We start from the raw sequence: 113,238 nt of genomic DNA on the forward strand, positions 1-113,238 counted from the left end.
CCCTGACGATCGGTGTCCGGATCGGCGTGACGGCTCCGACCAAAGGGGGAAAATGAACCCCATTCCGGAGGAAACCATGAACGTCACCTCGGCCGACGGCACGTCGATCTTCTTCGAGCAGCGCGGGGACGGCCCGCCGGTGATCCTGGTCGGCGGCGCGTTCAACGACCGCACGACCACGGTCGGCCTGGCGGAGGTCCTGGCCGGCGACTTCACGGCGATCACTTTCGACCGCCGCGGGCGCGGGGACTCCGGTGACGCTCCTTCGTACGCCGTCGAGCGGGAGATCGAGGACCTCGCGGCGCTGATCGCCCAGGCGGGCGGGACGGCGACGGTGTTCGGGCACTCGTCGGGCGCGATCCTGGCCCTGGAGGCGGCCGCGGCGGGCATCGGCATCGAGAAGGTGGTCGCGTACGAGCCGCCGTACGCGACCGACGAGCACCCGCGGGCCGACGTGGTGGACGAGGTGCGCGCCCACCTCGCGGCGGGGGACCGCGACGCCGCGGTGGCGACGTTCCTGCAGGTCGCGGGTACACCGGCGGAGATGATCGAGGGGATGAAGCAGGCCCCGGTGTGGGGCTGGTTCACGGCGCTGGCGCACACGCTGCCGTACGACCTGACGATCTGCGGCCCGGACGCCCGCCCTTCGCAGAACCTGGCCCGCATCCAGGTGCCGACCCTGGTGATCGGCGGCGGCGCGAGCGACGACGCGCTGCAGTCAGGCGCCCGCGCGGCGGCCGCGGCGGTGCCGGGCGCCCGTCACGAGACCCTGGAGGGGCAGGACCACGGGGTGCTGCAGCACCCGGAGACCCTCAAGGACCTGCTGACCGATTTCCTGAAGTGAGTTGACCGCTCAGGTGACCCCGCCGGGGGTCCAGGGGGCTTGCCCCCTGGCGGGTCTGGGGGTTCGACCCCCAGAAGACACCTGAAGCGAAAAAAATGGCGAGTGCTCTCCACGAGCACTCGCCACCCTGAATTTTCGCTTCAGCCTCGAACGACCTTGCCCGCCTTGATGCACGAGGTGCACACGTTCAGGCGCTTGCGCTGGGACACACCCACCTTGGCGTGGACGGTCTGGATGTTCGGGTTCCACCGGCGGTTGGTACGGCGGTGGGAGTGCGAGACCGCCTTGCCGAAGCCCGGTCCCTTGCCACAGACGTCGCACACGGCAGCCACGTCGAACTCCTTTGGATCTGGGTCATAGAAATGAGCCCAGACGGACTGGGCAACTCGACCATAGTAACTACTGGGATCGAGGCCCCGAGCACCGGGTCGATACGCTGCCCGGGGACCGGGTAGGAGGTTACGGGGTGCGGGTGCTGGACGCGGCGGCGGTGTCGGCCTGGGCGGCGGGTTGTGTGCGCAGCCTGGCGAGCCTGCGGCCGGCCATCGACGACATCAACGTCTACCCCGTCGCGGACTCCGACACCGGCTCCAACATGCTCTTCACGATGACCGGCGCCGCCGCGGAACTCGCCGATGCCGCCCCGGAGGACGCCGCCGAAGCGCTGAAGGTGCTCGCGCGGGGAGCCGTGGCCGCCGCCAAGGGCAACTCCGGCGTCATCCTCTCCCAGGTCATCCGCGGGCTGGCCGACCGCGCCGAAGGCGAGCTGGACGGCCCGTGGCTGGCCGGTGCCCTCGGGCACGCCGACGAGGTCGCCACCGGCGCCGTCAGCCGCCCGGTCGCCGGGACCATCCTGACCGTCCTGCACGCCGTCGCCCTCGCCGTCCGCGGCGACACGAGCCCCCTGGGCGACATCGCGCGGAAGGCCGCGAAAGAGGCCGCGCACGCCCTCGAGAAGACGCCCGAGCAGCTGCCCGCGCTGGCCAAGGCCGGGGTCGTCGACGCCGGGGCGCGCGGGCTGGTCGCCGTGCTCGACGCGCTGGTCGGCGTGCTCACCGGCGCTCCCGTCGAGCACGAGCACGTGCTCGAAGCCCACGCGCACGACGAGGCCTACGCCTGGGAGGTCATGTACCTGCTCGACGGCGTCGACGAGGCGAACCTGCCGACCCTGCGCAAGGAGCTGAGCGGTCTCGGCGACAGCGTCACGGTGGCCGGCGACGGCTCGGGCAGCCACGCCGTGCACGTCCACTGCGCCGACATCGGCGCCGCCATCGAGGCCGGGCTGGCGCTCGGCCGCCCGCGCCGGATCCGGGTCGAGCCGCTGCTCACGCCGACGCCGATCGAGCCGGGCGGCGGGATCGACCGCACGGTCGTCGCGGTCGTGCACGGCGGGGCGCTGGCCGAGCTGCTGCGCGCGGAAAGCATCCCGGTGCTGGCCGTGCCCGAGGGCGGGACGCCGAGCGTCGAGGACATGATCGGCCTGCTCAACGAGGCCGCCGGCCGGCAGGTCACCGTGCTGCCGGGCAGCGTCGCCCTGACCGCCGCGGCCGACACCGCGGCCGGGCACGCCATGGCCGCCGACCGCGACGTCGTGGTCATCCCGTGCGCGTCCCCGGTGCAGGTGCTGGCCGCCCTCGCCGTGCACGACGCCGGCCGCCGCACCAACGACGACGTCGTCGCGATGGCCGAAGCGGCCGCCGCGACCAGGCGTGGCGAACTGCGGATCGCGCAGGAGGAGTCGCTAACCTGGGTGGGCCGGGCCCAGTCCGGTGACGTGGTCGGCCTGGTCGACGACGAGGTGGTGCTGATCGAGCCCGCGCCCGCGTCCGAGACCAACCTGGTCGCGGCCGCGATGAAGGTGCTGAACCGGATGCTGGCGCTCGGCGGCGAGCTGGTGACGGTGCTCAGCGGGGCGGCGGCCCCGCCGGGGATCGCCGAGGAGCTCGAGGAGCAGCTGCGGGTCGAGCACCCGGAGGTGGAACTGACCAGCTACGCCAGCGGCCAGACCGGCGCCGTGCTGCTGATGGGAGTCGAATAGCGAGATGGCCGGACTGCGCGACAAGCTGCCGCTGCTGCTGGGCGCCAAGACGGCGAAGGCGCTCGCCACTTCGCTGGACATCGAGACGGTCAGCGACCTGCTGCGCCACTACCCGCGCCGCTACGCCGAGCGCGGCGAGCTCACCGACATCCACGGCCTCGAGCTGGGCGAGCACGCCACCGTGCTGGCGCGCATCGAAAAGGTGAGCAAGCGGCGGATGAAGGCGCGCAACGGCACCATCCTCGACATGGTCATCACCGACGGGAAACGGCGGCTGACCTGCGCGTTCTTCAACCAGGCCTGGCGGGAGAAGGACCTCGTCCCCGGCAAGACCGGCCTGTTCGCCGGCAAGGTGTCCGCCTTCCGCGACACGCTGCAGCTGACGAACCCCGAGTACGAGCTGTTCGACGCCGAGAACGAAGCCGAGGCGATGGACAACTTCCTCGCCGCGATCATCCCGGTCTACCCGGCGGCGCAGGGCATGCCGACCTGGTCGATCGCCAAGTGCGTGCGCCAGGTCCTCGACGTCCTCGAGGTCGACGACGACCCGATGCCCGCGGAGCTGCGGCGGCTGCACAAGCTGGCCGACCTCGACAACGCGCTGCGCGGTATCCACCGCCCGGAGAACTGGGCGCACCTGGAGGCGTCGAAGAAGCGGCTCAAATGGGACGAGGCCATGGCCGTCCAGCTGATCTTCGCGCAGCGGCGGCACTCGGCCATCTCGCGGCCGGCGAAGGCGAACCCGCACGTCAGCGGCGGTCTCCTGGACGCCTTCGACAAGCGGCTGCCCTTCGACCTCACGGCGGGCCAGCGGGGGATCGGCGACGAGATCGCCGCCGACCTGTCCTCCGAGCACCCGATGAACCGGCTGCTGCAGGGTGAGGTCGGCTCGGGCAAGACGGTGGTCGCGCTGCGGGCCATGCTGCAGATCGTCGACAACGGGCGGCAGGCCGCGATGCTGGCGCCGACCGAAGTCCTGGCCGCGCAGCACGCGCGGTCGCTGCGGGAGATGCTCGGCGACCTCGGCCAGGCGGGCGAGCTGGGTGCGGCGGAGAACGCCACGCGCGTCACGCTGCTCACCGGGTCGATGGGCGCGAAGGAACGCAAGAAGTCGCTGCTGGAGATCGTCAGCGGCGAAGCGGGAATCGTCGTCGGCACGCACGCGCTGATCCAGGACCACGTCGAGTTCGCCGACCTCGGCCTCGCCGTCGTCGACGAGCAGCACCGCTTCGGCGTCGAACAGCGGGACGCGCTGCGCACCCGCGGGGCCGGCGACACGAGCCCGCACGTCCTCGTGATGACCGCGACGCCGATCCCGCGCACGGTCGCGATGACCGTGTACGGCGACCTGGAGGTCTCCGCGCTGCGCGAGATGCCGGCCGGGCGGTCGCCGATCTCGACCACCGTCGTGCCGGTCGCCGAAAAGCCGGCCTGGTTCGAGCGGATCTGGCAGCGCGTGCGCGAAGAGGTCGGCAAGGGGCACCAGGCGTACGTCGTCTGCCCGCGGATCGGCGACGAGCCGCCGTCGGACAAGAGCGACAAGCGGCCGCCGCTCGCCGTTCTGGACGTCGCGCCCGAGCTGGAGCACGGTCCGCTGCAGGGCCTGAAGATCGGGGTGCTGCACGGCCGGATGCCGCCCGACGACAAGGACGCGGTGATGCGGGCGTTTTCGGCGGGGCAGCTGGACGTCCTGGTGGCCACGACGGTGATCGAGGTCGGCGTGAACGTGCCGAACGCCACCGCGATGGTGATCATGGACGCCGACCGGTTCGGCGTCAGCCAGCTGCACCAGCTGCGCGGCCGCGTCGGCCGGGGCAGCGTGCCGGGGCTGTGCCTGCTGGTCACCGAGGCCCTGGACGGCACCGCGACCCGCGAACGGCTGGCCGCGGTCGAGTCCACGACGGACGGCTTCGAGCTTTCGCGGCTGGACCTGGAGCTGCGCCGCGAAGGCGACATCCTCGGCGCGGCGCAGTCCGGGAAGCGGTCCACGCTCAAGCTGCTGTCGCTGCTGCGGGACGAGGACGTGATCGCCGCGTCCCGGCAGAGCGCGCAGGAGATCGTCGAGAAGGACCCGGAGCTGAAGAAGTACCACGGCCTGGCCCAGATGGTGGGTGACGTCGTCGACGTGGACCGCGCGGAGTACCTGGAGAAGAGTTGATCCGCCCGGCCACGGTGGCCGACGCCGACGCGATCGGCGAGGTCCACGTGCGGTCCTGGCAGGCGGCGTACGAGGGCCTGATCCCGGCGGACTTCCTCGCCCGGCTTTCGGCGTCCTCGCGCGCGGCGGCGTGGGCGCGGCGCATCGGCGACGGTGGCCCGGTGCTGGTGGTCGAGGAGGAAGGCGTCGTCGTCGGCTTCGCCGCCTTCGGGCCTTCGCAGCTCTACGCGTTGTACTTGCTGCCGGAGTTCTGGGGCCGTGGCCTCGGCCGGGCGCTGCACGACCGCGTGGTCGCGGAAATGTCCGGCGACAGCGCCATCCTGTGGGTGCTCGCGACGAACGAGCGGGCGAAGGCGTTCTACGTCCGCCAAGGCTGGGTGGACGACGACGCCCGCCAGACCGAGACGATCGACGACGGGCGCGTCACCCTGGAGGAGATGCGCTACCGCCGTCCGCTGCCGTGAACACCCCCGCTTTCGCGGCCGCCGCGGCGGCTTTCGCGGCGACGTCCGCGTCCCGCGGGGTCACGCCTTCCCGGGAGACGAACAGCCGGTAGAAGATCGGCCCGCAGGCCACCCGGACCACCTCGACGGCGTCCGTGCCTGCCGGGACCTCGCCGCGCTCGATCGCCCGGTGCACGGCGGCGGCCGAGCGGGCGTGGCGGTCGACGTAGAACTCCTGCAGGGCGCCGGCGGCCCGGGCGGAGAGGAACGCGGCCGAGATCGACGCCGTCGGCAGCTCGCGCTCGCCCGGCGTGGTGAAGTAGCGCACCAGCTCCAGGTTGATCCCGCGCAGGTCACCCTCGAGCGAGCCGGTGTCCGGGGCGGCCCACTCCTGCTCGGTGCCCATCTGCAGGGCCGCCGCGACCAGGCCCTCGGCGGACTCCCAGCGGCGGTACAGCGTCGTCTTGTGCACGCCGGAGCGTTCGGCGACCGCCTCGACGGTCAGCTCGGCGTACCCGCGTTCGCCGAGCAGCTCGAGGGTGGCGTTCAACGCGGCGAGGCGGGTCCGCTCGGTGCGGCCGCCGGGGCGCCTGGTCCCGGAAATCTCGGTTGCCAACTGCTACTCCTGTTGCGTTAGTGTCTCCAGTATGACAGGAACCGTCGACGTTGCCGAGATCGCCGAGCTGGCCGGCGACGCCGAAGTCGTCGCCATCGGCGAGAACAACCACCACATCCGCGAGTTCGGCGTGCTGCGCGACCGCCTCCTGCGCCACCTGGTGACCGAGCGCGGGTTCACCGTGCTCGGGTTCGAGAGCGGCTTCGCGGAGGGGCGTCTGGTCGACGCGTGGCTCCAGGGTGGTCCGGGCGAGGTCGCGGACGTCGCGCGGGACGGTTTCACGTTCGGTCTCGGCGACTCGGCCGAGGTGCACGAGATGCTGACCTGGCTGCGCGGCCGCGGTGTCCGGTTCTCCGGGCTCGACGTGCCGAGCTCGGCCGGTTCGCCGGTGCCCGCGTTGCGGGCGGTCCGTGAAGTCCTGTCGCGGGTGGATCCCGCGAACGTGTCCCTTGTGGACACCGCGTTGGCGGCGTGCGAGCCGTACGCGTCGGTGAGCAGTGCGGTCGCGCCGGGCCGGTACCGGGAGCTGGGTGTCGCGGCGCGGGATGCGGCCACGGCCGCGTTGACTGTCCTCAAAGGACATGTTGACTCGCTGGCGCCCGAAGCCGCGCACGACGCGGAAGGCGCGTTGCGCGTCGACCTGTACCTGCGGGAGCTGGACGCGCTGATGGCCGGCCGCGCGCCCGAGCCGCAGAGTTCGTCGCGGGACACCTACATGGCGGCCACCGTGCGCCTGCTGCGGAGGCGGTTCCCGGGCGAGAAGATCGTGCTGATGCTCCACAACGGACACCTCCAGCGGGTGCCGTTCTCGCCGATGCCGGGCATGACGGCGCCGTCCGCGGGCACGCACCTGGCGGCCGAGCTGGGCGACCGTTACTTCGCCTTGGCGCTCACCGCCGTTTCGGGGACGACGACCGGGCTGGCGCCCGACCCGGCGTACCCGCTGGGGTTCCGGATGTTCGAGCAGGCGCTCGGGGAACCGGCGGAAGGCAGTGTCGAGGCAGTGCTGGCGTCGCGGGCGCCGTGCGTGGTCGAGCACCCTGCGGCGTCGGGCATCCGGCACGCGCACACGGCTGTGCCGGTCGACGTCGCGTCGGCGTTCGACGCGGTTGTCTGCCTGGAGAAGCAGGAAACGATTTTCCGGTCCGCCGCTGAATAGGTGTGCCCGTTCGGCTGCTTGCCGTAGTGCCCGCGATGGGCGTTTCCTACCGGTATGGCCGGGCGGAGGCGGGCGCTGATCGTCGCCAACGGCGAGTACGACAACGCGGGACTGCAGCGGCTGGGCTCTCCCGCGGCGGACGCCGACGCCCTGGCCGCGGTGCTCGGCGACCGGGCGATCAGCGACTTCGAGGTCGGCGTCGTCCGCAACGAAACCGCGCACGTGGTGCAGGCGGAGATCGAGGACCTGTGCCTGGAGGGCAAGCTCGACGACGTCCTCCTGATGCACTTTTCCTGCCACGGCCTGAAGGATGACGCGGGCGGGCTGTACTTCGCCGCCCGCAACACGCGCCCGGACCGCCTCCGGTCGACGGCGGTGTCCGCGCAGTTCGTGCAGCAGTGCATCCGGCAGAGCCGCTCGCGCAGCGTCGTCCTGCTGCTGGACTGTTGTTACGGCGGGGCGTTCAGCCAAGGGGTCGCGGTCCGGGCGTCGGGTGACGCGAACGTCCTCGACAGCTTCCGCGGCGGCCGCGGCCGGGCGGTCATCACGGCGTCGAACTCGATCGAGTACGCGTTCGAGGGCGCGACCCTGGCGGCGGGCCAGCCGGCCCGGCCGTCGGTGTTCACCTCGGCGCTGGTGGAGGGCCTGCGCACGGGCGAAGCGGACCGTGACGAGGACGGCTGGATCGCGCTGGGGGAGCTGTACGAGTACCTGTTCGACCGGGTCAGGGAGCGCAACCCGAAGCAGACGCCGAGCCGCGACATCGAGATGCAGGGTGAGCTGTACCTGGCGAAGAGCAGGCGCCGCCGGATCAGGCCGTCCCCGATCCCCTCGGACCTGGCGGCGGCGATCGAGGCGGAGAACCCGTTCACCCGTCTCGGGGCGGTGGCGGAGCTGCGTCGTCGGTTGTCGAGTGCCAACCTGCCGGTGGCGATGGGGGCGTTCGAGGCGCTGCGGGCCATGGCATCGACGGACATCGAGCACGTGGCGGCGGCGGCCTCGGACGCGTTGTCGTCGGCGGTGGTCCGGGTGGACGTGCCGTCGGTCCGGTTGTCGGCCTCGCCGGGGTCGTCGGTGTCGGCTTCCCTGCGGGTGCTGGGGCCGCCCGTGGCGCGGGAGGTGCGGTTCGAGGCTTCGGACGCGTGGATCGCGGTGGCTGAGGTGCCGGACGGGGCTTCGCTGTCGGTGGAGGCGGGGGACGCGGGGGTGCGGCGCGGGGAGGTGGTGGTGAGCGGGCCGACCGGCGAGGCGGTCGTGACGGTGGAGGTCGAGACCCTGCCGGTTGTCGTGGCGGAGCCGGAGCCGGTCGCCGCCGAGCCGGTGGCGGTGGCCGAGTCCGCGGCTGCGCCCGCGGCGCGGCCGGAGGCGGCTGGGCCGGTCGCGGTGGCCGAGCCGGCGACTGCTCCCGTGGCGCCGGTGGTGGCCGAGCCGGCGCTCGATCCGGACCCTGCCGCGGCGACCGAGCGAAAGCCCGTTGCCGGGCCAGGGAGCCCTGCGGCACCCGAGGCCACGCCGGCGGCCGCCGCACGAACCGGCCAGCCGGGAGCCGTGGATCCCGTCGGCGGGTTCGCCGGGGTGGCCGCGATCGCCGGGTCGGTGTTCGCCGTCGTCGGGTTGCCGATGAAGTACCGCTGGGACAGCTACCTCCTCGCCGAATACCGCCCCGGCATGCAGGTCTACGTCGTGCTCGTGGCCGTCTGCGCGCTGGTCGCCGGCCTGCTCACCCTCGTCCCGCGGACGCGAGCGCGCACCGGCCCCGCGCTGCTGGCCGGCGCCGGGCTGGCCGCCCTGTTCGGGCTGGCGCGGTTCGTCGGCGAGATCATCACCCTCTCCGCGGCCTCCGCCGCCGGGCGGGGCACCGGGTACACCCTGGTCGCGTTCGCCTCGGACAGCTCGTCGGGCACCGGGCTGAACGCCGGCTTCACCTTCGTCCTCCTCGCCCACCTCGCGTGGGTGCTCGCCGGGGCCTGCGCGCTCGTGGCGCTGCGCCGGAACCCCGCCGTCGGCCTGCGTGCCGGGCCGGTGCGCGGGTGGCCGGCCTGGTCGGCGATCGGCCTGGGTGTGCTGCTCGGCGTCGGGTGGCTCACCCAGCTCGTGGAGCTGTCCGCCTACGACTCCGACAGCGCCGGCCGCAACGCCGCCTACTACGTCCTCGGCGCGCTGCTGGCCGTCCTCGTGCCCGTCGTCGCCGTGGTGCTGAGCCCCGCGGTGCTGGTGACGGGCATCGCCGGCCTGGCCGGCGTCCTCGGGCCGACCTTCGCCGTGCTGGCGGACTACTCGTCGCTGACCTACGCGGGGCAGGCGATCGCCGTGTCGGCGCTGGTCCTGCTGGCGATCGACACCGTGGTCCTCGTCCTGCGGAATCAGCCGAACGGGCGACAGTCCTGAGTTGTCGTCCCGGACCCGCAGGGGTACCACGACGATCATGAGGATGCTTCTCGCGGCCGTGGCCGTGCTCGCCGGGCAGGTCTCGAGCGGTGGGGTGCAGCCGGATCCGCCGAACTGGGGGCTGGACCGGATCGACCAGCGCACCGGCCTCGACCACGCGTACCACTACGCGAGCGACGCCTCGGGCGTGACGATCTACGTGATCGACAGCGGCGTCGACGCGAAGCACCCCGACTTCCAGGGCCGGGTCGCGCCCGGCCGCGACTTCCTCGACGGCGGCTCCGACACCACGGACACGAACGGCCACGGCACCCGCCTCGCCGGCATCGCGGCGGGCAAGGACTACGGCGTCGCGAAGGGCGCGCAGATCGTGCCGGTGCGGGTGCTGGACAAGGACGGTGGTGGCGCCACCGACAAGATCATCGCGGGGATCGACTGGGTGGCGCAGAACGCCCAGCAGCCGGCGGTCGCGGTCCTGGGCATCGGAGGCGTCCCGAACGACCAGCTCGACGCGGCGGTGAAGAGGCTGGCGGCGGTGGTCCCGATCGCGGTCCCGGCGGGCAGCGAGACGGCCGACGCGAGCGGCTACTCGCCCGGCCGCGTGCCGGAGGCCCTGACGGTGGCGGCGTCCGACACCCAGGACCGCCCGGACAAGACGTCGAACTCGGGCCAGGACGTGGACCTGTACGCCCCGGGCGCGGACATCCCGTCCCCGATAGCGGGCGGAGCGACGGCGGGGCCGGAATCGGGCACTTCGATGGCGGCGGCCTTCGCGGCCGGAGTGGCGGCGGTGTACCGGGCCCAGCACCCCGGCGACACGCCGGCCCAGGTGGACGACGCCCTGATCCGCGCGGCGACGCCGGACGTGCTGAAGGGGGTCCCGGACGGGACGGCCAACCGGTTGCTCTACGCCCCGCCGGGCGGCTGAGGGGGCGGTTGTCCACAACTTGGCCGGGGTGGGGATGGCGTGTCCGATCTGCGGCTTTTTTGGGGTTTTTGTCGGGTGGGGCCGATAGACTGGCCCAGACGAGTAATGCGTAACTCGGCGCTCGGCCAGGAAGCGATCCAGTTCGGCGGAGACGTAGCCCTCGTCGGCGATGATCAGCAGGCTGGGGCGGTCGGTGAGCAGGTGGGGTTCGTGGTCGCAGATGGCCATGATTACCTGCCGCTCGTCGACCTTCGGATCGGCCAGCGCCCAGGCGATCGGGAGTCCGGCCGGGGTGCAGACCAGATGCAGCCGCAGGCCCCAGAACCAGCGCGAGTGTGAGCGGCAGAAGCCGTACTTGGCCCAGCCGGCCAGCTCCGAACGCTTGACCGTCGGCCGCGACCGCCCGCACTCCGCCGGGGTCGAGTCGACGATCCAGGTGGTGTCGGTCCACAGGTCGGTGTCCGCCGCCAGCCACCGCATCACGGATCTTGAACACCCTTCGTCCATCTCTGGTCACCACCCAGACTTACGCGTTACTCGTCTAGGGGACGCCTCTCGGGGGCTCGGGTGGGGGCTGTCTGGTTGCTGGCGGCCCCTGGCAAAGGCTCGGCGTGGCGTTGGGCGGCCGAGACCCCGCGCCGCCGCTGTCGCTGTTGTCCGAGGGCCGCACCGCCACCCGGCTGCCCGCCAAGATCGCCGATCCGCTCGAGCAGCTGCGCCGTCCCCTACCCGGAACAGCGAAGTACGCCTCTCCGCCTGCAATGAGCGGCCGCGTCGCCGAGGGAGGTATCACGAAATGGCAGTCAGCAGTCGGTCTCGCCTGGGGCAAGCCTGCGCCTCGCGTCAGCGACGGCCGACCGGTTGCCCCACGCGCCGTCTGGCGGGGGAGCCGAGACTCCGGAAAGCTGGCCCCCAAGGAGGTCCCCATGCCCCGGTTCCCGCCAGTCCCCCGCCAACCCCACGTTCGACCTGGCCGAGCTGGTCGGCCGGAACACCGAAGACGCCACCGAACGCTGCGAACGCGACGGCTTCCAAGTCCAGGTCATCGACGAGACGACCGAGGCGGTCACCCTCGAACTGCGCCCCAACCGCATCCGGCTCACCGCGCGCCGAGGTGTCGTCGAAGACTGCCACCAAGGGTGACCAGCGAACCCCCTGGTCCGCATGATGTCCATCACCCGGGACCGAACTCCCGCAGAGCGGGAAGAACCGGGTAACGTGCGTTGACTTACCGATCCAAGAGGGAAGGACCGGGCATGTTCCGCAAGGTTCTGGTGGCCAACCGCGGGGAGATCGCGATCCGGGCGTTCCGCGCCGGCTACGAGCTGGGCGCCGGGACGGTCGCCGTGTTTCCGCACGAAGACCGCAACTCGCTGCACCGGCTGAAGGCCGATGAGGCGTACGAGATCGGCGAACCCGGTCACCCCGTGCGCGCCTACCTCTCGGTCGACGAGATCGTCGCCGCCGCGAAGAAGGCCAAAGCCGACGCCGTCTACCCCGGCTACGGCTTCCTCTCGGAGAACCCCGATCTCGCGCGCGCCTGCGAAGAAGCGGGCATCACCTTCGTCGGGCCGCCTGCCGAGATCCTCGAACTCACCGGTAACAAGGCTCGCGCGGTCAAGGCCGCGCGCGAGGCCGGTGTTCCCGTGCTCGGGTCCTCCGAACCGTCCAGCGACGTCGACGCCCTGGTCGCCGCGGCCGAAGAGCTGGGCTTCCCCGTCTTCGTCAAGGCCGTCGCCGGTGGTGGTGGCCGGGGCATGCGGCGGGTCGAGGACCCCGCCGTGCTGCGCGAGTCCATCGAGGCCGCCGCGCGGGAGGCCGAGTCCGCCTTCGGCGACCCGACCGTCTTCCTCGAGAAGGCCGTCGTCGAGCCGCGGCACATCGAGGTGCAGATCCTCGCCGATGGCGAGGGCAACGTCATCCACCTCTTCGAGCGCGACTGCTCCGTGCAGCGGCGCCACCAGAAGGTCGTCGAGCTCGCGCCGGCGCCGAACCTCGACCCCGAGCTGCGCGACCGCATCTGCGCCGACGCCGTCAAGTTCGCCCGGCAGATCGGCTACCGCAACGCCGGCACCGTCGAGTTCCTGCTCGACAAGCACGGCAACCACGTCTTCATCGAGATGAACCCGCGCATCCAGGTCGAGCACACGGTCACCGAAGAGGTCACCGACGTCGACCTCGTGCAGTCGCAGCTGCGGATCGCCTCCGGGGAAACGCTCGCCGACCTCGGGCTCTCCCAGGACAAGATCTACCTGCGCGGCGCCGCTCTCCAGTGCCGCATCACCACCGAAGACCCGGCCAACGGCTTCCGCCCGGACACCGGCATGATCTCCGCCTACCGCTCGCCGGGCGGCTCCGGCATCCGGCTCGACGGCGGCACCGCCTTCTCCGGCACCGAGATCAGCGCGCACTTCGACTCGCTGCTGGTCAAGCTCACCTGCCGCGGCCGCGACTTCAAGACCGCCGTCGGGCGCGCGCGCCGGGCCGTCGCGGAGTTCCGGATCCGCGGCGTCGCGACGAACATCCCGTTCCTGCAGGCCGTCCTCGACGACCCGGACTTCCGCGCCGGCCGCGTCACGACGTCGTTCATCGAACAGCGCCCGCAGCTGCTCACCGCGCGGCAGTCCGCCGACCGCGGCACGCGGCTGCTGACCTACCTCGCCGACCAGACGGTCAACAAGCCGCACGGCGAGCGCCCGAAGACCCCGGACGCCACCGTCAAGCTTCCGAAGCTGCCGAAGGACGCCGAGCCGGCGCCGGGTTCGAAGCAGAAGCTCGTCGAGCTGGGCCCGGCCGCGTTCGCCGAATGGCTGCGGAAGTCGCCGCACATCGGCGTCACCGACACGACGTTCCGCGACGCGCACCAGTCGCTGCTCGCCACCCGCGTCCGCACCAAGGACCTCCTCGCGGTGGCGCCGGTCGTCGCGAACACGCTGCCGCAGCTGCTGTCGCTGGAGTGCTGGGGCGGCGCCACTTACGACGTCGCCCTGCGGTTCCTCGCCGAGGACCCGTGGGAGCGGCTGGCCGCGCTGCGCGAAGCCGTGCCGAACATCTGCCTGCAGATGCTGCTGCGCGGGCGCAACACCGTCGGGTACACGCCGTACCCCACCGAGGTGACGACCGCCTTCGTCCAGGAAGCCACGAAGACCGGCATCGACATCTTCCGGATCTTCGACGCGCTCAACGACGTCGAGCAGATGCGCCCGGCCATCGAAGCCGTGCGCGAGACCGGGACGGCCGTCGCCGAGGTCGCGCTCTGCTACACCTCGGACCTGTCGGACCCGGGCGAGAAGCTCTACACGCTCGACTACTACCTCAAGCTGGCCGAGCAGATCGTCGGCGCCGGGGCGCACGTCCTGGCGATCAAGGACATGGCCGGGCTGCTGCGCGCGCCCGCGGCGACCAAGCTGGTCACCGCGCTGCGCAAGGAGTTCGACCTGCCGGTGCACATCCACACCCACGACACCGCGGGCGGCCAGCTGGCCACCTACCTCGCGGCGATCAACGCGGGCGCGGACGCCGTCGACGGCGCGGTGTCGTCGATGGCGGGCACGACGTCGCAGCCGTCGCTGTCCTCGATCGTGGCGGCCACCGACCACTCGGCCCGGACCACCGGGCTGGACCTGCGGGCGATCGGCGACCTGGAGCCGTACTGGGAGAGCGTGCGCAAGATCTACGCGCCCTTCGAGGCCGGGCTCGCGTCGCCGACCGGGCGCGTCTACGACCACGAGATCCCCGGCGGGCAGCTGTCGAACCTGCGCACGCAGGCCATCGCGCTGGGCCTCGGCGACCGGTTCGAGGACATCGAGGCCATGTACGCGGCGGCGGACAAGATCCTCGGCCACCTGGTGAAGGTGACGCCGTCGTCCAAGGTCGTCGGCGACCTCGCGCTGCACCTGGTCGGCGCGGGCGTCTCGCCGGCCGACTTCGAGGCGGAGCCGAACAAGTTCGACATCCCCGACTCGGTGATCGGCTTCCTGCGCGGCGAGCTCGGCGACCCGCCGGGCGGCTGGCCGGAGCCGTTCCGCACCAAGGCCCTCGAAGGGCGCGCGGCGGCGAAGCCGGTCGTCGAACTGTCCGAAGAGGACCGTGCCGCGCTGGCTTCGGAGCCGCGCCGGACGCTCAACCGGCTGCTGTTCCCCGGCCCGACGAAGGAGTTCGAGGCGCACCGGGAGGCCTACGGCGACACGTCGGTGCTGCCCAGCAAGGACTTCTTCTACGGCCTGCGTCCGGGCGAGGAGTACCCGGTCGACCTCGAACCGGGTGTCCGGCTGCTCATCGAGCTGGAGGCGATCGGCGAGGCCGACGAGCGCGGCGTCCGCACGGTGATGTCGACGCTGAACGGCCAGCTGCGGCCGATCCAGATCCGCGACCGCTCGATCGCCTCGGACATCCCGGCGACGGAGAAGGCCGAGAAGGGCAACCCGAAGCAGGTCGCGGCGCCGTTCGCGGGCGTGGTGACGCTGCAGGTCGCCGAGGGTGACACGGTCGAGGCCGGCGCGACGGTCGCGACGATCGAGGCGATGAAGATGGAGGCCTCGATCACCGCGTCGACCGGCGGCAAGGTGGGCAGGCTGGCGATCACGTCGGTGCAGCAGGTCGAGGGCGGTGACCTTCTGCTGGTCCTGGAATGAGCGATACGCTCGCCGGATGCTGATCAACGCGGTACCGCAACGGCAGGGCGCGGCCGGGCCGCGCGCGGCGGAACTGCCGGACGGCTGCGTGGCGCTCGCGGAGCTGGCCGGGCACGTGCTCGGCCGGCCCGTGCACCACGTCCGGCAGACCCGCTCGGTGTCCGAAGTGGACAGGGGAATCGCGTCCCGAGCGGTGCTGACCGGCGCGAATCGCGCGGCCCAGCTGGCCGCACTGGAGGCCCCGGGCGGCCCGGTGCTGACGATCGGCGGCGACTGCGGCGTCGAGCTGGTCCCGATCGGCGTGGCCCGCTTCCGCCACGGGCCCGGGCTGGGTGTCGTGTGGTTCGACGCCCACGCGGACCTGAACACCGTGGATTCGTCGCCGTCGGGGGCGTTCCACGGGATGGTGCTGCGATCGCTGCTGGGAGAGGGCGACCCGGAGTTCGCGGCGGCGCCGGCCCTCTCGCCCGGGAACGTGGCGCTGCCCGGGACGCGGGTGTTCGACCCGGACGAAGAAGCGGCTTTGGCGCGCGGGCTGGCGGTGACGTCGGTGGCCGCCTTGACGGGCGTGGAGAAGCTGTACGTGCACGTGGACCTGGACGTGCTGGACCCGGGCGAGTTCGCGGGGCTGAACTACCCGGAGCCGGGAGGCTGGACGATCGAGCGGCTGGTGGCGGAGCTGGACGCGCTGGCCCGGTTCGAGGTGGTCGGGGCGGGGATCACCGAGTGCGTGGGCACACCGCGCGAGGTCGAGGTCCTGGAGCCGGTGATCGCGGCGATCGGCCGGCTGCTCCGAGCGCAGTAGCAACCGTAGCCGTTCAGTGGACTTGTTCTCTACATAGCCCCCTTTGTAGAGTGCAACTATGGCTCCGCCGAGGATGACGCTGTCCATCCAGCTGGTCTTGATGGCCTTGCTGGCCGATCCCGCGCGACGCATGTACGGCTTGGAGCTGTGTGCCGAGACGGGTCTGCCCAGCGGGACGATCTACCCGATCCTGGCGCGCTTGGAGAAGGTGGGCTGGCTGGCCTATGAGCTGGAGGACATCGATCCGAGCGAGCTGGGGCGTCCGCGTCGCCGCTACTACCGGCTCGAGCCCAACAGCCTCAGCGAGGTGAAGGCGGCACTGCATCGTGCCCAAGCATCCGCGCAGGCGCTCGGCCGGTTGCGGCCCGGCCTGCAGGGTGGTGTGTGATGGGTGGCGACTGCCTGCTTCGGGATGTCCGGGATGACTGACGACAAGCTGCCGCTCTCCGGGAGCCGGGTGTACAGGTTCGAGTGCCCGAAGTGCGCTGCCGTACTTCTGACCCTCCAGGAGGACCCGCAGTCGTGTCGGGCCTGTTCGTATCTCGAGCAGACGCCGGCATGTGCGATGTCGCGGCGATTGACCAGCTGGGCCGTCGCTCTGCTGCCCCGGGGTGAACGAGACGGATACGCCGACGAGTTCCGGGCCAATCTGCAGGTGATGGCAGGCCGAGGGGATGGTCGATGGGCTCAAGTACGTCTGGCACTGAGCACCCTGCGCGGTGTCTGGCGGCTGCGTCGTGATTCGAAGAAATCCGGGTCCCTGACGTGGTGGAGGTACTACTGATGGCCAAAGCGCCGGTGCAGCTGTCCGGTGAACCTCCGCATCCCCACGGTGTCGTCGGCTACCTGCTCGACGACGACACCCGCACCCGCAACGCAATCCGGCTGGTCCGGTGGGCGGTACTGGGCTTGGCCATCGTGGCCGGAGCCGTAGTGGCACTGGCTCTGGTTTCGCCGGTTGCGGCAGCCGGCTTGCTGGTCGGCGGCTCGACGGCCACCGGTGCGGTGTCGGCGTGGCGTCGCCGCGGAAAAAGCCCGCACTGACCCGCTATTCCTTGTAGGCCTCGCGGACGGCCTTCAGCGCGTTCGCCAGGTCCGCGCCGAGGTCACGCGCCTGGGCCGCGAACTCCGCGGCGGCGGCCGCCAGCAGGGCTTCGCGGTCCGGACGGCCGGACGGGATCGTCACCACCGTGCCGCGGGCGCGGGCCGTCGCCACCCAGCCCGCCGTCTCCAGCTCGCGGTACGCCCTCGCCACCGTTCCCGATGCCAGGCCCAGGTCGCGCGCCAGCTGGCGGATCGGGGGCAGCCTCGTCCCCTCCGGCAGCGCCCCCGTCGTCGCCGCGCGGATCACCTGGTCGTGGACCTGGCGCCAAGGTGGGACGCCGTTCTCGGTGTCGACGACGATCTTCACGCCGCCGCCGGCAGGCGCTTCGCCGGGGCCGTCACCGCCAGGAACGCCGTCAGGCCCGCCACGACCGCCAGGAACGAACCGAAGTCACCCACCGGCCAGCCGACCGCCGTGCACGCGCCGATGCCCAGCCCGACCGCCACCCGTGCGCTGCGGCAGCGCAGCGCCAGGTCGGCCCGCGCCGCTCCCACCGCCGGGCGGCGCACCGCCAGCAGCGTGATCGCCGCGCTGACCAGTGCCGTGCCCGCCGCCACCGCCAGCAGCTTCCACTGCGCCGTCAGGCCCAGGTGCAGCAGCGATCCGGCGGCCGCCAGCCCGCCCAGCACCAGGATCCACGCCGGGACGATCCCGAGCAGCGTCCGCGGCGCCAGCTCGGCTTCGCGGCGCGGGCCCCGGGCCGGGCGCTGGGCCAGCAGCTCGGCGATCAGGCCGCCCAGCAGCAGCGTCGCCAGGATCGTGCCCGTGCCGCCGTCGCCGAGCAGCGGCGGGATCGCGAGGAACAGCCACGGGTACCAGAGCCGGCGCCGCTTGAGGTAGCGGACGGCCAGCTCGACCTCGGCGGCGTCCGGCTCGGCCACGCCCCAGCGCTCCAGCAAGCGCTTACCGTGCTTCTTCCCCGGCCAGAGCACGATCAGGATGGCCAGGCCGGCCAGGCCCGTGATCACGGCGACCCCGAGCACGTTGTCCCACGGCATGCGGATCCTCCTCGTCTTGTATCAACAACACGATACAAGATGCCGCGTAACCCCGCCGCGCACCGCTCGTTGAAGGTTCGTCCGTTCGCAGGCACGACAGCGGGCAGTCGGCGGGACGCTTGTCAGCCGACGGCAGCCGAGCCGCGGGAATTTGTCACCGCGATGACAAATAATCGGTTTTCCTTCACGGGTGTGACACGTTTGGCGTTAGTTTTTCGATGTGTCGGTTGTCATCCCGCAACAGGCGCGGGGTGCCCGGCCGCGAGGTACCTGCGACCGGTGTCCCGGGGCGGAGCAAAGGAGCTGCGATGTCGGTGGAGCGCGGATTCGATCACGCTGCGCCGCCGCCCACCGCCGCTCTACCGCGCAAGCTGGCCGACATCCTGCGGCCGGAACTGGCCAGTCTCGCTGCTGAAATCGTCGAAGAAATCCGCGCGACGATCCCGGCGTACGCGCGTCCGCTCGACGGGCCGTACGGCAAGTCCATCCGGGCCGGTGTCGAATACGCGATCACGCTGTTCGTCGCGCAGATCGCCGACCCGACCGTGTCGAAGGAGCAGTCCCACGAGGTGCACCACCGCCTGGGGCAGAACGAAATGCGCGAAGGCCGCAGCCTCGACACGCTGCAGTCGGCCTACCGCGTCGGCGCGCGCGTGTCGTGGCGGCGCATCATGCGCGTCGGGCGGCGCAGCGGCCTTTCGTCGGCGGTGATGTCGCAGCTGGCCGACGCGATGCTGGCGTTCATGGACGAGCTCGCGTCGGTGGCCCTCGACGGCTACCTGGAGGCGAAGGCGCGCACGGCGGGCGCGCTGGACACGTGGCGCCGCAAGCTGCTCCACCTGATCCTGGAGACGCCGCCGGCGTCCCCGAAAGCGATTGCCGAGCTGGCCCAGCTGATCGGCTGGCCGGTCCCGTCCGACGCGACCCCGGTGGCGGTGAGCCCGGCGGGCGGCGTCGCCCCGGCCCGCCGCCACGCCGGCCTCGACGCGGACGTCCTCGCCGAACTCGACACCCCCGACCCGAAACTGGTGGTCCCCGGCGAGCTGAGCGGCGCCCGCCTGGCGGCGCTGCAGGTGGCGCTGCCGGACTGCCGCCTGTCGATCGGGCCGTGCGTCGCGCTGGCGTCGGTCGCGGATTCCCTGCGCTGGGCCCGCAACGCCCTGCAGCTGGCCGACCGCGGCGTCCTGGCGGCCCGCCCGGTCCTGCGCGCGGAGGAGCACCTGGCGACACTGCTGGTCAACTCGGACACGGGCCTGGTCGGCACGCTGCGGCACCGGTTGTTCGCGCCGCTGGCGGACATGACGGGCAAGCAGCAGGAACGGCTGCTGGAGACGCTGCGGGCGTGGCTGGACAGCCAGGGCAACGTGGTGGAGATCGCCGAACGCCTCGGGGTGCACCCGCAGACGGTCCGCTACCGCATGCGCCAGCTGCAGGCGACGTTCGGGGACAGCCTGCGCGACCCGGCGGCGCGGTTCGAGATGGAGCTGGCCCTGCGGGCCGGCGCGGCTCCGCTGCCGCTGCGGTACCCGGTGAGCGAGCTGCTGCCGTCGCAGCGGTCCGGTGGGTCGCGTCCACAGTGGACTAATCAGTAAGGGATTTGGCTCCGGCGCCGCCGTCCGGGGCGATTTGGCCGGTTTCCTGCCCGTTGCCCTGTCAATGGTTCGTCGGTTGTTCGGCCTGTTCTGTTTCGGGTAGAGAATGTGGCTGACGGGGGTATGCGGCGAATTGCAGCGGCCAGGCAGGATCTACACGCCAGGGAGGCGCCATGACTCACCGACGCGTCGGAGGCGATGAAACACGCACTCGGTACACACCCGCTCCTCGGATCACCGTTGCCGCTCGAGCGGGCAGCCTGCCCACCCTGACCATGGAGTTCCCCTGTGCTGCGTGGAGCGGGACCGGTCCGGGGCCGACGACCAGGCTGACGTTCGCCGAAGTGTTCGAGTATCGATTCATCGAATCCAAAATCGCCTATTTCGAATCCAATTCGGAAGATTTCGCGTTTGCGTTGATCGAGGTCGTCGATTCGCAACTCAAAGAGCGAATGCTCGGCAGGGGCTGGTATCGGAATATTGCCCCAGACAATGAATGGATGCCCGGCGTGAGAGATGCTGATTTGCATCATTATCGAATCGGTTTCGACGAGCATGGGCACTATGAGGTTGTATGCCTTGGAATTGACATAGCAGAAACAACCAGTGAATGGGTCTAGTTGATTGCCTGTCAGGGGAGGCACTCGGCTACCTCGGTTTCGCGGCCGCCTTCTTCGCCGCCGCCGCCGAGCCCGGGATGGGCGGCAGGGTGTCGGGCGGGCAGTTGGTGTGGTCGGGCTCGGTGCACCCGTTCAGGTTGTAGGTGTCGATGAAGGCCTGGTTGCCCCAGCCCGTGCTCATCCCGCTGAGCAGCGGGGTCAGGTCCTGGCCGTCGGCGCCGCAGCCGCGGAACGGGGGCAGGTAGAAGCCCTTCTCCGGGTCGGTGCGGACGTGGCCGGTGGTGAACGGGTCGTAGGGACCGGTGATCTCGAGCGACACCGGCTCGCTCGTCACGCAGTCGGGGCCGACGTCGAGCGGGACGCCGTTGATCTTCGCGCCGCTCAGCTTGCCCATCACCTTCAGTTCGGTGCGCAGGTACGTGAAGCCGTCGTCGCCGGTGAACAGGCCGCCGCCGACCTCGATCATCTTGCTGTTCTTGTAGTCGAGCGGCAGGAACTCGACCGTCGCGGTCACCGGCACGAACCCGAAGCCGAGGAACGAGGTGGTCGCCGGCTTGAAGATCGCCGCCCCGGAGACCCGGGACGCGGCGGTGTCGATGTCCACCGTGAAGAACGCGTTGAGCAGGAAGGCCGGGTCCGCGGTGACCGTCGCGCCCAGCCGGGCGACGGTCGACTTCGTCATGATCGTGATCAGGCCGAGCGGCACGGTGTACTCGTTCGGCGGCGGCGGTTCGTCGTCCAGAGCGGCCTTCGCGCCGAGCGCGGCCTTCTGCTCGGCACCCGGCTTCGCCGTCGGCAGGACGAGGACCGTGCCCAGCGTCGTCTGCTGGTCGGGATCGAGCGTGCACGCGATCGGCTGCGCCGGGGCGGCCTCGGGTGCGGGCGTGGCGGTCGCGCCCGGCGCGGGGACGGCGGCCAGCGCGAGCTTCGGCGCGGTGACGTCGAAGGTGACGGCGCCGACGGTGTTGATCGCGATCTCCGGCACGGCGCCGGTCGCGGTGAGGGTGACGTCGCCGGTCTCCGGCAGGGGCGTCGGCGCCACGGTCAACGGCACCGGGATCTGGTCCGAGCGCTCGCCCTGGTGCACGGTGAGGGCGAGCTGCACCGCGCCCTGCAGCGAACCGGTGGTGGCACCGGCGGGCAGGAGCGACAGCGCGACGTCGCGAGGAAGGCTGAACTGCGCGGAATACCTGCCGATCGTCGCCGAGGTGCCCGTCTTCGCCTGGGTGGGCAGGGTCGCCGACGTTTCGACGGTGAGCTTGCGCGAGCCGAGCGGATCGGCGAAGGGACAGGTCACCGAGACCGACGCCGTCGCCGCCTTCTCCGGTGGGGCCGCGGGGGCGGGGGCGGCCGAGCCGACCCCGGTCAGTGCGCCGTTCGCCGCGGACAGCAGGCCGGCGGCCGCCAGCGCGGTCACCGTGACGGAGCGGGGCCGGAGTCGACGTGGCATCGGTTTCCCTGTGTGTTCGGTGGTCCGGAAAAAGACGCCAATCCCGGTGCGGGCCCCTCGCGTGAGGGCGCCCGCACCGGGATCCGGCGTCAGCTGACGGTGATGCTCGGGCTGAACGCGGTGTTCTGCGCCGGGTTGGTGACCTTGAGCGTGCAGCTCATCGACCACGGCGTCCAGGTGTTGTTGGCCTTCTTGTGGAACTCGAGGGCCGCGGTGACCGTGGTGCCCATCGACAGCGTGTCGGTGCCCGCCGTCGCCGGCGCCGTGTAGCTCGGCACGCTCGAGGTCGCGACCTGCGAGATGTTCACCGTGATCGGGCCGCCGGCCGGGTAGATGGTCTCCGGGATGTTCAGCCCGGTGGCCGCCGGCTGCGACAGGGTGCCCGAGGCCGCCGTCACCGGCACCGTGGCGGTGCCGCGGATGCCGTCGTAGCCGACCGCGGTGAGCAGCGCGTGCACGCCGGCGCTGATCGTCGCGGAGCCGCCCACGTTGGCCGGGGTGAGGGTGCCGCCTGCCGCGACGGAGTCCTCGGCGTCCAGGTGCGAGGTCACCAGGACCGGCTGCGGCGTGACGCCCGGGAAGGTGCAGGTGTAGGTCAGGGGCGTGGTGCCACCGGCGGTGTAGGTGACCGTGGCGGCGGCCGCGGTGCCCGCGGTCAGCACCGCGATGGCGCCGACGGCGGTAGCGGTGGTCGTGATTCCGGCGGACAGCCTGCTGAGTCGGGACATACCCATCTCCTTTGATTCAGTACAGTCTCGGCTTTGGCTGATCGATTGCTCGCCGTCGTGCTGTGCCGCTCACGTTCGCCCGCCCCCATTGCCCCGAGCGGCGGGACGCGAATTCACCGACGTGCGAGGTGGAGGTCCATCTGCCGGGAATGAGGCTACTCGCGGGTTCAGTAGGGAACAAGACTTTGCGGCATCGGCAGTCCGCCGCTTCGGGGTGGTCCGGGTTTCTTGTTCGTACTCGCGCAGGACCGTCAGTGGTTTCATCGGATTTTGACAAAGATCCATCGCGTGGCGGAACGGCGCCGGGAACGGTCTACCATTCACGATCTTGCCGAAGCAATCGCGGATAAGGAATCGGGAGAAAGGAGGCTACCGTGCCACTTGCTTCACGTTGTGAACGGGTATCGGTCAGGGGAGCCGCATTGACGGTCTCGGCGGCACTGGCCCTGTCGCTGTGCACGTCGCCGGCGTCGGCGGCCACCGCCGGCGGGGTGATCGCGTGGGGGAAGCAGGACTTCGCCGTCACCGTTCCCCCCGCCGAGGCGCTGTCCGGGGTCACCGCCGTGTCGGCGGGCACGACGAGCGTGCTCGCGTTGAAGGGCGGGGCTGTCCTCGCGTGGGGCGCGAACAACTGGGGCGCCAACGAAGTGCCCGCCGCGGCGCTGTCCGGGGTCGGTCAGATCGCGTCGGGCTGGGGGCACGAACTCGCGCTCAAGAACGGCCAGGTCCTGGCCTGGGGCAACGACTGGTACGGCCAGACCGACCTGCCCGCCGCGGTGACCAGCGGTGTCACCGCGATCTCGACGTCCTATATGCACAGCCTGGCGCTCAAGCAGAACGGCCAGGTGGTGAGCTGGGGCAGCCGGACCGACGTGCCGGCGGCCGCTCAGTCCGGCGTGACCGCGATCGCCGCCGGCGCCGACCACAACCTGGTGATCAAGAACGGCGGCGTGCTGGCGTGGGGGAACAACGCCTACGGTCAGGCGACCGTGCCGGCGGGGCTGTCCTCGGGGGTCACCGCGGTGTCCGCCGGGGCCCAGCACAGCCTGGCGCTGAAGGACGGCCGCGTCTACGCGTGGGGCCGCAACAACTACGGGCAGACGACCGTTCCCCCGGAAGCCCTCTCGGACGTCGTGGGCATCGACGCCGGGTCCAACCACAACCTGGCGGTCAAGGCCAACGGCGACATCGTCGTGTGGGGCTCGAACCTCGTCGGGGAGTCGAGCCCGGCCACGTGCGGGCCGGTCTTCGCCATCTCCGCGGGCGAGAACGACAGTTTCGTGGTCAAGGAAGACATCAACGCGCCCTGCTGAGCGGACGGGTGGCGGGCGGGGCGCCCGCCACCCGGTGGGTCAGCTCTGCGGAGCGGTCAGATCGAGCGAAATGGTGTTGCCCGGCCCGGAAACCAGGGCGCCGAGCGCGAGGTCGGCGATGAAGCAGTTGCTGAACTCCGGAATCGTGTACGTGGCGCCGACGGTGATCTTCGGCGCGGTGATGTCGATGTCCGGGGCGACCAGGTTCAGCTCCACCGGGGTCTTCGTCCGGCAGGCGCCGGGCACGGTCGGCAGCGGGATCACCGGCGCGAGCAGCCCGACCCAGATGTCGGAGATCTCCATGTTGGCCTTGGCGTGCGTGGTCAGCGTGCCGTCGGCGATGGTGCCGGTGGCCGGGCCGAGCGGGATCACCTTGACCTTGGCCTTGATCCGGAACAGGCCGGAGACCAGGGAGATGTCGGCCTGCGACGGCGGCAGCGTCAGGTCCGCCTTGAGGCCGACCGAGCCGGTCTGGTCGTCGATGATGAGGTTGCCCTGGAGCGAGCCGGGGCCGAGTTTCATGGTGCTGCCGGTCTTCTTCACCGTGGTGGTGCCGGCGACGCTGTAGGACACGGGGATCTCGATGATGTCGGCCGAAGCCGGCGTCACGGCCACCCCACCGAGCACGACGGCCGTCGCCGACGTGAGCACGGCCAGTCTCTTCAGCTGCGTTGCCACGGACATGGTTGTCCTCCTTTTGCGTTTTCCCGGCCGTTTCCGGGTGCTCCCGGAAACGGTGACGTGCGGTAGTGCGGTGGACCGCCTCAGCGGGGCTCGAGTTCGGTGACGACCCAGCCGCCGTTGGTGTGCTCCGCGGTCACGGAAAGCTGAGCCGCGGCGCTGTCGATCGCATTGTTGTCGGCACGGACGGCGGATTGGTCGAGAAAGACGAGTAACCGCGCGTGACCATTTTCGAGTTCTTGGACCGCGATGGCCGAAACGCGCGAAGTGAGCACGAGTTTCTGTTCCGGAGCTTTGCGCCTGACTTCGGCGAAGAGCTTGTCGTAGGAATCCTTGGCCGACCCACGCAACACGGCGGCGGCCGCCTTTTCGGTGACGTCGGTCCGGTCGTAGGAATAGGAGAAGATCCGGTTGACGGCGAGGGTGACCGCGGAGGTGACATCGGCGGTGGCCGCAACATCGGTGAGAGCGCGGTTCGCCGCGGCGGGGTTGGCGGCGGCGGAGCGGGCTTCGAGGGTGAACCAGACGCCGGCGCCGGTGAGGAGGACGGCGGCGGCGAGGAGGAGCACGGGAAGACGACGCCAGGCGGGGCGGGCTTCGGCGGGGGTGGTACCGGGCTCGGCGGCTTCGGCCTCGGCGGCTTCGGGCTCGGCCGCCTCGCGCTCGGTGGCGGTGTTGCTCTTGGCGGCAGAGCCGCCGAGAGCGGTGCGTTCGTTGGTGGTGGCGGGGGTGTTGTCGGTGGTCGCGTTGCCCGTGGTGGCGTCGGCGGTGGCGGCGGCGGGCCCGCCCGCAGCCGCGCGAGTCTCCTCGCCAGCGGCACCCTCGGCCGTGTTCGCGTCAACGGGCCCGGCGGCACCCACCGTGCGGCTCATCGGGCCCCCACCGGCAGCTGGTCCAGCGCGCTGAGTTTCCACCCGTCCGGCGTCCGGCTGAGCGCTGCCGCGAAGCGGTTGCGCTTCACCGCCGGGGCCGTTCCCTGCTTGGCCATCGTGATCTCCACCGAGGCCAGCATCTTCGCCGTGCCCGCGTGCTCGTCCAGTTCGCTCAGGGCCGCGTCCACCACGCGGCCCGTGGCCACCGTCGCGTTCGCCGACAGCGTCTTCTTCGTGGTCTCGTCCGTCCGGGCCAGCTGGTCGTGCAGGGGGCCCGTCGAGGCCGACAGCCACTTGCCGAGGCCGCCCTCGACGTCGTGGTAGTCCAGGGTGTTCAGCTCGGCCACCAGCGTGCGGCCGGTCGCCAGTGCTTCGTCGCGCGCCGCCCCGTACGTCACCGAGGAGGCGTGGGCCGCCGCGTACCACGAATAGCCCGACCAGCCCGCGAACACCGCCGCCGCTGCCGCCAGTGCCACCGGGATCACCCTCACCGCAGCCACAGCATCTCCTCGAGGCTCGTCGCCGTCGCCTGGGTGCCCAGGGCCAGCGGGCTCGTCACGCCGCCCGGTACCGCCGGGGCCGGCACCGGCGGGTGCGGGGCGTTCTGCGCGCCGCGCACCGAGCTCTCGCTGCCGTAGGGCAGCGTGCAGGCCGAGTCCGTGTTGAACGGCAGCGGCGACAGGTCGCTGCTCGGCCGGTGCGGGGTCTTCTCGTAGCCCGCCAGGCACGGCGGCGGGTCGTTGAAGTTCAGCGACAGCCCCAGCCGCAGTGCGCTCCCCGAGTCGTTCAGCGCCGAGCCGACCGCCGCCACCGCCTTCGGGGTGTCGGCCAGGAACTGCTGTTCCGCCGCGGTGCGGGTGGCGAACACCCGGGACGTCGTCAGCAGGTTGGCCAGCAGGATCGGCAGGCCGGGATCGTTCTCCTCGAGCAGCCCGCTGAGCTCCGACGCCGCCGGCGGGGCGGCCGCGATCAGCCGCCGCAGGTCGCCGTCGGAGTTCGCCAGCTGCTGGGCGAAGACGCGGGCGTTGCTGCTGAACGAGCGCCACTCCGCCGACGAGCCGAGCTGCGTGCGCAGCACCGTCGCGCCGTCGTCGATCAGCTTCGACGTCTGCGGCAGGTGGTTGCTCGCCTCCTGGGTGAACGTCGTCGCCGAGTCCATCAGCGTCTGCAGGTCCGGGCCGCTGCCGCGCAGGGCGTCGTCGAGCTCGTCCACCACCGTGCGCAGGTCCTGGGTCGGCACCGACGCGGTGAACGAGTCCAGGTCGGTCAGCAGGCTGTTCACCGGCAGCGGCAGCGTCGTCGACTCGCGGCGGATCACCGAGCCGCCGCCGAGGTAGGGCGCGTCGGCCGTGCGCGGCTGCAGGTCGACGTACTGCTCGCCGACCGCCGAGCGGTTCGCCACCACCGCCCGCGAGTCCGCCGGGATCGGCGGGGCGGCGTCGTCGATGAGCAGGTCCGCCTCCATCCCGGTGACGGTGAGCCGCAGCTCGCCGACCCGGCCGACGGCGACGCCGCGGTAGGTCACCTCGCCGTTGGTGAACAGGCCGCCGCCTTCGGCGAGCTCGAGCTTCACCGTGTAGCTGCCGGACCCGAACAACCGGCCCAGCCCGGCGTAGTTCGCGCCGACGAACGCGGTCGTGGCCAGCGCGATCACCACGAACAGGACGACCTGGACACGGACTCTGCGGCTCAGCATCAGCTGCCTCCGGAGACCCGGGTCCCGCTGCTCGGCAGCGGGAGCGTCGGCAGGCCCGGCGGGACACCTTCGCCGGGCGGGGGCAGCGGCACGCCGGGTGCCGGGATCATCGAGACGTAGGAGTTGACGTAGTCGCCCTTGACCGCGCCGAGCACCGAGTCCGGGAACGGGAACGTCGGCAGCATCTGCAGCGACTGCGGCAGGTCCTGCCCGGCCGCGGCCAGCTGCCCCAGGATCGGGGCGAGCGCACGGAGGTCGGCGACCATGTCGTCGCGCGTGCGGTCGACGACGTCGGTGGCGACCGTCCCGAGCCGGTCCAGCGCCTGCAGCATCGACACCAGCTGCGTGCGCTGGTCGGTGAGCGTTCGCAGCCCCGGCGTCAGGTCGGTCAGCGCGCCGGAGACCTGCTCGTGGCGGTTCGCCAGGGTGGCCGAGAGCCGGTTCAGCCCGTCGAGCGCCTCGGTGATGTCGGAGCGGTGCGCGTCCAGGTCGGTCACCAGGGTGTCCACCCCGGACAGGAACGACCGGATCTGGTCTTCGTTGCCGTTCATCACCTTCGACAGTTCACGGTTGATCGTCTGCAGCTGCCCGATGCCGCCGCCGTTGAGCAGCAGGGAAAGGGCGCCGAAGATCTCTTCGAACTCGGGGTTGCGGTTGGTGCGGTCCAGGGTGATCGTGGCGCCGTTCGCCAGCCGCCCGGTGCCCGCGGGTTTCGGGTCGCCGTCCGGCGCGGCCAGTTCGACGAACTTCTCGCCCAGCAGGCTGGACTGGCGCAGCCGCGCGACCGCGTTGGCGGGCAGCACGACGTCGCCGTTGACCTTCAGCACCGTTTCGGCCGTCCAGCCGTCCCCGCCCAGCCGGACTTCCTGCACCCGCCCGACCGGGACGTCCCCGACCTTCACCGCGGCCTGCGGCACCAGGTCGAGCACGTCGGCGAACTGCACGGTCACCGAGTACGGGTGGTCGCCGACGTCCGCGCCGCCCGGCAGGGGCAGGTCGTAGACGCCCTTGAACTCGCCTGAGGAGCAGCCCGCGAGGGTCAGGCACCCGACGGCCACGGTCGCGACGATCCGCTTCACCGCCTGCCTCCGTTCGTGTACACGTCGCCGGTGACCGGCAGCGGCAGCGGCTGGAGGTAGTAGTCGAAGTTGCCGCGGCCCCGCAGCTGCCCGGTGGCCGGGTCGACCGCGTCGAGCACGTTGGACACCGCGAGCGGGACGTCGTCGAGCGTCTCGGCCAGCGCCGCGCGCTGCTCGACGAGGGTCTGCGTGGTCGTCACCAAGTTGTCCACGTTGGCCTTGAGCGCGCCGCGGTTGTCGCGGATGAACCCCTGGACGTCGGCCAGCGCGCGACCGAGGCCCTCGAGCGCCTTGGCCAGGTCGCCGCTGTTGGCGGCCAGCGTGCCGGAGATCTGCGCCAGCTGCTGGTTGACGTTGTTCACCTGGCTGTCGTTGGTGGCCAGCATGGTGGTGAACTGCTGCAGCTCGCCGACCGTGCCGAACAGGTCGCTCGAGTTGCCGGCCAGCGTGCGGGCCAGCTGGGCGAAGTTGCGGACGCTGTCGTTGAACGCGCGGCCGTTGCCCTGCAGGTTCTGCGCGCCGGTCTTCAGCAGGTCCGAGAGCGCGCCCTGTGCGTTGGCGCCGTCCGGGCCGAGCGCCTTCGAAATCGTGTCCAGGCTGGCGTAGAGCTGGTCGAGCTCCACCGGGGTGGCCGTGCGCTGGACCGGGATCGTCGCGCCGTCCGGCAGCCGCGGCCCGCCGCGGGCCGGCTTGGCGAACTGCAGGTACCGGTCGGCGACGACGCTGGGGGCGATCACCAGCAGCGTGGTGTCCTCGGCGACGCCGACCGAGCCGTCGACGCTCAGGTCGACCTGCACCCGGTCACCGCGCGGGGTGACCTTGTCCACCTGGCCGATCCGGACGCCGAGCACGCGGACGTCCGAGCCGGGGTAGACGCCGACCGCGCGGGTGAAGAAGGCCGTGACGTGGTGCTGGCCGGAGCCGGAGAACACCCACCACAGCGCCGCGGAGACGACGAGGGCGAGCAGCAGCGCGGCGGCGACGAAACGGCTCGCCAGGACGCCGGCGCGGGTGGTGGTCAACGCGCTCACTTCGCCCCTCCCGGGTTCTTCGGCGGGGTGCAGGGGTCGTGGTTCTCGGGCAGCAGCCCGCAGAGGTAGGCGTCGATCCAGCGGCCGTTGCCGGTCGTGTTGGTGAGCACCCGGAAGTACGGGCCGGCCAGCTGCAGACCCCTGGTGAGGTTGTCGTTCTGCCGCTTGAGCAGGTCGGTGACCTGGCCGAGCGACTGCAGGGCGGGCTTGAGCGCGTCGGTGTTGTCCCGCACCAGCCCGCTGAGCTGCTCGCCCAGCCGCGCCGAGCCGGTCAGCAGCTCGCGGATCGCGTCCCGGCGGCTGTTGAGCTCGGTGAGCAGCAGGTTGCCGTCGCCGATCAGCTTTTCGAAGTCGTCGTTGGAGTTCGCCAGCGTCGTGGTCAGCTTCCGGGCGTTGGCCAGCAGGTCGGCGATCTGGCTGTCGCGGCTGGAGACCGTCTTGGACAGCCGGGACAGGCCGTCGAGCGCGCTGCGGACGTGCTCGGGGGAGTTGCGGAAGGTGTCCGACAACGTGGTGAAGCTGTCCGCGAGCTGCTTGGTGTCGATCGCGCCCACGGTGTCGGCGAGGCCGTTGAAGGCGTCGGTGACGTCGTAGGGCGTGACGGTCCGGGCCCGCGGGATCGGCTGGTCCGGGTTCTGGACGGCGTCACCGGTCGGGTTGAGCGCGAGGAACTTGCGGCCCAGCAACGTCTTGATCTTGATCTCGGCCGACGTGCGGTCGCCGACCCAGGCGTTCTTGACCCGGAAGAAGACCAGGACGTGGTCGTCGGCCAGCCGGACGTCGCGGACCTCGCCGACCTTGATGCCGGCGATCCGCACCTCGTCGTCCGGCTGCAGGCCCGCGGCCTCGGAGAACTCGGCCTCGTAGGTGGTGCCGCCGCCGACGATCGGCAGGTTGTCGTAGTTGAACGTCACGGTCAGCAGCGCGGCCAGCGCGACGCTGCCGATCACGCCGAGGACGATCGGGTTGCGCTCCTTGAAGGACTTCACGATTCGCACCTCTGCGTGGGGACGAACACGCCGCGCTGGGGCGTGGTTTCGAGCGTGGCGCGGCAGAGGAAGAAGTTCATCCACGAGCCGTAGGACGCGGTCCGGGCGATCTCGTTGAACTTCACCGGCAGGTTCGTCAAGAAACTGTCCACATCGGACTGGTTCTGGGCCAGCGTGCCCGCGACGCCCTTCAGTCCGGCGATGCTGTCCTTCAGCGGCGGCCGGGCCTGCTCGAACAGGCCGGCGGTGGACTCGGTCAGCGCGCCGATCCCGCTGATGGCGTCGCCGATCGCGGCGCGGTCACCGGCCAGGCCGGACACCAGCTGCCGCAGGGTGGACACCAGGTTCGCGAGCGCGTCACCCTTGCCGTTGACCGTCTTGAGCACGTCGTTGAGGTTGCCGATCACCTCGCCGATCACCTTGTCGCGCGAGGCGAGGGTGGTGGTCAGCGAGCCGGTGTGCTGCAGCAGGCTCTCGACGGTGCCGCCTTCGCCCTGCAGCACCTGGACGATCTCGCCGGAGAGCTCGTTGACGTCGTTGGGCGACAGCGCCTGGAACAGCGGCTTGAAGCCGTTGAACAGGTCGGTGAGGTCCAGCGCGGGGGTCGTGCGGTCCAGCGGGATCTCGCCGCCCTGGGGCAGCTGGTCCCGGGTGCCGGTGGTCCCGCGCTCCAGCGCGACGTACCGCTGGCCGACCATGTTGCGGTACTTGATGACCGCGTGCACGTCGGCGGGGAGCCGGCGGCCCTGGTCGAGGGAGAACCCGACCACCGCGCGGTTGCGGTCGCCGATCTCCAGGGACTCCACCTGGCCGACGCGGACCCCGGAAATGCGCACGTCGTCGCCGACGTTGAGCGCGGTGGCGTCGAGGAACTTGGCCGTGTAGCGCTCGGTGGCGCCGACACCGGCGTTGGTGATCGAGATGGCCAGCAGGGCCGTCGCCAGCGCCGTGACGGCGATGAAGACGAGGCTCTTGACCAGCGGGGCGGCGATGTTCCTCACTTGAGCGTCACCTCCGTGCCGCGGTAGAGCGGGCCGACGAGCACGCTGCTCCAGGCCGGGACCTCGCCGGTGGGCACCCCGATCGACGGCGCGACCAGGGTGGACAGCAGCTGCTCCTCCTGCGGCGAGTTGGCGACACCGAGATCGCCCTGGCCGCCGGTCAGAAGCGGGTGCCCGGTGGTGCCGGGGGCCGCGGCCGCGGTGCCGGCGGTGGGGGCGACGCCGGAGGGGTAGCAGCGGGGCTCGCCGCTGTCGGTGAAGCGCGGGTCGTCCCGGCCGGGCAGGTACTTGCCGCTGTTGGCGGTCACCGAGACTTCGGCGTGGAAGCCCGGCTCGTCCGTGCCCGCGCCGAGCACCTTGTCCATGGATTTCCTCAGTGCGTTGAGCGAGCCGATCGTGCAGGCGAAGCTGGGGGAGTACTTCGCCGCGACCTCCAGCGGCGCGCGGCTGTCGGCGGCCAGGGAGATGAGGTTGTCCCGGTTGCGGGCCAGGAACGCGGCGACCTGCTGGGACGACGACGTCACCTGCTGGTACACCCCGGCGAGGTCGGCCTGCTTCTCCTTGACCGTGTTGAGCGTGACGGCGGAGTCGGTGAGCGCGTCCAGCAGGTCGGGCGCGATGTCGCCGTAGAGCCGGGAAACCGAGGCGAGGTCCCGGACGTCCGAGGTCAGCTGCGGGAGGTCGGGGTTGAACTGCTCGAGGTAGTCCGCGGCGGTGCCGATGGTCTTGCCGAGCTGCTCGCCGCGTCCCTCCAGCGCCGTGGAAACCGCGGTCAGCGTCGTGGCCAGCTTCTGGGGCTGGACCGCCTGCAGCACCGGCAGCAGGTTGCCGAAGACCCGTTCCAGCTCGACCGCGTTCGCCGAGTGGTCCTGCTCGATGACGTCGCCGGCGACCAGGTGCGGGGCGCGCTCGCCGTCCGGGATGGACAGCTGGACGTACCGCTCGCCGAACAGCGTCTTCGGCACGAGCAGCGCGGAGACGTTGCGGGGCAGCATGTCCACCTTGCCCGGTTCCAGAGCAAGCGCTATCTCGGCGCCCTGCGGTGTCGCCCGGACGCCGCGGATCTCGCCGACGAGCACGCCACGGGCCTTGACCTGGCCGCCGGGGGAGAGCTGGTTGCCGATCCGGCTCGCCTTGAGCGTGACCGGGACCGTGGTGACGAAGTCCTTGTCGTAGACCTTGATCGAGAGCGTCACCAGCGCACCCATCACCACGAGGAACAGCACGCCCGCGGTGCGGATCCCGGCCTTGCGGCGGGTTTCCCGGCTCATCCGGCCACCTGCACGGTCGTCGTCGCGCCCCAGATCGCGAGGGAGAGGAAGAAGTCGAGGACGCTGATCGCGACGATCGCGGTGCGCACCGCGCGGCCCACCGCGACGCCGACGCCGGCCGGCCCGCCGCTCGCGCGGAAGCCGTAGTAGCAGTGCGCCAGCACCACCACGACGCTGAACGCCAGCACCTTCCCGAAGGACCACAGCACGTCGCCGGGCGGGAGGAACAGCAGGAAGTAGTGGTCGTAGGTGCCGGCGGACTGGCCGAAGAACCACACGGTGACCTGGCGCGAGGCGAGGTAGCTCGACAGCAGCCCGATCGCGTAGAGCGGGATGACGGCGAGGAAACCGGCGATCACCCTGGTCGTCACCAGGTAGGGGACGCTGGGGATGCCCATCACCTCCAGCGCGTCGATCTCCTCGGAGATCCGCATCGCGCCGAGCTGGGCGGTGAAGCCGCAGCCGACCGTGGCGCTCAGTGCGAGCCCGGAGACCAGCGGCGCGACCTCGCGGGTGTTGAAGTAGGCGGAGACGAACCCGGCGAACGCCGACGTCCCGACCTGGTTGAGCGCGGAGTAACCCTGGAGGCCGACGACCGTGCCGGTGGCCACGGTCATCCCGATCATCACGCCGACCGTGCCGCCGATGACGGCCAGCGCGCCGCTGCCGAAGCTGACCTCGGCCAGCAGGCGGACGACTTCGCGCAGGTAGCGGTGCAGGGCCCGCGGAGTCCACGCGATGGCGCGGAGGAAGAAGAGGATCTGGTCGCCGAGGGTGTCGAGGAAGCCGAACCGGCGGTCGACGGCCTCGCGTACCCGAGCCGCTCTCGGGAGGTCCGTGGTCGTCACTTCTCAGCTCCCCTTGGGCGGCACGAGTTGCAGGTAGACGGTGGTGAGGATCAGGTTCAGCACGAACAGCAGCAGGAACGTGATCACGACGGACTGGTTGACCGCGTCGCCGACGCCCTTCGGGCCGCCCTTGGGGTTGAGGCCGCGGTAGGAGGCGACCACCCCGGCGACGAACCCGAAGATGACCGCCTTGATCTCGCTGATCCACAGGTCGGGCAGCTGCGCCAGGGCCGAGAAGCTCGCCAGGTAGGCGCCCGGGGTGCCGTGCTGCATGATCACGTTGAAGAAGTAGCCGCCGAGCACGCCGACGACGCTGACCATGCCGTTGAGGAAGATCGCGACGCCCATCGCGGCGAGCACCCGCGGCACGATCAGGCGCTGGATCGGCGAGACGCCGAGCACCTCCATCGCGTCGATCTCTTCGCGGATGGTGCGGGAACCGAGGTCGGCGCACATCGCGCTGCCGCCCGCGCCGGCGATCAGCAGCGCCGTGACGATCGGGCTGGCCTGCTGGATGATCGCGAGCACGCTCGCCGCGCCGGTGAACGACTGCGCGCCGATCTGCGTGGTCAGCGACCCGATGTGCAGCGCGATCACCGCGCCGAACGGGATCGAGACCAGCGCCGTCGGCAGGATCGACACGCTCGCGATGAACCAGAACTGCTGGATCAGCTCGCGCACCTGGAACGGGCGCCGGAAGGTCAGCCGGACGACGTCGAGGCCGAGTCCGTAGAGCCGTCCGGTCTGCCGCAGTGCGGCCGCCCCCGGGAACGACGCCGTCGTCGTCCGTTCGGCCATTCGTGTGCCTCCAGCGGTTTCGGCGGCACGACGAATACGCCCGAGAAGGCCAATGGAAAATGGACCGAACGGAGTAACAATTGCCGGCCATTCACGGTCTCGGGGGCACCGTGCCGTTTCCTACTGGTCGGTACGCTAACGACGGCCTTGCTGGGAGACAAGAACTTGAGCAGGATCACGGGGTCACGGGCTGGTAACCGAGCATTTCTTGTCCGGCAATGACAAACGGACCTGATCTTGTTGTCAACGAAGGAAAAGAACTCCCGCTCCGCCCGCACCCGGCCTTGACAATACGTCCGGCTTTGTCAATTCCCGCGTACCGGAACAGTCGACACGCGTACCTCGGGGGTCGGCCTGCGTACCCGGAGGGTCGGACGGCGATCCGACCCTCCGGATGCGTGAACCGACCCTCCGGGTACGTGAACCGACCGCGTGGGTGCGCGAACCGACCCTCCGGGTACGGGTCAGGACTTGAGGGCGGCGAGGAGTTCGTAGGAGCGGACGCGGTCGGCGTGGCCGTGGACCATCGTGGTGACCATCAGCTCGTCCGCGCCGGTGTCGGCCAGCAGCTGCTCGAGTCCCTTTTGGACGGTTTCGGGCGAGCCGACGATGCTGGATCCGAAGCGCTCGGCCAGGAACGCGCGGTCCATTTCGGTGTACGGGTACTCCGCGGCCTCTTCCGGGGTCGGCAGGGCGATCGGGCGGCCGCGGCGGAGGCTGAGGAACGTCAGCCCGCTCGGGCCGGCCAGGAACCGGGCGCGCTCGTCGGTTTCGGCGGCGACCACGGACACCCCGAGCATCACGTACGGCTCGTCGAGCACGCCGGGCCGGAAGTTGTCGCGGTAGAGCTGCACGGCCGGGATGGTGTTCTCGGCGGCGAAGTGGTGCGCGAAGGAGAACGGCAGCCCGAGCCGGGCGGCGAGCTGGGCGCTGAAGCCGCTCGAACCGAGCAGCCACACCGGCGGCTGGTTGCCCTCGGCGACGGCCGCGTTGACCCCGCGCGCCTCCGAATGGGTGAAGTAGCCGATCAGCTCCTGCAGGTGCTCCGGGAAGTTCTCGGCCGACAGCCCGCCCGGCCCCCGCAGGGCGAGCGCGGTCCGCTGGTCGGTGCCGGGCGCGCGGCCGATGCCGAGGTCGATCCGGCCGGGGTGGAACGCCTCCAGGGTGCCGAACTGCTCGGCGACGACCAGCGGCGCGTGGTTGGGCAGCATCACCCCGCCGGACCCGACGCGGATGCGCTCGGTGGCGTCGGCGACGTGCCCGATCAGCACGGCGGTGGCGGAGCTGGCGATCCCGGGCATGTTGTGGTGCTCGGCCAGCCAGTAGCGGCGGTAGCCCAGCCGTTCCGCGGCGCGGGCGAGGTCCAGGGTGTTGCGCAGCGTCTCGCCGACGGTGTTCCCCTCCGAGATGGGGGACAGGTCGAGCACGGACAGCGGCACGTCAGGCAGTGAGCTCACAACCGGGGTCAACGCCCCGGTGCCGCCAATGCTTCCCGAGGGCCGTCTGTGACGACCTTCACGCCCCGCGCCGCCGGTCCCCGCGCGACCGGTGCGGGCCGGAGTTCCGATTTCCGCACCCGGCCGCGCGGGATTGGCTACGGTGGGCGAACCGGAAAATGAACAACAGGAGGACGGGGTGCCGCGTCCCGAGCGACCGTTGGATCCCGGAGACGATCAGCTGACCGAATTCGCCGCCGATCTCCGGCGGTTGCGGGAGAGCGCCGGGAATCCGACCTACCGCGAGCTCGGACGGCGGGCGCACTACTCGGCCGGCACGCTGTCGGAGGCCGCCGGCGGGCGGAAACTCCCCAGCCTGGCGGTGACCTTGGCCTACGTCCGGGCCTGCGGCGGGGTACCGGGTGAATGGGAGGAACGCTGGCACGCGGTCGCCGAAGAGTCGCGCGCCGAGGGTGCCGATTCACCGCCCGAGCCGGAATCCGGGGAAATTCCGCCGTACGTCGGGCTGGCCGCTTTCACCCCCGCCGACGCGGGTCGATTCTTCGGTCGCGAACGACTCGTCGAAAAGCTCGTCGAACGACTCGGGAGACAGCGTTTTCTCGCCGTCCTCGGCGCCTCCGGCTCCGGGAAGTCCTCCCTGCTGCGGGCCGGTCTGCTGCCTTCGGTGAAGGGCCCGGCCGTGCTGCTGACCCCGGGGCACCGCCCGCTGCAGGAGTGCGCGGTCAAGTTCGCCGCCGCGCTCGGCGTCGCGCCCGGTGCCCTGCTCGACGACTTCGCCGCGCACCCGCGCAACCTCGGCCTCGCCGCCCGCCAGCTGGCCGACGAGGGCGGTGAGGACGTCGTGCTGGTCGTCGACCAGTTCGAGGAGGTCTTCACCCTCTGCCAGGACGACCAGGAGCAGGCCCGCTTCCTCGACGCGCTGGTCACCGCGACCACCGAGCCCGGCAGCCGCACCCGGGTCGTCCTCGGCATCCGCACCGACTTCTACACCCACTGCGCGCGGCACGCCGAGCTCGCCGAGGCCATGCAGGACGCCCAGGTCCTGGTCGGCCCGATGACGACCGAGGAGCTCCGCCAGGCGATCACCCGGCCCGCCGTCGACACCGGCTACCGCGTCGAGACCGCACTGGTCTCCCGCCTGGTCGCCGACGCCACCGGCCAGCCCGGTGTGCTCCCGCTGCTTTCGCACGCGCTGCTGGAGACGTGGCGCCGCCGCCGCGGCACCACGCTGACCCTGACCGCCTACGAGTCCACCGGCGGCATCGAGCGGGCCATCGCGCAGACGTCCGAAGGCACGTACGCGAAGCTTTCCCCGCGCCAGCAGCGGCTGGCGCGCCAGATCTTCCTCCGGATGACCGCGCTCGGCGAAGGCACCGAAGACACCAAGCGGCGCATCGGCCGCGCCGAGCTCGACGCCGACGACCCCGACACCGCCGTCGTCCTCGGCGAGCTGGCCGCGGCCCGGCTGGTCACCCTCGACGACACCGGCATCGAGATCGCCCACGAAGCCCTCATCCGCGGCTGGCCGCGGCTGCGCGAGTGGCTCACCGAAGACCGGGAAGGCCTGCGCGTGCACCGGCAGCTCACCGAGGCGACCGGGGCCTGGGAGTCGGTCGACGAGGACCCCGGCTGGCTCTACCGCGGCACCCGGCTGGCCATCGCCCGGGAGTGGGCCGCGCACCAGGACTCGGCGCTGTCCCGGCGTGAGCGGCGGTTCCTCGACGCGAGCCTCGCCGTCGAGCACGCCGAGGAGGAACGCGACCGCCGCCGCACCCGCCGGCTGCGCCAGCTGGTCGCCCTGCTGGCGGTGCTGCTGGTCTTCGCGGTGGCCGCCACCGTCTACGCCGTGCGTGCCGAGACCACGGCCACCGAGCAGCGCAACGACGCGCTCGCCCAGAAGGTCGCCGGCCAGGCGCTGGCCATGCGCGCCACCAACCCGGCGCTGGCCGCGCAGCTCGCCCTCGCCGCGTACCGCCTCGACCCCGGCGCCGAGGAGCGCAGCGGCCTGCTCGGCATGTTCGGCTCGCCGTACGCGACACGGCTGACCGGGCACACCGGCCGGATCAACACCGTCGCACTCCGGCCGGACGGGCAGGTCATCGCCACGGCCAGCTGGGACGGCACGGCCCGGCTCTGGGACGTCCACGACCCGCACCACCCGGCGCCGCTCGGCGTGCTCGCCGGGCACCAGGGCAACGTGAACAACGTCGCCTTCGCCGCCGACGGCCGGACCGTCGCCACCGCGGGCTTCGACGGCACCGTCCGCGTCTGGGACGTCTCCGACCCGGCGCGCCCGGGCCCCGGCACCACGATCGAGAAGCACGAGGGCAAGGCCTACGCGGTGGCCTTCAGCCCGGCCGGGCCGCTGCTGGCGACCGCCGACGTCGAAGGCACGATCCGGTTCTACGACACGGCCGACCCCGCCCACCCGCGGCCGTCGGGGGAGCTGACCGGGCACACCTCCTACGTCAACAACCTGGCCTTCAGCGGCGACGGCAGGCTGCTCGCCTCGGCGTCGGCCGACAAGACCGCGCGCATCTGGGACGTCGCTTCGCGGACGCAGCTCGGCGTCGTCGCCGGGCACACCGACGTCGTGCACTCGGTCGCGTTCAGCCCCGGCGGGCCCGTCCTCGCCACGGCGAGCCAGGACCAGACCGCGCGGCTGTGGGACATCGCCGACCCGGCCCACCCGGTGGCGCTGGCGTCGCTGACCACGCACAAGGCGATCGTGCGCTCGGTGGCCTTCGCCGGGGACGGGCGCACGCTCGCCACCACCGGCTTCGACCGCACGGCCCGGCTGTGGGACGTCGCCGACCCGAAGCAGCCGCGCGAGCTGCAGTCGCTGCCCGGGCACACCGGCGCGGTCGTCTCCGCGGTGTTCACCCGCGACGGCCGCACCCTCGCCACGGCCAGCGACGACCAGTCCGCCCGCCTCTGGGACCTGCCCGGCCCCGCCATCCCCGCGCACACGGCCCAGGCGTGCCACGTCGCCTACGGCAACGGCGGCAAGCTGCTGGTCTCCGGCAGCTACGACCGGACAGTGCGGCTGCACGACCTCGCGGACCCGCGCGCGCCGCGGGAGCTGGCCACGATCGGCGGGTTCGGCGACGCGGTCTGCGGCGTCGCCGTCAGCCCCGACGGCCGCACCCTGGCCACCGGCAGCTGGGACCACACGATGACGCTGCGGGACATCACCGACCCGGCGAAGCCGGGGCCGCCGGTGGTGTTCAACCGGACCCACGACGACATCGACGCGGTCGCGTTCAGCCCGGACGGCCGCCTGCTGGCCACGGCGGGCGACGGCCACACGGCCCGGCTGTGGGACCTGGCCGACCGCCTGCGCCCGGTGGAGATCGCGAAGCTCGAGGGCCACGACGACGACGTCCACACGCTCGCCTTCAGCCCCGACGGCCGGACGCTGGCCACCGCGGGCTGGGACCACACCGCGCGGCTCTGGGACATCTCCGCGCCCCGGGCCCCGCGGCCGCTGGCGAAGCTGGCGGGCCACACGGACACGATCTTCTCGATCGCCTACAGCCCCGACGGCAGGCACGTGGCCACAGCGAGCGCGGATCGCATGGTCCGCCTGTGGGACGTCACCGACCCGGCGCACGTACCGCCCCCGGCGGTGCTGGCCGGACACACGGACGTCGTCATGTCGGTGTCCTTCGGCGGCGACGGCCGCACGCTGGCCTCGGGCAGCTACGACCGCACGATCCGCCTGTGGGACGTCGCGGCGGCGACGCCGTACGCGGTCCTGCCCGAGCAGCGCGACCGCGTGTACGCCGCCCAGTACGCGCCGAACGGCCACACGCTGGCGGGCGCGGGAGCGGACGGCACGATCCGCTTCTGGGAGGGCGACCCGGACCGCGCGGCCGAGCGGATCTGCGCGGCGGTGTCGCCCCGGATCAGCGAGACTGAGTGGACCGGAAGCTTCCCGGACCTCGGCTACACCCCGCCCTGCCCCTGACCGGGTTGTTCGGCGTTGTTGTTCGGTGGGTGAGCGCGGACACCGAACAACCCGGATCGAGTAGACATGCCCTCGGACGATGTCGTCCCCACGACGTTCATTTCACCGGGGGTCTGAAGGGCTCCTTCGAGGGCACGGGAAACCCGCCTCCCCGCCCCGCGAAGGGGCCCTTCAGCGTTTGACCGGCCCCCGGCAAGAGCGCCCCGACGCGGTTCGCACGCCTCCCCGCCACCGAGCCGCGCCGGGGCGCTCGGGTCTTCGCGGTGGGCTGGGGTGGCTCGCCGAGCTGGAGCCGGGGCCGCGCTCGTCGAACGCAAGCTCGGTTCGCGCCGACCACCGGCTGGGCCGCGGGGGAGATAGTCGCCTGGCGAGCCCGAGCCGCGAGCCCGAGGCACGCGTGGGGCTGTGGCTCGTCGAGCCGGGCCGCGAGCCGAGGCCCACGCCGAGCCGCGGTCAGGCGGTGGGGGAACCGAGGTCCGGGCCGAAGCCGGCGCGATCCGCTGGGGCCTTGCCGCCGTGCGGGACAGAGCCTGGCTGGCGCGCCGGCCCGAGCCGGGGCCGCGACGGCGCCGGGCGAACCCGGGCCGAGCGCGCCGGCCGGACCGAGCTCAGGCGGACGGGATCCAGTCCGGGTCCGAGGCCAGCACGATCAGCTGCTGCGTCGCCCGGGTCAGCGCCACGTACAGCACCCGGCGGCCCGTCGTCGACTCGCTGATCAGGTCCACCGGCTCCACCAGCACCACCGCGTCGTACTCCAGGCCCTTCGAGTCCAGGCTGCCGACGACCTTGAGCCGCTCGTCCGCCTGGCCGGCCAGCCAGCCCGTGACCTCCGGCACCCGGTCCATCGCCGTGATGACGCCGACCGTGCCCTCGACCGCGCCCAGCAGCTCCTTCACCGCCGCCTGGGTCGCGGACGCCAGCCCCGCCGCCTCCACCGGGCGGACCTCCGGCTCCACCCCCGTGCGGCGGACCGCCACCGGCAGCTCGCCCGACTCCGCGTGGTTCGCCACGACCTTCGCCGCCAGGTCGAAGATCTCCGCCGAGTTGCGGTAGTTCGTGCGCAGCGTGTACCGCCTCCGCGCCGTCTTGACGCCGAAGGCCTGGTCGCGGGCCGAGGCCGCCTCCGCGGGGTCCGGCCAGGAGCTCTGGACCGGGTCGCCGACCACCGTCCAGCTCGCGTACTTGCCGCGCCTGCCCACCATCCGCCACTGCATCGGCGACAGGTCCTGGGACTCGTCGACGACCACGTGCGAGTACTCGTCGTAGTGCTCCGGTCGCGTCGGTGCCCCGCCCGAGCGCTGCGGCTCGACCTCGATCACCTGGCGGCGTTTGCGCTTCGGCGGCGGCCCGACCAGCACGCGCAGCTCGTCGAGCAGCGCCACGTCCGCGATCGACCAGCCCCGCGACCGGTCCGCGAAGTCCGCGGCCAGCATCGCGATCTCCGGCCGGTTCAGGATGCCCTTGGCCGCCGCGGCCAGGCGCTTCTCGTCGCCCAGCCACTTGAGGATCTGCGCCGGGTACAGCACCGGCCACCAGACGACCAGGAAGCGGTGGAAGTCGATCCGCTCGCCGAGGTCGGTGATCAGCTCGGCCCGGTCGATCTGCCTGCCGTCGTCCTTCGCGTGCTCCTCGGCCTTCGCGGCCAGGGCATCCAGCAGCAGCTCCGCCGCCCGGATCCGCGACCGGTTGGGCGGCGCGCCCTGCGTGTGGGCCTTGCGGCGGACCTTCTCCAGCTCGCGCGCGTTCAGCTTCAGCACTTCGCCGCGGTAGACGATCCGCATCTCCTCGGGTGCTTCCGGCGGCGTGTCGCGCAGCGCGCGCAGCAGCACCTTCCGCATCCGCAGCGACCCCTTGACGGCGGCCAGCGGCGCCGCGTCCTGCCGGGTCGCCTCCAGGCCGTCGAGGACCTCGCCCAACGCACGCAGTTCGACGTTCGTCTCGCCCATCGAGGGCAGGACCCGCGAGATGTAGCTGGTGAACACTCCCGACGGCCCGATGACCAGCACGCCCGCCCCGCCGAGCTGCCGCCGGTAGCGGTAGAGCAGGTAGGCCGCGCGGTGCAGGGCGACCGCCGTCTTGCCGGTGCCCGGCCCGCCGGTGATCTCGGTGACGCCGCGCCACGGCGCCCGGATGACCTCGTCCTGCTCCTTCTGGATGGTCGCGACGATGTCGCGCATCTTCTCGCCGCGGGAGCGGCCGAGCGCGGCCATCAGCGCGCCCTCGCCGACGATCTGCATGTCCTCGGGGACGGCGTCGGCGATCAGCACGTCGTCGTCGACGTCGAGGACGTTCTGGCCGGAGCAGCGGATCACCCGCCGCCGCACGACGTCCATCGGCTCCTCGGCGGTGGCCTGGTAGAACGCCGCCGCGGCCGGCGCGCGCCAGTCCGTGACCAGGTTGTCGAACTCGGCGTCCCGGATGCCGAGCCGCCCGACGTACACCCGCTCGGAGTCGAGGTGGTCGAGCCGGCCGAAGACGAGGCCCTCGTACTCGGCGTCGAGCGTCTGCAGCGTCTGGTTGGCGTGGTGGACCATCATGTCGCGCTCGAACAGCATCGACGCCTGCTCGAAGATCGCCTCGCGCTGCGCGCCCTGGCCGATCTCGTAGCCCTTCGTGCGCATCGCCTCGGCCTGGGCCTTCAGTTCGTTCAGACGGGTGTACACGCGATCGACGTGGGCTTGTTCGATGGCGATCTCGGCCCGTCTGACCCGAGGTTCGGACACGCATGGCTCCTTGACAGCTTTGGGATCGCCTCCGAGGGCGAAGAACGACTCTACGCGGTGGCCCGGGCGGGGACACCCGTGTCCCGGTCATCCGCGCGGTGTGCCTTCCCCGCACAATCGGGGGGTGACCAGGATCGTGGCCGGGACGGCGGGCGGGCGGCGGCTGAAGGTGCCGCCGAAGGGCACCCGGCCGACGTCGGAACGCGTGCGGGAAGCCCTGTTCAACGCCCTGGAGACGGCCGGCGAGCTGGACGGCAGCCGCGTTCTCGACCTCTACGCCGGCTCCGGCGCCCTCGGTCTCGAAGCCCTCTCGCGCGGCGCGGCGGACGCGCTGTTCGTCGAGTCCGACCGGCGGGCGGTGGACGTCCTGCGCGGCAACGTCGCGGCGCTGGGCCTGGGCGGCACGGTCCGGGCCGGGCAGGTCGAGGCGGTCGTCGCGGCCCCCGCGCCCTCGGCGTTCGACCTCGTGCTGGCCGACCCGCCGTACGCCGTCGACGCGGCCGCGCTCGGGTCCGTGCTGGCCGCGCTGGCCGCGGGCGGCTGGCTGGCGGCGTCGGCGCTGGTGGTGGTCGAGCGGGCCGCCCGCGACGGCGAGCCGGACTGGCCGCCGGGCTTCGAGCCGACCCGGACGAAGAAGTACGGCGACACGGCCGTCTTCTGGGCGGAGTTCACGGCTGTGGCGTGAACCACGCGGCGGAAACCGGCTCCGGCACGGTAGCGTCCGCGCCATGCGGCGTGCGGTCTGTCCCGGTTCCTACGACCCGGCCACCAACGGCCACCTCGACATCATCGAGCGGGCCAGCCGGCTGTTCGACGAGGTCGTCGTCGCGGTGGGGGTCAACCGGTCGAAGAAGGGGCTCTTCGAGGTCTCCGAACGGCTCGAGATCCTCGGTGAGATCACCGCGAAGCTCGGCAACGTGCGGATCGACTCGTGGGAGGGCCTGCTGGTCGACTACTGCCGCGACAACGACATCGCGGCGGTCGTCAAGGGCCTGCGCTCGGTCAGCGACTTCGACTACGAGCTGCAGATGGCGCAGATGAACCGCGAGCTCACCGGCGTCGAGACGCTGCTGATGGCGAACAACCCGGCGTACGGTTTCGTGTCCAGCTCGCTGGTCAAGGAGATCGCCGCGCTCGGCGGCGACATCGAGCGGTTCGTGCCGCCGACGGTCTACGAGCGCCTCTCGGAGAAGTTCCCGAAGCTCGGCGGCTGACCCTCCACAAGGGACGCGTGTCCGGTTCCCGTCGTTCGGCCCCCTCCGTTCGTCGGGACTTCGGCCCCGAGCTGCGGGAGTTCACGTCGGCGTCTCCTGACGATCATTCGATCGGGTTACGGTCCGAAAATGACCAACTACCGATCGCGCCTGGCTGCCGTCCTGCTCGCGCTCCTGGCGACGCTGTTCGCCGGGGCCGCCACGCCGTCTCCGGCCGTCGCCGCGCAGAACGCCTGCGGGAACCTGTCCGGCTTCTCGCACACGACGCTCTCCGCGCTGCCGGCGGAAGCGACGACGACCTACAACCTGATCCAGACGGACGGGCCGTTCCCGTACCCGGACAACGACGGCGTCGTCTTCGACAACCGCGAGGGCATCCTCCCCGCCTGCGCGTCGGGCTACTACCACGAGTACACGGTGCCGACGCCGGGCTCGAGCACCCGCGGCACGCGCCGGATCGTGACCGGCAGCGCCGGCGAGTACTTCTACACCGGCGACCACTACGCCACCTTCAAGGTCATCGACATCGGCGGTGGCGGCACGCACGCGTGCGGCGACCTCTCCGGCCTGGCGAAGATCGGCTACTCGCAGCTGTCCTCGGCCGCGAAGACCGTGGTGGGCAACGTCCGCAGCGGCACGGCCACCGGCACGACCTACGAGAATCGCGAAGGCGTGCTGCCGTCGTGCGCCTCCGGCTACTACAAGCTCTTCACCGTCGGCACGAACGACCGCGTGATCTCCGGCAAGGCCGGCGAACTGGCCTACACGCCCGACCACTACGCGACCTTCAAGAGGATCGACCTGAATTCCTGATCCCGTGCAACGCGCCGCGCCCCCTCGTCCGTGAGGTACACCGGATGACGGTCGAGGAGGCGCGATGCGGGCTGCGGACGACGCGGACTTCCGGGAGTTCGCCCGGGCACGCGCGAGCGCGCTGAGACGGACGGCGTACCTGCTCTGCGGCGACTGGCACCTCGCGGAGGACCTCGTCCAGGTGACGCTGCTCAAGCTGTACCGGGTCTGGCCGAAGATCACCCGGCGGGGGCCGGTGGACAACTACGCCCGGCAGGTCCTGCTGCGCTGCTGGCTCGACGAGCAGCGGCGGCCGTGGCGGCGCCGGGAACGCCGTGACGGCGTGGTGCCGGACCGGCCCGCGTCCGCTCCCGAGACCGGGATTTCCGATCCGCTCCTGCGTGCCCTCGCCGAAGTCCCGCCGAAGCAGCGCGCCGCGGTCGTGCTCCGCTACTGCGCCGACCTCCCGGCGGCCGAAGTCGCCGAGGTGCTGCGCTGCTCGGAGGGGACGGTCCGGAGCCAGGCCGCACGCGGTCTCGAGACGCTCCGGGGCGTGCTGGAGCACAGCGCGGAGAGGAGCGCGTGATGCCCGACCTCAAAACCCGCTTGCGCGAGGTGGCCGTCCCGGACCCGCCGCTCGGCTTCGACACCGACGAGGTCGCCGACCGCGCGGCCCGGCACGTCCGGCAGCGGCGCGTGGGGATCGCCGGCACCTTCGCGCTCGCCGCGGCCGTCGCGGCCGTGGTGGTGTTCGCTCCCGGTCCGGCGCCGGTGCCGGCTGCCGGTCCGCCGTCCCCGCCTTCGCTCGCCGAGCAGGCGAGGATCCGGCAGGCGCTCGCCGCCGCCGTGACGGGCCTGTACCCCGGGGTGCGGAACCTGACGGTCGGCACGTCGCCCGCCGACGCCATCGGCCCCGCCCGGATGGCGGTGACCGCCACCTTCGCCGACGCGTCCGGGCAGCCCGGGTCCTTCCAGCTGACGGTCTACGGCAGGCGGTCGCCGGGCGACCACGTGCCGGTGGCCCGGTCCTGCTCGGAGCTGAATCCCGCCGGGCTGCGCTGCGATCGGATCCCCCAGCCCGCCGGGGCCGTGCTGCTGGTGTCCGAAGCCGCCTACGTCAGCGAGGAGTCGTTCGTGAAGCTCCGCGGCCTCAACGGCGTCCTCCGCCGGGCCGACGGCTCGGCGGTGACCATCCTGGACGCCGCCGACGACGCCGCCGACTCGGTGCAGCTGACCGAGGAGCAGCTCGTGAAGGTGATCACCGATCCGGCTTTCACGCTGTCCGGGTGACTCCGGCGCCGGGCGTGGTCCCGGGGGACACGCCCGGCGCCGGTCGCGTTCACCGCTTCGGCGCCCGATGCGGGCAGACTGGTTCACAGCGACAGGGGATTGGAGTTGCCGTGTACCGGGTTTTCGAGGCGCTCGACGAGCTCGTCACCATCGTCGAGGAGGCGCGCGGCGTCCCGATGACGTCCAGCTGCGTGGTGCCCCGCGGCGACGTGCTCGAACTCCTCGACGACGTTCGCGACGCCCTCCCGGCGGAGGTCGACGACGCCCAGGACGTCCTCGACAAGCGCGACGACCTGATCCACGCCGCCCGCAAGGAGGCGGGCGAGACGGTGGCGGGCGCGAACGCCGAGGCCGAGCGCGCGATCGCCGACGCGACCGACGAAGCCGAGCGCATCCTCGCCGACGCCCGCGCCCGCGCCGAGCAGATGCTCGCCGACGCCCACGACCAGGCCGACCGCACGGTCGCGGCGGGCCAGGCCGAGTACCAGAACCTCACCGACCGCTCCCGCGCGGAGTCCGAGCGGATGATCCAGGCCGGCCGCGACGCCTACGACCGGGCCATCGAGGACGGCCGCGCCGAGCAGGCCCGGCTGGTGGCCCAGACCGAGGTGGTCCAGGCGGCCCACGCGGAGTCGGCCCGGATCGTCGACGAGGCCCACGCGGAGGCCGACCGCCAGCGAGCGGAGTGCGACGCGTACGTGGACGGCAAGCTGGCGGAGTTCTCCGAGCTGCTCGCCACCACGCTGCGGACGGTGGACTCGGGCCGCAACCACCTGCGCTCGCCGGCCAACCTGCCCAGCTCGGGCGGACGGCCGACGCTCTACGACTACCAGGTGTGACAAGGCTCTCGGCCGTCACCCGCCCGGCGGGGTGTCCCAGCTCAAAAGGGGTGGCGACCGGTGCGTACCCTGGACGGGATGTCCGAGAACAAGACCCCCCAGCTCGACGACCGCAGCCCGTGGGTGATCGACACCCGTGAGCTCGGCCGTCACGCCGGCCTCAGCCGCGCCGTCCGGCGCAGCGTGCCGGTGGAGACGCCGCTCGGCGTCCCCGACGTCATCACCATCGAAGCCGGCTCCGAGCTGGAACTCGACCTGCTGCTCGAGTCCGTCGTGGAAGGCGTCCTGGTCAGCGGCACCGCCCGCGCGACCGCGAAGGGCACCTGCGCCCGCTGCCTCGACCCGCTGACCGAAGAGGTCGAGGTCGAGGTCCAGGAGCTGTTCGCCTACCCGGGGTCGGCCACCGAGGAGACCACCGAAGAGGACGAGATCCCCCGGCTGGTCGACGACCGGATCGATCTCGAGCCCATCGTCCGCGACGCCGTCGTGCTGGCCCTGCCGCTGGCTCCGCTGTGCACCGAGGACTGCGCCGGGCTCTGCACGGACTGCGGCGTCAAGTGGGCCGATCTCGAGCCCGGACACGGGCATGAGAAGATAGATCCTCGGTGGGCCGCACTCGTGGAGCGATTCGACGAGAACGCGGGCGAAAAGCCTGCGCCGGGCCCCGCTGAGCAAGCCTGACGAGCGCCAGCTCGTTCCGGAGGAAAGTTCGCTCGCACGACCGCGAGCAGACCGTCATAAGGAGATTCACTCGTGGCCGTCCCGAAGCGGAAGATGTCGCGATCCAACACGCGCTCCCGCCGCAGCCAGTGGAAGGCGGCTCCGGTGCAGCTGGTGCCCTGCTCCAACCGCGCCTGCAAGCAGCCGAAGCTCCAGCACGTCGCGTGCCCGTCGTGCGGCCAGCACAACGGCCGCCAGGTCGTCGAGCCCGCCTGATCGGGTAGCCGACATGGGGGGCAAGACGCCCGGGGGACCCGCAGCCGATCCGGCGCCGTTGCTCGAAGCGCTCGGGGTCACTCTCGACCCCGAGCTGCTCCGGCTTTCGCTGACCCACCGTTCGTACGCGTACGAAAACGGGGGTCTGCCGCCGAACGAGCGGCTGGAGTTCCTCGGTGACGCCGTGCTCAGCGTCGTCGTCACCGATCACCTGTACAACACACACCCCGACCTGCCCGAAGGGCAGCTCGCGAAGCTCCGCGCCAGCGTCGTCAACATGCACGCACTGGCGCGGGTCGCGCGCGGGCTCGGCGAGGGCGGCCTCGGGGCACACCTGCTGCTGGGCAAGGGCGAAGAGCTCACCGGCGGCCGGGACAAGGCGAGCATCCTCGCCGACGGCCTGGAAGCGGTGATCGGTGCCGTCTACCTGGAACACGGCATCGAGATCGCGCGCAAGCTCGTGCACCACCTCTTCGACGGCCTGCTCGCCGAAGCGCCGCTGCGCGGTGCCGGCCTCGACTGGAAGACGAGCCTGCAGGAGCTGACCGCGTCGGCCGGACTCGGCGTGCCCGAGTACAAGGTCGAGGACACCGGGCCGGACCACCGCAAGGAGTTCACGGCCACGGTGCTGGTCGCCGGCCGCCCGCTCGGGCACGGCACCGGGTCGACGAAGAAGGAAGCCGAGCAGAAGGCCGCCGAGACGGCCTGGCGTTCGCTGTCCGCCGAACTCGAGGCGCAGAAGCAGACCGAACCGGAGTCCTGATCAGCGGGAACCCCCGTTGACGGCACCGCCCTTCCCTCCGTAGCGTGTTGATCATCCGCCGCGCGCTCGTACTCGATGGAGAGGTTTGGGCGGATGCGTCTGTTCTTCGTACCCCTGATCGCCGCGGCGCTCGTCGTCGTCCCCGGTTCGCCGGCGTCGGCCGCGCAGGTCCGCGTCACCTCGCTGGCGGCACTGCAGTCCGCGATGGACAAGGCGAACCCCGGTGACACGATCGTCCTCGCCGACGGTTCGTACTCCGCGGGCTCGACGTTGTCGATCAAGCGGTCCGGCACCGCTTCGGCGCCCGTGACGATCGCCGCCGAGCACACCGGCGCGGCGACGATCACCGGCTCGAAGACGTTCTCCTTCTCCGGAGGCGTCTCCAATGTGGTGCTGCGCGGGTTCAAGTTCCGCGGCAGCGCTTCGCTGTCGGTGCCCGCGGGCGCGTCGAACAACCGGTTGACCCGCAACGACTTCCAGCTCACCGCCGACGGGAACTGGGTCACGGTCAGCGGCGACGACACGGTGGTCGACCGCAACGTCTTCCAGAACCGCACCAGCCAGGGCGTCTTCCTGCAGATCCTCGGCCCCTCCGGCGCGATGGCGAAGCGCGTCCACGTGCACCACAACTACTTCTACAACCATCAGTTCTCCGGCTCGAACGGCGGCGAGTCGATCCGGCTGGGGCTGAGCGACCGCCAGTCGTACACCGCGAACGCGCTGATCGAGAACAACCTCTTCGAGAAGGCCGACGGCGACAGCGAGGCGATCTCGGTCAAGTCGTCCGACAACGTGGTGCGGGACAACACGATCCGGGACAGCCGGGGCTACATCGTGCTGCGCCACGGCAACCGCAGCACCGTCGAGAGGAACGTGCTGTTCGGCTCCGGCATCCGGTTCCACGGCAACGACCACAAGATCGTCGGCAACTACGTCGCCAACTCCGGCGGGCGGGCGATCGTGTTCGGCTCCGGTGACGAAGCCGACAGCGGGCCGACGAGCAAGCTCCACGACCGGCCGGACCGCGACACCGTCGCCTACAACACGGTGATCGGGTCGAGCAGCGTCATCGACGGCGACGGCGGGAACTTCAAGCCGAAGGACTGCGTGGTCGCGAACAACATCGTCAAGGGAACCTCCGGGACGCTGGTGACGCTGCCCAGCGGGTCGACGGTGAAGTACGAGGGCAACATCACCTTCGGCGGCACGGCGGGGATCCCGTCGCGCAGCGTCGACCCGAAGCTGGTCAAGGACGCCGCCGGGCTGTACCGGCTTTCGTCCGGCAGCCCGGCGATCGACGCCGGTGCCGGGTCGTACCCGTACGCGGCGAAGGACTTCGACCTGCAGGCCCGCTCGGGCACCTTCGACGTCGGTGCGGACGAGTACTTCGCCTCGGGGACGACCCGCGTTCCGCTGACGAAGGCCGACGTCGGCCCCACCGCGCCGTAGGTGCCTTTCCGAAAACTGTCGGACCCCCCGGGCACAATGGCGGCATGCCCGAACTTCCCGAGGTCGAAGTGGTCCGCTTGGGCCTGCAGGCACACGTCGCGGGGCGGACCATCCGCGAGGCGGAGGTCCTGCACCCGCGCGCCATCCGCCGGCACGCACTGGGCGCGGATGACTTCACGCTGCGGCTCGCCGGCACCCGCGTCGAAGCGGCGCGGCGGCGGGGCAAGTACCTGTGGCTGGAGCTGTCCGATAAGGAGGCGTTGCTGGCCCACCTGGGGATGAGCGGGCAGATGCTCGTCCAGCCGGAGGGCGCGCCGGACGAGAAGCACCTGCGGGTCCGGCTGCGCTTCGACGACGACGGGCCGGAGCTGCGCTTCGTCGACCAGCGGACGTTCGGCGGCCTGGCGCTGGACGACCTCAGCGACATCGGCGGCGACGTGCTGCTGCCGGACACGATCGCCCACATCGCCCGCGACCCGATGGACCCGCAGTTCGACCTCGACACGGCGGTGCGCGCGCTGCGGTCGCGGCGCACGGAGGTCAAGCGGGCCCTGCTGGACCAGACGCTGGTGTCGGGCATCGGCAACATCTACGCGGACGAAGCGTTGTGGCGCGCCCGCCTGCACTGGTCCCGCCCGACGGAGAAGCTGACCATGGCGAAGGGCCGCGAGCTGCTGACGGCGGCGTCGGACGTGATGAACGCGGCCCTGGGCGCGGGCGGCACGTCGTTCGACGCGTTGTACGTGAACGTGAACGGGCAGTCGGGGTACTTCGACCGCTCGCTGGACGCGTACGGCCAGGAGGGGCTGCCGTGCCACCGCTGCGGCACGGCGATCCGGCGGGAGCCGTTCATGAACCGCTCGTCGTTCTCGTGCCCGCGGTGCCAGCGGCGGCCGAACTCGGGTAGATAACGGGGGTTTGCCTTTCAGCTAGGATGAATATGCCTGGTAGCTGAGGGAGTGCATCGTGGTCAAGGAGCCCGGAAAGTCGACACTGGCCGACAAGATCGACCGGCTGTTCCACGTGGTCCGCAGGCCCGATCGGGAGCCGTACAGCAACGAAGAGGTGGCGAAGGCCTGCCGCGAAGCGACGGGCGAGAGTTTTTCGACGACGTACCTGTGGCAGCTGCGCACGGGCCGCCGCGACAACCCGACCAAGCGCCACCTCGAGGCACTGGCCCAGTTCTTCGGAGTCCCCCCGGCGTACTTCTTCGACGACGAGCAGAGCCGCAAGATCGCGGAGGAGCTGGCCCTGCTGGGCGCCTTGCGCGACGCGGGGGTGAGGGACTTGGCCCTGCGCGCGGTGACGTTGTCGTCGGACGGCCTGGACACGATCAGCGACATGATCGACGCAATAGCCCGAAGGGAGGCCGGCCGCGGCACCCCGAAGAGGGAGGGCTGAGGGTCGCCGCCCGGGTGGGCCCGGTGTCGGCAGGGGATTGCGGTCGGCTGCGGCGGGTCGGCGATGGGGCTTGCGAGCGGTCGCGGCGAGGCGGTGGGGTCGGCGGGCTCGCGGGGGATCGGGCCTGACTGCCGGGAGGGGCGGTAGGTGTGCGAACCAACGCCGCGCCGGTGGCGTGGGCAGGCTCGCGGGAATCGGGTTTGGCTGCGGCAGGATGGCGCGCAGCCGCCGCGAGCTCGCAGTGTCCGCGCGAACTTGTCCGCGGGGCACCACGTCTCGCGTCCCGAGGCCGTCCGGGTATCGTCGCGAACCGCCGAGCCCGCTGTGGGGAACCGCCGGCCGGGTCCGCACGTCGGATTTTTCCCCGGCCGCGCAACCAGTGGCGCTCTGCCGCGTTGATCCGGCTGGAACTGTCCGTCCGCGGCGTGGTGAAGGAGGGCTGAGGTGGCGCGACCATCGTGGCGGCGGCGACCCGCCCGCTCGCTCTGGCAGCGGGCCCGCCGGGTCGCCGATGCTGTCAGCCTGCCCCAGCCGTTCGATGCCGCCGGCTTCGTCGCCGGACTGGCCGCCGAGCGGGGGCGGCCCATCGAGCTGATGCCCGTCAGCGCTCCCGAAGGCGCGCCGTGCGGGTTGCTGATGAGCACCGAACGCGCCGACTACATCCTCTACCCGACCAACACGACCGCCCTGCACCGGCAGCACATCCTGCTGCACGAGGTCGGGCACCTGCTGTGCGGCCACGTCGGTGCCGACGCCGGCGCCGACGGCATCGCCATCGACGCCGCCGCCGGGCGGCAGCTCATGCCGAACCTCTCGCCCGAGCTCGTCCGGCGCGTGCTCGGGCGCACCACCTACACCGAAACCGAAGAGCGCGAAGCCGAACTCGTCGCCAGCCTGCTCGCGCAGCGCGTCGTCCGGCCCGCCGAGCCGCGCGAACCCGCGCCCGGCGTCCCGGACGGCGTGCGGCGCTTCGACTCCCTCTTCGGCCGCCGCACGCCGTGATCGAAAGCCTCGCCTACTACCTCTGCCTCGCCGGCTTCGCCGGGTTCGGCTACAAGCTGATCGAGGCCCGCCGCAGCCAGCCGGCGCGCACCATGTGGTTCCTCGCCGGGTTCGGCATCTGCATCGCCGCCGGCATCGTCGTGCTGACGCCGGCTATGTCGGCCCTCGCCGGTCCGGGCCCGGTGGCCGAGTGGGTCCTGAGCCTGGCCGGCGACGAGCTGAAGCTGGGGGCGATCGGCTTCGCGGTGGCGTTCACCCAGTCGGTGTGGCGCGGCGAAGGCGCCCGGCTCGCCCCGCACGCGCTGTTCACCGGAGCGACGATGGTGCTCCTGGCGGTGTGCTTCGCGCTCTCGGAGCCGCGACGCATCGGTGACAGCACGGTCTTTTCGGACGCGGGCGTGCCCTTCGCCCTGGCCGACAAGGTGGTGTTCCTGCTCTACAGCCTGGTCAGCCTCGGCCTGCTGTTCGCGGTGTTCGTCCGCAGCGCGTGGCACGCGGAGCCGGGGCCGTTGCGCGCGGGGCTGTGGCTGCTGGTGGTCGGCGTGGGCGCGGCGACCGGGTGGACGTTCTGGGACGTCGACGACGTCGTCCAGCTGGCGAAGACGGCCCGGATCGGCGCCCGCGAGGACCTCCCGTCGTCGATCCTCGCCGCGGTGACGGTCGTGTTCGTGGCGGCGGGCGCGACCCTCAGTGCGTGGTCGCCGGCGGTGACATCGGTGCTCGGCCGCTTCCGCGCGTACGGGGCGTACCGCCGCATCGAGCCACTGTGGACGGCGCTGCGCACGGCGGTCCCTGGCATCGCGCTGGACCCGGGCCGCAAGCTGGCGGGAGGAGCGGAGTTCGCGCTGTACCGCAGGGTGATCGAGATCCGCGACGGCCACCTGGCCCTCCGAGCCCACTTCGACCCGGACCTCCCGGCCCGGGCGGAGGCGGCGGCCCGCCGGGCGGGAGTCCGCGAGGCCGAGGTGGCGGCAACGGTGGAAGCGGTGACCCTGGCCGCGGCGATCGAGGCGGGCCGGGCGGGCCGCCGCTTCGAACGCGAGCCGGACCGCAGCGAGCAACCGGAGGCCGACGCGGACGTGGCCGCCGAGGCGGCCTGGCTGGTCCAGGTGAGCCGAGCCTGGCGCCGCCGCGACGCGGTGGTGGAGAAGGTGGAAGCGGCCACGCCCGGCTAGCGAGCTTCAGAGGCTGTACCCGATTCACCTGCGACCCGCCCGCCGCCGCGACCCGAGTGCACCCGTCCCTCACCGCGGATACCGGGCCCCGCTCACCGTCACCCGCAGCGTGTACACCGAGCTCGAAGCCGTGATGAACAGCTCGTTCCCCCTCGCGCCGCCGAACGTGAAGTTCGAGCACACCTCCGGGATCCGCAGCTTCCCGATCCGCGTGCCGTCCGTCGCGAAGCAGTGCAGCCCGTCGTGCGCCGCCGCCCAGACCTGCCCCTCGCTGTCCACCCGTACCCCGTCGAAGCCGCCGCTGTCGCTCGTGGCGAAGACCTCGCCGCCCGTCAGCTTCCCGTCCGGGCCGACCTCGAACACCCTGATGTGGCTCGGGTCCTGGCGCGTGTCCGCGATGTACAACCGCGACTCGTCGGCCGAGAACGCCAAGCCGTTGGGCCTGCTGAAGTCGTCCGCGACGATCTCCACCGAGCCGTCCGGCGCCGCCCGGTACACGTGGCACGCGCCGATCTCGCTCTCCGCCTTGTACCCCTCGTAATCACTGTCGATGCCGTAACTCGGGTCGGTGAACCAGATTGACCCGTCCGAGTGCTCGACCACGTCGTTCGGGCTGTTCAGCCGCTTCCCGCGGTACTCCGACGCCAGCACCGTGACCGAGCCGTCGTGCTCGGTGCGCGTCACCCGGCGGGGACCCTGCTCGCAGCTGATCAGCCGGCCACGGCGGTCCACCGTGTGACCGTTCGCGTACCCGGACGGCTGACGGAAGACCCCCACGTGACCCGTCGTCTCGTCCCAGCGCAGCGTGCGGTCGTTCGGGATGTCGCTGAACACCAGGTACCGGCCCGCCGGGAAGTACGCCGGGCCCTCGGTCCACCGGCAGCCGGTGTGCAGGCGCTGCATCCACTCGTCACCGTTGATCGGCCGGAACCGCTCGTCCAGCAGCTGGAAATCCGTTTTGACCAGGTCCATCACCCCAGAATGGCCCTCCGCCGTGCACACTACTGTGCAATGCGTGGTACCTTCCCAAGCGTAAGACTGGAGGGTGCAGTGGAGATCAGTCAGCTGCTCAAGGGTGTGCTCGACCTCGCCGTCCTCGCGGTCCTCCGCGAAGAAGACGGCTACGGGTACGACGTGCTGAGAAGACTCCGGGCCGCCGGCCTGGACGAGGTGGGGGACGCGTCGGTGTACGGGACGTTGCGGAGGCTCTACAAGGCCGGCCTGCTCACCTCGTACGTCGTGCCCAGCGAAGAGGGTCCCCACCGCAAGTACTACAGCCTGAACGAGCCGGGCCGGACGCGCCTGGCGGAGTCGGGCAAGACGTGGCAGAGCTTCGCATCGACGATGAACGTGCTTTTGGGAGAGGCAGCATGAGCGACAAGCCGACCGCCGTGCGGGTGTATCTGGCGCGGGTCCGGACCGCGCTCGCCGACCTGCCCGCGAGCGAGATCGAAGAGATCCTCGAGGACGTCCGCCCGCACCTGGCGGAACTGGAGGCCGAGCTGGGGGAGGGCGCCCGCGTCGAGGCGCTCATCGAACGGCTCGGGTCACCGGAGAGCTACGCCGCCGAGCTGCGCGCGTCCGGTGGGTACCCGGCGCCGGCGGAAGGCGCGACGCAGGTGCTCGCGACGCCCGCGCCCGGCCTGGCGAAGCCGCGGATCGCGTTGTGGGGCCTGGTGTTCTCCGCGCTGGGGCTCGCGCTGCTCGCGTTCGGCGCCACCATCACCGTCAACCCGGACGTCTTCGCCGGCTTGCTGCTGTTCGCGCCGGTGTTCGTCGTCAGCCTGGTGCTGCTGCTGCGCGGCGGGGTCGAGCCGGTGCTGGCGCTGCCCGAAGTCGGCTGGCTGCGCACCACCATGGCCAAGGGGCGCGAGCAGGAGGACGCCGGCAGGTTCCTGCGCTACGCCGGTTCGCTCAAGCCGGCGTGGTGGGTGCTGTGCGCCATCGCGCTGATCTGCTTCGGGCTGGTGTTCATGCTGCGGCACCGGGATGCGGTGCTGCTGCTGCCGTTCCTGATCCTCGCGGCGGTCGCGGCCCTGTGGGCGGGCCCGAGGGTCCGCGCGGACCGGCGGCTGCTGTGGGTGGCCGTGCCGATCTCGGCGTTCGTCATCGGCGGCGCGCTGGGCGGCTTCGGCGCCGCCCTCGACCTCTTCGCCCGCGGGAAGTCCTACTCGGGCCCGTCGACGTACTACCCGTCGGCCGACAACTACGGCAACGACCAGCTGACCTACGGCGGCCGTGACGTCGACAACGTCTACGCCTTCGACGCCGACGGCAAACCGCTGACCGAGGTCTACCTCTACGACGAAGAGGGCAGGCCGCTGACGCTGACCCGCTACGCCTGCGAGCGCTCGACCGGCGGGAAGCAGAAGATCGGCGAGGACAACCGGTTCCCCCGGCCGAAGATCGAGCAGGGCGTCACCGACGACCAGGGCAGCTACAACGGGTACAACGGCTACCGCGGTGCCTGCCGCGAGCTGGCGGGCGTGCCGTTCAGCGCGGCGATCCCGAAGGTGTCGGTGCCGCCCGCGACACCGACACCGACGAGGTAGGGAACGGACGCCGGGAGCGGAGGTCGGGGCCGCTCCTGGCGTTCACCCGATCCGAACGCGCCCGAAACGTGCCGCGAACGCGGGCGTGCTGAGCTGGGTGGGTGCTTCCGGAAGCCTTCGCCCCGCAGACCCGGGTGATCCACGGCTACGAGCGCGCCTACCGGATGGCCGGGCGCGGCCCCGTGCTGCTCTTCCTGCACGGCATCGGCGACGACTCGTCGACGTGGCTTGACCTGCTGGAGTCGCTGGCCGGCGACTTCACGGTCATCGCGCCCGACCTGCTCGGCCACGGCTTCTCGGCGAAACCGCGCGCGGACTACTCGGTGGCCGCCTACGCGTGCGGCATGCGCGACCTGCTGACCACCCTCGACGTCGACCGGGTGACGGTGGTCGGACACTCCCTCGGCGGCGGGGTCGCGATGCAGTTCGCCTACCAGTTCCCGGAGCGCTGCGAACGGCTCGTGCTGGTGGGCTCGGGCGGAGTCGGCGCGGGCGTCCACCCGCTGCTGCGCCTGGCCGCGGCGCCGGGGGCGGGGCTGGTGCTGCCGCTGCTGGGGACGCCGCCCGCGGTCGCGGCGCTGCGCGGGTTCGCCGGCCTGCTGCGGGTGTTCGAGGACACGGACCTGGACTACGTGCTGACCCGGTACGCGCGGCTGCTCGAGCGGGACACGCGCTCGGCGTTCTTGCGGACGCTGCGCTCGGTCGTCGACTGGCGCGGGCAGGTGGTCAACATGCTGGACCGCTGCTACCTGACCGAGGGCATCCCGACGCTGCTGGTGTGGGGCACGGAGGACAGCGTGGTGCCGAGCGGCCACGCGCTGCGGGCGCACCGGGCGATGCCGGGCAGCAGGCTGGTCCTCTTCGAGGGCGCCGGCCACTTCCCCCACCGGTCGGACCCGGAGCGGTTCCTGGAGATCCTGCGCGAGTTCCTGGCGGAGACACCGCCGGCCCAGTACGACCGCGCGCGCTGGGGGAAGCTGCTCCGCGCGGGCCGCCCACCGCAGCAGCGGCTGGACACGGCGGAGATCCCCGACGCGCCGACGGTGTCTTCGGGCACCTGAGCAGCCCCCGTTTTCCACGCTACCGGTGGGCGCCGACGGTTCCGGGCCATCGGCCGGGTGGGTGTGGACAAGCGGGGCTTCGGCTCGGTGTTGTGGACAACTTGGGCCGGGGGTGGTGAGTGCGCCTGGATCTGTCGGCCCGTGCCGGTAGCGTGGATTCGGGGGCTGCTCGGACCCTCGCGAGTGCGAAAACGCCGGCTGCGCGGACACGGTGTGGGAATCGCGGGCTGCTCGGACCCCCGGTCCGAGCTAGCGGCCGGACCGGTGTGGACAAGCGGGTCTTCGACTGAGTGTTGTGGACAACTCGGGCCGGGGGTGGTGAGTGCGCCCGGATTTGTCGGACCCTGCCGGTAGCGTGGAATTCGGGGGCTGCTCGGATCCTCGCGAGTGCGAAAACGCCGGCTGCGCGGACACGGTGTGGGAATCGCGGGCTGCTTGGCCCTCCCCGGTCCGAGCTAGCGGCCGGACCGGTGTGGACAAGCGGGGCTTCGGCTGAGTGTTGTGGACAACTCGGGCCGCGGGTGGTGAGCGGGCCCGGATTTGTCGGACCCTGCCGGTAGCGTGGAATTCGGGGGCTGCTCCGACACGGCGAAGGCCGCCTCCCGCAGGAGGCGGCCTTCGTGAACTACCGGATCAGCCGCCGAACGCGCTACCGGATCAGTGGCCGGACGAGCAACCGGGTCAGTGGCCGAACGCGCTCCGCGCCGCAAGGTCGGCCAGCAACGCGCGCCCCTTCTCCGCGTTACGCGGCTGGGACAGCACGTCGTACCGCCGGGCCACCAGCTGGCTCTGCGAGATGAACCCGCGCTTGTTCCGGCTCACCGCGTAGCCCAGCGCGCCGAACAGCAGGTTGAACCCGAGACCGGCGACGAGGCCGATCACGATCGGGACCAGGCCGGCGCCGGGGTTCAGCAGGCTGAGCATCAAGCCGAGGAACAGGCCGAACAGCGCACCGGAAGTCGCCGCGCTGCTCAGGACGCGGCCCCAGGACATCTTGCCCGCGACCCGCTCGACGAGCATCGGTTCCACGCCCACGATCGTGACGTCGGTGACGGGGAAGTCCGCGCCCGCGAGGTGGTCGACCGCCCGCTGTGCCTGCTCGTAGGACTCGTACGAACCGATCGGCCAGCCGGTGGGCAGGGTCGGCAGCTGGGGCCGGGCCTGCTGCTGTCCGATCGTGGTCTGCTGCGTGAATGCTGTGGTCATCGATCTCACCTCTCTTGTCCCGTCCAACGCACGGCGACCCCGGTTTCCTCCCGGACGGGCGAATTCACAGACTCTTCTCAGCCGGGCAGCCCGGACAATCCGGACACCACTCCAAAGGTTCAAAAAGATACCTTTTCCCCGGTTGACCCGGACGGGGTCACCGGGTAGGAAGGACCGGCAAAGGATTCATACCAAACCTTTGGGGCGACGGATGGCACGCAGGCGAGGCATGCTCACGCTCGACGAACTCCGGGCGCGCGTGGACGCGGGCACGATCGACACCGTGCTCGTCGCGCTCACCGACATGCAGGGCAGGCTGCAGGGCAAGCGCTGCTCGGCCGAGTACTTCCTGGACGAGGTCGTCGGCCACGCCACCGAGGCCTGCAACTACCTCCTCGCCGTCGACGTCGACATGAACACCGTCGACGGCTACGCGCTCTCCTCCTGGGACAGCGGCTACGGCGACTTCGTGCTGCGCCCCGACTTCGACACCCTGCGGGAGATCCCCTGGCAGGAGGGCACCGCGCTGGTGCTGGCCGACGTCGAGCGCGTGCAGGGCGGCGCGGTGAGCGTGTCGCCGCGGCAGATCCTGCGCCGGCAGCTCGACCGGCTCGCCGAACGCGGGCTCGCCGCCTTCGTCGGCACCGAGCTCGAGTTCATCGTCTTCGACGACACCTACGAGGCCGCCTGGGACAAGCGCTACCACGGCCTCAAGCCCGCCAACCAGTACAACGTCGACTACTCGATGCTCGGCACGGCGCGCCTCGAGCCGCTGCTGCGCCGCATCCGCAACGACATGGCGGGCGCCGGGCTCTACCCCGAATCCGCCAAGGGCGAGTGCAACCCCGGCCAGCAGGAGATCGCCTTCCGCTACACCGACGCGCTCGCCACCTGCGACAACCACAGCGTCTACAAGAACGGCGCCAAGGAGATCGCCGCGCAGGAGGGCAAGAGCCTCACCTTCATGGCGAAGTACAACGAGCGCGAGGGCAACTCCTGCCACATCCACATCAGCCTGCGCTCGACCGAGGGCCGGGCCGTCCTCGCGGGCGACAGCGAGCACGGCTTCTCGAAGCTGATGGAGCACTTCCTGGCCGGCCAGCTCGCCGGGCTGCACGAGCTGACCTACTTCTTCGCGCCGAACGTCAACTCCTACAAGCGGTTCGTACCCGGCAGCTTCGCGCCGACCGCGATCGCCTGGGGCACCGACAACCGCACGTGCGCGCTGCGTGTCGTCGGGCACGGCGAGTCGCTGCGCGTCGAGAACCGCGTGCCGGGCGGGGACGTCAACCCGTACCTCGCCGTCGCCGCGCTGATCGCCGCCGGGCTGCACGGCATCGAGAACGAGCTGGAGCTCGAAGAACCCTTCACCGGCAACGCCTACCACTCCGGCCGGGACACCGTGCCGACGACGCTGCCCGAGGCCGCCGCGGCCCTGGCCGGCAGCGAGCTGGCGCGCGCGGCCTTCGGCGACGAGGTCGTCGACCACTACCTGAACGCGGCGAAGATCGAAATCGACGCCTACAACGCCGCCGTCACCGATTGGGAGCTGATCCGTGGCTTCGAACGGCTCTGACGACCGGCCGGTCATCGGCCTCACCAGCTATCTGGAGCCGGCCAAGTTCCTGGTCTGGGAAACCGAAGCCGCGCTGCTGCACCGAGTCTACGTCGACTGCGTGGTCGCCGCGGGCGGCATCCCGGTGCTGCTGCCCCCGGTGTCCGACGCGCACGAGCGCCTGGTGTCCACTGTGGACGGGCTGGTGCTCACCGGCGGCGCCGACGTCGAGCCCGGGCGCTACGGCGCCGAGCCGCACCCGGCCACCTACGTCCGGCCGGAGCGGGACGCCTTCGAGTTCGGCCTGTTCGAAGCCGCGCGCAAAGCAGGCAAGCCGGTGCTCGGCGTGTGCCGCGGCCTGCAGGTGATGAGCGTCGCCCTCGGCGGCACCCTGACCCAGCACCTGCCGGAGGCCAGGGAAACGACCGAACACCAGCCCGCGCCGGCGACGTTCGGCCGCGGCACGGTCACCCTCGCCGAGGGCAGCCGGGCGGCGGCGATCCTCGGTCCCGAAACCAAGACGCTCTGCTACCACCACCAGGCGATCGACCGGCTCGGCGCCGGGCTGGAGCCGGTCGGGTGGGCCGCCGACGGCACGATCGAGGCCGCTGAACTCCCCGGTGAGTTCACCCTCGGCGTCCAGTGGCACCCCGAGCAGGACAGCGACGACGTCCGGCTGTTCCAGGCTCTCGTCGAAGCGAGCAAGGAGAACCGATGACCACCTTTGACGTCCTCAACCCGGCCACCGAGGAGGTGGTGCGGAGCGTCCCGCTGACCAGCGCCGAAGAGACCGACGCGGCGATCGCCCGCGCCCACGCGGCCTTCCCGGGCTGGCGCGACGTCACCCCCGGCGACCGCGCCCGGCTGCTGCGCCGCTTCGCCGACGCCGTCGAGGCCGACATCGAAAACCTCGCCCGCCTGGAGGTCGAGAACTCCGGGCACACCATCGGCAACGCCCGCTGGGAAGCAGGCAACGTCCGCGACGTCCTCAACTACTACTCCGCCGCCCCGGAACGCCTGATCGGCAAGCAGATCCCGGTGCCTGGCGGCATCAACGTCACCTTCCAGGAGCCCCTGGGCGTGGTCGGCGTGATCGTCCCGTGGAACTTCCCGATGCCGATCGCCGGCTGGGGGTTCGCGCCCGCGCTCGCCGCCGGGAACACCGTCGTCCTCAAGCCCGCCGAGCTGACGCCGCTGACCGCCATCCGGCTGGCCGAGCTGGCGCGGGAGGCGGGCATCCCCGAGGACGTCTTCCAGGTGCTGCCCGGCAAGGGGTCCGTGGTGGGGCAGCGGTTCGTGGACCACCCGGGCGTGCGCAAGGTCGTCTTCACCGGCTCGACAGAGGTCGGCAAACAGATCATGGCCGGCTGCGCGGCGCAGGTGAAGCGCGTGACGCTGGAGCTGGGCGGCAAGAACGCGAACATCGTCTTCGCCGACTCCGACCTGGAGAAAGCCGCCGCGACCGCGCCCTACGGCGTCTTCGACAACGCCGGCCAGGACTGCTGCGCCCGCTCGCTCATCCTGGTGCAGGCGAGCGCGTACGACCGCTTCATGGAACTCCTGGAGCCCGCGGTGCACGGCGTCGTCGTCGGCGACCCCGGCGACGAGAAGACCGAGATGGGCCCGCTGATCTCGGCCGCGCACCGGGCGAAGGTCGCCTCCTACGTGCCGGAAGACGCGCCCGTCGCGTTCCGCGGCACCGCCCCCGATGGCCGCGGCTTCTGGTTCCCGCCGACCGTCCTGACCCCGCCCGACCTGCGGCACCCGGCCGCGGCGGAGGAGGTCTTCGGCCCGGTCGTCGCCGTCGTGCCGTTCGCGGAGGAGGCCGACGCGATCCGGATGGCCAACGCGACCGAGTACGGCCTGTCGGGGTCGATCTGGACCCGCGACGCCGGTCGCGCGTTCCGAGTTGCGCGCGGCGTCGAATCCGGCAACCTCTCGGTGAACTCGCACTCGTCGGTGCGCTACTGGACGCCGTTCGGCGGCTTCAAGCAGTCCGGTCTCGGCCGCGAGCTCGGCCCGGACGCCGCCGCGGCGTTCACCGAAACCAAGAACGTCTTTCTGAGCACGGAGGAGTAATGGTCCAGCGTTTCGAAGGCCGCGTCGCGGTCATCACCGGCGGCGCCAGCGGCATCGGGCTCGCCTCGGCCCGGCGCCTGGCGAGCGAAGGCGCGAAGGTCGTCATCGCGGACCTCTCGCCGGCCGAGGGCAAGGCGGCCGCCGACGAGATCGGCGGCGCGTTCATCCAGACCGACGTCACCGACGCCGAGCAGGTCGAGAACCTGTTCCACAGCACGGTCGAGCAGTTCGGCTCGGTCGACGTCGCGTTCAACAACGCCGGCATCTCCCCGCCCGAGGACGACTCCATCCTGACCACCGGCATCGAGGCGTGGGACCGCGTGCAGCGGGTCAACCTGACTTCGGTGTACCACTGCTGCAAGGCCGTCCTGCCGCACATGCAGCGCCAGGGCAAGGGCTCGATCATCAACACGGCGTCGTTCGTGGCGGTGATGGGCGCGGCGACCTCGCAGATCTCCTACACCGCGTCCAAGGGCGGCGTGCTCGCGATGAGCCGCGAGCTGGGCGTCCAGTTCGCGCGGGAGAACATCCGCGTCAACGCGCTGTGCCCGGGACCGGTGAACACCCCGCTGCTCAAGGAGCTGTTCGCCAAGGACCCGGAACGCGCGGCGCGGCGGCTGGTGCACGTCCCGGTCGGCCGCTTCGCCGAGCCGGAGGAGATCGCGGCCGCGGTGGCGTTCCTGGCCAGTGACGACGCCAGCTTCATCACGGCCTCGCAGTTCCTGGTCGACGGCGGCATTTCGGGGGCGTACGTCACCCCGATCTGACAAGCTGGCGCGATGACGGCAGAGCGGTTGGTGCCCACCCAGGACGACGTGCTCGGGTACTTCGACGCGCTGTCGAACTGGGGGCGATGGGGCGAAGACGACGAGCTCGGCACGCTGAACCACATCACCGACGACGTCCGGCTGGCGTCGGCGCGGGCCGTGCGCCACGGCCGGAGCGTGTCGTGCGCGTGGGAGGTGGCCGTGCCCGAAGAGATGGAGCGGTCGACGACGACGTGCCCGTGCTTCGCCGAGATGCCGGGTGCGGAGAACATGCCGTTGCCCGGGTTCCGCAACGACCGGCACTGGGGCTACTCGAACGAGCGCCTCGGCATCCTGTTCCACGGCAACACGATCACCCACGTCGACTCGCCGTGCCACATCTTCTGGGACGGCAAGATGTACAACGGGCGGTCGCACGCGCTGGTCGGCGCCGAGACGGGAGCGGCGTGGGGAGCCGTCACGGCGGCGGCGGACGGAATCGTCACGCGCGGGGTCCTGCTGGACATCGCGAAGGTCCGCGGTGTGCCTTCGCTGCAACCGGGTGATGGGGTGTTCCCCGGCGACCTCGAGGAGGCCGAGCGCCGCCAGGGTGTCCGGGTGCGCTCCGGCGACGCGGTCCTCCTGCGGACCGGCTACGGCCGCGTCCGGCACGAGGCCGGGCCGTCCGGCGGCGTCACGCAGGCCGGCTGGCACGCGTCCTGCCTGCCGTGGCTGCACGAACGGGGAGTGGCGCTGATCGGTGCCGACACGCCCACCGACGTCCAGCCGTCGGGGTACGACGACCTGGCGATGCCGGTGCACACCGTGGGCCTCGTCGCGATGGGCCTCTGGCTGCTCGACAACTGCGACCTCGAGGCGTGCGCGGCGACGGCCGCCGAACTCGGCCAGTGGGACTTCCAGCTCGCCGTCGCGCCGGTCCGCTTCGCCGGCACGTCCGGCAGCCCCGTCAACCCGATCGCCACGTTCTAGCGGCGCGTCGGTTTCTTGACGCCGTAGACCTCCTTGAGGAACTTCCAGGCGGCGTTGAGCCGCTTGCGCTCCTCGGACAGGAGCCGTTCGCGGCGGCGAAGGACGCGGGTGGCGACCTCGGAGGCGAGGAAGGCGCCGGCGGCGAAGGTCAGCACGCCGACGATCAGGGTCAGGGCGATGACGGTGGTGGTCATGGTGACCAGCGTCGGAGCGCCGCGGGCGGGTCGTCCCTGCGCAAAGCTAGCCGGTTTCGTTAGCTTTGTGAGGTGACGCACTGGCGCGCCGACGAGTGGGCGGATGCGGTCCGGGCCGGCATCCGCTCGCGGGGCCTCTCCCTGGACGAGGCCGCCCGGCGCATCGGCGTTCCGACGTCGACCCTGCGGAGCTGGATCGAGCACCGGCACGCGCCGAAGGTGACGGTGTTCGACCACTGGGCCCAGCTCGCCGAGGTCACCGGGCTGGGGGAGGCCGAGCTGCTGCGCGTCGCCGGGGTCCTGCCCGACAGCCTCGCGAGCCCGGTGCACGTGGCCCAGGCGGCGAAGGCGCTGCGGGAAGGCATCGACCGGGCCGGGCAGTTCCTCCGGCAGGCCACCGCGCTCGTCTACTCCTCGCCCGGCACGCAGGTGGCCAACGCGATCGCCGCGTCGCCGATCGACTGGGAGATGCGGATCCGCTCGGCCACCCGCGGCGACGAGGTCCGCATCACCTACCACCACTACGTCGGGATCGTGCCGCCGCGGGACCTGCCGCACGACGACGCCGAGGTGCGCCGGATCATCGAGCACGACGTCCTCGGCGAGCTGTGGCGGCCGCTCGGGCTCTACTGGCGGGTCGCCGAGGTGCACGACTGGCACGAGCCGCCCCGGCTGGTCATCCAGGTGCCCGAGCAGGAGGCGACGCGGCCGCCCGTGCCGTCGCCGGTCGTCGCCGCGCCGCCGGTCGTCGTGCTGTCGCCGATCTGGGGCTACGGCGAGCTGCTGGCCTCGCTGGTCGCCGACGGGCTCGGGTTCGGCAACGTCGACTTCCGCTACTCCGGCCTCCCCGACGCGATGGCGGACCGGGTCCGCCTCACCGCGCGTGAGCTGGCCGGACCCGCTCCGCGGCTGGTGCACTCGGTGCCGCCGATCATGCTGCTGCACGGCCTCGCCGTGCCGGACCTGACCGGCCGCCTGCCGATCGTGGTCCGCTACGGCCCCCGCATGCGCGCCCGCGCGGCGCGCATCTACCGCGAGCCGCTGCTGGAGGCCGGGTTCGCCGACCCCGAAGAGGGCGCGAAAGCGATCGAAGACGCCCTCTCGGTCCCGCCGGGCTGCGCGTACTTCGAGGTGACGCTGGCGGACGAGGACGTCTTCGACGGCGACCGCCCCTCGCTCGACCGGCTCAACGACGCGGTGGCCTGGCACGCCGAGCAGGTCGTCGAACAGGTCCTGCTGGGCGCGGGCCTGCCGCCGGTGCCGCTCGGCGGCCCGTTGAAACGCCTGGTCCTGCCGTCCGGCCGGGTGCGCCGCCCGCCCGTGCTGGCCGGCCGGGTGGTCCGCCGGGTCGCGGATCGAGCCCGGCTTGAAGACTGATGTGGTGTTGGCCGGGTGATGTAGACGGACCTCGAACCCGGCAGGTACCGTGACCGTCACAACTGCAGATCGGGCCGTCGAGCCGAGGCGGGAGAGCCCTCACGAAGTCGGTGGGGCACCGAAGGAGCAAACTCCCCGGAATCTCTCAGGTACCCGCTACCGCCTCGCGCGAGGCCACTCTGGAAAGCAGGCGCACCCGCGTCTCACCCAAGGTGAAAGCCGCTCCACGAGCGGTGAAACTCTCAGGTGCCATGACAGAGGGGGAGTTCCAGCGCACCAGTGTGTGCCCGGCCCAAGGAGCTCCCGATCACCTCCACGCAGTTCGATGCCCGCCACATCGGCCCGTCCGAGGCCGAACGCGCGAAGATGCTGGCCGAGTGCGGCTACGGCAGCCTGGACGCCCTCGTCGGCGCCGCCGTCCCGAGCGCCATCCGCGCCACCCGTGACCTGGTCCTCCCGTCCGCTGCCTCCGAAGAAGAGGCCACCGCGGAGCTGCGTGCCCTCGCCGCGCGCAACCGGCCGATGACGCAGATGATCGGCCTGGGCTACTCCGACACCGTCACCCCCGGCGTGATCCGCCGGAACGTCCTCGAGAACCCGGCCTGGTACACCGCGTACACGCCCTACCAGCCGGAAATCTCGCAGGGGCGCCTCGAAGCCCTCCTCAACTTCCAGACGATGGTCGCCGACCTGACCGGCCTGGCCACCGCGAACGCCTCGCTGCTGGACGAGTCGACCGCCGTCGCCGAAGCCGTCACGCTGATGCGCCGCGCGTCGAAGTCCAAGTCGAACAAGGTCGTGCTGGACGCCGAGTGCCTGCCGCAGACCATCGCCGTCGTGCGCACCCGCGTCGAGGCGCTCGGCATCGAGGTCGAGGTCCGCGACCTGCTCACCGGCCTGCCGGACGAGTTCTTCGGCGTCGTCGTCCAGTACCCCGGCGCGTCCGGTGTGCTGCGCGGCCGCGGCTTCTACCACGCGATTTCCGAGTCGGCCAAGGCTGCGGGCGCGCTGTACACCGTCGCCGCCGACCTGCTCGCGCTCACCCTGATCACCTCGCCCGGCGAGTTCGGCGCCGACGTCGCCGCGGGCTCGACCCAGCGCTTCGGCGTCCCGCTCGGCTACGGCGGCCCGCACGCCGGGTACATGTCCGTCCGCGCCGGCCTCGAGCGCTCGCTGCCCGGCCGCCTGGTCGGTGTCTCGGTCGACGCCGACGGCAACCCCGCCTACCGGCTCGCGCTGCAGACGCGGGAGCAGCACATCCGCCGCGAGAAGGCGACGTCGAACATCTGCACCGCGCAGGTCCTCCCGGCCGTGCTCGCCGCGATGTACGCCGTCTACCACGGCCCGGACGGCCTGAAGAAGATCGCCCAGCGCGTCCACGGCCTCGCCGCGGGCTTCGCCGAGGCGCTGCGCAAGACCGGCGTCGAGGTCGTGCACGAGTCCTTCTTCGACACCGTCGTCGCGCGCGTCCCGGGCGGGGCCGCCGAGGTCCACGCGGCCGCCCGCGAGGCCGGGATCAACCTCGGGCACGTCGACGCCGACCACGTCCGCGTCGCCTTCGACGAGGTCAGCACCCCCGCGATCACCGCGAAGGTCCTTCGCGCGTTCGGCGTCGAAGAAGAGGCCGGCGACGGTGTCGCGCTGCCCAGCGGCCTGGCCCGCGAGAGCGGCTTCATGGGCCACGAGGTCTTCGGCACCCACCGCTCCGAGACGGCGATGCTGCGCTACCTGCGCAAGCTGTCCGACCTGGACTACGCCCTCGACCGCGGCATGATCCCGCTCGGCTCCTGCACGATGAAGCTCAACGCCACCACCGAGATGGAGCCGATCAGCTGGCGCGAGTTCGCCGGCATCCACCCGTTCGCCCCGGCCGAGGACGCCGAGGGCTACCACGTCCTCGTCGCCCAGCTCGCCGAGTGGCTGGCCGAGGTCACCGGCTACGACAAGGTGTCGCTGCAGCCGAACGCGGGCAGCCAGGGCGAGCTGGCCGGGCTCCTGGCCATCCGCGCGTACCACCGCGCGAACGGCGGCGAGGCCCGTGACATCTGCCTGATCCCGTCGTCCGCGCACGGCACCAACGCCGCCTCCGCGGTGCTCGCCGGGATGCGCGTGGTCGTCGTCAAGTGCACCGACGAGGGCAACGTCGACCTGGCCGACCTGCGGTCCAAGGTGGACGCCCACAAGGACACCCTCGCCGCGATCATGGTGACGTACCCGTCCACGCACGGCGTGTATGAGCACGACATCGACGAGCTGGCGAAGATCGTCCACGACGGCGGCGGCCAGGTGTACGTCGACGGCGCGAACCTCAACGCGCTGCTCGGGCTGGCCAAGCCGGGCGAGTTCGGCGGCGACGTCTCGCACCTGAACCTGCACAAGACCTTCTGCATCCCGCACGGCGGTGGCGGCCCCGGCGTCGGCCCGGTCGCGGTGCGCGCGCACCTCGCGCCCTACCTGCCGAACCACCCGCTGCTCGACGCGGCCGGTCCCGAGACCGGCGTCGGCCCGATCAGCGGCGCGCCCTACGGCTCGGCGTCGATCCTGCCGATCTCCTGGGCCTACGTCCGGATGATGGGCGCGCCCGGCCTGACCGCGGCCACCAAGGTCGCCGTGCTGGCCGCGAACTACGTGGCTTCGCGGCTCGCGCCGCACTACCCGGTGCTCTACACCGGCCAGGACGGCCTGGTCGCGCACGAGTGCATCCTCGACCTGCGCCAGATCACCAAGGAGACCGGCGTGACGGTCGACGACGTCGCCAAGCGGCTCATCGACTACGGCTTCCACGCGCCGACCATGTCGTTCCCGGTCGCCGGCACGCTGATGGTCGAGCCGACCGAGTCCGAGGACCTGGGCGAGATCGACCGGTTCTGCGACGCGATGATCGCCATCCGCGCCGAGATCGACGAGGTCGCAGGCGGCAAGTGGAGCGCCGAGGAGTCGCCGCTGCGCGGGGCCCCGCACACGGCCGAGACGCTGGTCGGGGAGTGGGACAAGCGCTACGACCGGGAGCTGGCCGTGTACCCGGCGGGTGTTTCGCGCAAGAACAAGTACTGGCCCCCGGTGCGTCGCATCGACGGCGCCCGCGGCGACCGTAACCTCGTGTGCTCCTGCCCGCCCCTCAACGCTTACGAAGGCTGAACCCGTGTCTCGCGAAACCTCTCTGCACGGAGTCCACAAGGGACTCGGTGCGCTGTTCACCGACTTCGCCGGCTGGTCCATGCCGGTCCGCTACGCCAGCGAGCTGGCCGAGCACAAGGCCGTCCGCGAGGCGGCCGGGCTGTTCGACCTCTCGCACATGGCCGAGATCCACGTCACCGGCAAGCAGGCGGCCGACGTCCTGGACTTCGCGCTGGTCGGCAACCTGACCGGGGTCAAGCCGGGCCGGGCGCGGTACACGATGATCTGCAACGCCGACGGCGGCGTCCTGGACGACCTGGTCGTCTACCGGCTGGAAGACGAGCACTACCTGGTCGTCGCGAACGCGGGCAACGCGAAGGTCGTCGCGGACGCCCTCGCCGAGCGGGTCGCGGGCTTCGACGCCGTCGTGGACGACAAGTCCGAAACCACCGCGCTGATCGCCGTCCAGGGCCCCAAGGCCGTCGAGATCCTGGGCGCGGTCACCGACGCCGACCTGGACGCGCTGAAGTACTACGCCAGCGTCCCGGCCTCGGTGAAGGGCCACGACGTCCTCCTGGCCCGCACCGGCTACACCGGCGAGGACGGCTTCGAGCTGTTCGTCGACGCCGACGAGGCCCCGGCGCTGTGGCGCCTGCTGCTGGAGGCCGGCGAGCCGCACGGCCTGGTCCCGGCCGGTCTCGCCTGCCGTGACACGCTGCGCCTCGAAGCCGGGATGCCGCTGTACGGCAACGAACTCACCGTCGAGCAGAGCCCCTTCGAAGCCGGGCTCGGCCGCGTGGTCAAGTTCGAGAAGCCGGGCGACTTCGTCGGCCGCGCGGCTCTGGAGGAGCGGTCCAAGCAGGACGTCCCGCGCGTGCGGGTGGGGCTGAAGGGCGCCGGTCGCCGAGCCCCGCGGCACGGCTACAAGCTGCTGGCCGACGGCACCGAGATCGGGGAAGTGACCAGCGGCGCGCTGTCGCCCACGCTGGGTTACCCGATCGCCATGGCGTACGTCGATCGGGCGTACGCCGAGCCCGGCACCGAGCTCTCCGTCGACATCCGGGGCAGGATCGAGCCCGTCGAGGTCGTCGCCCTGCCCTTCTACTCCCGCGCGTAAAGGACTTCCCCTGTGAGCATCCCCGAGAACCTGCAGTACACCAAGGAACACGAGTGGCTGAAGGTCGAGGACGGCATCGCCACCGTCGGCATCACCGCCTTCGCCGCCGAATCCCTCGGTGACATCGTGTTCGTCCAGCTGCCCGACCCGGGCTCGGCCATCACCGCCGGCGAGGTGTTCGGCGAGGTCGAGTCGACCAAGTCGGTCAGCGAGCTGTACGCGCCGGTCTCCGGCGAGGTCGTCGAGGTGAACGGCACCACATCGGACACCCCCGAGGTCATCAACTCCGACCCGTACACCGAAGGATGGCTCCTGAAGGTGCGTCTGACCGGGGACGTGCCGGACCTGCTCGACGCCGCCGCCTACGCCGCGCACACCCAGGAGAACTGATGACGACTTTCGACGCCCCCCTCGCCGACGTCGACCCCGAGGTCGCCGCGGCCGTCGCCGACGAGCTGACCCGCCAGCAGTCCACCCTGGAGATGATCGCTTCCGAGAACTTCGCCCCGGTGGGCGTGCTCGAGGCGCAGGGCTCGGTGCTGACCAACAAGTACGCCGAGGGCTACCCCGGCCGCCGCTACTACGGCGGCTGCGAGCACGTCGACGTCGTCGAGCAGCTCGCCATCGACCGCGCGAAGGCCCTCTTCGGCGCCGAGCACGCCAACGTCCAGCCGCACTCGGGCGCGCAGGCCAACGCGGCCGCGATGTTCGCCGTGCTCAAGCCGGGCGACACGATCCTCGGCCTCGACCTGGCGCACGGCGGTCACCTGACGCACGGGATGAAGATCAACTTCTCGGGCAAGCTCTACAACGTGGTCGCCTACCACGTCGACAAGGAGACCGGGATCGTCGACCTGGCCGAGATCGAGCGGCTGGCCGTCGAGCACGAGCCGAAGCTGATCATCGCCGGCTGGTCGGCCTACCCGCGTCAGCTCGACTTCGCCGAGTTCCGCCGGATCGCGGACAAGGTCGGCGCGAAGCTGATGGTGGACATGGCGCACTTCGCCGGGCTGGTCGCGGCCGGGCTGCACCCGTCGCCGGTGCCGCACGCCGACATCGTCACCACGACCACGCACAAGACCCTCGGCGGCCCGCGCGGCGGGCTCATCCTCAGCCGCGAGGAGCTGGCGAAGAAGATCAACTCGGCGGTGTTCCCCGGCCAGCAGGGCGGGCCGCTGGAACACGTCATCGCGGCCAAGGCCGTCGCGCTGAAGATCGCCGCGAGCGAGGAGTTCAAGGAGCGCCAGCAGCGCACCCTCGAAGGCTCGCGGATCCTGGCCGAGCGGCTGTCGCAGTCGGACTGCGCCGACGCCGGGGTCCGGGTGCTGACCGGCGGCACCGACGTCCACCTGGTGCTCGTCGACCTCGTCCAGTCCACTCTGGACGGCCAGCAGGCCGAGGACCGGCTGCACGAGGTCGGCATCACGGTCAACCGCAACGCCGTCCCGTTCGACCCGCGGCCGCCGATGATCACCTCCGGCCTGCGGATCGGCACGCCGGCGCTGGCCACCCGCGGATTCCAGGCGGAAGACTTCACCGAGGTCGCCGACGTCATCGCCGAGGCGTTGAAGCCGGACTTCGACGACGCCGTGCGCGCCAAGCTGCGCGACCGCGTCGAGACCCTCGCGAAGAAGCACCCGCTGTACGCGGACCTGTCCCGATGAGCGCTCAGCCCGAAGGGCGGAAGCTGCTGCGTCTCGAGGTTCGCAACAGTGAGACGCCGATCGAGAAGAAGCCGTCGTGGATCAAGACGCGGGTGCGGATGGGGCCGGAGTTCACGGAGCTCAAGGGTCTGGTTCGTCGTGAGGGTCTGCACACGGTGTGTGAAGAGGCGGGTTGTCCCAACATTTACGAGTGCTGGGAGGACCGTGAGGCGACGTTTCTGATCGGTGGGGATCAGTGCACGCGGCGGTGTGATTTCTGTCAGATCGACACGGGGAAACCCGCGGTTCTCGACCGGGCTGAGCCGCGGAAGGTGGCGGAGTCGGTGCAGGCCATGGGCTTGCGGTACTCCACCGTCACCGGTGTCGCCCGTGACGACCTGGAGGACGGCGGCGCGTGGCTGTATGCCGAGACTGTCCGGCAGATCCACGCGCTGAACCCCGGTACCGGTGTGGAGCTGTTGATCCCGGACTTCAACGCGGATCCGGCGCAGTTGGCCGAGGTGTTCGGGTCGCGGCCGGAGGTGCTGGCGCACAATGTGGAGACGGTGCCGCGGATTTTCAAGCGGATCCGTCCCGGTTTCCGCTACGCGCGGTCGTTGGAAGTCATCACGGCGGCGCGTGAGGCCGGTCTGGTGACGAAGTCGAATTTGATCCTCGGCATGGGTGAGACGCCTGACGAGGTGGCTCCGGCGATGCGGGATCTGGTGGACGCGGGGTGCGAGATCTTGACGATCACGCAGTATCTGCGTCCGTCGCCGCGGCATCACCCGGTGGATCGGTGGGTCAAGCCGGAGGAGTTCGTGGAGCACTCCAAGGCCGCGGAGGCGATGGGTTTCGCGGGTGTGATGGCGGGGCCGTTGGTGCGGTCTTCGTACCGCGCGGGACGGCTCTACGCCCAGACCAAGCGTTACCGTGGAGAAGAGCTGCCGGAAAACCTGGCCCACCTCGCCGACCAGGGCCCGGCTTCGCAAGAAGCCAGCTCCCTGCTGGCGCGATAGGAAGGGGCGGATCAATGGCGATCAGCGTCTTCGACCTGTTTTCCATCGGCATCGGCCCGTCGAGCTCCCACACCGTCGGGCCGATGCGGGCCGCACTGACCTTTGTGGACGGACTCGGCGACGACCTCGCGCGGACGTCCCGCGTGCAGGCCGAGCTGTTCGGCTCGCTCGGCGCGACCGGCTTCGGCCACGGCAGCGACAAAGCCGTCCTGCTCGGGCTCTCGGGTGAGCGTCCCGAAGAGATCGACACCGACACCGTGCCCGTCCGCATCGCGGAAATCCGCGAGTCCGGGCGGCTGCGCCTGGCCGGCACGCACGAGATCGCGTTCGACGAGGACACCGACCTCACCATGCACCGGCGCAAGTCGTTGCCCGCGCACCCGAACGGCATGGTGTTCCGCGCGTTCGACGCGGCGGGCTCGCTGCTGCGCGAGCGCACGTACTACTCGGTCGGCGGCGGCTTCGTCCGCGACGAGTCGTACGAGACGGACACGGTGTTCGTCGAGGACTCGACACCGGTGCCGTACCCGTTCCGCACCGGCGCGGACCTCCTGGCGCACTGCGCGTCGACGGGGAAGCCGATCAGCGAGATCATGCTGGCGAATGAGCTGTCCTGGCGCACCGCCGAGGAAGTCCGGGAAGGACTCCTGGACATCTGGGCGGTCATGGCGGAGTGCGTCCGCAACGGCTGCACCCACGAAGGCGTCCTGCCGGGCGGCCTGAAGGTGCCGCGGCGGGCCCGCGCGCTGCACGAAAAGCTCCTGGCCGAGGACGGCGCGGACGACCCGCTCTACGCGATGGACTGGGTGAGCCTGTACGCCCTCGCCGTCAACGAGGAGAACGCGGCAGGCGGCCGGGTGGTGACGGCACCGACCAACGGCGCGGCCGGCATCATCCCGGCGGTGCTGCACTACTACCAGCGCTTCATCCGGCACTCGTCGGACGACGGGATCGTGACGTTCCTGCTCACCGCGGGCGCGATCGGCTCGATCCTCAAGCAGACGGGCTCGATCTCCGGGGCGGAGGTCGGCTGCCAGGGCGAGGTCGGCTCGGCCTCGGCGATGGCGGCGGCCGGGCTGACGGAAGTGCTCGGCGGAACACCGGCCCAGGTGGAGAACGCGGCGGAGATCGGCGTCGAGCACCACCTCGGGCTCACCTGCGACCCGGTCGGCGGCCTGGTCCAGATCCCGTGCATCGAGCGCAACGCGGTCGGAGCGTCGAAGGCGATCCACGCGGCCCGCATGGCCATGCGCGGCGACGGCAGCCACGTGGTCACGCTGGACAAGGCGATCAAGACGATGCGCGAGACGGGCGCGGACATGAGCGTGAAGTACAAGGAGACCGCCCGCGGCGGCCTGGCGGTGAACGTCATCGAGTGCTGACGCGGCGGCGTCAGTCCCGGTGTTCCTCCGGCTCGGTCGCCAGCTTCAGCCCGACCTCCACGAGCGTCCACCCGAGCTGCTGCTTCCTCGTCCCCGCGCGGCGGCGGGGGGTCGCCCGGCCGGGTGGGCGGTTGCGGACGCCGCGGCGCAGCTCGTTCTCTCGTTCGTGGACCAGATCTTCGGCCATCAGGAAGTGCACCGGATCGCCCCCTGCGTCGATGTTCGGTGTCGGTGGTCCCATCGTTGCCGAGAGTGCCCGTCCGCTCCACCGGTTTTTCTGCCCGCGAAACACCAGTGTCACCGACAGCGACCGGGGTTGGCCACTCCGAAGGTGCCCCGCGGCCTAGACTCGCGGGATGGAGTCGACCTCGGTGGTGAATGCCGGCGAAGCGCTGTTCCGGCCGGTCCGCACCGGCAACGCCTTCGAGGAGACCGTCGAACGGCTGCTGCAGGCCATCCGGCTGGGCGTCGTCGGCGCGGGGGAGCGGCTGCCTTCCGAACGCGAGCTCGCCGAGCGGCTCGGCGTGAGCCGCGTCACGCTGCGCGAGGCCATCCGGGCCCTCTCCGACGCCGGTTACGTCGAGTCACGGCGGGGCCGGTACGGCGGCACGTTCGTGCACGACACCCTGCCCGCCCCGCCCGAGCCCGGCGGCAAGGTCGACCCCGCCACGCTGGAGGACGCGCTCAGCCTCCGCTACGTCCTCGAGACCGGCGCCGCCGAGATGGCCGCCGCCCGGTCGCTCAGCCCGGCCGACCGGCAGCACCTCACCGGCACCCTCGCCGAGGCCGCGGGCGCGGACCTGGACGACTACCGCCGCCGGGACTCCCGGCTGCACCTGGCCATCGCCGAGGTGACCGCCTCCGGCTCGCTGACCACCGCGGTGGCCGACGCCCGCACCCGCGTCAACCAGCTGCTCGACCGCATCCCGCTGCTCCCGCCCAACCTCGAGCACTCGAACGCCCAGCACGAGGCGATCGTCGACGCGATACTGGCCGGTGACGCGCCCGCCGCCCGCCGGGCGATGGCCGAACACATCGAAGGCACCGCTTCGCTGCTCCGGGCGTTCCTGTCCTGACGATGTCCTGATCTTCATCGGAATCGAACAATTCGCCACCGAACCTTTCCACCCGGCCGGTCGTCATCCGTTCGTGACCTTGCCGACCGATGACGAAGACAAGCCCGCCCGCACCGGGTGGCGCCGCGTCCGGCGGATCGCCGGCTGGACCCTCGGTGTCCTGATCGGCGGCCCGCTGATCGCCTTCTGGATCGCCTACCTGGTGCTCGACGTCCGCAGCCCGCAGGAGGTGCTCGCCGGGCTCCACAAGACCGTCGTCCTGCAGTACGCGGACGGGTCCGAGCTGCTCAAGGTGGTCCCGGCCGACGGCGACCGGACGTTCGTCCCCTACACCAAGGTGCCCGCGAAGCTGCGGGACGCCATCATCGCCACCGAGGACCCGACCTTCTGGGACAACCAGGGCTTCGACCCGACCGGCATCGGCCGCGCCTTCCTCACCGGCGTCGGCGGCGGGTCCGGGATCACCCAGCAGTACATCAAGAAGTCCACCGGCGACGAGGACGCGACGCTCTGGCGCAAGTTCGCCGAACTCGTGCTGGCCACGAAGATCACCCAGGAACAGGGCAAGGAACAGATCTTCGAAAGCTACGTCAACATCATCTCCTTCGGCCGCGGCACGTTCGGGCCCGCCGCGGCGATGAACGCCTACTTCGGCAAGAAACTCGACGACTCCATCACCTGGAGCGAAGCCGCCTTCCTCGCCGGGATGATCCAGTCGCCGTCGGTGCACGACCCCGCAGCGTCCGGCGACCTCCACGCCACCCGGCGCTGGCAGTACGTGCGCGACAAGCTCGTCGGCCGCGGCTACGTCAAGGGCGACGAGCCGATGGCCTATCCCGGCCCGGAGATCCAGCCGCCGTCGGAGACCCGCGCAGGCCGCCTCACCTACGACGAGTTCCACGTCAAGCAGCAGGTCCTGGCCGAACTGGAACAGGACGGCTTCCCGCTCGGGCGGCTGCAGCAAGGGAATCTGACGGTCCAGACGACGCTGGACCGCGGCCTGCAGGACGCCGCGAAGAAGGCGCTGCGGGAAAGACTCGACGGCGAGCCGAAGGAGTTCCGCGGCGCGCTCGTCGCCGTCGACCCGAAAACCGGGGCCGTCCGCGCCTACCAGGGCGGTGACCAGGGGGTGCGCGACTACGCGAGCACCCCGCACGCGCTCGGCACGGCGTTCCACCCGTTCACGTTCACCGCGGTGCTGCGCCACGGCTTCGGCCCGGACCAGCCGATCCCGGCGTTCTCGAAGGTCGAATTCCTCGGCGAGACCTTCCAGTACCCGGAGGTCTGCGGCAAGAAGTGCACCCCGCGCCGGGCGGTGGAAACGCACGCCGACGGCACCGTGGTCGCGCTGGCGAAGAAGCTCGGCCCGGAGGCGCTGAGCGACGCCGCCCGGCAGGCCGGCATCCCCGACGCCGTGGACGGCGTCCCGACCCTGCGCGAAAAGGACGGCTTCCTCATCGGCGCGGGCATCGCCATCGGCCGGTACCCGGTGCGGCCGCTGGACGTCGCCGGCGCCTACGGGACCTTCGCCGCCGAAGGCCGGCGCAGCACCCCGCACCTGGTGGCGAAGGTCCGCGACGAAAGCGGCGCGGTCGTCTGGGCGCACCCGGACACCTCGAGCCCGGCCTTCGGCGACGACGACACCAGCCGCCGCGTCGCCGCGGAGGTCACCGCGACCCTGCGCGGCGGCGACGGCCCGGCGGCGGGGTACACCGGCGAGGCCGAGCACGGCACCAGCCCGGACTACCAGGACGCCTGGGCCGTCGGCTACACCCCGCAGCTGGCGACGGCGGTCTGGATCGGCTCCGACGACGAGCGCCGGCTCAAGGACGCGAGCGGCCGAAAGCTGACCGGCAACCTCGTCCCGGCCGACGTCCGGCGGGCGTTCACCGCGGCGGCGGGGCCGCGGTGAGTCAGCGGACGAGGGCCAGCACGAACCCGTCGTGGCCCTTGCCGCCGACGGTCTGGACGGCGGTCGCGTCGACCCGGTCCTCGGTGGCCAGCAGGTCGAACAGCTCGCGCGCACCGCGGACGTTCTGGTCCGTGCTGCCCGCGTCGGCCACCCGGCCCTGGCGGACGACGTTGTCGACGACGATCGCCGTGCCCGGCCGCGCCAGCTCCAGTGAGGCGCGCAGGTAGTTGGCGAGGTTGACCTTGTCGGCGTCGATGAACACGAAGTCGAACGGCCCGGTCAGCGTGGGCAGCGTGTCGAGTGCGGCGCCGACGCGGATGTCGACGACGTCCTCGCCGAAACCCGCGCGCGCCAGGTTGGCCCTCGCGACCTCGGCGTGCTTCGGTTCGTATTCGCAGGTCACCAGCTTGCCGCCGGCCGGAAGAGCGCGGGCGAGCCAGATGGTGCTGTACCCGCCGAGCGTGCCGATCTCCAGGATCGTGCGCGCGCCGGCCATCCTGGCCAGCAGGTTGAGCAGCTTGCCCTGGTTGGGCGCGACGGCGATCTGCGGCAGCCCGGCGGCGTCGGCGTCGGCCAATGCCGTGTCGAGCACCGGGTCGGGGGCGAGCAGCGCGCCGGCGAGGTAGTCGTCGACTTCGGTCCAAGTCTGGTCGGTCATGGCACCTCCACTGCCAACTTAGCCCTGATGGGATCATGCCGGTCGAGGAGAAACCCGGCGGAAAGGCAGGCATGGACGACTACCGCGTCGTCGCGGACGCCATCGCCGCCGACATCGAGGCCGGCCGCCTCCGGCCCGGCGACCGGCTCCCGCCGCAGCGCCGGTTCGCGCGGCAGCGCGGCATCGCCGGGTCCACCGCGGCCCGCGTCTACGGCGAGCTCGTCCGCCGCGGCCTGGCCGTCGGCGAGGTCGGCCGGGGCACGTTCGTCCGCGCGGCGAAGCCCCCGCCCGAACCGGCGCTCGCCGAGCCCGGCGGCGCCCGCGTCGACCTCGAGCTCAACTTCGCCGTCCTGCCGGAAGAGTCGGCGCGGCTGGCCCGCGCGCTGGAACCGCTGCTGCGCGAAGACGTCCTGACCGCCGCCCTGCACCCGATCGGCGCCGCCGGGACGCCGGTGGCCCGCGAGGCGGCGGCCACCCTGCTGGCCCGCGGCGACTGGCGCCCGGACCCGGCGGCCGTGCTGTTCACCGGCAACGGCAGGCAGGCACTGGCGGCCTCGATCGCCGCGTTCGTGCCGGTGGGGGAGCGGCTCGCGGTGGAGTCGCTGACGTACCCGGTGGTCAAGGCCCTCGCGGCGCGCCTCGGGGTAGAGCTCGTGCCGATCGAGACCGACGAGTCCGGGCTGGTGCCGGCGGCGCTCGCCGCGGCAGGCCCGTTGCGCGCGCTCTACGTCCAGCCGACGCTGCACAACCCGCTCGGCACGACGATGCCGCCGCAGCGCCGGGCCGAGCTCGCCGAAGTCGTGGCCCGCCTGGACCTCCCGGTGATCGAGGACGGCATCTACACGTTCCTGCGCGACGACGTCCGCCCCTTCGCCGCCTACGCCCCGGATCGGACGGTGTTCGTCGACAGCCTGTCCAAGCGGGTCGCGCCGGGCCTGACGGCGGGGTTCCTGGTGCCGCCCCCGGCGTGGACGGCGCGGCTGGCGTCGTCGGTGCGGTCGGGGGCCTGGGGCGCGTCCCGGTTCGCCGTCGAAGCGGCGACGCAGTGGATCGTCACCGGCACCCTGGCCGGGATCGAGGCGGCGAAACGCCGTGACGCGGCCGCGCGCGCGGCCGTGGTGGCCGAGCGGCTGCCGGGCCTGCGCGGCGACCCGGCGTCCTACCACCGCTGGTGGGAACTGCCGGAGCAGTGGCGGGCGGAGACGTTCGTGGCGGCGGCGGCCCGCCGCGGCATCGCGCTGTCCCCGGCGGCGGCGTTCGCGGTGCTGCCGGGCCACGCCCCGAACGCGGTGCGGATCGCGGTGTCCGCGCCACCGGTGCCGACGTTGGCTTCGGCGCTGGACGTCCTGGCCGGGCTGGCGGCAGGCAGCCCGGACGACCTGCTCGCCGACTGACAGCGCCTGCCAGGGGCGTGCCAGCTGCGTGTGCGGTCCGCGCCAGCGATCTTCGCGAACCTTCGGGGGTCAACCCCGGAACCCGGAGGAGCTCGCATGCACGTCACGATCATCGGCGCCGGCCTCGGCGGCCTCACCCTCGCCCGCGTCCTGCACGTCCACGGCATTCCCGCGGCGGTGTACGAAGCCGAGCCGTCGCCGATGGCCCGGATGCAGGGCGGGATGCTCGACATCCACGACTACAACGGCCAGCTCGCCGTCGAAGCGGCCGGGCTGACCGAGGAGTTCCGCGGCCTGGTCCTGGAGGGCAGGCAGGCGATGCGGATCCTCGAGCGGGACGGGACCGTGCTGCTGGACAAGGCCGACGACGGCACCGGCGGGCGGCCCGAGGTCCAGCGCGGCGAACTGCGGCGGATGCTGCTGGACTCGCTGCCGGCCGGCGCTGTCCACTGGGGACACAAGGTGACCGGGGTCCGCGCCGTCGGCGACGGCCGCCACGAGGTGGCCTTCGCCGACGGCACGACGGTGACCACCGCCCTGCTCGTCGGGGCCGACGGCGCGTGGTCGCGGGTCCGGCCGCTGCTGACGCCGGCGAAACCCGAGTACACCGGCGAATCCTTCGTCGAGGTCTACCTGTTCGACGCCGACACCCGCCACCCCGCCGCGGCGAAGGCGGTCGGCGGCGGCTCGATGATGGCGCCGGCCCGGCACCAGGGGATCTTCGCCCACCGCGAGGCCGGGGACACGCTGCACACCTACGTCTCGCTCACCCGGCCGTTGGCGTGGTTCGACGCCGTCGACTTCACCGACCCGGCCGCGGCCGCCGCCCGGGTCGCCGCGGAGTTCGACGGGTGGGCGCCGGAGCTGACCGCGCTGATCACCGACGGCGACACCGCCCCCGTCCTGCGGCCGCACTACACGCTGCCGCTCGGGCACCGGTGGGAGCGGGTACCGGGGGTGACGCTCCTCGGCGACGCGGCCCACCTGATGCCGGCCAACGGCGAGGGCGCCAACCTGGCCATGCTCGACGGCGCCGAACTCGGCCTCGCGCTCGCCGCCCACCCGGACGACGTCGAAGCCGCGCTGGCGGAGTTCGAAGGGACGATGTTCCCGCGCGCCGCCAAGGTGGCCGCGGAAAGCCTCGAGTTGAACGAGCTCCTCTCCGGCGAAGACGGCGAGGACACCGCCCGGATCCTGATGGACGCGTTCGAAGCGTTCACGGGCGCCGTGCGGCAGTCCTAGCGGTACCCGGTGGGCGGCCGGTGAGCGCGGTGGTCCACCGGGTGCGGGTGGTGCGGTCCGCGCCGGTGACCACCCCGGCCGCTACCATCGCTTCCCGGGTGTGATCGGGAGCGGAAGGCGGGCGCGGCGTGGACGTGGCGAGTCCTGCGCACGTCGCCACGGCGCCCCCGCCGGGGAAGCCCGCCCGGCCGCTGCTGCGCCGGAGCATCCACGCCGGCTGGGTGGTGCTGCTCGCGCTGGCCACCGAGTTCCGCGTCGGCCGGTTCGGCTTCCACCCCTCCGACCAGGGCTTCATCCTCGCGCAGGCGTGGCGCGTGCTGCACGGCGAAGTCCCGCACGCCGACATCATCTCCGCCCGGCCGCTGGGGTCGGCGGTGCTGCACGTGGCCGACTACGCGCTGCCGATGCCGCTGTTCTTCGGCTCCAGCTTCCTGTCCATGATCGAGATCATCGTGGCCACGATCGCGTTCGCCGCGCTGGTCACCCGGCGCCGGGTGCTGGACTGGGGCCCGGGGATGACGGCGATGGTCGCGGCCGCGTCGCTGATCAACCTCAACGCCTTCCCGCTGATGGCCTGGCACACCGTGGACGGCATCGCGCTCACCGCGTGCGGGGCCTGGGCCCTGGACGCGGGCCTGCGCAGCGGCCGCGCGCTCGCCCGCCGCGGCGGGCTGGTGCTGCTCGGCTGCGCGGTGTTCGTCAAGCAGAGCTTCGCCCTCGCCGCGGTGATCGGCGTGCTCTGGCTGCTGCTGCACCCGGCGACCCGGACCGGCGCCCGCCGCGCGGTCCGGCTGCTGCTGGACGTTCTCGCGCTCGGCGCGCCGGGGCTCGCGTACGTGACGTGGGTGAGCCTCGGCGGCGGCTTCACGGAGATGGTCGAGCAGCTCACCGGCGGCGTGCCCGCGTACGGCGAGCGGCTGCTCGGCCTGTGGCTCGACGACCCGGAGGTGCTGACCAGGGCACCCGTGCGGGAGCTGAGCTTCTTCGCCGCGATCGCCGTCGTGCTGCTCGCCGTCCGGCTGCCCGGCGACCGGCTCGGCGTGGCCGGGCGGGTGGCGTCCTGGGTGCTGGTGCTCGCGGGAGCCACCGCGGTCGTCTGGACCGTCGTCGACGGCCGGTTCACCGGGTCCTCGCGCTGGGCGGACGTCCTGTGGTGGATCGTCGCGGTCAGCGTGCCGGTGTCCGCGGCCGTGCGGCGGCAGGTGCCGTGGGCGGGGCTGCTCGTGCTCGCCACCGGGTTCATGACCAGCCTGTCCTGGGGCAACGACACCCCGACGCTGCTCACCGGCACGCTGGCACTGACGTCGTTGCTGCTGCTGAGCCACCTGGTCCCGCCCCGCCCGCGGCTGGCTCGCCGCTGGGTCACCGCGACGGCCGGCCTGACCGCGGTGGCGGTGTGCGGCTGGGTCGTCGTCGCCCGCCACGACCAGGCGGCCTACCTCGACCTCGGGCACGACCGGCTGACCGAAGACCTCGGCGCGGTCACCCCGGCGATGGCCGGCATCCGCACGAACCCTTCGACGTTCCGGTACGTCCAGCAGATCCGCGACTGCGTCACCCGATTCCCGGCTCCCCGGACGGCGGTGCTGCCGGACAACGCGTTCGCCTACCCGGCGTTCGGCCTGCGCAACCCGTTCCCGCTGGAGTGGCCGCTGCCGCTGGAGATCGTCGGCGACGCGCCCGAGCGGATGCTCGCGACGGCCGACGAGCTCGACCGCGAAGGCGGCTACCTGGTGCTGTTCCAGACGGTCCCGAGCCGGTTGCTGGCCACCGGCGGCCCGGTACCGGCCGAGGTGCCTGCCGACACGCCCGTGTTCACGTACCTGGGGCTGGAGAAGGCGCTTCAGGCGCGGCTCACCGGCCAGGTCGTCACCTGCGGCAGTTTCGTGGGCAAGTACGTGCCCTGAGCACGGGTCCGGAACCGAGGCCGGGCAGGTGCCCGGCCCCGGCCGGTGGTCACCCGAGGGTGCGCCGGGCCGTGCCGATCACGGCCGTCTTGTCGGTGGTCGCGTGGCGCTGCCCTGTCTTGGATACCGGCATTCCGAACTCCCCAGTTAGTGCCCGTACGGATGTACGGCGCTCGCGCGAGGGTAGAAGTACCGTCGCCCGCGTGCCACCGTTTCGGCGGAATTCGGTGGATTCACGCGCGCCGGCGCCAGATAAGCCGGGTCACCGCCGCCGCGACCGAGGCCGGTGCGGAACGGCGGGGCAGGCCGCGTGCTTCGGGCGCGGATTCCGGCATCGCCCGGTAGGCCAGGTGCGCGGCGAAGCGCGCGAGCCGGGGCGCGGCGAGCGTCGCCAGCTCGGCCGCCCGCCCTTCGGGCAGGCTGAGGATCTCCGGCCGCTCCTCGCACGCCTTCACCACCAGTGCCGCGGCGCGCTCCGGGCTGCTGGACGGGATCCCGCGGTAGCCGGTCGGCGCGATCATCGGCGTCCGGACCAGCGGCATCCGCACCGAGGTGAACGTGACGCCGTCCGAGAGCGTCTCGCGCCCGGCCGTCAGCCCGAACTCCTCCAGCGCCGCCTTCGACGCCAGGTAGGCCGAGAAGCGCGGGGTGTCGGTCTGCAGGCCCTGGGTCGTCACGTTGACGACGTGGCCGAACCGCCGCTCGGCCATCGACGGCAGGAAGCCGAGGATCAGCCGCACCGGCCCGAAGTAGTTGATCGCCATCGTGCGCTCGAAGTCGTGGAAGCGCTCGGTGGACAGCGCGACCGAGCGCCGGATCGACCGGCCGGCGTTGTTCACCAGCACGTCCACCGCGCCGTGGTCGCCGAGCACGTCCTTGACCAGCGCGTCGACGGCGTCGCCGTCGGTGAGGTCGCACGGGTACGCCGCGGCGGTGCCGCCGGCCGCGAGGATCTCCGCCCGCACCTCTTCGAGCTCCGAAGCACGGCGGGCCACGAGGATCACCTTCGCGCCCTTGCGCGCCACGGCGAGGGCCGACGCCCGGCCGATCCCGGACGACGCGCCGGTGATCAGCACCGTCCGCCCGGACAGGCCGTGGGTGCGGCGCGCCCGGTCGGGGTCGAGGTGGGCCTGCCAGTACCGGTAGAGCGGCCCCGCGTAGTCGCGCAGCTCGGGGAGCTCGATGCCGCTGCCGAACAACGCCGTCGTGGTGCGGGCGGTGTCGAAGTCGACGGCCATGGTCAGGTGCGGCAGCACGGCCAGCGGCACGCCGAGTTCCTCGAGCACGGCCGCACGGGCACCGCGGCCGCCGGGCAGGCGGTCGATCCCGGCGGCGGCCGCGTGCGCCACGCGGGCGCCACCGCGGCGGAGCGCCCCCGACGGCCGGGCGGGCAGCACGGCCCGGATCACCGGCCCGCCCGCGGCGCGCGCGAAGGCGTTGTAGACCGCGTTCAGCGGCTGCGGGCGCGCGGCGGCGAGGTGGTAGGTCGTCCCCGAGGGCGCGTCCCGGTGCATCAGGTACTCCATCGCCTCGACGACGTAGTCGACCGGGACGAGGTTCGTCGCGCCGAGATCGGGCGCGGCCAGCGGGAGGCGGCCGGGCAGCGCCGCCAGCCGCGAGATGGCGGGCAGGAAGTAGTAGGGCCCGTCGACCTTGTCCATCTCGCCGGTGCGCGAGTCGCCGACGACGGCCGATGGCCGGTAGACGCGGAAGGGCAGGGCCTGCTCGCGGACGAGCTCCTCGGCCTGGAACTTCGTCGCGTGGTACGGCGAGCCGAAGCGCTGGCCGAGGTCGAAGTCGGTTTCGGTGAACCGCCCGGCGTGGTCGCCCGCCACGGCGATCGACGACACGTGGTGCACCAGCCCGGCCCGCGCCGCGGCGGCGAAGGCCAGCAGGTGGCGGGTGCCTTCGACGTTGGCGCGCCGGTTGGCGTCTTCGCCCGCGGTGAGGTCGTAGATCGCGCCGAGGTGGACGACATGGTCGAGGTGGGGGAGACCGGCGGGGTCGGCGCCGAGGCGCGGTTCGGCGAGGTCGCCGAGCACCGGGTGCAGCTTGTCCGCGCCCGGCCAGTCACGGGCCAGGGTGGCCAGCCGCCCGCGGGAGGTCTCCCGCACCAGCGCGTACACCGCGGACGTCTCCGGCCGCTGCAGCAGCCGCGCGACCAGGCGTTTCCCGATGAAGCCCGTCGCACCCGTCACGAAGTAGGTCGTCATGGCCGGTCCCTTCTCGTCGGGGCCGACTCTAACCTACTCGGAAGTAGGAACGGTAGTTGTCAGGTTTGGTCTTCGTCGGCCGTCGCCACGACCGCATCCCGCAGGGCGGCCCGCAGCCGTCCGACGTCGAGCGGCCCGAGCACCGCCGCCTCCCCCGGCGGCGCGACCAGCACCACCTTGTCGTTGCTGACGAACACCGTCACGTCCCTGCGCCGGCCGGCCAGATCCCGGCAGCCGATCGACCACTCGCCCCGACTCATGGTCGCCGCCCTCGCTTCCTTGTCGTGGTCGTGCTCCGTGCGAGGGTGGGAGCGGACGCCGGCGGCGCTATGACGCCGGTTCACCCGATCTGCCTACTCGCGGGTTTTGTCTTGCGCTTTCCGGGTTTTCGGCGTAGTCCACGGGTCGTGGCGCGGCCGGTTCGGGAGTAGCGTCCGGATCAGCAGCCGTTTTCTGGGAGGTATGGATGTCGGAACCGCGCAGGATCGTCATCGTCGGTGCGGGCCTCGGAGGAGCATCCGCGGCGGCCGCGGTGCGCGAACGCGGTTACAGCGGTGAAATCGTGTTGCTGGGCTCGGATCCGCACCGCCCGTACGAGCTGCCCCCGCTTTCGAAGGGCGTGCTGCTGGGCAACGCGGACGAGCCGGACTGGGTGCACGAAGAGAAGTTCTACGCCGAGAAGGACATCAGCTTCCGCCCCGGCGTCACGGCAACCCGCATCGAGCTCGGCGCACGCCAGGTCCTCGACGACGCCGACGGCGTGTACCCGTACGACCGGCTGGTCCTGGCGACGGGTTCCGAGCCGCGCCGCCTCCCGGTACCGGGAGGCGACCTGCCGGGGCTGTACACGCTGCGCACCCTCGACGACTCGCTCAAGCTGCGCTCGGCGTTCGCCGAGGCCGAGCGCGTGGTGATCGTCGGGGCGGGCTGGATCGGCTCCGAAGCGGCCGCGGCGGCCCGAACGCACAACGCGGAGGTGACGGTCGTCGACCCGGTCCCGGTGCCACTGGCGAACGTGGTCGGCGAGACGATCGGCGGCGTGTTCCGCGACCTCCACGTGTCGAACGGGGTGAACTACCGCTTGGGCGAGCAGGTGGCGGAGATCACGGGAGGCCCGGAAGGCGTGAGCGGCGTGCGTCTGGCCAACGGCGAGGAGATCCCGGCGGACGTGGTCCTGATCGCGGTCGGAGCGGCCCCGAGGGTGGAGCTGGCCCACGCGGCGGGATTGGAGCTGGCCGACGACGGAGGGGTGGCGGTGGACGCGGGCCTGCGCACATCGGCCCCGGACACGTACGCGGTGGGCGACATCGCATCCCACTTCCACCCGCGCTACGGAAGGCGCGTCCGAGTGGAGCACTGGGCGAACGCGAAGGACCAGGGAACACACGTGGCCCAGAATGTGCTGGGCGAGAACGAGCCGTACCAGGCCTCACCGTATTTCTTCACGGACCAGTACGACTTGGGCTGCGAGTACCGAGGCTTGGCGAACCCGGCCGAGGACGACTTGGTGGTCCGAGGAGACCTGCAAGCCCGCGAGTTCACGGCATTCTGGCTCCACAACGGAGAAGTGACGGCGGCCATGAACGTGAACATGTGGGACGACGGCGACGCACTGGCAGCACTGGTCGACGGAAGCACAAAGGTGACGCCGGACCAGCTGAAGACAGCGGACCTGGCCTCCCTGACGTAAGACAAAGCCAAACCGGCGCGGCAGAGGGGCCACGGCAGAGAACAGAACGCACCAGGAGCCCAGACCCCCCGCAACCCCGATCCGAAGCCAGAACACGGCCGGCGGCGCCGGGTCAAGGCACGCTTCCCCGCCTTGACGCGGCGCTGCCGGCCGTAGTCACAATCAAGGATCCGGGGTGGCGGGGACCACCCCGGATCCGGCGGCCGAAGAAAACGCAAGCTGCAAGCGCAGCTCACCCAAGCCGCTCCCGCAACAAGGCATCAATCCGCCGCCAAGCGGGCGAAGACGCATTGACCGCCCCCTGAACCAGCAAAGGAATAGCAGACCCCGGCTCATAAGCAGGCAGCTCACCCCCATACCTCGCCCGCGTAGCCGAAACAAGCCGCAAAGCGAGCGCATCCACCCGCGGATCATCCGGATCGACATCGTGCAAACGGTCATACTCGAGCACCAGCGAAAGCAGTCCCGGATCATCGACCATCGCAGCCTGATCGAGAAAGTTCCGCCGCGCAGTCTCCGGATGTGTGGCGAACACCAGCAACCACAGATCGTTCTGCAGCGCCACCCACCGTTCACTGAACCCCAGCCCAGGCAACCGGCCGAGGAAGCTCACCACCTCATCGGGCAACGGCGACAACCGCCCGGACGCCAGCCGCCGCAGCCGCGACCGGGTGGCCTGCAGTGCCTCGATCCGCGCCCCGAGCTCGTCGTCGATCTGCCGGAGCGCCGCCGCGACCCCACCGCCCGACCGCAGTTCCCGGATCCGCGCCAACGGCACCCCGGCCTCGGCCAGCGTCCGGATCTTGATCAGCTCCACGGCGTCGGCGGCCCGGTACCGCCGATACCCGGACGCATCCCGCTCGGGCTCGGGAAGCAGCCCCTTCGCGTGGTACACGCGAACGGTCTTGACGGTGACCCCGACATACCCGGCAAGCTGCCCGATGGTGAGCACCCGCCGATCTTCCCACTTGACCCTGCCCCAGGGGCAAGGTCGCAGACTGCCCCCATGACCGACCACGAAACCTTGCGCGCCCTCGCCGACGAGGGCAACGAAACCGCACTGGACCGGCTGGCGGACCTGGCCGACGCCCGCGGAGACGTCGAAGAACTGAGCGAACTGCTGGACGAAGGCAGCGACCGGGCCGGAGAACTCCTCACCCGCCGCGCCGTCGCCACGAAGGACCTCCTCGAACTGCAGCGCATCGCCGACGCCGGCCACGAACCGGCCGCCGGCGAGCTGGAGCGCCTGCTCAGGCCGTGACCTCGCGGGTCAGCGCCAGGTAGGCCACCAAGGCCAGCACCGCGAACCCGGCCATGGTCGCGGCCATCGGCACCGCCGTCCCCGGCCCGCCCAGGCCGACCAGCGGCGTCGCCACCGCGCCGACCACGAACTGCAGCACCCCGAGCAACGCCGAAGCCGCTCCGGCCGAGCGGGCGTGCGACGCCAGTGCCAGCGAGCTCGCGTTCGGCATCACCAGCCCGATGCTCGACACCAGCAGGAACAGCGACACCAGCAGCAGTGCCAGCGGCGCCCGGAAGAGCACCGAAGCCAGCACCAGCGCCCCGCCGATCACGCCGAGCAAGAGGCCGGAGAGGAGCAGGGCGCGTTCACGGACCCGCCCGACCAGGCGGCCGTTGAGCTGGCCCGCCAGCACGATCCCGACGCCGTTGACCCCGAACACCACGCTGTAGGCCTGCGGGCTGAGCCCGTACACCCCCTGCAGCGCGAAGGACGACCCCGAGATGTAGGCGAACATCGACGCGAACAGCAGCCCCGCCGCCAGCGCGTACCCGGCGAAGGAGCGGTCCAGCGCCAGCCGCCCGTAGGTCCGCATCACCGGCCCGAGCCGCAGCGGCGACCGCACGGCCGACGGCTCCGGCAGGAAGAACACCACCACGGCCAGCAGCAGTGCGCCGAACGCCGTCAGCACGACGAACACCCCGCGCCACGACGTCCAGGTCAGCAGCTGCCCGCCGATCAGCGGCGCCAGGATCGGGGCCAGGCCGCTGACCAGCATCAACGTCGAGAAGAACTTCGTCATCGCGGTCCCGGAGAACAGGTCCCGCACGGTGGCGCGCGCGATCACGATGCCCGCCGCCGCGCCGAGGGACTGCACCAGCCGGGCTGCGACCAGCAGCCACGCGTCCGGGCTCACCGCGCACAGCACCGAGCCCACGACGTACAGCGCGAGCCCCACGAGCAGCGGGCGGCGGCGGCCGAGCGCGTCCGACAGCGGCCCGAGCACCAACTGGCCCAGTGCCAGGCCGACGATGAACGCGCTGAGGGTCAGCTGGACCGTGCTGTCCGCCGCGTGCAGGTCGGCCGCCATCCGGGGCAGGGCGGGCAGGTACATGTCGATCGACAGCGGCCCGAAGGCGGTGAGGCCGCCCAGGACGAGGACGAACTTCAGCTGCGCCCGCCGGCTCGGCGCGGTAGGTTCCGCCGTGGTGGTCATACCCGTCCCTTCACCCCTCACCGGTGACCAGCGGGGAGCCGGCCGGTGCTATTCCGGCTGTGATCGGTGACACCCCGTGGTCGCCTGGCCCTGCACCGATACTGATCCGATCAATTTTGCGACCGATTCGGCGATGGCTCTGGATTGGTGGTCGTGACTGCGATATACATCGGATGTCTGGTCGGTGTGGGTTCGGTGTGGGTGAAGGGAAACATCCGTGCAGCTTGTGCGCCTCGGAGAACCGGGAAGCGAGCGTCCGTTCGTGCGGGCCGGCGACGGCACCTACGAACTGGGCGGCCTCACCGCCGACATCGACGGCGGCTTCCTCGCCGCGGACGGGATCGCGCGCGTCGCCGCCGCGCTCGCCGCGGGTGAGCTGCCGGAGGCCGACGTGGCCGGCCTGCGCGTCGGCGCGCCGATCGCCCAGCCCGGCAAGGTCGTCTGCATCGGCATGAACTACCGCCGCCACGCCGAGGAGACCGGGGCGACCCCGCCGACCGAGCCGGTCGTCTTCATGAAGGCGCCGGACGTCGTCGTCGGCCCGGGCGACGACGTGCTCATCCCGCGCGGGTCCGTGAGCACCGACTGGGAGGTCGAGCTCGGCGTCGTCATCGGCAAGACCGCCCGTTACCTCGAGAGCGTCGACGAAGCGCTCGAATACGTCGCCGGTTACGTCGTGTCCAACGACGTCTCCGAGCGCGACCTGCAGTTCCGCGCCGGCCAGTGGGACAAGGGGAAGTCCTGCGAGAACTTCAACCCCCTCGGCCCGGCGCTGGTCCCGGCGAGCGAGGTGCCGGACCCGCAGGACCTCGGCCTGCGGCTGTGGGTCAACGGCGAGCAGAAGCAGGACTCCTCGACCAAGGACATGATCTTCACCGTGGCCGAGATCGTCCACCACCTCAGCCAGGTGATGGTGCTGCGGCCGGGCGACCTGATCAACACCGGCACCCCGGAAGGCGTCGCCCTCGGCCAGCCGGACCCGAAGCCGTACCTGCGCGACGGCGACGTCATCGAGCTCGAGATCGACGGCCTCGGACGGCAGCGCCAGACGGCGAGGCAGGCCTGACCATGGCGAAGATCATCGGCATGGAGGTCCTCGACGTCCGGTTCCCGACGTCCAGGGAGCTCGACGGCTCGGACGCGATGAACCCGGACCCGGACTACTCCGCCGCCTACGTCGTGCTGCACGCCGACGAAGGCCCGGACGGCTACGGCCTCGCGTTCACCATCGGCCGCGGCAACGACGTGCAGGCCGCGGCGATCCGCGCGCTCGCCCCGCACGTCGTCGGCCGGGACGTCCCGGAGGACGCGGCCGCGCTGGGCGACCTGTCCCGCACCCTCGTCGGCGACTCGCAGTTCCGGTGGCTGGGCCCGGAAAAGGGGGTCGCGCACATGGCTGTCGGGGCCGTCGTCAACGCCGCGTGGGACCTCGCCGCCCGCCGCGCGAACCTGCCGGTCTGGCGGTTCGCGGCGCGGATGACCCCCGAGGAACTCGTGTCCCTCGTCGACTTCCGGTACCTGTCCGACGCGCTCACCGAGGCCGACGCCCTCGACATCCTGCGCCGCGCCGAACCCGGCCGGGCCGAACGCGCCGAGCAGCTCGAAGCGCACGGCTACCGCGCCTACAGCACGTCACCCGGCTGGCTCGGGTACGCGGACGCGAAACTGGTGCGGCTGGCCGAGCAGGCCGTCGCCGACGGCTTCGGGATGATCAAGCTCAAGGTCGGCGGCAACCTCGAGGACGACGTCCGCCGGATGAAGCTCGCCCGGGAGACCGTCGGCGCGGACGTCCGGATCGCCGTGGACGCCAACCAGCGCTGGGACGTGCAGGCCGCGGTCACCTGGATGACCGCGCTCGCGCCGTACGACCCGTACTGGATCGAGGAACCCACGTCCCCGGACGACGTCCTCGGCCACGCGGCGATCGCGAAAGCGCTTGCGCCCATCCGCGTCGCCACCGGTGAGCACGTCCAGAACCGCGTGGTCTTCAAGCAGCTGCTGCAGGCGAACGCGATTTCCGTGCTGCAGCTGGATGCCGCCCGCGTCGGCGGCTTCACCGAAAACCTCGCGATCCTGCTGCTGGCCGCCAAGTTCGGCGTCCCGGTGTGCCCGCACGCCGGCGGCGTCGGGCTCTGCGAGCTCGTCCGGCACCTGTCGATGTTCGACTTCGTCGCCGTGTCCGGCACCGACGCGGACCGCTCGATCGAATGGGTCGACCACCTGCACGAGCACTTCACCGACCCGGCCGTCGTCGAGCGCGGCCGGTACCTCGCCCCGACCGCACCCGGGTTCTCCGCGCGCATGCACGACGCCACGCTGCGCCGGTTCCGGTTCCCGGACGGTCCCGAGTGGACGGAGACCGCCAGTGAGTGAATTCGAGGGCCTGGTGGCCGCCGTCACCGGAGGCGCCTCGGGCATCGGCAAGGCCGCCGCGGACCTGCTCACCGAGCGCGGCGCGCAGGTGGCGGTCCTGGACCTGAAGCCGGGTGACGACGGCTTCCGCTGCGACGTCTCCTCCGACGACGAAGTGCGCAGGGCGATCGACGCCGTCGTGGAACGCTTCGGCCGCCTGGACATCCTGGTCAACAACGCCGGGATCGGTGCGCAGGGCGATGTCACCGGCAACGACGACGACGAGTGGCACCGCGTGTTCGACGTCAACGTCGTCGGCATGGTCCGGCTCGCCCGCGCCGCGCTGCCGCACCTGAAGAACTCGCCGTCCGCGGCGATCGTCAACACCTGCTCCATCGCGGCCTGGGCCGGCCTGCCCAACCGCGCGCTCTACTCGGCCAGCAAGGGCGCGGTGCTCTCGCTGACCCTGGCCATGGCGACCGACCACCTGCCCGACGGGATCCGCGTCAACTGCGTGTGCCCCGGGACGGCGGACACCCCGTGGGTCGGCCGCCTGCTCGACGCCGCCGAAGATCCGGCGGCCGAACGCGCGGCGCTGGCCGCGCGCCAGCCGATGGGCCGGCTGGTGACCGCCGGCGAGGTCGCGAACGCCATCGCCTACCTCGCCAGCCCTCTCTCCGCCTCGACCACCGGCACCGCCCTCGCGGTCGACGGCGGCATGTACGGCCTGCGTCCTCGCGGCCCCGTGCACCACGACTAGAAGACTTGATTCCCCGCCGTCATCAAGGAGGATGCTGTGCGCGCTGTGCTGTTCCAAAAGAGGGCGATCAAGGTGGCCGCGGTGGCCGCCTGCGGCCTGGTACTGGCCGCCTGCGGGTCCACCAAGGACAATGCCGCGGCGCCCGCGGCGGGCGGTGGTGCGGGCGGCAAGGTCGGCGCGACGCTGCCCCTGCTGACCTCGCCGTTCTGGCAGGCCTACAACAACTACGTGCCCAAGATGGCCAAGGAGGAGGGCGTCGACGTCCTCCCGACGGTCAACGCCGACAGCGACCCCGCGAAGCTGATCACCGACATCGGCACCTTCCTCAACCAGGGCGTCAAGGGCCTGGTCGTGACGCCGCTGGACTCCGCCGCGATCGTCGCCGGGCTCAAGCAGGCGGAGAACAAGGGCGTGCCGGTCGTCGCCGTCGACGTCGCACCCGAAAGCGGCAAGGTCGCCATGGTCGTGCGGGCCGACAACAAGGCCTACGGCACCAAGGCGTGCGAAGCGATCGGGGAGAAGGTCAAGTCCGGCAAGGTCGTGCAGATCATGGGCGACCTCGCCTCGGTCAACGGCCGCGACCGCTCGGAAGCCTTCCGCGAGTGCATGAAGTCGAAGTACCCCGGCATCCAGGTGCTGGAGATCCCGGCGGAGTGGAAGGCCGACAAGGCGTCCTCCGGCCTGGACAGCATGCTGACCGCGAACCCGGACATCAAGGGCGTCTACATGCAGGCCGGCGGGGTCTACCTGGCCCCGACCGAGCAGGCCCTCAAGCGCAAGAACCTGTTCTTCCCGGTCGGGGACCCGAAGCACATCGTGCTCGTGTCCAACGACGGCATCCCGCAGGAGCTGGCCGCGATCCGCGCCGGCGAGCTGGACGCTACGGTGTCCCAGCCGGCCGACGCCTACGCGAAGTACGGCCTGTACTGGCTGAAGAAGGCCATGGCGGGCGAGACGTTCAAGGCCGGGCCGACCGACCACGGCAGCACGATCGTGGAGATCAGCCCCGGCATCCTCGAGGACCAGCTGCCCGCGCCCGTCATCACCAAGGACAACGTGGACGACAAGGCCCTCTGGGGGAACAACCTGTGACCGCGCTGCCCGCCGGCGAATCCGCCGCCGGAGTGGTCAGCGCGCACGGTGTCGGGAAGCGCTACGGCCCGACCGTGGCGCTGCACGACGTCAGCCTCACCGTGCACCCCGGCGAGTCGCACGCGCTCGTCGGGCGCAACGGGGCCGGCAAGTCGACGCTCGTCTCCATCCTCACCGGCCTGTCCGCCACGGACACCGGGCACGTCGAGTTCGGCGGCGAGCCGGCCCCGCCCCTGTCCAAGCAGGACGACTGGAAGGCGCGGGTCGCCTGCGTGTACCAGCACGCGATGGTCGTCCCGCAGCTCACCGTCGCCGAGAACCTGTTCCTCAACCGGCAGTCCGGCGGCGGGTTCTCGATCGGCTGGAAGTCGTTGCGGCGCAAGGCCCGCGAGCTGCTGGAGTCGTGGGACGTGCACGTCGACGTCGACACCCCGGCCGGAGACCTCTCGGTCGAAGACCGGCAGTTCGTCGAGATCGCCCGCGCGCTGTCCTACGGCGCCCGGTTCATCGTCCTCGACGAGCCGACCGCGCAGCTGGACAGCCAGGCCATCGAGCGGCTCTTCGAGCGGATGCGCCAGATGCAGGCGGGCGGGGTGACGTTCCTGTTCATCTCCCACCACCTGCACGAGGTGTACGAGGTCTGCCAGGCGGTGACCGTGCTGCGCGACGCGAAGCACGTGCTCACCGCACCGGTCGCCGAAGTCGGCCGCGCGGAGCTGGTCGACGCGATGACCGGCGAACCAGGCGGCCTGTCGGTCCGGGACGCCGCTTCGCGGGAGGCGCTCGACGCGGACGCCGCGGAGATCCTTGCGGTGGACGGGCTGTCCGGCGACAGCTTCCGGGACGTCTCCTTCCGGCTCCGCCGCGGGGAAGTAGTGGGTCTCGCCGGCAGCAACGCCAGCGGGAAGCACCAGGTCGCCGAGACGGTCTACGGCCTGCGGACGCCGTCGGCGGGCACGATCCGCGTCGACGGCTCGCCGCTGCGGCCCGGCGACATCCCGGCGGCGCTGCGGGCCGGGATCGGCTGCGTGCCGCGCGACCGGCACCACGAGGGCCTGGTCCTGGAGCACTCGATCGCCGACAACGCCACCATGTCCATTCTGGACAAACTGGGCCGCGGCGGGATCGCGTCCCCGTCGACGCGGTACGCGAAAGCGGCGCAGGCGCTGAAGGACTACGACATCGTGGCCGCGGGCGCCGACCAGCCGGTGTCGGACCTCTCCGGCGGCAACCAGCAGAAGGTCGTGCTGGCCCGGGCGCTGCTGAGCGACCCGCGGGTGGTCGTGCTGATCAACCCGACCGCCGGGGTGGACGTGAAGTCGAAGGAGGCGCTGCTCGCGGTCGTCGACCGGGTGCGCGCCGAGGGCAAGGCGGTGCTGATCGTCAGCGACGAGCTCGACGACCTGCGCCTGAGCGACCGCGTCCTGGTGCTGCGCGCCGGGGCCGTGGTCGCCGAACACCAGGCCGGGTGGTCCGACGGCGACCTCGTGGCCGACATCGAAGGAGTCGAGCTTTCGTGACCGACGTGATGACCTCTCCCCAGACCTCGCTGCCCGCGCCTCCCCGGCGGCGCAAGGCCGTCTGGCTGCGTGAACTCGCGCTCCTGCCCGCCCTGGTCGTGGTGTTCGTGATCGGCGGCCTGGTCGACGACACGTTCGTCGGCTGGAGCAACATCGTCAGCATCCTGACCGCGTCGGCGGCGCTGTCGCTGGTCGTGCTGGGCGAGTCGCTGGTGCTGATCACCGGGAAGTTCGACCTGTCGCTGGAATCCACTATGGGCCTGGCGCCCGCGCTGGGCGCGATGGTGGTGATCCCGGCGGCGTCGGCCGGCTTCGGCGTCGAACTGCCCGCCGCGCTCGGCCTGCTGGTCATCCCGCTGTGCGGGGCTTTGGTCGGGTTCGTCAACGGCTTCCTGATCGTGAAGCTGAAGCTGAACGCCTTCATCGTCACCCTGGCCATGCTCACCGTGCTGCGCGGCGTGCAGGTCGGCTCGACCAAGGGCAAGACGCTGTTCAACCTGCCGGACTCGTTCACGAACCTGGCGACGACGACGTTCGCGGGGCTGCCGATGTCGGTGTGGCTGGCCGCGCTGCTGTTCGCCGTGGCCGGCTGGGTGCTGCGCTACCACCGCGTCGGCCGCGCGCTGTACGCGATCGGCGGCAACCGCGAAGCCGCGCGGGCGGCCGGTGTCCGCGTCGACCGGATCGCGTGGGCGGTGTTCGTCGTCGCCGGGATCCTGGCCGCGATCGGCGGGCTCGCCTACACCGGGTACGTCGGTGCGCTGGGCGCCAACCAGGGCTCCGGGATGATCCTGCAGGTGTTCGCGGCGGCGGTGATCGGCGGCGTCTCGCTCGACGGCGGCAAGGGCACCCTCGTCGGTGCCCTCACCGGCGTCCTGCTGCTGTCTTCGGTGTCCAGCCTGCTCAATTACGCGCACGTCACGGCGGAGTGGCAGGGCGCGATCTACGGCGCCATCATCCTGGTCGCGCTGATCATCGCCCGGTACGCGGGCGGAAAGCCGCAGACCTGATGGTGACGCCGTGATCGTCGGATCACTGTCAGGAGGCTTCCGCGGCCGGCCCCTCGTCCGCATCGGGCACCGTCGGGTCGTCCGCGGTGCCCAGTGCGTTGCGCAGCCACTGCTCCACGCCCGCGACGTGCACGGTCGCCCACGAGCGGGCCAGCTCCGGCTCGCGCGCGGCGATGGCCTCGTAGATCGCCGTGTGCTGTTCGCGGGTCTTGGCGACCGCGCCCTCCTGGGTGAGGCCGCGCCAGATCCGGGCGCGGGCGGTCGGCCCGGAGAGGCTGTCGAGCAGCGAGCAGAGCACCGGGTTGCCGGAGCCGTCGGCGATCTTGCGGTGGAACTGCAGGTCGTTGGCGACCAGCGCCTCCACGGTCGGCGAGTCCTCCAGCTCGCTGAGCAGCGCGCCCAGCTCCGCGATGTCGTCGTCGCTCATGTGCAGCGCGGCCAGCGCGGTCGCGGCGGGCTCGAGGATCCGGCGCACGGCCAGGAAGTCGAGGACGGTGTCGTCGCGGTGGAAGTCGACGACGAAGGTCATCGCGTCGAGCAGCAGGTTGGGCTCGAGGCTGGTGACGTACGTGCCGTCGCCCTGGCGGACGTCGAGCACCCTGATCAGGCACAACGCCTTGACGGCCTCCCGCAGGGAACTGCGCGAGAGCCCGAGCCGCTGGGCCAGCTCGGCCTCCTTCGGCAGCCGGTCGCCGGGCGCCAGCTCGCCGGAGATGATCATGTCCTTGATCTTGTCGATCGCGACATCGGTGACGGGCATCGCGTCCGCCCTCCCTGCAACAGACCTCGGATGTTTCGGTGTTACTGCCCAGCGTGCCATGTCCCGGCGCCGGAGGGGCCATGACCCACCGGCGTAACGGTGCCGACCTGTTCCACGTCCTCGATGTCGACGACCACTCCGGCGGCGAAGCCGGTCCCGGACGGGTCGGGCGACCGCCGGTGAAGGAGTGACCGCATTGGAACTGTCCCTGTCCCCCCTGGGGCTCGGCTGCGCGCAGCTGGGCAACCTGTACCACGCGATCAGCGACGAGACGGCGGCCGCGACCGTCCGGCGCGCGTGGGAGGAGGGCGTCCGCTACTTCGACACCGCGCCGCACTACGGCCTCGGCCTGTCCGAGGCCCGGCTCGGCGCGGCCCTGCGGGCGTACCCGCGGAACGAGTACGTGCTGTCGACGAAGGTCGGCCGCGTGCTGGAACCGAACCCGGACGGTGCCGGCGCCCGCGACGACCAGGGCTTCGCCGTCCCGGCCGCCTACAAGCGCCGGTGGGACTTCAGCCGTGACGGCGTCCTGCGCTCCCTGGACGACAGCCTGACCCGGCTCGGGCTCGACCGCGTCGACATCGTCTACGTCCACGATCCCGACGACCACTTCGAGGAGGCGCTGTCGGGGGCGTTCCCGGCGTTGCGCGAGCTGCGGGAGCAGGGCGTGATCGGCGCGTTCGGGGCCGGGATGAACCAGGCGCCGATGCTGGCCGAGTTCGTCCGGCGCACCGACCTGGACGTCCTGCTGGTGGCCGGCCGCTACACGCTGCTCGACCAGCCCGCGCTGGACGAGCTGTTCCCGCTGTGTGCCGAGCGGGACGTCCGCGTGGTGGTCGGCGGCGCGTTCAACGGCGGCATCCTGGCGACCGCCGAACCCGGCCGCGTCTACGACTACGCCGAGGCGCCGGCGGAGCTGGTCGAGCGGGCCGGGCGGATCGCGGAGATCTGCGCGCGGTACGGCGTCGAGCTGCCGGAAGCCGCGCTGGCGCTGCCGATGGCGCATCCCACGGTGGCGTCGGTGGTCGTCGGCGCGCACGACCCGGACCAGGTCGCGGTCAACGCCCGGCGGGCGCGGACGGTGGTGCCGCCGTCGCTGTGGACCGAGCTGATCGACGCGGGCCTGCTGCGCGCCGACGTCGTCATCGCCGAAGGTGTCTCGTGATCGACGCGCACCACCACCTGTGGGATCCGGTGCGGCGCGAGTACCCGTGGCTGGCGGGGACGGCCATGGACCCGATCCGCCGCCCGTACACCGTCGACGACCTGCGCGCGGTGACCGAGGCGGCGGGAGTCCACGCGACGGTCCTGGTCCAGACGGTGTCCTCGGACGAGGAAACGGCGGAGTTCCTCGCGACCGCGGTCGCGGAGCCGGTGATCGCGGGCGTGGTCGGCTGGGCCGACCTGACGGCTCCGGACCTCGCGGACCGGCTGGCCGCCCTCGAGGGGCCCCTGGTGGGTCTCCGCCACCAGGTGGAGGGCGAGCCGGACGACGACTGGCTGCTGCGGCCGGCCGTGGTCGCCGGGTTGAGCACGGTCGCGGCCGCGGGCCTGGCGTTCGACCTGCTGGTCCGTCCCGCGCAACTGCCGGCCGCGGCCGAGCTGGCGCTGCGCCTCCCGGACCTGCGCCTGGTCCTCGACCACGCGGCGAAGCCCCCGATCGCGACGGGGGAGTGGGAGCCGTGGGCGTCCGGCGTCGCCGCGCTGGCGGCGCGCGAGAACGTCGTGTGCAAGCTGTCCGGGCTGGTCACCGAAGCGGATTGGACGGGCTGGGAGGTCGGGCACCTGCGCCGGTACGTCGACCACGTGCTCGACGTCTTCGGCCCGGAGCGCCTGCTGTTCGGCTCGGACTGGCCGGTCTGCGAGCTGGCGGCGTCCTACGAGGTGGTGCTCGACGCGGCCGTCGCACTGACGGGGGCGCTGTCGGACGCCGAGCGGCTGGCCGTCTTCGAGCACAACGCCCGGGCGGTGTACGGGTTGGACGCGGGCGAGGCGGCCTACTCCAGGGGGTGAAAGAGGCCGCCCCGCCCGCCCGCGAAATGGTCTATCAGAACTCGTCGTCGCGGATCATGCCGCGCAGGCGGGTCAGGGCGCGGTGCTGCGTGACGCGGACGTTGCCCGCGGAGATGCCGAGGGCCTCGGCGGTTTCGGTCGCCGAGAAGCCGACGGCGATGCGCAGGGTCAGGATCTCCTGCTGCACCCGGGGCAGGGCGGCGAGCAGCTTGCCGAGGCGGGCGCCGAGGTCGAGGTGCAGGGCGTGGCTCTCCGGCTCGTTGCCGGCGCTCAGCGGGTGCTCCGGGAGCTCGGGGACGGGCTCGGAGCGGTCGCGGGCGACGGCGCGGTAGGCGTCGGCGACCTTGTTGGCGGCGATCGCGTGGACCAGGTAGAGGAAGGAGCCGCCGCGGTCCTGGTAGTCGGGCAGGGCCTTGAGCACGGCCAGGCAGACTTCCTGGGCGACGTCGTCGGCCGACAGGTAGGACAGGTCGCGGCCGCCCATGCGCGCGCGGCAGTAGCGGACCACCACCGGCTCGATCATCTGCAGCAGCGAGTGGATCGCCGCCGGGTTGCCCTCGCCCGCGTCCTTCACGAGCGGGTCCAGGTCCTCCTTGGTGAGCCGTCCGCCCGGGCGGGGCAATGACTCTGGAGTGCGATAATCGCGGACGCTGGAAGCGGATTCTTCGGTGGTCCTCGGCGGTGCCGTCATGGTCGTCTCCCCGGCCGACCCTCGACCGTCGCTGCCGGGGGTTCAACACTCCGTAACTGATCCATCGCAGATGCTCCGATGGATCGGGGCGGATCTGCGGTCCGTGCGACGCAGGGTAATCGTAAGCACGTCCATGCGGGTCAGTCCAGATTTCAACCACCAATACCCCGTTAGCAGTATCGACCGTGATGTTCCCGCGACCCAGGCCCGCACATTGCGATTAATCGGTTTCAGGATGTGCGGAGTTCACTCGTCAGTGGAAGACGACCACGGAAGCGGCCGTCACAGTCACGGCGAGCGACGCGATCGCGGGCAGTACCCGGCTCGGCGGGGCCGGTTCGGCGACGCGCAAGGCCCGTTCGCGGCGTGTCCCGATGGCCGCGAGCAGGGCGGATGTCCCCGCGGCGAGCAAGACGGGGATCAGGGTGCCACCCCAATGGCGCTGGGCGGCGGAGTGCAGGAGCAGTACGGTGCAGGCGGCGGACGCCAGTGCGGTCCGCCGCCAGGCGAGCCCGGTGCGCTCGGCCTGGGCGCCCCCGGAGGTGGTCACGACCGGATCCCGGGTGGCCTGGCGGCAATTTTGACGTCACGATAATCGCGAACCGGCGGTATTCGCGTCCGGCCGGACCGGGTGCCGGGGTGCGGCCGTCCGGCTCGCCGGGAACGCCAGGTCGGCGGGGTGTTTTTCCCGGCCGTCACCGTCCGCTGCCTTCGGTGTCACTCACGAGGCCGCCAGCAGCACGGCCGCGGCGACGATGAGGGTCAGCAGGCCGCCGGTCAGCACCAGGATCATCCGGCTGGGCGGCAGGGGCTCGCCGGCCCGCATGGCGAGCTGCACCCGCCGCCACCGCGGGTACGCCGTCGCGGCGAGGACGCCGGCCAGCGCGACGCACAGCCCGGCGAGCACCGTGCTGACCGCGGTGGGCGAGGGCACCAGCTGGTGCACGGCCACGCCGCCGGCGAGCAGGCCGAGGGCGGTGCGGAGCCAGGCGAGGAAGGTGCGTTCGTTGGCCAGCGTGAAGCGGTAATCGGGTTCGGTCCCGCCCGCCTGGGGTGTGCGGTCGTCCCGCTCGATGTCGTCCGAGGCCACGTCCGCAGACGCTAGCCGGTGTGGGTGGCCGGGGCCGGTTCGGAGCGGTGCGCGAAGACCCACCAGCGCAGCACGGCGAACCGGACGAACCCGCCGACCAGGCTGGCCAACAGCAGGGTGCCGGTCTCCTCCCACGACGTCGGCCGGTCGACGAAGGCGTCGAGCAGCGCGAGCACGGCCGAGCCGTAGAGCGCGTAGAAGGCGAAGGTGAGCAGGTCCTGCAGGTGCCGCTTCCCGGCGTGGCTGCGCCGCCCGGCGAAGGTGACGCGGCGGTGGAACTCGGTGTTGCCGACCGTGGTGAGCGCGATCGCGACCAGGTTCGCCACCTGGGAGCCGAGCTCGTCGCGCAGCAGGAGGAAGAGGGCGGCTTGGACGCCGGTGGTGACCACGCCGGCCACCACATACCACGCCGCGTGGGTGCCGAGCTCGTGGTGGCGGTCCGGGTCGGTGGCGAGCAGCCGGTGCCCCGGTGCGCACCTGGTGGTGGCCATGATCCCAACCTACCCCGCATTCACAAACTTGTGAATGTGTTAAACCCGTTGAAGATTTGTGATCCCGGTGACACTGCCGGGTTTCGCCGCCGTGCCGCCCGGGGTAGGTCACCGGCGACTGTTCAGTTGTCGAAGTGCCAGGAGGGCCAGTGAGTGACCGTGACTCGGCCGAACCGCAGAGCTTGAGCCCCAGCGAGGCGCTGGACGAGGACGAGCTGCGGGTGGATTCGCTCGAGGAGGGCATCGAACCGCCGGAGCACTGGAGTGCCGCCGACCGGTACGGCACGACGCCCCGCGAGATCCGCGAAGGCGAGCCGATGGAGATGCGCCTGGCCGAAGAGCTGCCGGACGCCGAGCCGGAGCCGGTCCCGGACCGGCCGCTGGCGGCCACCCCGGCGGCGGAGCTCGACGAGTCGATCGAGGACGCCCCGGCCGACTTCGAGCCGGTGGTCCCGGAGGACACGGTGCCCCGCCGGCACTCGAACCAGGGCCGCCGCGAGACGACGGACTACGCGGGCGAATCGGTGGCGGACGCCATCCGAGCGGCCCGCGAGGGCTGATCCGCTCAGACTGCACGTCCGTTCGGACGCCCCTAGCGTGGGGAAAACATCGGACCGCGACGAAGGGAAGGCCGAAAATGCTGACCGTGACCGAAGCCGCCGCCGAGGCGATCACCGCGCTGACGAGCCAGGGCGAGGGCGAAGCCGGACTCCGCTTGGCGGTCCAGAACGCCGACGGCGAGAGCGCCCAGCTGGCCCTGTCGGTGGCCCCCGAGCCGGCCGAGGGCGACAGCGTCCTGGGCGAGGCAGAGGGCCCGAAGGTGTTCCTCGAGCCCCAGGCGGCGGCGCTGCTGGACGACAAGGTCCTGGACGTCCAGGAGGACGAAGCGGGTGGGGTGGCGTTCGCGGTGCTGCCCCAGCACACAAGCTGACCGCGGCGGGCGGGCCTTTCGCTCCTCGGGTGCGAAAGGTCCGTTCGCATGCGGACGTGGTGTTTCAGGCGGCTTCCCGCACAAGCCGCCGGCCCAGCCGGCCGACGGTCCGTGACTGGCGATGTCGGCCGCCGTTGCTCGCTCCGGCTCGCGATCGGGTTGCCGGTCCAGCCGACTGCCTCATGCCGGCTGCCGATGCCGGGCTCCGCCGCCCACTCCGGCTCGCGACCGGCCCCCGCGAGCCGCTCCCGAACCCTCCCGTCTACCCCTCCTTCCAGGCGCGAACCAGCTCCGCCGCCCGCTCCCGCAGCAACTCCGCCGCATGCAGCCGCGCGTGGTCCAGCGAAGGCGCGTGATCGATCAGCGCACTGCTCCCCACCACCCCCAGCCGCGCCAGCCCGGCCGCGTCCAGCTGGATCCGGCCCGCCAACGCCAGCAGCGGCACCCCCCGCGGCCGCGCCCGGTCGGCGATCCCCGCCGGGGCCTTGCCGTTCAAGCTCTGCTCGTCCAGCGATCCCTCTCCGGTGATCACGAGGTCCGCCCCGGTCAGCGCTGCGTCCACCCCGGTCAACTCCGCGATCAGATCGAACCCGGACTCCACCTTCGCCCCGAGCGCGATCGCCCCCGCGGCCACGCCGCCGCCGGCGCCCCCGCCCGGCACCCGCGTGACGTCCGGCGCGCCGCCCACCTGCAGCGCGTGCGCCCAGCGCCCGAGTCCCTCGTCGAGCAGCGCCACCTCCGACGGGCCCGCTCCCTTCTGCGGCCCGAACACCGCCGCCGCGCCGTCCGGGCCCAGCAGCGGGTTCGTCACGTCGGTCGCGACCGCCACCGGTACCCCGTCCAGCCGCTCCCGGGCCGGCGTCAGCTCCGTCGACGCCACCCGCGTCAGCGTCCCGCCGCCCAGGCCGACCGGCGCGCCGAACGCGTCCAGCACCCCCGCGCCCAGCGCCCCCAGCATCCCGGCCCCGCCGTCGGTGCTGGCCGTGCCGCCGACCGTGAGCACGAGCCGTTTTGCGCCGTGTATCAGCGCGTCCGCCAGCAGCTCGCCGACGCCCCAGGTGTGCGCCGCCAGCGCGGTGGCCGGCGACGGTTCGACGAACTCGATCCCGCACGCGCGCGCCGACTCGATGTACGCCGTGCCGTCCAGCACCGCGTACCGCGCCTGGACCTGCTCTTCGAGCGGCCCGCGCACCGACATCCGCACGATCCGCGCGCCCGCGGCTTCCAGCACGTCGAGGGTGCCCTCGCCGCCGTCGGCGACCGGGCAGGTGACGATGTCCGCGTCCGGCAGCGCATCGCGCACGCCGAGCGCGATCGCCTCCGCGGCCTGGACCGCGGTGAGACTGCCCTTGAACTTGTCGGGCGCGATGACGACACGGGTCACGGCTTCACCTCCGTCAGCGGGGGACGCCCGGCGAGCACCGTCGCGACGTTGCGCGCGGCCAGCACGGCCATCGCGGTGCGGGTCTCGACCGTCGCCGACCCCAGGTGCGGGCTCAGCACGACGTCGTCGCGGCCGAGCAGCCGCGGTTCGACCTCGGGTTCCTTCTCGAACACATCGAGTGCGGCGCCGGCGATCTCGCCCGCCTCCAGGGCGTCGGCGAGCGCGGCTTCGTCGACGACCGGGCCGCGGGTCGTGTTCACCAGGTACGCGCCCGGTTTCATGGCGCGCAACGCGGCGGCGTCGATGAGGTGCCGCGTCTCCGGCGTCAGCGGGCAGTGCAGCGAGACCACGTCCGAACGCGCCAGCAGCTCCTCGAACGACACGTACTCGGCGTCCGTGTCCTTTTTGGACCGTCCGGAGTAGACGACGGACATCCCGAACGCCGAAGCCCGGCGAGCCATCGCCTGCCCGATCTGCCCGAACCCGACCACGCCCAGCGTCTTGCCCTGCAGCCCGGAGCCGAGCAGGAAGCCGAGGTGGAACGACCACGGCGTGCGCGAGCGCAGCAGCCGTTCGCCCTCGCCGAGCCGCCGCGTGACGGCGAGCAGCAGCCCGAAGGCGAGGTCGGCGGTCGCGTCGGTGAGCACCCCAGGCGTGTTGGTGACGACGATCCCGCGCGAGGCCAGCGCCGCCACGTCGACGTTGTCGTACCCGACGGCGACGTTCGCCACCACCTTCAGCTCCGGCCCGGCGGCGTCGGCCAGCGCGCCGTCCAGCCGGTCGTGCAGCATCCCGACGACCGCCGAGGCGCCGCCGACGAACTCGTGCAGTTCCGCAGGCGTCAGCGGACGATCGGCGGGGGAGACCTCCACGTCACCTGCTTCGGCGAGGAGCTTCACCGCGTCGTCGGGAATCCATCGGGTCACCGCGATCTTGGCCACGACGACAGCCTAAATCACCCCACCGACAATTCAGCCCACGCGCGTCAGCCGCACCACCGTGCTCGCGTACCCGCTCCCCGGCCATGAGACGTCGAGCCCGTGGCTCAGCAACACCGCCCCGTGGTGCACGACGCCGTCCTGATCGCGGTACAGCCCGGCCGGATCCAGCCCCGCGAGCCGCGGCGGGGTGAACGGCCGCGCGAACTCCGTCGGCCGCCGCCAGAAGAAGACGACGACGGAATCGCCGAGCACGTACTGCACCGCAGTCAGTGCCGAGACCGCCGGATCCGCGAGCCGGTACAGCACGCCGTGCTGCACGACGGGCCGGATCTCCTTGTACAGCGCCACGAGCGACGCCGCTTCGGTGAGTTCGTCCGGCGTCCAGCGGGGCAGATCGCCGCCCAGGCCGAGCACGCCCGCCATCGCCACGTGGAACCGGAAGCTCAGCGGCGCCTCCCGCCCGGTGCCGGGGTTGGGACTGTCGGTGACCCAGGCCGACATCGTGCCCGCCGGGTAGAGCTGGCCGTAGCCGTGCTGGATGGTGATCCGGTCGGCGGCGTCGGTGTTGTCCGACGCCCAGATCTCGTCGGTCCGCGCGAGGATCCCGAGGTCGGTGCGGCCGCCGCCGCCCGCGCAGCCCTGGATCCGCAGGTCCGGGTGGTCGGCGCGCAGCCGGTCCAGTATCCCGTACACCGCCCGCACGTGGCCGACCCACAGGCGCTGGGCGTCCGGCCCCGCCTCGGGCCAGCCGGCCTCGGTGAACGCGCGGTTCATGTCCCACTTGAGGTAGTCGATGCCGTGCTCGCCGACGAGCCGGTCGAGCCACTTGTGCGCCCAGTCCGCGACGTCGGGCCGCGCGAAGTTCAGCACGAGCTGGTTCCGCAGCGTCGTCCGGGAGCGGTGCGCCATGTGCAGCACCCAGTCCGGGTGCGCGCGGTAGAGATCGCTGTCCGGGTTGACCATCTCCGGCTCGACCCACAGCCCGAACTGCATCCCGTGCGCGTGCACCGCGTCGGCCAGCGGCCGCAGCCCGCGGGGGAAACGCTGGTCGTTGGCGATCCAGTCACCGAGTCCCGCCGAGTCACCGGTGCGCGCGCCGAACCAGCCGTCGTCCATGACGAACAGTTCCGCGCCCAGGCGGGCGGCCGCCGCGGCCAGGTCGGTCTCCGTCTTTTCGTCGACGTCCCAGCCGGTCGCCTCCCACGAGTTGTAGACGACCGGCCGCAGTTCACCCGGGTGCGGCTGGACGAAATCGCGGACGTAGGCGTGCCACCGCTGGCTGGTACCCCCGAAGCCGTCGGCCGCGTAGAGCCCGGCGAACACCGGCGTCTCCCACGTTTCGCCCGGCTGCAGCCGCCAGGTGACGTGCTCGTGGCCGAACCCGCCGGTCCACGTGACGCGGCCGGTGTGCGTGCGCTCCACGGTGATCCGCCAGCTCCCGCTCCACGCCAGCGCACTGCTCCACACCTCGCCGCCGGTCTCCGTCGCGTCGCCCGCGTCGAGCATCACCCACGGGTTGACCTGGTGGCTGGAGGCGCCGCGCCGGCTGGTGAGCGTGGTTTCCCCGACCGGCAGCGGTTCGCGCAGCAGGCCGTACTCGGCGCTCCACGCGCCGGACGTCCGGCTCAGCCGCGCGCCCTCGCGCCGCGGCAGCGTCCACGACGCGGAATCGGTGCGCAGCAAGGCGATGGGCTCTCCGGAACCGGCGTGCCGCAGCGACGTCCAGCGCTCGACGACGTCACCGCGGACGCGGTAGTGCAGGGACAGCTCGAGCGGGTAGTGCCGGTCTGAGAGCCGTACGACGAGTGCGTCGCCTTCGAGCGCGAAGCCGTCGTAGTGCCACTCGAGCGCCGAAGTGCCGTCGGCGTAACGCACGGCCAGCGCCGCGACGCCGAAGAAGGCGCCTCCCTCGGCGGGGAGCTCCTGCCGCTCGTCACCGGGCTCGTCGAAGCTGCTGTCGGCCGGGTTGCGGCGCGCGGCGACCTGCGCGGCCTGCTCCAGGGTCAGCGGCGGGCCCCAGTGGACGTGCCGCGGGCGGTCGTCGGCGTCCAGCCGGAAGGCGTACGAGCTTTCGGGGGTGCGCAGCAGCCAGAGCCGGCGCGCGGGGTCGTGTTCGACGAGCGGCATGCCCGACAGCGTAGAGCTGACCTGCGGAAAAATAAATTCTTGACGAAGTTAATTAAGTCTCCCTACTCTTCCGGCCATGCCTCGCAGTGCACCGGCAAGGGCGCCGATCACCAGTCCCGCGGCCGCGACCGTGTTCACCACGGTCCTGACCGAGGGGCCGGTTTCGCGCGTCGACGTCGCCCGCCGCACCGGGCTCTCCTCCGCCGCGGTGACGAAGGCGGCCCGGCCCTTCATCGAGGCCGGCTACCTCGAAGAACTCGCCTCCGGCGGCCGCACCGCGCCCGGGGCGGGCCGCCCGGCGAACCCCCTCGCGATCCGGCCGGACCGCGAGTACTTCGTCGGCGTCAAGATCACCGGGGACGACCTGATCGGCGTGGTCACCGACCTGCGCGCCGACGTCCGGGCCAGCGCCCACCACGCCTTGACGAGCCACGACGTCGGCCACGTCGTCCGCGCGCTGGCCGACCTCGTCGGCGAGCTGCTGACCGGGGACCTCCGCGAGCGCGCCTATTGCCTGGGCGTCGCGGTGTCCGGCGACGTCGACCGCGCGTCCGGTGTCGTCCGCTACTCGCCGTTCCTCGGCTGGCGGGACGTGCCCCTGGCGTCCCTGCTGGAAGACGCCACCGGGCTCACGGCCACTTTGGAGAACGACGTCAAGGCCCTCGCCGTCGCCGAGCAGTGGTTCGGCGAGGGCGTCGGCGCGTCGTCGTTCGCGCTGGTCACGGTGGGAACCGGCATCGGGAGTGCGCTGGTGGTCAACGGCGGCCTGGTCCGCGGCGCGCACGGCGTCGCGGGCGAGATCGGGCACGTCCCGGTCGCCGACGGCGGGCCGCCGTGCCACTGCGGCGGCCAGGGCTGCGTCGAGGCGATCGCGTCCACCGCCGCGATCCTGACCCGGGCGCGGCAGGTCACCGGCGAACGCGGGCTTTCGATGGACGACGCCGTGGCGCGCGCCCGCGGCGGCGATGAACCGCTGAGGGAGGTCTTCGCCGCCGCCGGCCACGCGATCGGACTGGGGCTGGCCGCGCTGGTCAACCTGTTCGGCCCGGAACGAGTGGTCGTCTCGGGAGAGGGCGTCGCCACCTACGACCTGTTCGAGGAGCAGATCCGCCGGACCTTCGCGGCCCAGGCGTTCGGCAGCGCCGCGCGGTGCGGCCTGGTCATCCGGCCGCTGCCGTTCGAGGAATGGGCCCGCGGCGCCGCCGCGGTCGCCGTCCAGAGCCTGTTCGTGTCCGACACCGTTTGAGGAGAGTTGCCGTGAGCCCCATGAATCGTCGAAGCTTCCTGGTCGGTTCCGTTCTCTTTGCCGGGGGAGCGGCCCTCGCGGGCTGCACTTCGGACCCGTTGAACAAGAATGCCGCTTCGGGCGCCAAGGTCACGCTCCAGCAGTGGTACCACGCGTACGGCGAATCCGGGACCCAGCAAGCGGTCCAGCGGTACGCGCAGGAGTTCACCAAGGCCAACCCGGACATCGCGGTCAACGTCAGCTGGATCGCCGGCGACTACGAAACCAAGCTCAACTCCGCGATGCTCACCGCGCAGGCGCCCGACCTGTTCGAGCTGGGTGACTTCCGGTACCAGAACGTCAAGAACGGCCTGCTCGCGCCGCTTGACGACGTTGTCGGCCCGGTCAAGGCCGACTTCAGCCCGGCCGCGCTGGACACCGTGACCGTCGACGGCAAGGTCTACGGCGTCAAGATGATCGACGACGTCATGATGCTGTACTACCGCAAAAGCGCCCTGCAGGCCGCGGGCGTCCAGCCGCCGCAGACGTTCGCCGAGCTGCTCGAAGCGACGCGGAAGCTGAACAACGGCAAGCAGAAGGGCCTGTACGTCGGCACCGACGGCGTCGGCGAAGCGGCAACCCTCCTGCTCTGGTCGTCCGGTGCCGACTTCTTCGACGCCAGCGGCAAGAAGGTCGCCTTCGCCTCGCCCGAAGCCGTCGCCGCGATCGGCGGGCTCAAGCAGCTGCACGACACCGGCGGCCTGCTCCAGGGCTACCCGACCGACTGGTCCGACCCGGGCGCGTTCGCGAACGGCGCCACGGCCATGCAGTGGGGCGGGCTGTGGTCGCTGCCGGACGTCAAGAAGGCCCTGGGCGACGACTTCGGCGTCGTCGCGTGGCCGAAGTTCGGCGACACGGGCAAGCAGGTCGCGCGCGTCGGCGGCTGGTACCAGCTGGCCAACGCCAAGTCCCCGAACCTGGACGCGGTCAAGAAGTACATCGACTGGCTGTGGATCAAGAACGCCGACCTGCAGAAGGACTGGTGCGTCGAGTACGGCTTCCACATCCCGGCCCGCAAGGAGGTCGCGGCGCGGACGACCGAGTTCTCCAGCGGACCCGCGAAGGACGCCGTGGCGATCTCGCAGCAGTTCGGCAAGTCCTACTCGGGGCTGTGGAACAAGGCGTCGGCGACGCTGTTCCTGCAGGCGGCGACGAAGATCGCGAACGGGAAGGCCGACCCGGCCGCCGAACTCGGCGACGCGGCGCAGAAGGCGCAGGCCGAAGTCGACAAGCAGCTGGCATGAAACATCGCGACTGGCGGGCGATCGGCGCGTTCGCGGTGCTCACCGGACCGGTGGTGCTCGGGCTCGGGCTGTTCAAGTACGTCGCCATCGCGTGGAGCTTCCTGCTCAGCTTCAACGACGCCCGCGGCACCATCACGCTCGGGAACTGGATCGGCTTCGGCAACTACGCGTTCCTGCTGGGCGACGACGCGTTCCTGACATCGTTGACGACGATCGCGGTCTTCACCGTCTTCATCGTGCCGATCACCTTCGTGGCGTCGCTCGGGCTGGCGGTGCTGATCAACAGCATCAAGCGCGGCAAGGCGTTCTTCCGGACCGTGTTCCTCATCCCGGCCGCGGTGTCGTACGTCGTCGCGGCCCTGGTGTGGAAGATGGCGCTGTTCAACGGCCTGCCGTCCGGGGTCGCGAACGTCGTCGGCGGCCTGTTCGGCGCCGACCCGGTGCCGTGGCTGTCGACGACGAGCCCGCCGGTGTACTGGGTCGCGGTGGTGACGCTGCGGCTGTGGCTGCAGGTCGGGCTGTACATGATCCTGTTCCTGGCCGGGCTGCAGGCGATCCCGCCGTCGCTGTACGAAGCCGGCGAGCTGGACGGCACGTCGAAGTGGCAGGCGTTCCGCTACATCACGCTGCCGCAGCTGCGGAACACGTCGGTGGCGGTGCTGCTGCTGATCCTCATCGCGGCGTTCCAGGCGTTCGACGAGTTCTACAACCTGTTCGGCACCGGGCTCTCCGGAACGGCGACTGCACCGGTGAAGCCGCCGCTCGTCTACCTGTACGACTCGGCGCTCGGCGACCAGAACTACGGCGTCGGCTCGGCGGGCGCGTTCCTGCTGACGGTGATCATCGTCGCGATCACCCTGCTGCAGGGCCGGTTCGTCGGCTTCGGGAAGAAGGACTGATGGCCGTTCTCCCGCTTTCCCGGAAGACGCCGAAGTACGTCCTCGCGTCCGTGCTCGCGGTGATCTTCCTGCTGCCGTTCTACATCATGCTGCGCAACGCGCTGATGACGCGGCAGCAGGTCGGCTCGCCGGACTGGTCGTGGCTGCCCGATCCGCTGTCGTGGGTCAACTTCGGCGACCTGTTCGCCGACGCGTCGGTGCCGATGGCGCACTCGTTGTGGAACTCGTTCCTGGTCGCGGTCGTCACCGCGCCGGTCGGGACGCTGTTCGGTTCGATGGCGGGGTACGCGCTGGCCCGGATTCCCGTCCCCGGGCGGCGGTTCGTCTTCACCTACGTGCTGGTCACGCTGATGATCCCGCAGTCGGTGACGTTCGTGCCGACCTTCGTGGTCGTCGGCTCGATGGGGGGCGTCAACACCGAGTGGGGGATCATCGCGCCGAACCTGTTCAGCGCGTTCACGGTGATCCTCTTCCGCAACTTCTACCTGCGGTTCCCGGCCGGGATCGAGGAGGCGGGGCGGCTCGACGGCCTCGGCTACCTCGGCGTCTACCGCCGGCTGGTGCTGCCGAACTCGGGCAGCATGATCGCCTCGCTCGGGGCGTTGATGTTCATCGAAAGCTGGAACGCGTTCCTGTGGCCGCTGGTGATCGGGCAGGACCCGTCGTCGTGGACCGCGCAGATCGCCCTTTCGACGTTCCTGACCGCCCAGTCGGTCAACCTGCCGGCGCTGTTCGCCGGCGCTCTGGTCACCATCGCGCCGCTGGTCGCGATGTTCCTGGTCGCCCAGCGGTTCATCGTCCGCGGGATCGCGGCGAGCGGGCTCAAGGAGTAGGTCCCCTACCGAGGAGTGTTCGATGAAGCGCCTCCTTTCCGTTTTCCTCACCGTGCTCGGGTTTCTCTCCCTGGTCGTTCCCGCGGCTGACGCGCGGACGCCGTTCGTCCGGCCGTTCATGGGCTGGAGCAGCTGGAGCCTCGAGTCGTCGACCCGCGCGGGTTACGGCACTTCGTGGCTCAACGAGTCGCACATCCGCGACGCGGCTTCGGCGATGGCTTCGAAGCTCAAGTCCGCCGGTTACACCTACGTCAACATCGATTCCGGCTGGAACGCCTCGCAGTCCTGGGTCTTCCACACCGACGTCAACGGCATCCCGGACCCCGATCCGTCGCGGTTCCCGTCCGGGATCCCGGCGCTGGCTTCGTACGTGCACTCGCTCGGGCTGAAGCTGGGCCTGTACGCGGTGACCGGGCTGGAGAAGGAGGTCTACGACAAGAACGCGCCCATCCTCGGGACGTCCTGCCGCGCGCAGGACATCGCCTACCGGCCGCTGACGCCGTCGAACGGCTGGGGCGGGAACTGGAAGGTCGACTTCGCGAACCCGTGCGCGCAGAAGTACTACGACTCGATCGTGGCGCGGTTCGCGTCCTGGGGCATCGACTTCGTCAAGGTCGACGGGACGACCGTGGACAACGTGGCCGACATCGCCGCCTGGTCCGCGGCGATCGACCACGCGCGGCGGCCGATGTGGCTGACGGCGAGCGCGTGGCCGGTGCCGCGGTCCATCGGCTCTTCCCTGGCCCCGTACGCGAACGGCGTGCGCGTCGACACGGACGTCGAGTGCTATTGCGAGACGGTGTCCTCTTGGGACAGCTCGGTGAAGGCGCGGTGGGCGGACCTGCCGGGCTGGCTGGGCGTGTTCGGGCCGCAGTACCGGCCGGACCTGGACTCGATGCCGATCAGCAACAACACCGGCAGCGGCATCCAGGACGGGCTCTCCGATGTCGAGCGGCAGAGCGTGATGACGTTCTGGTCCATGGCTTCTTCGCCGCTGTACGTCGGCGGGGACATCTACTTCCTGGACGCCTCCGCGGTGTCGATCCTGACGAACCCCGAGGTCATCGCGGTGGACCACGCCGGCTCGTACCCGACGCGCGTGACCGGCGGCGACCACCAGGTGTGGAAGAAGCGCGCGCCGGACGGCCGGTGGTACGCGGCGGTCTACAACCTGGGTGCCACTCCGGCGGACATCCCGGTCGACCTGGGGATCCCGGGCGCGCGGCTGGTGCGTGACCTCGTCGCGCGCCAGGACCTCGGGCGGTTCCGGGGTGCGTGGACAGCCACCGCCGTGCCGCCGCACGGCTCGCGGTTGATCAGGATCGGCTGACGGTCCCTTCCACCTGCGTACGTCATCCATTGGGTGGAAGACGTCTGGTCGGGCCTCCGGCCGCCGTGCTATGTTCGGTTGCAGAACGAGTGTGCGTGATGCGAACGGATGCGGAGGGCGGGATGGCGGAGCTGCTGTCGCTGGAGGAGGCCGTGGCCCGGCTGGTGCACGACGGCGACACCGTCGCGCTCGAAGGGTTCACGCACCTCATCCCGGTCGCGGCCGGGCAGGAGATCATCCGGCAGCGCCGGCGTGACCTCACGCTGGTGCGGATGACCCCGGACATCGTCTACGACCAGCTGATCGGCGCCGGCTGCGCGCGGAAGCTGATCTTCTCCTGGGGCGGCAACCCCGGGGTCGGCTCGCTGCACCGCTTCCGCGACGCCGTCCAGCACGACTGGCCGGTGCCGCTGGAGATCGAAGAACACAGCCACGCCGGCATGGCGAACCGGTACGTCGCCGGCGCGTCCGGCCTGCCGTTCGCGGTGCTGCGCGGCTACACCGGCACCGACCTCCCGGCGCAGACGGCCACGATCAAGCCGATCACCTGCCCGTTCACCGGCGAGCAGCTGACGGCGGTGCCGGCGCTGAACCCGGACGTCTCGATCGTCCACGCCCAGCGGGCCGACCGGGCCGGCAACGTGCAGATGTGGGGGATCACCGGCGTCCAGAAGGAAGCGGTGCTGGCGGCGAAGCGGTCCTTGGTGACGGTCGAGGAGATCGTGGACGAGCTGGAGCCCCGTCCGGGCGCGGTCGTGCTCCCGGCCTGGGTGGTCACCGCGGTGGCCGAGGTCCCCGGCGGCGCGAAGCCGTCGTACGCGGCGGGGTACTACGAGCGGGACAACGCGGCGTACCAGGCGTGGGACGAGATCGGGCGCGACCGCGAGGAGTTCACGAAGTGGCTGAACGAGCTGATCGGTGTGAAGGCATGAGCGCGGAGTACACGGCCGACGAGATGATGAGCGTGGCGGCGGCCCGCGCCCTCGGCGACGGCATGTCCTGCTTCGTCGGCATCGGCCTCCCGAGCAAGGCGGCGAACCTCGCCCGCCGGGCGCACGCGCCGAACCTGACCCTGATCTACGAATCCGGCTGCCTCGGCGCCAAGCCGTCCCGCCTGCCCCTGTCGATCGGCGACGGCGAGCTGGCCGACACGGCGGACGCGGTGATCAGCGTGCCGGAGGTGTTCAACTACTGGCTCCAGCCGGGCCGCATCGACGTGGGCTTCCTGGGAGCGGCCCAGCTCGACAAGTTCGGCAACATCAACACGACGGTGATCGGCTCGGACTACCACGACCCGAAGGTCCGCCTCCCGGGCGCGGGCGGAGCCCCCGAGATCGCCGCCTCCTGCGGCGAGGTGTTCATCGTGCTCCGGCAGAACCCCCGCGCGTTCGTGGAGAAGGTCGACTTCGTGACGTCATTCGGCCACGGAACGGGCAAGGGCGACCGAGAGCGCCTCGGCCTCCGAGGCCGTGGCCCGACGCTGGTGGTGACTGATCTGGGTCTCCTCCGCCCCGACCCGGAGACGGCCGAGCTGACCTTGACCGAGCTACACCCGGGCGTGGACCTCGAGAGCGCCATCGCGGCCACGGGCTGGAGCTTGAAGGTGTCCGACAGCCTGTCGACGACCCCGGCCCCGACGGACCGAGAGCTGACGGTCCTCCGCGACCTGGAGAAGGCAAGCGCATGACAACGCGGCCGGCCGCAGCCATGGCAGGGTGAGCCGATGACCACCACCCAGGCCCCAGGCCGGCGGGCCGCCGCCACAAGCGGCGCCTTCCCCTGCACCTACCAGCCTGCCGACCCGGAAGGTGAGCGCATGATCAAGCCCGCTCCCACTGTCGGCGCCCGATGCGGGGCTGGCCCCGCTCTCCGGAGCGGTCCGGTACCTGCCGCTGGGCTGGTGATTTCACCGCCCGCCGGTGTTCCGAGGGCCGCAGGTGCGGTCGGCTCGGCGGTACTCACCGCGCCCGAACCGCCCTCGCATCTTCCGCCCGGCTGGCGACCCTCGCCGCCCACCTCCACTCGACCACCCCGCCGACCCGGAAGGCGAGCGCATGACCGACGTCTACATCCTCGACGCGATCCGCACCCCGTTCGGCCGCTACGGCGGCGCGCTCGCCGGCGTCCGTCCCGACGACCTCGCCGCCGGAGTCCTCAAAGCGCTCCAGCAGCGCAACGACCTCGACCCGTCCACAGTGGACGAAGTCACCCTCGGTGATGCGAACGGCGCCGGCGAGGACAACCGCAACGTCGCCCGCATGGCCGCCCTGCTCGCCGGCTGGCCCACGACCGTCCCCGGCAGCACGGTCAACCGCCTCTGCGGCTCCGGCCTCGACGCCGCGATCCAGGCCAGCCGCGCGATCCAGACCGGCGACGCCTCCCTCGTCGTCGCCGGCGGTGTCGAGTCCATGACCCGCTCGCCGCTCGTCATGCCGAAGCCCGAGAAGGCGTTCCCCGCCGGCAACCAGACCCTCTACAACACCGCCCTCGGCTGGCGCATGGTCAACCCGGCCATGCCGGCCCAGTGGACGATCTCCCTCGGCGAGTCCACCGAGCAGCTCGCCGAGCGCTACGGCATCGGCCGCGACGAGCAGGACGCCTTCGCCGCCCGCAGCCACGTCAACGCCGCCAAAGCGTGGGATGACGGCTTCTACGATGACCTGGTCGTCCCGGTCGAGGGCGTCGACCTGGCCCGCGACGAAGGCATCCGTCCGGACTCCAGCCCCGAGAAGCTCGCCAAGCTGAAGCCCGTGTTCCGCAAGGAAAACGGCACCGTCACGGCCGGCAACGCCTCCCCGCTCAA

At 71.6% G+C, this 113,238-nt stretch carries 106 protein-coding genes, 1 pseudogene and 1 riboswitch (2 of these 108 cut by a window edge); of the genes and pseudogenes, 70 read left to right on the top strand and 37 right to left on the bottom strand.

From position 1 onward, the window contains the following. Both ABZX11_RS02915 and ABZX11_RS02920 read left to right on the top strand, forming a co-directional pair. Positions 1-6: the 3' portion of a uracil-DNA glycosylase gene (locus ABZX11_RS02915; protein WP_176172343.1), read on the top strand. Its footprint begins 672 nt before the window's first position; 6 of the gene's 678 nt are visible here — the last part of the coding sequence; its start codon lies off the left edge, out of view; it ends in the stop codon at positions 4-6. A gap of 70 nt (positions 7-76) precedes the next feature. Beyond that, on the top strand, positions 77-844 hold the full coding sequence (locus ABZX11_RS02920) for an alpha/beta hydrolase (protein ID WP_354909322.1): 768 nt from the start codon (positions 77-79) through the stop codon (positions 842-844). Between the two features lie 140 nt (positions 845-984). Here ABZX11_RS02920 and rpmB read toward each other — a convergent pair whose 3' ends face one another. Then, a complete protein-coding gene (rpmB, locus tag ABZX11_RS02925) occupies positions 985-1,176 on the bottom strand; it encodes a 50S ribosomal protein L28 (RefSeq protein WP_176172341.1) in 192 nt (63 codons plus the stop codon). Between the two features lie 134 nt (positions 1,177-1,310). Here rpmB and ABZX11_RS02930 point away from each other — a divergent pair, with 134 nt between their 5' ends. Genes ABZX11_RS02930 through ABZX11_RS02940 form a run of 3 tightly spaced genes read left to right on the top strand, consistent with a single transcriptional unit; the run spans position 1,311 to position 5,504 of the window. Beyond that, positions 1,311-2,882, top strand: coding sequence for a DAK2 domain-containing protein (locus tag ABZX11_RS02930; RefSeq protein ID WP_176172340.1), 1,572 nt, complete (start codon positions 1,311-1,313; stop codon positions 2,880-2,882). A gap of 4 nt (positions 2,883-2,886) precedes the next feature. Next, positions 2,887-5,040 carry an ATP-dependent DNA helicase RecG gene (gene recG / locus ABZX11_RS02935; RefSeq protein ID WP_354909325.1) on the top strand — a complete coding sequence of 718 codons (2,154 nt, stop codon included), beginning with the start codon at positions 2,887-2,889 and terminating at the stop codon, positions 5,038-5,040. Further along, positions 5,037-5,504, top strand: coding sequence for a GNAT family N-acetyltransferase (locus ABZX11_RS02940; RefSeq protein WP_354909327.1), 468 nt, complete (start codon positions 5,037-5,039; stop codon positions 5,502-5,504). The genes recG and ABZX11_RS02940 overlap by 4 nt, the downstream gene beginning before the upstream one ends. Here ABZX11_RS02940 and ABZX11_RS02945 read toward each other — a convergent pair. Further along, the gene (locus tag ABZX11_RS02945; RefSeq protein ID WP_354909331.1) at positions 5,464-6,099 is read right to left on the bottom strand and encodes a TetR/AcrR family transcriptional regulator; all 636 of its coding nucleotides are present in this window, start codon (positions 6,097-6,099) and stop codon (positions 5,464-5,466) included. The genes ABZX11_RS02940 and ABZX11_RS02945 overlap by 41 nt on opposite strands. 31 nt (positions 6,100-6,130) lie before the next feature. On the opposite strand from ABZX11_RS02945, the gene ABZX11_RS02950 reads away from it, so the two are divergent. The 3 genes from ABZX11_RS02950 to ABZX11_RS02960 are packed head-to-tail and all read left to right on the top strand — an operon-like array spanning position 6,131 to position 10,574. Beyond that, complete coding sequence (locus ABZX11_RS02950) at positions 6,131-7,258, top strand: erythromycin esterase family protein (RefSeq protein ID WP_354909334.1); 1,128 nt, start codon at positions 6,131-6,133, stop codon at positions 7,256-7,258. Positions 7,259-7,312: 54 nt separating this feature from the next. After that, entirely contained in the window at positions 7,313-9,646 is a 2,334-nt protein-coding gene (locus ABZX11_RS02955; protein WP_354909337.1) for a caspase family protein, read from the top strand. Between the two features lie 43 nt (positions 9,647-9,689). Beyond that, positions 9,690-10,574, top strand: coding sequence for a S8 family peptidase (locus ABZX11_RS02960; protein ID WP_354909829.1), 885 nt, complete (start codon positions 9,690-9,692; stop codon positions 10,572-10,574). 171 nt (positions 10,575-10,745) lie between these two features. Here ABZX11_RS02960 and ABZX11_RS02965 read toward each other — a convergent pair. Beyond that, positions 10,746-11,081, bottom strand: a pseudogene (locus ABZX11_RS02965) (IS982 family transposase); the annotation flags it as partial. A 749-nt stretch (positions 11,082-11,830) separates the two neighbouring features. Between ABZX11_RS02965 and ABZX11_RS02970 the strand changes: the two are divergent. The 4 genes from ABZX11_RS02970 (at position 11,831) to ABZX11_RS02985 (ending at position 17,057) form a co-directional block, all read left to right on the top strand. After that, positions 11,831-15,208 (top strand): pyruvate carboxylase, encoded by a 3,378-nt coding sequence (locus tag ABZX11_RS02970; RefSeq protein WP_354909339.1) that lies wholly within the window; start codon positions 11,831-11,833, stop codon positions 15,206-15,208. 16 nt (positions 15,209-15,224) lie between these two features. Then, complete coding sequence (locus ABZX11_RS02975) at positions 15,225-16,013, top strand: arginase family protein (RefSeq protein ID WP_354909342.1); 789 nt, start codon at positions 15,225-15,227, stop codon at positions 16,011-16,013. Positions 16,014-16,086: 73 nt separating this feature from the next. Further along, positions 16,087-16,401: a helix-turn-helix transcriptional regulator gene (locus tag ABZX11_RS02980; protein WP_354909344.1), complete on the top strand. Its 315-nt coding sequence runs from the start codon at positions 16,087-16,089 to the stop codon at positions 16,399-16,401. Between the two features lie 395 nt (positions 16,402-16,796). Beyond that, positions 16,797-17,057, top strand: a complete 261-nt coding sequence (locus tag ABZX11_RS02985; protein ID WP_354909346.1) for a hypothetical protein — start codon at positions 16,797-16,799, stop codon at positions 17,055-17,057. Between the two features lie 4 nt (positions 17,058-17,061). Here ABZX11_RS02985 and ABZX11_RS02990 read toward each other — a convergent pair whose 3' ends face one another. Further along, complete coding sequence (locus tag ABZX11_RS02990; protein WP_354909348.1) at positions 17,062-17,424, bottom strand: GntR family transcriptional regulator; 363 nt, start codon at positions 17,422-17,424, stop codon at positions 17,062-17,064. Next, positions 17,421-18,116: a hypothetical protein gene (locus tag ABZX11_RS02995; protein ID WP_354909350.1), complete on the bottom strand. Its 696-nt coding sequence runs from the start codon at positions 18,114-18,116 to the stop codon at positions 17,421-17,423. Before ABZX11_RS02995 ends, ABZX11_RS02990 begins: the two co-directional genes overlap by 4 nt. Before the next feature lie 308 nt (positions 18,117-18,424). Here ABZX11_RS02995 and ABZX11_RS03000 point away from each other — a divergent pair, with 308 nt between their 5' ends. Beyond that, a complete protein-coding gene (locus tag ABZX11_RS03000) occupies positions 18,425-19,708 on the top strand; it encodes a PucR family transcriptional regulator (RefSeq protein ID WP_176172331.1) in 1,284 nt (427 codons plus the stop codon). Between the two features lie 173 nt (positions 19,709-19,881). Next, on the top strand, positions 19,882-20,328 hold the full coding sequence (locus tag ABZX11_RS03005; RefSeq protein WP_354909353.1) for a hypothetical protein: 447 nt from the start codon (positions 19,882-19,884) through the stop codon (positions 20,326-20,328). A 28-nt stretch (positions 20,329-20,356) separates the two neighbouring features. Here ABZX11_RS03005 and ABZX11_RS03010 read toward each other — a convergent pair whose 3' ends face one another. Then, positions 20,357-21,778, bottom strand: coding sequence for a DUF6801 domain-containing protein (locus tag ABZX11_RS03010; protein ID WP_354909356.1), 1,422 nt, complete (start codon positions 21,776-21,778; stop codon positions 20,357-20,359). A gap of 89 nt (positions 21,779-21,867) precedes the next feature. Beyond that, positions 21,868-22,506: a DUF6801 domain-containing protein gene (locus tag ABZX11_RS03015; RefSeq protein WP_354909358.1), complete on the bottom strand. Its 639-nt coding sequence runs from the start codon at positions 22,504-22,506 to the stop codon at positions 21,868-21,870. A 422-nt stretch (positions 22,507-22,928) separates the two neighbouring features. Between ABZX11_RS03015 and ABZX11_RS03020 the strand changes: the two genes are divergently transcribed. Continuing rightward, complete coding sequence (locus tag ABZX11_RS03020; protein WP_354909361.1) at positions 22,929-23,819, top strand: hypothetical protein; 891 nt, start codon at positions 22,929-22,931, stop codon at positions 23,817-23,819. A 39-nt stretch (positions 23,820-23,858) separates the two neighbouring features. On the opposite strand, the gene ABZX11_RS03025 is transcribed toward ABZX11_RS03020, so the two are convergent. The 12 genes from ABZX11_RS03025 to ABZX11_RS03080 all read right to left on the bottom strand — a co-directional run bounded on the left by ABZX11_RS03025 (position 23,859) and on the right by ABZX11_RS03080 (position 35,542). Further along, a complete protein-coding gene (locus tag ABZX11_RS03025; protein WP_176172327.1) occupies positions 23,859-24,503 on the bottom strand; it encodes a hypothetical protein in 645 nt (214 codons plus the stop codon). A gap of 80 nt (positions 24,504-24,583) precedes the next feature. Continuing rightward, positions 24,584-25,372 carry a hypothetical protein gene (locus tag ABZX11_RS03030; RefSeq protein ID WP_354909364.1) on the bottom strand — a complete coding sequence of 263 codons (789 nt, stop codon included), beginning with the start codon at positions 25,370-25,372 and terminating at the stop codon, positions 24,584-24,586. After that, on the bottom strand, positions 25,369-25,872 hold the full coding sequence (locus tag ABZX11_RS03035) for a hypothetical protein (RefSeq protein ID WP_176172326.1): 504 nt from the start codon (positions 25,870-25,872) through the stop codon (positions 25,369-25,371). Before ABZX11_RS03035 ends, ABZX11_RS03030 begins: the two co-directional genes overlap by 4 nt. After that, positions 25,860-27,068 carry an MlaD family protein gene (locus ABZX11_RS03040; RefSeq protein WP_354909366.1) on the bottom strand — a complete coding sequence of 403 codons (1,209 nt, stop codon included), beginning with the start codon at positions 27,066-27,068 and terminating at the stop codon, positions 25,860-25,862. Before ABZX11_RS03040 ends, ABZX11_RS03035 begins: the two co-directional genes overlap by 13 nt. Then, on the bottom strand, positions 27,068-28,147 hold the full coding sequence (locus tag ABZX11_RS03045) for an MCE family protein (RefSeq protein ID WP_354909369.1): 1,080 nt from the start codon (positions 28,145-28,147) through the stop codon (positions 27,068-27,070). The genes ABZX11_RS03040 and ABZX11_RS03045 overlap by 1 nt, the downstream gene beginning before the upstream one ends. Continuing rightward, positions 28,144-29,178: an MCE family protein gene (locus ABZX11_RS03050; RefSeq protein ID WP_354909371.1), complete on the bottom strand. Its 1,035-nt coding sequence runs from the start codon at positions 29,176-29,178 to the stop codon at positions 28,144-28,146. Before ABZX11_RS03050 ends, ABZX11_RS03045 begins: the two co-directional genes overlap by 4 nt. After that, entirely contained in the window at positions 29,175-30,167 is a 993-nt protein-coding gene (locus ABZX11_RS03055; protein ID WP_354909373.1) for an MCE family protein, read from the bottom strand. Before ABZX11_RS03055 ends, ABZX11_RS03050 begins: the two co-directional genes overlap by 4 nt. Continuing rightward, positions 30,164-31,168: an MCE family protein gene (locus ABZX11_RS03060; protein WP_176172322.1), complete on the bottom strand. Its 1,005-nt coding sequence runs from the start codon at positions 31,166-31,168 to the stop codon at positions 30,164-30,166. The genes ABZX11_RS03055 and ABZX11_RS03060 overlap by 4 nt, the downstream gene beginning before the upstream one ends. After that, entirely contained in the window at positions 31,165-32,439 is a 1,275-nt protein-coding gene (locus tag ABZX11_RS03065) for an MCE family protein (protein WP_354909375.1), read from the bottom strand. Before ABZX11_RS03065 ends, ABZX11_RS03060 begins: the two co-directional genes overlap by 4 nt. Beyond that, positions 32,436-33,287, bottom strand: coding sequence for an ABC transporter permease (locus ABZX11_RS03070; protein ID WP_176172320.1), 852 nt, complete (start codon positions 33,285-33,287; stop codon positions 32,436-32,438). Before ABZX11_RS03070 ends, ABZX11_RS03065 begins: the two co-directional genes overlap by 4 nt. A gap of 3 nt (positions 33,288-33,290) precedes the next feature. After that, positions 33,291-34,085, bottom strand: coding sequence for an ABC transporter permease (locus tag ABZX11_RS03075; RefSeq protein ID WP_176172319.1), 795 nt, complete (start codon positions 34,083-34,085; stop codon positions 33,291-33,293). A 464-nt stretch (positions 34,086-34,549) separates the two neighbouring features. Beyond that, positions 34,550-35,542, bottom strand: a complete 993-nt coding sequence (locus tag ABZX11_RS03080; RefSeq protein WP_217709622.1) for an LLM class flavin-dependent oxidoreductase — start codon at positions 35,540-35,542, stop codon at positions 34,550-34,552. Between the two features lie 199 nt (positions 35,543-35,741). Between ABZX11_RS03080 and ABZX11_RS03085 the strand changes: the two genes are divergently transcribed. Continuing rightward, positions 35,742-39,512, top strand: a complete 3,771-nt coding sequence (locus tag ABZX11_RS03085) for a hypothetical protein (protein WP_354909831.1) — start codon at positions 35,742-35,744, stop codon at positions 39,510-39,512. A 608-nt stretch (positions 39,513-40,120) separates the two neighbouring features. Here ABZX11_RS03085 and ABZX11_RS03090 read toward each other — a convergent pair. After that, complete coding sequence (locus ABZX11_RS03090) at positions 40,121-42,235, bottom strand: ATP-binding domain-containing protein (RefSeq protein ID WP_354909379.1); 2,115 nt, start codon at positions 42,233-42,235, stop codon at positions 40,121-40,123. 124 nt (positions 42,236-42,359) lie between these two features. On the opposite strand from ABZX11_RS03090, the gene rsmD reads away from it, so the two are divergent. From rsmD to ABZX11_RS03160, 14 genes are all read left to right on the top strand, one after another. Further along, the gene (rsmD, locus tag ABZX11_RS03095; protein WP_354909382.1) at positions 42,360-42,920 is read left to right on the top strand and encodes a 16S rRNA (guanine(966)-N(2))-methyltransferase RsmD; all 561 of its coding nucleotides are present in this window, start codon (positions 42,360-42,362) and stop codon (positions 42,918-42,920) included. A gap of 43 nt (positions 42,921-42,963) precedes the next feature. Beyond that, positions 42,964-43,449: a pantetheine-phosphate adenylyltransferase gene (gene coaD / locus ABZX11_RS03100; RefSeq protein WP_176172316.1), complete on the top strand. Its 486-nt coding sequence runs from the start codon at positions 42,964-42,966 to the stop codon at positions 43,447-43,449. 129 nt (positions 43,450-43,578) lie between these two features. Then, entirely contained in the window at positions 43,579-44,262 is a 684-nt protein-coding gene (locus tag ABZX11_RS03105) for a ribonuclease domain-containing protein (protein WP_354909385.1), read from the top strand. 64 nt (positions 44,263-44,326) lie between these two features. Then, complete coding sequence (locus tag ABZX11_RS03110; RefSeq protein ID WP_176172314.1) at positions 44,327-44,827, top strand: SigE family RNA polymerase sigma factor; 501 nt, start codon at positions 44,327-44,329, stop codon at positions 44,825-44,827. Continuing rightward, complete coding sequence (locus ABZX11_RS03115; RefSeq protein WP_354909388.1) at positions 44,827-45,531, top strand: hypothetical protein; 705 nt, start codon at positions 44,827-44,829, stop codon at positions 45,529-45,531. Before ABZX11_RS03110 ends, ABZX11_RS03115 begins: the two co-directional genes overlap by 1 nt. 110 nt (positions 45,532-45,641) lie before the next feature. After that, positions 45,642-46,370, top strand: coding sequence for a DivIVA domain-containing protein (locus tag ABZX11_RS03120; RefSeq protein WP_176172312.1), 729 nt, complete (start codon positions 45,642-45,644; stop codon positions 46,368-46,370). Between the two features lie 78 nt (positions 46,371-46,448). Further along, positions 46,449-47,051, top strand: coding sequence for a YceD family protein (locus ABZX11_RS03125; RefSeq protein WP_176172311.1), 603 nt, complete (start codon positions 46,449-46,451; stop codon positions 47,049-47,051). A 72-nt stretch (positions 47,052-47,123) separates the two neighbouring features. After that, on the top strand, positions 47,124-47,306 hold the full coding sequence (gene rpmF / locus ABZX11_RS03130; protein WP_003090635.1) for a 50S ribosomal protein L32: 183 nt from the start codon (positions 47,124-47,126) through the stop codon (positions 47,304-47,306). Positions 47,307-47,319: 13 nt separating this feature from the next. Then, positions 47,320-48,069 carry a ribonuclease III gene (gene rnc / locus ABZX11_RS03135; RefSeq protein ID WP_354909392.1) on the top strand — a complete coding sequence of 250 codons (750 nt, stop codon included), beginning with the start codon at positions 47,320-47,322 and terminating at the stop codon, positions 48,067-48,069. Positions 48,070-48,162: 93 nt separating this feature from the next. After that, positions 48,163-49,518, top strand: coding sequence for a polysaccharide lyase 6 family protein (locus tag ABZX11_RS03140; RefSeq protein ID WP_354909394.1), 1,356 nt, complete (start codon positions 48,163-48,165; stop codon positions 49,516-49,518). 44 nt (positions 49,519-49,562) lie between these two features. Continuing rightward, positions 49,563-50,429 carry a bifunctional DNA-formamidopyrimidine glycosylase/DNA-(apurinic or apyrimidinic site) lyase gene (gene mutM / locus ABZX11_RS03145; protein WP_176172308.1) on the top strand — a complete coding sequence of 289 codons (867 nt, stop codon included), beginning with the start codon at positions 49,563-49,565 and terminating at the stop codon, positions 50,427-50,429. Between the two features lie 55 nt (positions 50,430-50,484). Continuing rightward, entirely contained in the window at positions 50,485-50,919 is a 435-nt protein-coding gene (locus ABZX11_RS03150) for a helix-turn-helix domain-containing protein (RefSeq protein WP_176172307.1), read from the top strand. Positions 50,920-51,363: 444 nt separating this feature from the next. Next, on the top strand, positions 51,364-51,921 hold the full coding sequence (locus ABZX11_RS03155; RefSeq protein WP_176172306.1) for a hypothetical protein: 558 nt from the start codon (positions 51,364-51,366) through the stop codon (positions 51,919-51,921). Next, positions 51,918-53,096: an MAB_1171c family putative transporter gene (locus ABZX11_RS03160; RefSeq protein ID WP_354909398.1), complete on the top strand. Its 1,179-nt coding sequence runs from the start codon at positions 51,918-51,920 to the stop codon at positions 53,094-53,096. Before ABZX11_RS03155 ends, ABZX11_RS03160 begins: the two co-directional genes overlap by 4 nt. Positions 53,097-53,165: 69 nt before the next feature. Here ABZX11_RS03160 and ABZX11_RS03165 read toward each other — a convergent pair whose 3' ends face one another. Further along, positions 53,166-54,068, bottom strand: a complete 903-nt coding sequence (locus ABZX11_RS03165) for an SMP-30/gluconolactonase/LRE family protein (RefSeq protein ID WP_176172304.1) — start codon at positions 54,066-54,068, stop codon at positions 53,166-53,168. Between the two features lie 78 nt (positions 54,069-54,146). Between ABZX11_RS03165 and ABZX11_RS03170 the strand changes: the two genes are divergently transcribed. The 3 genes from ABZX11_RS03170 to ABZX11_RS03180 all read left to right on the top strand — a co-directional run bounded on the left by ABZX11_RS03170 (position 54,147) and on the right by ABZX11_RS03180 (position 56,709). Next, positions 54,147-54,470 carry a PadR family transcriptional regulator gene (locus tag ABZX11_RS03170; RefSeq protein WP_176172303.1) on the top strand — a complete coding sequence of 108 codons (324 nt, stop codon included), beginning with the start codon at positions 54,147-54,149 and terminating at the stop codon, positions 54,468-54,470. Continuing rightward, positions 54,467-55,648 (top strand): hypothetical protein, encoded by a 1,182-nt coding sequence (locus ABZX11_RS03175; protein ID WP_354909401.1) that lies wholly within the window; start codon positions 54,467-54,469, stop codon positions 55,646-55,648. Before ABZX11_RS03170 ends, ABZX11_RS03175 begins: the two co-directional genes overlap by 4 nt. Positions 55,649-55,749: 101 nt before the next feature. Then, positions 55,750-56,709 (top strand): alpha/beta hydrolase, encoded by a 960-nt coding sequence (locus tag ABZX11_RS03180; RefSeq protein ID WP_354909404.1) that lies wholly within the window; start codon positions 55,750-55,752, stop codon positions 56,707-56,709. A 681-nt stretch (positions 56,710-57,390) separates the two neighbouring features. Here ABZX11_RS03180 and ABZX11_RS03185 read toward each other — a convergent pair. Then, positions 57,391-57,915 (bottom strand): general stress protein, encoded by a 525-nt coding sequence (locus ABZX11_RS03185; protein WP_176172301.1) that lies wholly within the window; start codon positions 57,913-57,915, stop codon positions 57,391-57,393. Positions 57,916-58,144: 229 nt separating this feature from the next. On the opposite strand from ABZX11_RS03185, the gene ABZX11_RS03190 reads away from it, so the two are divergent. Genes ABZX11_RS03190 through ABZX11_RS03210 form a run of 5 tightly spaced genes read left to right on the top strand, consistent with a single transcriptional unit; the run spans position 58,145 to position 63,285 of the window. Further along, positions 58,145-59,491: a glutamine synthetase family protein gene (locus tag ABZX11_RS03190; RefSeq protein ID WP_354909833.1), complete on the top strand. Its 1,347-nt coding sequence runs from the start codon at positions 58,145-58,147 to the stop codon at positions 59,489-59,491. Beyond that, a complete protein-coding gene (locus ABZX11_RS03195; RefSeq protein WP_354909406.1) occupies positions 59,472-60,188 on the top strand; it encodes a gamma-glutamyl-gamma-aminobutyrate hydrolase family protein in 717 nt (238 codons plus the stop codon). Before ABZX11_RS03190 ends, ABZX11_RS03195 begins: the two co-directional genes overlap by 20 nt. Next, positions 60,185-61,549, top strand: a complete 1,365-nt coding sequence (locus ABZX11_RS03200) for an aldehyde dehydrogenase family protein (protein ID WP_176172299.1) — start codon at positions 60,185-60,187, stop codon at positions 61,547-61,549. The genes ABZX11_RS03195 and ABZX11_RS03200 overlap by 4 nt, the downstream gene beginning before the upstream one ends. After that, positions 61,549-62,316, top strand: a complete 768-nt coding sequence (locus ABZX11_RS03205) for a 3-oxoacyl-ACP reductase (protein ID WP_176172298.1) — start codon at positions 61,549-61,551, stop codon at positions 62,314-62,316. Before ABZX11_RS03200 ends, ABZX11_RS03205 begins: the two co-directional genes overlap by 1 nt. A 12-nt stretch (positions 62,317-62,328) precedes the next feature. Beyond that, a complete protein-coding gene (locus ABZX11_RS03210; protein ID WP_354909409.1) occupies positions 62,329-63,285 on the top strand; it encodes a cyclase family protein in 957 nt (318 codons plus the stop codon). Here the strand turns inward: ABZX11_RS03210 and ABZX11_RS03215 are convergent. Next, a complete protein-coding gene (locus tag ABZX11_RS03215; RefSeq protein ID WP_176172297.1) occupies positions 63,282-63,479 on the bottom strand; it encodes a hypothetical protein in 198 nt (65 codons plus the stop codon). The genes ABZX11_RS03210 and ABZX11_RS03215 overlap by 4 nt on opposite strands. Positions 63,480-63,551: 72 nt before the next feature. Here ABZX11_RS03215 and ABZX11_RS03220 point away from each other — a divergent pair, with 72 nt between their 5' ends. From ABZX11_RS03220 to ABZX11_RS03250, 7 genes are all read left to right on the top strand, one after another. After that, positions 63,552-64,856, top strand: coding sequence for a helix-turn-helix transcriptional regulator (locus ABZX11_RS03220; protein WP_354909411.1), 1,305 nt, complete (start codon positions 63,552-63,554; stop codon positions 64,854-64,856). A gap of 78 nt (positions 64,857-64,934) precedes the next feature. Then, positions 64,935-65,028, top strand: a riboswitch (glycine riboswitch). 134 nt (positions 65,029-65,162) lie between these two features. Beyond that, complete coding sequence (gene gcvP / locus ABZX11_RS03225) at positions 65,163-67,994, top strand: aminomethyl-transferring glycine dehydrogenase (protein WP_354909835.1); 2,832 nt, start codon at positions 65,163-65,165, stop codon at positions 67,992-67,994. 4 nt (positions 67,995-67,998) lie between these two features. Then, entirely contained in the window at positions 67,999-69,090 is a 1,092-nt protein-coding gene (gene gcvT / locus ABZX11_RS03230; protein WP_354909414.1) for a glycine cleavage system aminomethyltransferase GcvT, read from the top strand. A gap of 12 nt (positions 69,091-69,102) precedes the next feature. Then, a complete protein-coding gene (gene gcvH / locus ABZX11_RS03235) occupies positions 69,103-69,480 on the top strand; it encodes a glycine cleavage system protein GcvH (RefSeq protein ID WP_176172294.1) in 378 nt (125 codons plus the stop codon). Then, positions 69,480-70,754: a serine hydroxymethyltransferase gene (glyA, locus tag ABZX11_RS03240; protein ID WP_354909416.1), complete on the top strand. Its 1,275-nt coding sequence runs from the start codon at positions 69,480-69,482 to the stop codon at positions 70,752-70,754. The genes gcvH and glyA overlap by 1 nt, the downstream gene beginning before the upstream one ends. Then, a complete protein-coding gene (lipA, locus tag ABZX11_RS03245) occupies positions 70,751-71,752 on the top strand; it encodes a lipoyl synthase (RefSeq protein ID WP_354909418.1) in 1,002 nt (333 codons plus the stop codon). The genes glyA and lipA overlap by 4 nt, the downstream gene beginning before the upstream one ends. Positions 71,753-71,766: 14 nt before the next feature. Continuing rightward, positions 71,767-73,134 carry an L-serine ammonia-lyase gene (locus ABZX11_RS03250; protein WP_354909420.1) on the top strand — a complete coding sequence of 456 codons (1,368 nt, stop codon included), beginning with the start codon at positions 71,767-71,769 and terminating at the stop codon, positions 73,132-73,134. A 10-nt stretch (positions 73,135-73,144) separates the two neighbouring features. Here the strand turns inward: ABZX11_RS03250 and ABZX11_RS03255 are convergent, their stop codons facing one another. Continuing rightward, positions 73,145-73,375 (bottom strand): hypothetical protein, encoded by a 231-nt coding sequence (locus ABZX11_RS03255; protein WP_176172290.1) that lies wholly within the window; start codon positions 73,373-73,375, stop codon positions 73,145-73,147. 115 nt (positions 73,376-73,490) lie between these two features. Between ABZX11_RS03255 and ABZX11_RS03260 the strand changes: the two genes are divergently transcribed. Together ABZX11_RS03260 and ABZX11_RS03265 are read left to right on the top strand one after the other, a co-directional pair. Then, positions 73,491-74,210, top strand: coding sequence for an FCD domain-containing protein (locus ABZX11_RS03260; RefSeq protein ID WP_176172289.1), 720 nt, complete (start codon positions 73,491-73,493; stop codon positions 74,208-74,210). Between the two features lie 73 nt (positions 74,211-74,283). Beyond that, entirely contained in the window at positions 74,284-76,122 is a 1,839-nt protein-coding gene (locus tag ABZX11_RS03265) for a transglycosylase domain-containing protein (protein WP_354909423.1), read from the top strand. Between the two features lies 1 nt (position 76,123). Here ABZX11_RS03265 and ABZX11_RS03270 read toward each other — a convergent pair whose 3' ends face one another. Then, complete coding sequence (locus ABZX11_RS03270) at positions 76,124-76,780, bottom strand: O-methyltransferase (RefSeq protein WP_354909426.1); 657 nt, start codon at positions 76,778-76,780, stop codon at positions 76,124-76,126. Between the two features lie 71 nt (positions 76,781-76,851). Here ABZX11_RS03270 and ABZX11_RS03275 point away from each other — a divergent pair, with 71 nt between their 5' ends. From ABZX11_RS03275 to ABZX11_RS03285, 3 genes are all read left to right on the top strand, one after another. Beyond that, a complete protein-coding gene (locus ABZX11_RS03275; protein WP_354909838.1) occupies positions 76,852-78,174 on the top strand; it encodes a PLP-dependent aminotransferase family protein in 1,323 nt (440 codons plus the stop codon). Positions 78,175-78,270: 96 nt separating this feature from the next. Further along, the gene (locus tag ABZX11_RS03280; protein WP_354909428.1) at positions 78,271-79,416 is read left to right on the top strand and encodes an NAD(P)/FAD-dependent oxidoreductase; all 1,146 of its coding nucleotides are present in this window, start codon (positions 78,271-78,273) and stop codon (positions 79,414-79,416) included. Between the two features lie 128 nt (positions 79,417-79,544). Continuing rightward, positions 79,545-81,323, top strand: coding sequence for a hypothetical protein (locus ABZX11_RS03285; protein WP_176172285.1), 1,779 nt, complete (start codon positions 79,545-79,547; stop codon positions 81,321-81,323). 233 nt (positions 81,324-81,556) lie between these two features. Here the strand turns inward: ABZX11_RS03285 and ABZX11_RS03290 are convergent, their stop codons facing one another. Beyond that, entirely contained in the window at positions 81,557-83,536 is a 1,980-nt protein-coding gene (locus ABZX11_RS03290; RefSeq protein ID WP_354909431.1) for an SDR family oxidoreductase, read from the bottom strand. 59 nt (positions 83,537-83,595) lie between these two features. After that, complete coding sequence (locus ABZX11_RS03295; RefSeq protein WP_176172284.1) at positions 83,596-83,796, bottom strand: hypothetical protein; 201 nt, start codon at positions 83,794-83,796, stop codon at positions 83,596-83,598. A gap of 206 nt (positions 83,797-84,002) precedes the next feature. Here ABZX11_RS03295 and ABZX11_RS03300 point away from each other — a divergent pair, with 206 nt between their 5' ends. Then, the gene (locus tag ABZX11_RS03300; RefSeq protein WP_354909434.1) at positions 84,003-85,226 is read left to right on the top strand and encodes an FAD-dependent oxidoreductase; all 1,224 of its coding nucleotides are present in this window, start codon (positions 84,003-84,005) and stop codon (positions 85,224-85,226) included. A gap of 232 nt (positions 85,227-85,458) precedes the next feature. Here ABZX11_RS03300 and ABZX11_RS03305 read toward each other — a convergent pair whose 3' ends face one another. Further along, on the bottom strand, positions 85,459-86,178 hold the full coding sequence (locus ABZX11_RS03305; RefSeq protein WP_354909436.1) for a MerR family transcriptional regulator: 720 nt from the start codon (positions 86,176-86,178) through the stop codon (positions 85,459-85,461). 54 nt (positions 86,179-86,232) lie between these two features. Between ABZX11_RS03305 and ABZX11_RS03310 the strand changes: the two genes are divergently transcribed. Further along, the gene (locus ABZX11_RS03310; RefSeq protein ID WP_176172281.1) at positions 86,233-86,487 is read left to right on the top strand and encodes a hypothetical protein; all 255 of its coding nucleotides are present in this window, start codon (positions 86,233-86,235) and stop codon (positions 86,485-86,487) included. On the opposite strand, the gene ABZX11_RS03315 is transcribed toward ABZX11_RS03310, so the two are convergent. Continuing rightward, positions 86,477-87,682: a multidrug effflux MFS transporter gene (locus ABZX11_RS03315; protein ID WP_354909440.1), complete on the bottom strand. Its 1,206-nt coding sequence runs from the start codon at positions 87,680-87,682 to the stop codon at positions 86,477-86,479. The two genes, ABZX11_RS03310 and ABZX11_RS03315, sit on opposite strands and share 11 nt — an antisense overlap. A gap of 217 nt (positions 87,683-87,899) precedes the next feature. Between ABZX11_RS03315 and ABZX11_RS03320 the strand changes: the two genes are divergently transcribed. From ABZX11_RS03320 to ABZX11_RS03345, 6 genes are read left to right on the top strand one after another with little or no spacing between them, the layout of a single operon-like run. Beyond that, positions 87,900-88,748: a fumarylacetoacetate hydrolase family protein gene (locus ABZX11_RS03320; RefSeq protein WP_354909443.1), complete on the top strand. Its 849-nt coding sequence runs from the start codon at positions 87,900-87,902 to the stop codon at positions 88,746-88,748. Positions 88,749-88,750: 2 nt separating this feature from the next. After that, entirely contained in the window at positions 88,751-90,055 is a 1,305-nt protein-coding gene (locus ABZX11_RS03325; protein ID WP_354909445.1) for an enolase C-terminal domain-like protein, read from the top strand. Further along, the gene (locus tag ABZX11_RS03330) at positions 90,048-90,794 is read left to right on the top strand and encodes an SDR family oxidoreductase (protein ID WP_176172277.1); all 747 of its coding nucleotides are present in this window, start codon (positions 90,048-90,050) and stop codon (positions 90,792-90,794) included. Before ABZX11_RS03325 ends, ABZX11_RS03330 begins: the two co-directional genes overlap by 8 nt. A gap of 36 nt (positions 90,795-90,830) precedes the next feature. Further along, the gene (locus ABZX11_RS03335; RefSeq protein ID WP_354909448.1) at positions 90,831-91,886 is read left to right on the top strand and encodes a sugar ABC transporter substrate-binding protein; all 1,056 of its coding nucleotides are present in this window, start codon (positions 90,831-90,833) and stop codon (positions 91,884-91,886) included. Further along, the gene (locus ABZX11_RS03340) at positions 91,883-93,406 is read left to right on the top strand and encodes a sugar ABC transporter ATP-binding protein (protein ID WP_354909450.1); all 1,524 of its coding nucleotides are present in this window, start codon (positions 91,883-91,885) and stop codon (positions 93,404-93,406) included. Before ABZX11_RS03335 ends, ABZX11_RS03340 begins: the two co-directional genes overlap by 4 nt. Continuing rightward, positions 93,403-94,416: an ABC transporter permease gene (locus tag ABZX11_RS03345; protein ID WP_176172275.1), complete on the top strand. Its 1,014-nt coding sequence runs from the start codon at positions 93,403-93,405 to the stop codon at positions 94,414-94,416. Before ABZX11_RS03340 ends, ABZX11_RS03345 begins: the two co-directional genes overlap by 4 nt. A gap of 28 nt (positions 94,417-94,444) precedes the next feature. Here ABZX11_RS03345 and ABZX11_RS03350 read toward each other — a convergent pair whose 3' ends face one another. Then, positions 94,445-95,176, bottom strand: a complete 732-nt coding sequence (locus ABZX11_RS03350; RefSeq protein ID WP_176172274.1) for a FadR/GntR family transcriptional regulator — start codon at positions 95,174-95,176, stop codon at positions 94,445-94,447. A 196-nt stretch (positions 95,177-95,372) separates the two neighbouring features. Here ABZX11_RS03350 and ABZX11_RS03355 point away from each other — a divergent pair, with 196 nt between their 5' ends. After that, complete coding sequence (locus ABZX11_RS03355) at positions 95,373-96,341, top strand: aldo/keto reductase (protein WP_354909841.1); 969 nt, start codon at positions 95,373-95,375, stop codon at positions 96,339-96,341. Further along, the gene (locus tag ABZX11_RS03360; protein WP_354909454.1) at positions 96,338-97,189 is read left to right on the top strand and encodes an amidohydrolase family protein; all 852 of its coding nucleotides are present in this window, start codon (positions 96,338-96,340) and stop codon (positions 97,187-97,189) included. The genes ABZX11_RS03355 and ABZX11_RS03360 overlap by 4 nt, the downstream gene beginning before the upstream one ends. A 34-nt stretch (positions 97,190-97,223) precedes the next feature. On the opposite strand, the gene shbA is transcribed toward ABZX11_RS03360, so the two are convergent. The 4 genes from shbA to ABZX11_RS03380 form a co-directional block, all read right to left on the bottom strand. Beyond that, a complete protein-coding gene (gene shbA, locus ABZX11_RS03365) occupies positions 97,224-97,811 on the bottom strand; it encodes an RNA polymerase sigma factor ShbA (RefSeq protein WP_176172272.1) in 588 nt (195 codons plus the stop codon). Between the two features lie 322 nt (positions 97,812-98,133). Beyond that, a complete protein-coding gene (locus ABZX11_RS03370) occupies positions 98,134-98,430 on the bottom strand; it encodes a DUF202 domain-containing protein (protein ID WP_176172271.1) in 297 nt (98 codons plus the stop codon). Positions 98,431-98,601: 171 nt separating this feature from the next. Then, entirely contained in the window at positions 98,602-98,970 is a 369-nt protein-coding gene (locus ABZX11_RS03375; RefSeq protein WP_354909458.1) for a DUF202 domain-containing protein, read from the bottom strand. Positions 98,971-98,981: 11 nt separating this feature from the next. Further along, positions 98,982-99,461 (bottom strand): GtrA family protein, encoded by a 480-nt coding sequence (locus ABZX11_RS03380; protein ID WP_354909460.1) that lies wholly within the window; start codon positions 99,459-99,461, stop codon positions 98,982-98,984. 149 nt (positions 99,462-99,610) lie between these two features. Between ABZX11_RS03380 and ABZX11_RS03385 the strand changes: the two genes are divergently transcribed. Together ABZX11_RS03385 and ABZX11_RS03390 are read left to right on the top strand one after the other, a co-directional pair. Beyond that, entirely contained in the window at positions 99,611-100,021 is a 411-nt protein-coding gene (locus ABZX11_RS03385) for a hypothetical protein (protein ID WP_354909463.1), read from the top strand. Positions 100,022-100,098: 77 nt separating this feature from the next. Next, positions 100,099-100,392, top strand: a complete 294-nt coding sequence (locus tag ABZX11_RS03390; protein WP_176172267.1) for an iron-sulfur cluster biosynthesis family protein — start codon at positions 100,099-100,101, stop codon at positions 100,390-100,392. 262 nt (positions 100,393-100,654) lie between these two features. Here the strand turns inward: ABZX11_RS03390 and ABZX11_RS03395 are convergent, their stop codons facing one another. From ABZX11_RS03395 to ABZX11_RS03405, 3 genes are read right to left on the bottom strand one after another with little or no spacing between them, the layout of a single operon-like run. Beyond that, positions 100,655-101,776: a glycerate kinase gene (locus tag ABZX11_RS03395; RefSeq protein ID WP_354909466.1), complete on the bottom strand. Its 1,122-nt coding sequence runs from the start codon at positions 101,774-101,776 to the stop codon at positions 100,655-100,657. Next, positions 101,773-102,717, bottom strand: a complete 945-nt coding sequence (locus ABZX11_RS03400) for a D-glycerate dehydrogenase (protein WP_354909469.1) — start codon at positions 102,715-102,717, stop codon at positions 101,773-101,775. The genes ABZX11_RS03395 and ABZX11_RS03400 overlap by 4 nt, the downstream gene beginning before the upstream one ends. Before the next feature lie 30 nt (positions 102,718-102,747). Then, positions 102,748-104,844, bottom strand: a complete 2,097-nt coding sequence (locus ABZX11_RS03405) for an alpha-galactosidase (RefSeq protein WP_354909471.1) — start codon at positions 104,842-104,844, stop codon at positions 102,748-102,750. A 76-nt stretch (positions 104,845-104,920) separates the two neighbouring features. On the opposite strand from ABZX11_RS03405, the gene ABZX11_RS03410 reads away from it, so the two are divergent. From ABZX11_RS03410 to ABZX11_RS03445, 8 genes are all read left to right on the top strand, one after another. Continuing rightward, complete coding sequence (locus ABZX11_RS03410) at positions 104,921-106,090, top strand: ROK family protein (protein WP_354909473.1); 1,170 nt, start codon at positions 104,921-104,923, stop codon at positions 106,088-106,090. Between the two features lie 20 nt (positions 106,091-106,110). Further along, on the top strand, positions 106,111-107,373 hold the full coding sequence (locus ABZX11_RS03415; protein WP_354909476.1) for a sugar ABC transporter substrate-binding protein: 1,263 nt from the start codon (positions 106,111-106,113) through the stop codon (positions 107,371-107,373). Continuing rightward, a complete protein-coding gene (locus ABZX11_RS03420; RefSeq protein WP_354909479.1) occupies positions 107,370-108,272 on the top strand; it encodes a sugar ABC transporter permease in 903 nt (300 codons plus the stop codon). Before ABZX11_RS03415 ends, ABZX11_RS03420 begins: the two co-directional genes overlap by 4 nt. Continuing rightward, on the top strand, positions 108,272-109,105 hold the full coding sequence (locus ABZX11_RS03425) for a carbohydrate ABC transporter permease (RefSeq protein WP_176172262.1): 834 nt from the start codon (positions 108,272-108,274) through the stop codon (positions 109,103-109,105). Before ABZX11_RS03420 ends, ABZX11_RS03425 begins: the two co-directional genes overlap by 1 nt. 22 nt (positions 109,106-109,127) lie before the next feature. Beyond that, a complete protein-coding gene (locus ABZX11_RS03430; protein ID WP_354909481.1) occupies positions 109,128-110,435 on the top strand; it encodes a glycoside hydrolase family 27 protein in 1,308 nt (435 codons plus the stop codon). A gap of 122 nt (positions 110,436-110,557) precedes the next feature. Beyond that, positions 110,558-111,367 carry a CoA transferase subunit A gene (locus tag ABZX11_RS03435; protein WP_354909843.1) on the top strand — a complete coding sequence of 270 codons (810 nt, stop codon included), beginning with the start codon at positions 110,558-110,560 and terminating at the stop codon, positions 111,365-111,367. Next, entirely contained in the window at positions 111,364-112,122 is a 759-nt protein-coding gene (locus ABZX11_RS03440; protein WP_176172261.1) for a CoA-transferase subunit beta, read from the top strand. Before ABZX11_RS03435 ends, ABZX11_RS03440 begins: the two co-directional genes overlap by 4 nt. A gap of 367 nt (positions 112,123-112,489) precedes the next feature. Further along, positions 112,490-113,238: the 5' portion of a thiolase family protein gene (locus ABZX11_RS03445; protein ID WP_354909485.1), read on the top strand. The gene runs 433 nt beyond the window's last position; 749 of the gene's 1,182 nt are visible here — the first part of the coding sequence; the start codon lies at positions 112,490-112,492; its stop codon lies beyond the right edge, outside the window.

The organism is Amycolatopsis sp. NPDC004169, assembly GCF_040610315.1.
In the GTDB taxonomy this organism is placed as follows: domain Bacteria; phylum Actinomycetota; class Actinomycetes; order Mycobacteriales; family Pseudonocardiaceae; genus Amycolatopsis.

Excerpts from the sequence above, each read along its gene's own strand:
- ABZX11_RS03030 (WP_354909364.1), bottom strand. The coding sequence starts at position 25,372 with ATGAGCCGCACGGTGGGTGCCGCCGGGCCCGTTGACGCGAACACGGCC.
- ABZX11_RS02960 (WP_354909829.1), top strand. The coding sequence starts at position 9,690 with ATGCTTCTCGCGGCCGTGGCCGTGCTCGCCGGGCAGGTCTCGAGCGGT.
- ABZX11_RS02985 (WP_354909346.1), top strand. The coding sequence starts at position 16,797 with ATGGCCAAAGCGCCGGTGCAGCTGTCCGGTGAACCTCCGCATCCCCAC.
- ABZX11_RS03430 (WP_354909481.1), top strand. The coding sequence starts at position 109,128 with ATGAAGCGCCTCCTTTCCGTTTTCCTCACCGTGCTCGGGTTTCTCTCC.
- ABZX11_RS03280 (WP_354909428.1), top strand. The coding sequence starts at position 78,271 with ATGCACGTCACGATCATCGGCGCCGGCCTCGGCGGCCTCACCCTCGCC.
- ABZX11_RS03435 (WP_354909843.1), top strand. The coding sequence starts at position 110,558 with ATGGCGGAGCTGCTGTCGCTGGAGGAGGCCGTGGCCCGGCTGGTGCAC.
- ABZX11_RS03270 (WP_354909426.1), bottom strand. The coding sequence starts at position 76,780 with ATGACCGACCAGACTTGGACCGAAGTCGACGACTACCTCGCCGGCGCG.
- ABZX11_RS03215 (WP_176172297.1), bottom strand. The coding sequence starts at position 63,479 with ATGACCACCACCGTCATCGCCCTGACCCTGATCGTCGGCGTGCTGACC.
- ABZX11_RS03000 (WP_176172331.1), top strand. The coding sequence starts at position 18,425 with ATGTCGGTGGAGCGCGGATTCGATCACGCTGCGCCGCCGCCCACCGCC.
- ABZX11_RS03140 (WP_354909394.1), top strand. The coding sequence starts at position 48,163 with ATGCGTCTGTTCTTCGTACCCCTGATCGCCGCGGCGCTCGTCGTCGTC.
- ABZX11_RS03410 (WP_354909473.1), top strand. The coding sequence starts at position 104,921 with ATGCCTCGCAGTGCACCGGCAAGGGCGCCGATCACCAGTCCCGCGGCC.
- ABZX11_RS03040 (WP_354909366.1), bottom strand. The coding sequence starts at position 27,068 with ATGCTGAGCCGCAGAGTCCGTGTCCAGGTCGTCCTGTTCGTGGTGATC.
- recG (WP_354909325.1), top strand. The coding sequence starts at position 2,887 with ATGGCCGGACTGCGCGACAAGCTGCCGCTGCTGCTGGGCGCCAAGACG.
- ABZX11_RS03300 (WP_354909434.1), top strand. The coding sequence starts at position 84,003 with ATGTCGGAACCGCGCAGGATCGTCATCGTCGGTGCGGGCCTCGGAGGA.
- ABZX11_RS02920 (WP_354909322.1), top strand. The coding sequence starts at position 77 with ATGAACGTCACCTCGGCCGACGGCACGTCGATCTTCTTCGAGCAGCGC.
- ABZX11_RS03325 (WP_354909445.1), top strand. The coding sequence starts at position 88,751 with ATGGCGAAGATCATCGGCATGGAGGTCCTCGACGTCCGGTTCCCGACG.
- ABZX11_RS03260 (WP_176172289.1), top strand. The coding sequence starts at position 73,491 with ATGGAGTCGACCTCGGTGGTGAATGCCGGCGAAGCGCTGTTCCGGCCG.
- ABZX11_RS02970 (WP_354909339.1), top strand. The coding sequence starts at position 11,831 with ATGTTCCGCAAGGTTCTGGTGGCCAACCGCGGGGAGATCGCGATCCGG.
- ABZX11_RS03165 (WP_176172304.1), bottom strand. The coding sequence starts at position 54,068 with ATGGACCTGGTCAAAACGGATTTCCAGCTGCTGGACGAGCGGTTCCGG.
- ABZX11_RS03290 (WP_354909431.1), bottom strand. The coding sequence starts at position 83,536 with ATGACGACCTACTTCGTGACGGGTGCGACGGGCTTCATCGGGAAACGC.
- ABZX11_RS02995 (WP_354909350.1), bottom strand. The coding sequence starts at position 18,116 with ATGCCGTGGGACAACGTGCTCGGGGTCGCCGTGATCACGGGCCTGGCC.
- ABZX11_RS02950 (WP_354909334.1), top strand. The coding sequence starts at position 6,131 with ATGACAGGAACCGTCGACGTTGCCGAGATCGCCGAGCTGGCCGGCGAC.
- ABZX11_RS03210 (WP_354909409.1), top strand. The coding sequence starts at position 62,329 with ATGACGGCAGAGCGGTTGGTGCCCACCCAGGACGACGTGCTCGGGTAC.
- mutM (WP_176172308.1), top strand. The coding sequence starts at position 49,563 with ATGCCCGAACTTCCCGAGGTCGAAGTGGTCCGCTTGGGCCTGCAGGCA.
- ABZX11_RS03315 (WP_354909440.1), bottom strand. The coding sequence starts at position 87,682 with ATGACCACCACGGCGGAACCTACCGCGCCGAGCCGGCGGGCGCAGCTG.
- ABZX11_RS03390 (WP_176172267.1), top strand. The coding sequence starts at position 100,099 with ATGCTGACCGTGACCGAAGCCGCCGCCGAGGCGATCACCGCGCTGACG.
- ABZX11_RS03190 (WP_354909833.1), top strand. The coding sequence starts at position 58,145 with ATGCTCACGCTCGACGAACTCCGGGCGCGCGTGGACGCGGGCACGATC.
- ABZX11_RS03125 (WP_176172311.1), top strand. The coding sequence starts at position 46,449 with ATGTCCGAGAACAAGACCCCCCAGCTCGACGACCGCAGCCCGTGGGTG.
- ABZX11_RS03185 (WP_176172301.1), bottom strand. The coding sequence starts at position 57,915 with ATGACCACAGCATTCACGCAGCAGACCACGATCGGACAGCAGCAGGCC.
- ABZX11_RS03015 (WP_354909358.1), bottom strand. The coding sequence starts at position 22,506 with ATGTCCCGACTCAGCAGGCTGTCCGCCGGAATCACGACCACCGCTACC.
- lipA (WP_354909418.1), top strand. The coding sequence starts at position 70,751 with ATGAGCGCTCAGCCCGAAGGGCGGAAGCTGCTGCGTCTCGAGGTTCGC.
- glyA (WP_354909416.1), top strand. The coding sequence starts at position 69,480 with ATGACGACTTTCGACGCCCCCCTCGCCGACGTCGACCCCGAGGTCGCC.
- ABZX11_RS03200 (WP_176172299.1), top strand. The coding sequence starts at position 60,185 with ATGACCACCTTTGACGTCCTCAACCCGGCCACCGAGGAGGTGGTGCGG.
- ABZX11_RS03205 (WP_176172298.1), top strand. The coding sequence starts at position 61,549 with ATGGTCCAGCGTTTCGAAGGCCGCGTCGCGGTCATCACCGGCGGCGCC.
- ABZX11_RS03065 (WP_354909375.1), bottom strand. The coding sequence starts at position 32,439 with ATGAGCCGGGAAACCCGCCGCAAGGCCGGGATCCGCACCGCGGGCGTG.
- ABZX11_RS03175 (WP_354909401.1), top strand. The coding sequence starts at position 54,467 with ATGAGCGACAAGCCGACCGCCGTGCGGGTGTATCTGGCGCGGGTCCGG.
- ABZX11_RS03420 (WP_354909479.1), top strand. The coding sequence starts at position 107,370 with ATGAAACATCGCGACTGGCGGGCGATCGGCGCGTTCGCGGTGCTCACC.
- ABZX11_RS03275 (WP_354909838.1), top strand. The coding sequence starts at position 76,852 with ATGGACGACTACCGCGTCGTCGCGGACGCCATCGCCGCCGACATCGAG.
- ABZX11_RS03380 (WP_354909460.1), bottom strand. The coding sequence starts at position 99,461 with ATGGCCACCACCAGGTGCGCACCGGGGCACCGGCTGCTCGCCACCGAC.
- ABZX11_RS02980 (WP_354909344.1), top strand. The coding sequence starts at position 16,087 with ATGACGCTGTCCATCCAGCTGGTCTTGATGGCCTTGCTGGCCGATCCC.
- ABZX11_RS02975 (WP_354909342.1), top strand. The coding sequence starts at position 15,225 with ATGCTGATCAACGCGGTACCGCAACGGCAGGGCGCGGCCGGGCCGCGC.
- ABZX11_RS03115 (WP_354909388.1), top strand. The coding sequence starts at position 44,827 with ATGCCCGACCTCAAAACCCGCTTGCGCGAGGTGGCCGTCCCGGACCCG.
- ABZX11_RS03010 (WP_354909356.1), bottom strand. The coding sequence starts at position 21,778 with ATGCCACGTCGACTCCGGCCCCGCTCCGTCACGGTGACCGCGCTGGCG.
- ABZX11_RS03005 (WP_354909353.1), top strand. The coding sequence starts at position 19,882 with ATGACTCACCGACGCGTCGGAGGCGATGAAACACGCACTCGGTACACA.
- ABZX11_RS03440 (WP_176172261.1), top strand. The coding sequence starts at position 111,364 with ATGAGCGCGGAGTACACGGCCGACGAGATGATGAGCGTGGCGGCGGCC.
- ABZX11_RS02955 (WP_354909337.1), top strand. The coding sequence starts at position 7,313 with ATGGCCGGGCGGAGGCGGGCGCTGATCGTCGCCAACGGCGAGTACGAC.
- ABZX11_RS03250 (WP_354909420.1), top strand. The coding sequence starts at position 71,767 with ATGGCGATCAGCGTCTTCGACCTGTTTTCCATCGGCATCGGCCCGTCG.
- ABZX11_RS03025 (WP_176172327.1), bottom strand. The coding sequence starts at position 24,503 with ATGTCCGTGGCAACGCAGCTGAAGAGACTGGCCGTGCTCACGTCGGCG.
- ABZX11_RS03415 (WP_354909476.1), top strand. The coding sequence starts at position 106,111 with ATGAATCGTCGAAGCTTCCTGGTCGGTTCCGTTCTCTTTGCCGGGGGA.
- ABZX11_RS03425 (WP_176172262.1), top strand. The coding sequence starts at position 108,272 with ATGGCCGTTCTCCCGCTTTCCCGGAAGACGCCGAAGTACGTCCTCGCG.
- ABZX11_RS03405 (WP_354909471.1), bottom strand. The coding sequence starts at position 104,844 with ATGCCGCTCGTCGAACACGACCCCGCGCGCCGGCTCTGGCTGCTGCGC.
- rnc (WP_354909392.1), top strand. The coding sequence starts at position 47,320 with ATGGGGGGCAAGACGCCCGGGGGACCCGCAGCCGATCCGGCGCCGTTG.
- ABZX11_RS03255 (WP_176172290.1), bottom strand. The coding sequence starts at position 73,375 with ATGGGACCACCGACACCGAACATCGACGCAGGGGGCGATCCGGTGCAC.
- ABZX11_RS03350 (WP_176172274.1), bottom strand. The coding sequence starts at position 95,176 with ATGCCCGTCACCGATGTCGCGATCGACAAGATCAAGGACATGATCATC.
- ABZX11_RS03110 (WP_176172314.1), top strand. The coding sequence starts at position 44,327 with ATGCGGGCTGCGGACGACGCGGACTTCCGGGAGTTCGCCCGGGCACGC.
- ABZX11_RS03105 (WP_354909385.1), top strand. The coding sequence starts at position 43,579 with ATGACCAACTACCGATCGCGCCTGGCTGCCGTCCTGCTCGCGCTCCTG.
- ABZX11_RS03310 (WP_176172281.1), top strand. The coding sequence starts at position 86,233 with ATGACCGACCACGAAACCTTGCGCGCCCTCGCCGACGAGGGCAACGAA.
- ABZX11_RS03075 (WP_176172319.1), bottom strand. The coding sequence starts at position 34,085 with ATGGCCGAACGGACGACGACGGCGTCGTTCCCGGGGGCGGCCGCACTG.
- coaD (WP_176172316.1), top strand. The coding sequence starts at position 42,964 with ATGCGGCGTGCGGTCTGTCCCGGTTCCTACGACCCGGCCACCAACGGC.
- ABZX11_RS03295 (WP_176172284.1), bottom strand. The coding sequence starts at position 83,796 with ATGAGTCGGGGCGAGTGGTCGATCGGCTGCCGGGATCTGGCCGGCCGG.